Origin of the sequence: Alteromonas sp. Mac1 (genome assembly GCF_001562125.1) — a bacterium.
GTDB lineage: Bacteria > Pseudomonadota > Gammaproteobacteria > Enterobacterales > Alteromonadaceae > Alteromonas > Alteromonas stellipolaris.
On the sequence record NZ_CP013932.1, the window covers coordinates 230,687 to 346,029 of the forward strand.

The following is a 115,343-nucleotide window of genomic DNA, read 5'->3' on the forward strand; positions in this document are numbered from 1 at the left end:
AGTAAAGTAAACACCAGCGAGTGGCAGTCAACGTCACGCGGCTCACGTTAAGATAGGATTAGTTTACTATGGCTCGCTTTTTTATCGACAGACCCGTCTTTGCGTGGGTACTTGCAATAATTACGATGATGGCAGGGATACTTGCCATCTATACCCTACCCATTGAGCAATACCCTAAAGTTGCGCCACCCACGGTGACTATCACCGCAACATACCCTGGTGCTTCAGCGGAAACCGTTGAAAACTCTGTCACGCAGGTGGTCGAACAAAACTTATCAGGTATAGATAACTTACGTTATTTCTCCGCCAGTAGCTCAAACAGCAGCATGTCTATTAGCCTTACCTTTGAGCCGGGTACCGACCCTGACATTGCGCAGGTTCAAACCCAAAACAAAGTACAAGCGGCGCTTCCGTTGCTACCAGCACAGGTGCAGCAACAAGGGGTTACGGTTGCGAAATCAAACTCAGCGTTTTCGTTAGCCATTGGCTTTTACGATGAAACGGGGCAAATGAGTCAGTACGACTTAAGTGACTTGTTGGTGTCTCAATTTCGCGATTCAGTCTCCCGTGTGAATGGTGTGGGTAGCGTGCGAGTCTTTGGTGCCCAGCGCTCAATGCGAATTTGGTTAGATCCAGACAAACTATACAGCTACAACCTAACACCGGTAGATGTTCAAGCCGCGGTAGAAGTGCAGAATACCGACGTATCCGCAGGGCAATTAGGCGGTTTACCGGCCATTCAAGGCCAGCAAATTAACGCCACTATTCAAGCTCAATCGCGCTTACAAACTGTAGATGATTTTGAAAGCATCGTGCTGCGTGTAAACACCGATGGTTCTCAAGTACGAGTACGCGATGTTGCACGAGTTGAACTAGGTGCAGAAAGCTACGATGTTATCGTTCGTTACGATCGTCACCCTGCCTCAGGTATGGCGATTAGCTTAGCGTCTGGTGCGAACGCGCTAGATACCATCAACGCAGTGAAACAACGTGTTGAAGAACTACGGGTTAACCTGCCTGACAGCGTAAAAGTGGTTTATCCGGTTGATGCGTCGCCCTTTATCGAATTATCAATTGAGTCGGTGGTGCACACACTGATAGAAGCCGTGGTACTGGTTTTCTTTGTCATGCTGCTGTTTTTGCAAAATTGGCGCGCTACCCTTATTCCTACTATCGCGGTTCCGGTGGTATTGCTAGGTACCTTTGCAGTACTACTGGCGTTTGGTTACAGCATTAACGTATTAACTATGTTTGCCATGGTGCTCGCCATCGGCTTGCTAGTGGACGACGCTATCGTAGTAGTTGAAAACGTTGAACGTATTATGGAAGAAGAGGGCTTACCACCTGCTGAAGCCACTAAAAAATCCATGACACAAATTACCGGTGCGCTGGTAGGTATCGCCGCCGTGTTATCAACAGTATTTATTCCTATGGCCTTTTTCAGTGGATCTGCTGGGGCCATTTATCGTCAGTTCTCAATAACTATCGTATCTGCCATGGGATTCTCGGTATTGGTGGCAATTATATTGTCACCTTCATTGTGTGCCACGCTGCTAAAACAGCACGACCCCGAGCACAACAAAGACAAAGGCTTCTTTGGTTGGTTTAACCGTACGTTCAACAAAGGCCGTGACCGCTATCAAAGAACCACTACCCACATGGCGAAACGCGCCAAGCGTTACTTCGCTGTGTACGGTATTTTAGTGGCGGGTATGGCGTATATCTTTGCCCAATTGCCAGGTGCGTTCTTACCCGATGAAGACCAAGGTCGCTTAATGGTGCTAATCAGCACGCCTCCAGGAGCAACCGCTGGGCGCACCTTAGAGTCGGTTAAGAAGGCAGAAGACTTTTTCTTAGACCAAGAGCAAGGAGCAGTTAATGGCTTGTTTACGGTAGTCGGTTTTAGTTTTGCAGGCCAAGCACAAAACGCAGGTATGGGGTTTGTAAACTTGAATGACTGGAGCGTGCGAGATGAAAGTGACTCAGCATTTGCACTAGTAGGCCGAGCCTTTGGGGCATTTAGTCAGATTGAAGATGCATCGGCATTTCCTATCGTGCCACCGCCTATTATGGAATTAGGTAACGCGACAGGTTTTGATATGCAGCTTGTGGATCGGGGAAGTAATGGTCATGTGGCCTTAATGAATGCCCGTAATCAGTTGCTCGGTATGGCCGCACAAAACCCTAAACTTGCGGGTGTTCGCCCGAATGGCTTAAGCGACGTACCTCAGTTTAAGGTGAACATAGATAGCGAAAAAGCATCTGCACTGGGGTTGAACCTAAGTGAAATAAACAGTGCACTGCAAATTGCGTGGGGCTCAAGTTACGTAAACGACTTTATTGATAAAGGCCGTATTAAACGGGTGTACATGCAAGCTGATGCTCAATATCGCATGTCGCCAGACGACTTAGATAAGTGGTTTGTACGCAACGCCGACGGTGATATGGTGGCCTTCAGTACTTTTGCCTCTACCCAGTGGGTTTACGGCTCGCCTAAACTAGAGCGTTTTAACGGTATTTCGTCGGTGAACATTCAAGGTAGCCCTGCTGAAGGTATTTCATCCGGTGAAGCCATGGAAGAAATGGAGAAACTGGTTGCTCAATTGCCTGATGGTTATGCCATTGAGTGGTCAGGGTTATCTTTTGAAGAACAACAAGCTGGCTCGCAAGCGCCTATGCTGTATGCTATTTCTATTCTCATCGTATTTTTATGTCTAGCGGCATTATATGAGAGTTGGTCTGTGCCATTTGCTGTAATGCTGGTGGTACCTTTGGGTATATTAGGGTCTGTGACGGCAGCGTTTTTATTCAATCTGCCAAACGATGTTTACCTACAAGTTGCGTTTTTAACCACGGTTGGTTTGGCGGCGAAAAATGCCATTCTTATTGTAGAATTCGCAAAAGACCAATACGAAGAAGGCATAGACTTAATGACGGCGGTATCAAACGCAGCTTCTCAGCGTTTTCGCCCAATATTAATGACATCTATGGCCTTTATACTCGGGGTAACACCGCTGGCATTGGCTAGTGGTGCAGGTTCAGCAAGCCAAAACGCGATAGGTATTGCGGTAATGGGGGGCATGTTTGCTGCCACCTTCTTAGCTATTTTCTTTGTACCTATGTTCTACGTGATGGTTGAAAAGCTGTTTCATAAACAAGATAAATAACTTAGACGTTGAGGTTTTACGATGACAACTGTCATTTTTTCTCATGGAAAAGAAAGTGGCCCTTGGGGCAGTAAGATCACTACATTGTCTAATGTAGCTAGCGATGTTGGCTTTAATGTTATTAGTGTGGATTACCAAGATTTACCATCGCCGGAAGATCGTATTACCCGGTTGGTGGATACGGTAGAAGAGCAAGGCGATGAAGTCATACTGGTTGGGTCTAGTATGGGCGGTTATGTGTCTTTAGTGGCTGCTGAGCGTGTATCTGCAAGGGGCTTGTTCTTACTAGCGCCAGCACTATATATGCCAAGCTATGAAGTGCAAGAATATAACTACACAGGCAAAACCAGTGTTATCCATGGCTGGAACGATGATGTTATTCCTGTTAGCCACAGTATTGATTATGCGAAGCTGCGTAATTCGCAGTTACTACTGCTAGAAGATGGTCACAGGCTGTCAAAGAGCATGTTCGCCATATCACCTTTCTTTCGCAATTGGTTGCATCCGTTTACACTGAACTAGTGGATGCTTTGCCGCTTTAACGTTTTTCCCGCTGTCTTGCCAGCTTGGTAACGCACAACGGGAAAAATGTGTCATTATAGTGGTACAGATTAGCGGGAGTAAGGCCGAGGGTATGGCAATAGGTTTACCGTCTGAACCAGATTGGAAAGCGCTGATAAAATCGGGCTGTCGATTATTTGTGGGTGGCAATGCATCAGTACCTTACGCACTGATTCAGCACTTAATTGATAATAGCGATGGCTTTAGCGATATTGAATTAGTACACATGCTTGCACTTGGCGATACGCGCTGGGTGAACGATGAGTACAAAAATTTATTTAAAGCCAATACCTTCTTTATTGGTGGTCAGGCCATGCGGCAAGCCGTTGATGAAGGCCGAGCCGATTACACTCCCGTATTTCTCTCTGAAATTTCAAGTTTATTTAGTGATGGCACCCTGTCTTTAGATGCCGCGCTGGTAAATGTCAGCCCCCCTGATGAATTCGGCTATTGCTCCTTAGGTGCGGCAGTTGATATTGCCATGTCGGCAGTACGTCAAAGCAAATACGTGATTGCACAAATAAACCCACAAGTTCCCCGAACAGCTGGTCATTCCTATATTCACGTCAGTGAAATTACCGCATGTATTGAAGCAAACGAGCCCTTAGTGGAAGTTATGCCGCCACCTATTGATAGCGTGGCCGAGCGTATCGGCCAGTACGTTTCAATGCTGGTTGATGATGGCGCTACATTACAATTCGGTATAGGCAAAATTCCTAGTGCCACACTTAAGTACCTTTGCCATCACAAAGACTTAGGTATTCACAGCGAAATGCTTACCGACAGCATTATTGAGTTGCTAGCATCAGGCGCAGTGACCAATAAGAAAAAAACCTTCCACCCCGGCAAGGTGGTCACTAGTTTCGCCATTGGTACTCGTAAGCTCTACGATTTAATCGACAACAATCCGCATATTGAATTTTACCCTAGCAGTTATGTGAACAAGCCTACCAATGTGGCTAAAAACGACAATATGGTGGCTATTAATAGTGCTTTAGAAGTTGATTTGACGGGGCAGGTGGTTGCCGACTCACTGGGATATGATTTCTATAGTGGTATTGGTGGTCAGGTCGATTTTGTCACCGGTGCATCTATTAGCAAAGGGGGCAAAGCCATTATTGCACTGCCATCAACGGCCAAAAATGAAACCATATCTCGCATTACGCCGCGCCTTGCTGAAGGCGCTGGAGTAGTTACCTCGCGGGGGAACGTGCAATATGTTGTTACCGAGTACGGTATTGCCTCGCTAAAAGGTAAAAGTATTCGTGAGCGGGCGCTTGAGCTTATTCGGGTGGCACACCCTAAGTTTCGATCTCAGCTATTAGAAGAAGTTAGGCAACATTATTGGGTGCCGCATTACCAAGAAAAGTACCCGACAGATATCCCAGAGCTAGGCGCCATTCAGCTTAAAAGGCTAAATATTCAGGGCGAAAAGTTTTACATGCGCCCGCTGAATCCCGCTGACGAACGCCGCCTTCAAGAGTTTTTTTATTCGCACACCAAAGAAACCCTGCGACTTCGCTACAACTACGACCCCAAACAAATGTCGAGAGAGAAGTCGTGTAACTTGGTGAGTGTAGATCAAACCTCTGACGTGGCCTTGTGCATAGTGCGCCAAGAAGGGTCTCGAATTACCATTCATGCCGTGGGCCGGTTTTATTACAACGCCAGCAATAACTCCTGTGAAGTGGCGTTTGTTACCCGAGAAACACAGCAGGGTAAAGGCATGGCAAGTCGGCTGTTGAACGAACTCATTCGTATAGCGAAAGCGCGTGAAATAAATCAAATGGTTGCCTATGTCAGGGGAGAAAATACCCCCATGATCACAATCTTTGAACAAATGCAGTTTAGACGGCTTTTTACCGGTGACCCCAGTGACGTTGAATTGGTATTAAACGTGAGTGAGTTACCATGACCATTCGAATTTATCGCACTAAACATGGCGTTAAACATGACTTAGGCTCAGAGCATCCTGAGTCGCCAGATAGGTTGTATGCAATAGACGACCAGCTATTAGCATCGGGTTTAGAAATGGTGTGTGAACACGCGGATGCAAAGCCTATCGCTGAGGCTTACCTTACCTTGGCGCATAGCCCAGAGTACGTGCAAAGTGTATTTGCCCGGGCGCAGCATCTGTCTGCATCAGCAAAAGCACACCCTGATGCAAATCATAAAGACAACAACCCAGTCACTTGGTTAGATGATGATACCGGCATGATGGAATATACTTTGCCCGCCGCATTAGAATCGGCAGGGGCAGGTTGTAATGCCGTAGATTGGGCTATGCAGGGCGATGATAGGCAGGCCTTTTGTTTAGCGCGCCCGCCTGGGCATCATGCTACCTACGATGGCTCAATGGGCTTTTGCCTATTTAATAATGTAGCCATAGCTGCACGCTATGCTCTACAAAACTATCAGCTTTCTCGTGTGGCAATTATCGATTTCGATGTTCATCACGGTAATGGCACTGAAAATATTATCGCAGGGGATCAACGCATCATGATGTGTTCTAGTTTTCAGCACCCGTTTTATCCTCATAGCGGTGCGCCTGTGTCAGCAAGCAATATTTTATCTGTGCCTATTGAAGCGGGTTCTACCGGCGAGGTATTTCGAGAAAAAGTATCCCATTGGTTTAATGCGCTAGAGAATTTTCAGCCTGAGCTTATCTTTATATCGGCAGGATTTGATGGCCATGCTGAAGACCCTATGGCGCATCTTCGCCTTACCGAAGATGACTATTTTTGGGTGAGCCAGCGCATCAGGCGTGTTGCTGATATATGCTGTAATGGCCGTGTTGTGAGTACGCTTGAGGGGGGGTATGACTTAAGCGCGCTTGGGCGCAGTGTGGTGGCGCATTTGAAAGGGCTATCTCACCCCTAACGGTGCGGGCTGCAAAAACACCCATCAGCTTCGGTTTTTACCACGGCACTTATGTAAGACGGATTTGATGCATACCCGCTAATCTCATCCACTAAATTTTTGCCAGTGAAGCAGCCATAGCCTGTTGCATAAGGGCCCAAGTAGCGAAGGTTATATAGGGTGTCCACAACAATAAGGGCAGGTACCGAAGGCAATATAGCGGCGAGTTCTGGCACATTTTCAATGTCTAATCTTAACCCGCTGTAGCCTAATTGACTGAGCTTATTAAACAGCTGAGTTTGATGAGAATCGGTAAGATTGTCGCAGTAACATTTTTCCTGCGTACCCACATGAACAATACTGCCTGCTGGTACATCATAGTCTTTAAGCAGCGTTATCAAAGAAGCGTCAAAGGTGACGCTTGTTGATTGATGCAGCAAAGTGCTTTTAGGATCGAACTCAGAAATCTGACGCTGGCTATAAAACAAAACAGCACTTAGTAAGCTGATTGCCCATACAAGCAGCAGCGTCCAACTTCCCTTTTTCGACATTACAGCTTAAAGCGACCTATAGCACCGCGCATTTGTTGTGAAATTTGAGACAAAATTTCCACTTCTGCTGACAACGATTCCGCCGTAGCTAGCTCTTCAGAAGTCAGTTCACTTAACCGTGCTGTACTTTCTGCGATGGAAGCCGATGCGGTTTCTTGCTCAACGGCAGAGGTCGCAATTTCTGTCATGCTCTCACTGGCAAACTGAATTTGCGACATGATTTCAGACATTGCTTGGGTGGCAGTATCAGCCGATAGTACCGCTTCATCAACAAGCTGAATACAGGTTTGCATTTGGTCTACCGAACTTGCCGTTTGACTGACTAATTGCTCGGTAACCGAGGTAATTTGGTCAGCACTTTCTTTTGAACGAATGGCCAATGTACGCACTTCGTCAGCAACCACAGCAAACCCTCGGCCGTGCTCACCAGCACGGGCTGATTCGATGGCCGCGTTCAGCGCTAACAGGTTAGTCTGCTCTGCCACTGAGGTAATGGCACGCATGGCTTCTGAAATGTGTGAACATTGTTCGTTAAGTGCAGTGTTAGTTTTTGCCGCGTTATTTAGCGTACTACGCAGCGAATCTATGGTTCGACTGGTGGTTACGATAGAGTCGCGAGTTGAACCTGAAGAGGCCTCTGCCGCAGACGCTTTGTCACTAGCGCGGGTTGTCTGTTCAGCAGACATTTGCATGGTTTGCGCAATTTCTTCAGACGAAGCAGACACCATGGCAATTTCTTGGTCGGTATTGCGGCTAATCTCAAACATATTGCTAGCCGCCGTTTCCATTTTCTCACAGCCTTTAACGACTTCATTCATTAATGAAGACGCTAAAGCAACCAAGTCTTTAACTTGGTCAATAAGTTCGCCAAATGGACGAAGTATTTCGTTTTCTCTCTCAAAGGATACAGATAAATCTATTTGCCCTTCAGATTTCTGCATATTCTCTATAGCGATACGTAACTCTGCGGCGCCAGCACCTTCTTGATGGGCTTGTTTGGTCATGTACATCAAAAGGCCACCTTCCGCTACTGCAAAAGCCGCGTGCATTAATAATATAGGGAACGTTAGGTCCCCCTCTTGAAAGATAAATACAGGAGCACCTTGCGTAGCAAGAATATAAAAGCTGATGTGATGTACCGCAACCACGGCAGTGGCGGTTGCAATTACCTTCCAGTCTCTGAAATAAGAAAGAAACGCCAGTGTCACGAATATTTCAAAGTGCATTTCAATAAGCCCGAAGGTTTGGTGAATATGCAGCGCTGTGAGTAATTGTATGCCAATGGCAACCGCATGACGGCTAATAACCGACTGGGGCTGTTGAAAGCTGAAGTAAAGAGGTAGAGCAGCGATAGGAATGCCAAGCACCACGGCAGTGAAGATATCGCCTGTCACAAAGCCGATGATAAAAGAAATGGCTAATTGAATAAGTATAACTACTCGAAAGATCTTGTGTCCTTCTAGTATCCAAGGGTACTGCATATTGTTTTCTCTCCACTAAAGCAGTTTGCCTAAGTGTAGGCAAGAAATGCTAAGAGCGCTATTTTGACCAATCATACGATTAAAAATATTAAAATCTATTAGCCTTTGTACTAATGCCTTGAAAATTAATTATTTTTAATTATTTTTAATTAATATTTATGGTTGGTTAAACGCTAGCTACAGCCAGCGCTTCCACAGCATCGCTACCAACATGCAGATGCTTAGCGCTCCCATTCCAAGCATTAAATATAAAAAAGCATTGGCAGATTCGGTACCCGGTAATCCGCCTACGTTCATGCCGAACACACCCGTTAAAAACGACAAGGGCAAGAAAATCGCCGTTACCATCGACAAGACATACATGCGAACACCTTGTTGTTCCGCTATTCGGTTTCGCAATTCGTCTTGAAGTACTATTGCCCTTTCTCGCAATAAGTCCATGTCTTCTACATACCGGCTCATGCGGTCGGTTTGCTCACGCAGTTCAAAACTCTGATTTTGCGATAACGCATCGGGCAAACGAAGTAGGGCATCTAACGCATCACGTTGTGGCGCAAGGTAGCGCCTGATAGATGCGGCTTGGCGTCTTACGATAGATAAATTTTGCCTATCTTCCTTTCGAAGTTGTTCACGGGTTTCAAACCCTACTAGGCTCTCGTCCATTTCATCCACCGTGTCCAAAATGGTGTCAGCGACTTTCGTGATCATGTTCAGTAAGAGTGCCGATGGGCTTATAGGTACCTGTGCCGAAGCTATTTCATCTCGAAGGTTTTGAATGGAGGCTAATCGCCTGTTTTTACGCCGAGCACTCACAATAATATTTTTGTTGTACCACGTACGTAGCGACACCATATCTTCTGGGTCGGCATCAGGGTTTTTATTGATGCCTCGCAAATACACCAAAGTTCCCTGATGTAAGGTCATGGCTCTTGGCCTTGTCTCTAAAGCAAGTAAGCTGTCTATAACCGTTTGGTGTAAGCCACTAGATTGCAACAAGGTGCCAGCGTCTTCAGCATCTGATTGGACATGCAACCAAAGGTATTCATCGCTGAACGAACATTGTGCTAAGGCGTCAGGAATGGCTTTCGCTTCAATGGTTTTAGTTTCACCATTGGGAGATAGTAAATAAGCCCATAATAAGGCTTGAGGAGTTGAGGCTGCGTGCATATGAACCATTACCATCAGAAAAAGTTACCTCATACTACGCAGAGATAAAGCCGCTTGCCATCTAAAAACAAACGCGCCTGTATGAACAAGCCGCGTTTGGTTTTTACGTTGGTGGCGTGTTTGCCTCAACCGGTTTAGTCTCAACCTACTTCTGTGAATGAGATTTGCTTTGCCCGCTTCTGTTACGGTTTACGTTGCTTTGCCTGCTTACGCTTTTCTCTCGACTTACGCTTCTGTCACGACTAGTGCTGCGATCAACATTTCGTGTAGCACGTTGTTGCGACATTGACGAACGGTTAGACGCTGTACGAGTATCCCTAGTTTGCGCCCGCTTTACATGAGTAGAAGCGCCTTGCTGGTACTTCTGCCCTGAAGCCTTATTACTCTCACGCTTCACGGTTTTAGTGGTCGTGACTGTTCGCGTTGTAGTGCTATTTCTAGGAGTCACTGTTCGTGGTGTTTTTAACGGCTTGTTTGCCACATTTACATTGCGCGAAGTTTGTCCTTTAAGTTGATTATTGTGTTGTATGTTTCGATGATTATTTTGAGAGACGCTTGTCTGCGTGTGCCTTGAAGACTTAGCGTTGATAACCCTAGTGTTACCACGCTCGTTGCTTCTTACTTTCACTGAACGATTGGCGCTATATCGTTTAGGCGCACTATGTACTACGCGGTTAGAGTAGCGGGCTCTACGGTGGTCAGCATTATGCTGCCAGCGCTGATAACCTTTGCTATAAACGCGTTTATTGGGGGTGCCTCTGTAATAATGGCGCACTGGTTCTCTGTGGATCACTACATGGCGATTGCTCCAACGAATACCACCAAAATAGAAGAAGCTTGAAAGCCTAACTTGCGGTGCCCAGAAAAAATTCCCGCGATGACGGTAGCTAACCCTATGATGCCAGTGCACAGGCGCTATGGCATGAGACCAAAGCCCAAACACAATAAGCGTGTCGTAGTAAGGCACGTAAACCACATCTCTATGGCGAGGTGCGATAACAATCACGCTGCGCTCTTGTTCTATCTCACGTTCGACTTCCAGATAATCATTCGATTGTAAGTTACCGGTGTTAAGGGCGTGTTGGCGAAGCAACTGCACTCTATCCAGTACACGGGCTTCACTAATTAGCACGTTATCACCAAGTTGCTGTAACCAATTAAGATCTTCGGCCATGGTGTGCAGAATATCGGTAAATGCTGCCAAGGCTTTTACACTCGGATCCCAAGTAACCGGATCTAGCGCTTGCTCTACTTGTTCAGGGGTAAGGTGCAAATTGCTTTGACGCCACCTGTCTGCTGCCACTACATCAAGAGGGTAGGTGGCCGCAATCATAATATGAGTAAGCAAGGTGTCAGGGTATAGCGCAATGGGCGCAAGTAAGCTATCTAGCTCAGCGTCTGAATACTGGTAGTTATCTACACTAGTTTCTGGTTCAACTGATGCCGATGCGAGCATGGGGAATGATGTTGATAGGGTTCCCATGGCTACGAGTAAAGCTAAAGTCAGTTTTTTCATACGTTCTCCTTACATTACTCTGCATGAGAGTGCTTAAACTAAGCACTTTTACAGGCAATGTCACAAAGTCTGTATGTGTTATAACGCTTCTGGTATTAACGTAACCTGAACCAACCTGAATTATTGTCATTCAGGTTGGAATAGATTGAATGGAAAAGTGACTTACTTGAAAGAGTGGGGGTCAAATGCGTGACCAAGCTTTTCAGTCTTGGTTTTGATGTAGTTTTTATTGTCTTCCGTAATGCCATGATCGATGGGCTTACGTGCCACTACATCAATGCCCAACGACTTTAACGCTGCTAACTTCTTGGGATTATTAGTCATCAACTCAACGCGATGAACATTTAAGGTATCCAGCATTAGCTTACAAATATCATAGCTACGTAAATCGGCATCAAAACCTAAATGTTCATTAGCTTCAACCGTATCCATGCCGCTATCTTGTAAATTATAAGCGCGAATTTTATTCAGTAACCCAATACCTCGACCTTCCTGACGAAGATAAAGTAAAACGCCAAAACCATTTTCGGCTATATTCTGCATGGCTTTTTCTAACTGAAAACCACAGTCGCAACGGGTGCTGAAAAGGGCATCTCCCGTTAGACACTCAGAATGAATGCGGATGGGCACCACATCGTTTTCTTTCCATTCACCATAGGAAAGCGCCACGTGCTCCTGTCCACTGGTTTCAACGAAACCATGGATTTTAAAATTACCATGACGAGTAGGTAATTTTGCGGAACTGACATATTCGTATTTAGGTTGTTTGCTGCTCATGTTACTTCTACACCTGGATCATAAGCGTTATGTGGGGGTGTTCTTGCCTTTTACAAGGGCTTGAGACAGGCACATCTCCCCATTCATTAATCCGCGAATGTTACAATATACCCCTTTTAAAGTGTAGCAATACCATAGCCTAATCGGTTTTAGGTTATAACGGTTTGAAGTCGTCAAGCAGAGCGGGCTCAGCTACACCGTAGCCTTGGGCGAAATCGATGCCCATATTACCTAGCTGCGTCATAGTGGCATCAGACTCTACAAATTCACCTACGGTCAGCATTCCTAAGGCTTTCGCAACATCTTTAATAGAAGACACCATAGCCACATCAACAGGATCTGCTCGCATGTCTTTAATGAAGGTACCGTCAATTTTGACAATATCGACAGGTAGGTGTTTCAGATAACCGTATGACGCAAACCCTCTGCCGAAATCGTCTAACGCAAAGGAACAGCCCAAACGATGGAAGGTACGCATGAAGTCGATGGTATACTCCATTTTGATAATCGCGACAGACTCAATCATCTCGAAGCAAATTTTATCGTACGGAATGTTGTAACGTTCAAACGCGTTTAGCACGAAGAGCTTAAAGTCTCTGTCGGCTAAGGAATGGCAGTTTAAATTTATACTACAGCGTTTTAATTCCGCCAAATGCTCAGGGTGCTCATTTAACCAACTAAAGGTATTAACAATGACCCACTTATCTATTTTGACGTTCATTTCGAAACGTTCAGCGGTAGGCAAAAATGCGGCGGGCTCTACAATGCGACCGTCGGTTTCTTTCATGCGCAGAAGTACTTCATAATAGTGGCCATCATTGGGCCGGCTTAATGGCCTAAGCGGTTGGTAGTAGAGTAGGAATCTGTCTTCTGATAATGCCGAATGAATACTGTTTACCCAATCAAGCTCATTTTGATAGCGCAGCGTACTTTCATCGTCTTTGCTGTACTTATGAATCTGATTACGACCCTGATCTTTAGCGTAAGAACACGCGGCATCAGCCATGCAAATATATTGCTCGGCACTGGCGTCGGGGTCGGTGCACACTACCATACCAATGCTAACCCCTAAGCTGAAAATACGGTTTTCCCAAGAAAAGCGATAAGCCTGAACGGCATTTAATAATGTGGTTGCTTGCAAGTAAGCTTGTTCTTCAGGCTGATTTTCAAAAATAACACCAAATTCATCGCCGCTTATCCGCGCCAGCATTGCCTCATTGGGAAGTGACTTTTCTAGCAAGTGGGCAATGTCTTTAATCAGCGCATCGCCCGCTTTGTGACCAGAGGTGTCATTAACAATTTTAAAGCGATCTAAGTCTAGGTACAGCACGCACGGCGGAATGGGAGACTTTTCGCTTAGCCTAGCGGTTAAAGTAGTTTCAAACTGTCGTCTATTATAAACCCCCGTTAGTGAGTCGTGAGTAGCCATAAATTGTAGGCTAGAGTCTGACTGCTTTTTCTCGGTTACATCGATAATAGAGCCATACAAAAAGCTACCACTGTCGTTTTCTCGTACTTGGCAAGATATAGAAAACCAAAATGCACTGCCGTTGGCGCGCATACCTTTAATTTCCCGCGCCGCTACCTGCCCGCTATGAAGTAGCTCTCCTACCAGTACGTCGCGGTCTTCTGAGTTGGCGTAAAACTGCTTCGTGTTTTTCACCTGTGCTAACATTTTAGCTTCATCTGGATAGCCAAAGAGGGCACACATGGCAGGGTTAACCGTTTTTAATTCCCCGTCTAAGGTTGAGGTGTATAGGCCTTCACTGGAATTTCTAAACAAATCATAAAAGTGATGAAGACTACTAATCGTGGCTTCACTTTCAGACAATTGTAGTCTGCTCACGTTTTGCTCTTTTAATTCAACAGCAAAGCCGATGCATAAAAGAGCCAAAGTCAGTAGGGTCAAAATAATCATGACAATGGGTGCGGTGTAAAAGGCATCGTCGAAGGCGATTTTTACGAATACAGCATACAGCATGAATACGAACACCCAGGCGAAGGCGAACAACCGGCTGGGTGCGAGGTTTTGTTTATCCTTAAAAATAAACGCTAAGCCAATATGATAAGCAGCAATAAATGGGCTGGCGGCAAAAAGGATGCGGGTCGCGTCGTACGCGCTTGTTGCCACCGCCGCGATAGCCATACCAATAGGGAGCGCAAAGCTAAGCAGCCTTAGCGCTAATGGAATGGGAGAAAACAAACTGTGAGTTACTTTAGCTAGTGTTACAAAACTAAGGCCAATGAGTACGGCAAAGGTTATTTCGCTTGCGTTAGTCAAAGATGGCCATGTTGCGAGCCCGCCTTGTGCCATAAAAAACAACGCAAATAAAACGAAATTGGTTACCGCTAGCCAGAATCGGGCTGGGGTGCGCTGATATAAATATGACAGCAGGAAGTAGCCAGTTAATACCGTGAGCATTCCCAGCACGATACCAAGTAAGATCAGCATGGTTTCATCGTATTGTTGAATCGCTTGTTTTTCCCATAGTGAAATAGGGAAATAACGAAGGCCATCGTCATACACACCAATAACAAGCCTGACATTTTCTTGTGGCGTGAGTGAGAAGTTTAGACGGATGGCAGAGAAGGGTTTTTTTAATGAAAAATCCCCTTTACCCGCTTGGTAACGGTAAGACTTGATAATTCGTGCGTTACCATCAAGCAAGTAAATTTGAAGGTCGTTAATATTTAGCCTGTCTATATTTAGCACGAGGGGAATAGTACTAAACCCCTCGTTCCTCAATTCATTAGAAATCCACAGTCGACTGTTATTTCTATCAAGGGGAATACTGCTGGTTAAGGGGCTTGAAGGGTGGAGTACATCTAAATATGTCATTGATTTGTGTGCGACAAAAAACGAGCTGCTTTCGTTAATGGTGGCAACACGAAAAGACTGATCAATAGTAAGCTCTGACGCGACAGCTGAATTTTGGATAGCGTCACTTAACGCCCATGTACATAAGGTGATACAAGCAATGAAGAATGCCAACATTCCTTTTCTTGTGAATGGCATAGCTACCTTATTAACGTAAATTCTCAAAGATCAGTAAACTAATAGTAACGGAAGATTCTGATTTTGGGGAAAGAAATAATGAAAAGAATGATGAAAAGTCATTCACGTTTCATTAAATAGATAGTCGTACAGGTCCTGTGCATTTTCATGACTTCCTATTGGTTCAAGCCAAATGGCTTCGCAAAGCCACTCGATAAATAACATACAGCTGAAGCTGCCGTTGCTTAACGTAACTTGATAGCGATCGGCTCCCCACTCTTGATGCGTCGCCGTTAAATTAAAAAGTGAACAGAAAGTTTGCTCCCACTGCTGAGTTTTTAAAGGCGTAGCGGGAAGCGGCGTATCGATGAATAGAGATTGCCCATTTATTTTTGCTGATGCTTTAATGTTTTGAATAGTTAACTGCTGCATGACAAGCTCGTGTGTGTGGATGATGAAGGTGGCTTTGAAAATGGATGCGTGTCCCATTTAGTATCAAAGGGGGTGCTTGTAGCTTCTAACAAGGCTTCAGAGAATGAAAAGTCATTGTTTTCGGCCAATTCAATTGCCTGCTGAAGCAAATGCGTGCGAGGAATAACCGCAGGGTTTAGCGATAAAAGCTCGGTGTCTTCTTCTCTTGCTAAACGAAGCTGGCGGTAGCTTTCCCACCATGCATCTAGTTTTTCTCTGTCAACGAATGTATCGCGAAAAGGACACTCGATACTGCTTACATTTGCTAACGCCAACTGACGAAAGTTATAAGTGTAATCTTGATTTTCGGTTTCAAGTACTTGGAGCCATGACTGCATTAGCGCAAGGCTTTGCTCTTGCTCACTAGTCTCAAGGCCCATACGGGAGAGCATCAGGTGTTGATATTGCGAAATGAAAGTTGGCTCGAAGGTAGATAGAGCGGCTTTTATTTCATCCACCGAACAATGACCTGAAAAGGCATGGGCAAGGGCATTTAAGTTCCAAAGGGCAATACCTGGCTGTTGATTAAAGGCATAACGGCCTTGATGGTCAGAGTGATTAAAGACCGCGCCAGACTCGTAGTTATCTAAAAAGGCAAATGGGCCATAATCAAAGGTAATTCCATGAATAGACATATTGTCTGTATTCATTACGCCATGCACAAAACCGTGGGTTTGCCACAGCGCGACCAATCTAGCGGTACGCCTTACTACCGCGCCTAGTAACGCAGCATAAGGGTTTGTAGCCTCTTTGCTTTCGGCAAAATGATGCTTAATGGTGAAGTCGAGTAAGCGTTGTAGCTTATCAGTTTGGCTAGCATAAAAGTAATACTCAAAGTGCCCGAAGCGAATATGGCTGGGTGCGGTTCTTATCATCATGGCACCGGTTTCTGAACGCTCTCGGTACACGGTATCTGAACTAGTAAAAAGGCACAGTGAACGGCTAGATGGAATACCTAAATAATGCAGTGCCTCAGCGCCAATATACTCTCTTAGTGTTGAGCGCAGTACCGCTCGTCCATCAGCACGTCTGGAATAAGGTGTTGGTCCAGCTCCTTTTAAATGGAGATCGTGAGGCTGCGCGTTTGAATCGATAACTTCCGCTAAAAGTAGCCCTCGTCCATCGCCTAATTCAGGGTTCCATTGACCAAACTGATGACCACCGTATTTTTGCGCAAATGCCCGTTGTGTGAGGGGCGTAACAGGGGAATGTAGCCAATCAAGCATGTTTTGAGGCTTCATTAAGGGCTCGGGAAGCGCAAGCTCATTGGCTAGCGTAGTGTTAAACAAGCCAACTCGCATGTCTTTAAGCGGTTCTGGAAGTATAAAACTACCCAGTTCAGGCAGGGTTTCTGCATAACGATTTAATAAACCCATTTGTTACTTATTTCCCGATAGCGTGCCACAATCTATAGGGCGGAAAGTAGCAAAATGTGAGGGCTAATAAAAGTGCCATTTACATCAGTGAGACACAGTGCAACTTATCACAGATTAAAATTAAACTTCCCTTCTATAAAGCGTGTATAAAAGACGCAAGCCAGCAATAATAAAAAACGGCCTTATTTGGGCCTAAAGGAAGCATTATGCTCACATTACATCACTTAAATAATTCTCGATCTCAACGCATTTTATGGTTATTGGAAGAGCTAGGCGTTGATTACAATATTGAACATTATCAGCGAGATAGCACCACAAACCTTGCACCGGATTCGTTACGTGCTGTGCATCCTCTTGGCCGCTCGCCAGTACTGACTACCCCTGAGGGCGCCATTGCTGAGTCGGGTGCCATTGTTGAATACTTAGTGCGTAAACACGGACAAACCCATTTTACCTCTCCAGAGAGTGGTGAAAACTTGCAGCAATATCTGTTTTGGTTACACTTTGCTGAAGGTTCGCTAATGCCACCCTTGGTCGCCAGGTTAGTGCTGGAAAAAGCCCGTCAAAAAGGTTCTAAGCCTTTCTTTATCAAACCCATCACGAACAAGTTAATTGATGGTATTTTGAATGCCTATTATGGGCCGAATTTAGCCCAGAGCTTGCGCTACGTAGAGTCTTACCTTGCTCATCACACGTGGTTTGCGGGTGAACAACCAACGGGCGCTGATGTGCAAATGATTTTCCCGTTGGAATCATTAGTGGCAAGTGGTAATGCCAAAGATTTTCCTGCTATTCGGGAATACGTGAAACGGGTACATGCAAGGCCTGCGTATAAGCAAGCGCTAGAAAAAGGTGGTGAGTACGCTTACGCCTGATGCGCAATGTTGAGCCTATCTCTGTTTGGATATAGGCTCTGATTAGGAATAGGCTTGAGCTAATTCACGTGTTAGCTGAAATGCGACACGCCAGTGCTAACCAAGCGCTACTGCTCGCGATGAATGTAATCGTTTATCAACTGCATAAAGGCGTCGCCATAGCGCGATAGTTTGGTTTGGCCTACGCCGCTTACATCTAGCATAGTGTCACGGGTGGTCGGTAGCTTAGCGGCCATGTCTACCAGTGTAGCATCACTGAATACTACATACGGCGGCACTTCGTTTTCTTCTGCCAGTACTTTACGTAGGTGCTTCAAGCGCATAAATAAGGTGCGGTCGTAGTTAGCCGGTGCTTGTTTGGCCTTTTTATCTGGCTTGAACTCTAATCTAGGCACCGCGAGTTGTACCGCAACTTCCCCTTTCAACACCGGGCGGGCAGCTTCTGTTAATCGAAGTGCTGCGTTGGCGGTAATATCAACCCGTATTAACCCCTTATGAATAAGTTGGTTAATCATGTTGTGCCAATAGCTGTCAGATTTGTCTTTGCCAATTCCATACGTTGAAAGCTGGTGGTGACCTGCTTCTTGCAAGCGCTTTAGTTGTTTGCCGCGCAGTACATCAATAAGATACTGCGTAGAAGCTTGCTGCGAAAGCCTAAGAATACAAGAAAGCACTTTTTGGCTAATGACCAAGCCGTCAATCATGGTGGGTGGATCTAGACAAATATCACAGTTGCCACAGGCGCTATCACTAAACTGAGAAAAGTAGTTAAGCAGCACTTGTCGACGGCAGGTTTGGGCTTCAGAAAATGCTTCCATGGCCGCAAACTTTTGAAGTTCGATGGCATTTCTATCGGCCTGCTCACCTTGTTCTATCCACTGACGTACCCGGGCTGCGTCTTTTTCATCAAACAGCAACATTGCCTCAGACTCAAGGCCATCTCGTCCCGCGCGCCCTGTTTCTTGATAGTAGCTTTCAACGCTTCGAGGTACATCGTGGTGTACAACGTAACGCACGTTCGACTTATTAATACCCATGCCAAAAGCGACTGTGGCTACCACAATATCAATTTTATCGTTCAAAAATTGACGCTGTACGAGTTCTCGTTCATCGGCATCCATACCCGCATGATAAGCCGCGCAGCGAAAACCTTGCTTGAATAGCTTGGCATGTAAGTCGTCTACTTTGGCGCGACTATTACAATAAATAATCCCGCTGCCCTCTTGTTGCTTAACGTAGCTAACAACTTGTTCAAAGGCTTTGTACTTCGACATCACCCGATAACGAATATTCGGTCTATCGAAGCTGCCTTTATAAACCAAGGGGTCATTAAGTTGCAGTTGGGTAAGGATATCGCTTTGGGTAGCGATGTCAGCTGTAGCCGTTAACCCAATAACAGGTATATCAGGAAAGCGGGCTTTAATCTGGCCGAGTGCACGGTAGTCATGCCTGAAATCATGCCCCCAATGGGATACGCAGTGCGCTTCATCGATAGCAAACAAGGCGACATCTGTTGTTCGAAGAGTTTGCTGAAAGCCAAATTGAAGCAAGCGCTCAGGGGAGACATACAATAAATCTAGCTGATTAGACACCATTTGCTCTGAAATGCTGGCTTGCTCTTCCTGACTAAGTGTTGAATTCAGGTAAGCGGCCTTCACCCCCAAGGCTTTTAACTGTTCTACTTGATCTTGCATTAACGAGATAAGCGGCGACACCACAATGCCAGTACCCGCGCGGATAAGCGCTGGTATTTGGTAGCACATTGATTTTCCACCACCGGTAGGTAGCAATACAAGTGCATCTCCACCTTTGCACACATGGTGGATGACGTCTCCTTGTCCATCGCGAAATTCGTCGTACCCGAACACATTTTTTAAAACGTTTTCAGGGGTTAGCGCATCAAAAACGGGAGAACTAATAGTGGTGTCGGCAATTACAGTAGTCATGGCGGGGGATTTTACGCGTTTTTCCATCGTTCTTCACGAAACAAACGCAAAAACTGGACTAAAATTCAGAAGTCATATGAAAAGGTATAACAAATAAAAACAGTGCAGCCCTTTAAAGTAGGCTAACGTCGAAGTAATGCTACTCATAAGAAAGGATGCAAGATGCGCACTTCAGACAATAAAAATATGCCTAGCCGCAACGATATGATTGCACATGTTATTAGCTTATTTCGTGATACTATGCCGTTTAACCAGTTATTAGGGCTAGAGTTTATTCGCTCGAATGAAGGGTTAGAAAGTGACAGCATAGAACTTCATGTTTCTTGGCGTGAAGCCTTAACCGGAAATCCACTGCAAAAAATTCTTCATGGCGGCGTGACAGCCACTATGCTAGATACCATAGGCGGCTTGGTCGCTATTATTGAAGCGATTAAACGAACTAACGATGCCGACCTAGCAAGCTTGCAAACCCGTTTACCGAAAATGGGCACCGTCGATATGCGCGTTGATTATTTACGACCAGGTCGCGGTGAACAATTCATTGCCACGGCCAAGGTAATTCGCGGTGGTGCTAAGCTGGCGGTTTGTAGGATGGAGCTTCACAACGAAAAAGGCGATCATATTGCCTTTGGTACGGGTACCTATATGTTGGGGTAGCCGGTAGAAAACGTATTTTGGAGGTGTTGAGTGGCGGAGCCATTACCCGATCTTATCGAAGAGTTTGTAACAGATGGTATGGGTGATGACCCAGCGTCTATTCTTACCGCATTAAGTGGGCAGGATACTGTCTACATTGCCTCCTTATTAGAATCGTTACCCCTAGAGCGACGTCTTGTCGTTTGGGAAGGCATTCCACGTGACCGCAAGCTTAGCGTGCTGGTGGAAATGCGTAGCGACCCCCGTGAAATTCTTATCGACGCCACGCCGCATAACGAGTGGGCGTCTATTTTTGCCGATATTGACGCAGAAGACTTACTTGAACTACTCGACTCACTACCCACTCGATTAGTTGATGTTGCCTACGAGGCACTAGATAGCCAAGAGCGTAAATACTTCCGCGAAGCGACTCAATTCCCTGATGAACAAGTGGGTCACTGGGTTAGTCATGAGTTGTTAGTACTGCCGGCTAATGCAAAAGTGAAAGAAGGCTTACGGCTTTTGCGACGAGACATACCTCAGCACTGCGATAGTATTTACCTAGTGAATCGTTCTGGTCAATTTACAGCACTGGTGAAAATTCATCGTCTTTTTGCAGCGCAAGAACACAGTTCACTGATTAGCATGGCCGAAGAAAATGTCACTATGCTAGTGGGCACCGATGAATCAACCGCCGCTTCATTACAAGTGCAGCGCTCGGGGCTATCCTCATTACCTGTGGTGGACGAATCGAACAAACTGATTGGCCGTTTAGATATAGCTTCGGCCAGTGAGTTAATGAATGAGTTTTACGAACGCCAAGTAATGGCGTCGGCAGGTATGGATGAAGACGAAGATTTATTCTCACCGGTGGCGAAAAGCGCGAGAAACCGTGCATTGTGGCTAGGTATCAACTTGCTAACCGCATTTTTAGCGTCTTGGTTTATCGGGCTGTTTGAAGCTACATTGCAGCAGGTGGTTGCCCTTGCGGTACTGATGCCCGTGGTCGCCAGTATGGGCGGTATAGCAGGTAGCCAAACCCTTACGCTGATTGTGCGCGGGTTGGCACTAGGACAGGTAACCCCAGCCAACTTACGTGCGCTTATGATGAAAGAGCTCAAAGTTGGAGGGCTAAATGGCGTGATATGGGCGTTAGTGATAGGCATAGTGGCCTATTTCTGGTTTGCCGATGCGCTACTGGGCATGGTGATTTGTCTCGCCATTCTGTTTAATATTGTAGCTGCAGCCCTTGCCGGTGTGTTTGTGCCCTTTATTTTAGACAGACTAAAGATAGACCCAGCGCTATCTGGCTCTGTTATTCTTACCACGGTAACTGACATTGTAGGCTTTGTTGCCTTTTTAGGTTTGGGAACGCTGTTTCTGCTGTAGCTGTAAATATAAGTAGGTTACGCACCTAACAAACTTTATCGAAAAATACCCCATTCTGGGCGCTATAGGCTTGTTATCTTAGGCAAGGTAATGAACACTATGCGCCTTTTTGCAGCCTTAAAAAGTGATAGCTAACTATGCGCGTTCAACAAGCCAGTGCTGCCCAAGTCGGAATAATGTGTGCCATTGCGGCTTACACCATGTGGGGCATAGCGCCAATCTACTTTAAACAACTTACTGTACTGCCGGCAGCAGAAATTCTAATGCACCGTATAATTTGGTCGGTATTGGTGCTTGTAGGGTTAATTGTGGCGTTAAATCAGTGGACCAAGGTCATGGCTGCCTTTCGCAACAAAAAGGTGATGCAGGTGTTATTGGTCGCTGGCATTTTGCTAGGCGCCAACTGGCTACTGTTCATCTGGGCCGTAAATAACGATCACATATTGGATGCTAGCTTAGGTTACTACATCAACCCGCTTATTAACGTTTTTCTTGGGCGGCTTTTTCTGGGCGAAAGGCTAAGAACGTTTCAGCGAGTGGCGGTGGTATTAGCCATCGTGGGCGTGGCTATTTTGATTTTCTCTTACGGTCATGTGCCTTGGATTGCACTTGTATTGGCGGGCAGTTTTAGTATTTATGGTATTTTACGCAAGCAGGTAGCGGTAGATTCTTTGCCGGGCCTTTTTATCGAAACGTTAATGTTATCACCCTTAGCTTTAGGGTATTGGCTGCTATTTGGTTCAGAATACAGCAACCTTTTTAATAACGACGCTAGCTTAAACATGCTTATTTTAGCCGCCGGTATTGTGACCACTGCGCCCTTATTATGCTTTACCGCAGCAGCACGGCGTATCATGTATTCAACCTTAGGTTTTTTGCAATACATAGGGCCAACACTCATGTTCGTGCTGGCGGTTTACTTGTACGATGAGCCGTTAGATGAGGCTAGGCTAATCACCTTTGGTTTTGTGTGGCTAGCACTTGCAGTATTTAGTGTCGACTCTCTTATTGCCTACAAAAAACAGCGAAAAGCCCTAAAGGCATCGGTGCAGTCGGCTAAGGTAACCAGTGAAACTCAAACTTCTTGAGTTTCACTGTTTAGGTAAACCTGGTTACGCCCAGCATGTTTTGCTTTGTATAAAAGCTTATCTGCGCTACTTAGCAAGGTTTCAATATTTTGCGTAGGTGTATTACAAAGCCCAATACTGCAGGTTACTTTCACGCTTTCTTCGCCTAATTGAATTGGCGTTTTCTCTAACGCTATTCTGAATCTATTTAGCCGCTCTTGTGCGTTATTAAGGTCGATTTTAGGCAAGTAAACGCAAAATTCTTCCCCACCAAAACGTGCAACCAGCGTATCGTTAAAATGCACTTGCAATAGGTTAGCTACTGCTTTGAGCACAAGATCGCCCGCATCATGCCCGTAGGTATCGTTAATACGTTTAAAATGATCCAGGTCGATAAGCGCTAAAGCATGCTGCTCAGGAAGCTTTTTGTACTGCACGGTAACGGTATAAAAGAAATGACGGCGGTTAGGCAACCCAGTTAAGTAATCGGTATTGGCCGCACGTCGAATGGCTTCTACGCTTTCGATATATTCAATATTCTGCATCACGCGGCATAAAAACTCTTCATGACAGTAAGGTAAATGCAAAAAGTCGTTCGCGCCGCTTTTTATGAAATGCGCAGACATAAGCGGGCGTTGGTCGCTTGCTAGCCCAATAATGGCTAACTGCTCTTTTGAAAAGGCTTTACGCAGGCCTGAAATAAATTGCGTGCCCGTCATATCTGGAAGCGCGTTGTCGGTGATAACCAACCTGATATGCGCATGCTCAGCCAATATGCTCATAGCATCGCTGGCAGTAGGGCAGTCATAAACCACAAAGTTGTGTCGATAAAGCAGTGACAGCATTTTTCGTCTAGATGAGCGGTGAGTACTAACAACCACAACACCGGTAGATTTGTTCTTCTCTAACCTAAACAGTAAACGGCTTAAATAATCGTAATTTTGCGCGTTTTCTTTGGGAATGTAATCAACGACGTCTTTTTCTAACACCTTGTCTCGGGTTTTTGCTTCTAACGCATCAGTAGTGACGATGGCTGGAATGAAGGCGTCAATGGCGAAGTCGATGGCTTCGCCATTCGGGGCATCCGGTAAGTTATGAGCAACAATGGCGCACAAAAAACTCTCTGGCATCATAAGCGCAAAACGTGCGCTCGCTTCCGTCAATGAGTGGGCGCCAACAGGGGTTAACCCTGCTTTTCTGACAAGTTTTGATACAACGTCTAAATTTTTATCGCTGTTTTCTATCACCAGCACGTTTTGCGGCATATTTCTCTACTTGGGTTCAGGCTTCTTGCCAGATGACTATGCTTTTTCCAATTTAGCATAGGCGAGAACGAGCCATTTTGTACCGAATTCGTCAAAATTAACTTGTACCCTAGCGTGTTCACCACTGCCTTCGTAGTTTAATACTATTCCTTCACCGAACTTGCGATGAGCCACTTTTTGGCCCAACTGAAAGCCGGTCTCTTCAAAAGAGGCATGTGATGTTGCTTGGCTGAATCGGTTATGTATCGGTCGAGAAATAGTAGACTTGAGCCTTACTTCTTCAACACAGTCAGCAGGAATTTCACGAATAAAGCGAGATGCCGTGTGATACTTGTCTTGCCCGTACAAACGGCGGCTTTCCGCGTAAGTAATATACAGCTTTTCCATGGCGCGGGTCATGCCCACGTAACACAGGCGGCGTTCTTCTTCCATTCTGCCAGGTTCATCATTGGTCATTTGGCTTGGAAACATGCCTTCCTCAACACCGGCCATAAACACCATCGGGAATTCTAGCCCTTTTGCGGTGTGAATCGTCATCATCTGCACTGCATCTTGGTCGGTACCTGCTTGGGTTTCACCCGCTTCTAACGAGGCGTGAGCAAGGAAGGCTGAAAGCGGCGTCATTTCCTCTGCTTCGTCAGGTACCGTAAATTGCTTACAAGCGGTAACCAATTCTTCCAAGTTTTCTAAGCGCGCTTGAGCCTTTTCGCCGCGTTCGGCTTGATACATGGCGTATAAGCCTGACTGCCTAATAGCCACATCGGCGTGTTTTTCTAATGGCTCGTCTACCGTAGCTTGTTCAAGCTCGGTAACTAACAGCACGAAACTTTGAAGGGCGTTAAGTGCACGGCCTTTTAGCGCGTTTTCGTTAATGAGAAGTTGGCTAGCCTGCCACATAGAGCAATTATGTGCTCTGGCGGCTTCTCGTACTTGTGAGAGGGTTTTCTCACCCATACCGCGAGTAGGTGTATTCACCACACGTTCAAAGGCGGCATCATCATGAGGGTGATTCATCATACGAAGGTAGCCAAGTGCATCTTTAATTTCTTGGCGTTCGAAGAATCGAAGGCCACCATAAATGCGGTAGGGTGTACCTTGGTGAAGTAAGGCCTCTTCTAATACCCGCGACTGGGCGTTATTGCGATACAAAATCGCGGTGTCTTTTAGTGCATTGCCTTGGTTCAGCCAGTCTTTAATTTTCGACACAATAAAGCGGGCTTCGTCTAACTCATTAAACCCAGCATAAACAGATATGGGCTCGCCATCGTTGCCGTCTGTCCAAAGCTCTTTGCCTAATCGGCCTGTGTTGTTATCAATAACCGTATTGGCGGCTTTCAAGATGGTGCCGGTAGAACGGTAGTTTTGTTCTAATCGAATGGTTGTGGGGTTATTGAAGTCTTTTAAGAAGTGCTGAATATTATCAACATTCGCGCCACGCCAGCCGTAAATAGATTGGTCGTCATCACCCACAATCATAATATTGTTTTGATTGCCGCTACATAACATGCGTAGCCACGCGTATTGAATGTTGTTGGTATCTTGGAATTCGTCCACTAATACAGCGCGGAAGCGGCGCTGGTAGTTGGCGAGTACTTCGGGGTTTTTAGCCCAAAGTTCGTGAGCACGTAACAACAACTCGGCAAAATCCACAAGCCCTGAGCGGTCGCACGCGTCTTGATACGCGGCGTAAATTTCACGCATTTTTTGTTGGGTTTGATCGTTGTGGGTTTCAATATGTTGAGGACGTAGCCCTTCGTCTTTATTACCGTTGATGTACCACTGAATTTGACGGGGCACCCAGTGCTTTTCGTCTAAATTCATGGCTTTTAGAATACGTTTAATCAAACGGTATTGGTCATCTGAATCAAGAATTTGGAAGTTTTCAGGCAAATTAGCTTCTGCATGGTGGGCGCGAAGCAGCCTGTGGGCTAATCCGTGGAAAGTACCAATCCACATGCTATTAAGACCACGGCCCATCAACGATTCTATTCGGCCACGCATTTCTTTGGCGGCCTTGTTCGTAAAGGTTACGGCCAGAATGGAAAAGGGGGCAATATTTTCCACTTCCATTAACCATGCTATTCGATGTACTAACACCCGAGTTTTACCGCTTCCTGCGCCAGCTAAAATGAGGGCGTTAGAAAGAGGGGCTGCTACCGCTTCACGTTGTTTGTCGTTAAGCTCGTCAAGCAGTCGGGATACATCCATAATATGGTCAACCTAATTTGTCTAGTTTCAATGCTGCAACATTATGCCAGCTGACTGTGAATTTATACAGGCCTGTTTAATGAAGCTTAGCGGCTAGGGGATAACTTTTACCCTGTTAAGCTGATATCGGCCGTATTCACGGGCGGGTTATCGATAAGTTGAACAATTTTCACGCTTGAAGCGTAGTCTGTAGGTGTTGTTTTTATGGTGGCTCATGTACACTTCGAGCCATTAAGCTGCCTACTACAATCTAGGCTTTGTACCATCTTGTGCCTTTTACCCGCACTTAGCGGGGTTTGAACTTTACTTTTACAGGAACTGCCTCATGCACGCACTCTCTCCATCGACTGACTTTTGGTTATCGTTAAAAAAAGAAGCGCAAACTGTGGCAGAAAGCGAGCCGCTATTAGCGAGCTATGTTCATGCCTGTATTTCAGCCCATCACAATTTTGAGTCGTCGTTAAGCTTTATACTATCAAGCAAAATGGCTGATGAAGTGATGCCTGCTATTGCCATTCGTGAAGTATTTGATGAGGCCTATTTGTTAGAGCCGTCGATTAGTGAGTCGGCAATGGCCGATATTAACGCGATTCGTGCTCGAGACGCGGCAGTAGATGACTTCTTAGTGCCATTACTGCACTTTAAAGGCTTTCATGCCGTGCAAGTTCACCGTATGGCGCACTACTTGTGGTTGCACGGTAGACATCAACTTGCCTTGTTCTTGCAAAGCCGTAACTCGGCTACCTTCGGCGTAGATATTCACCCTGCCGCTAAGATAGGTAAAGGCGTGATGTTCGATCACGCCACCGGTATTGTAGTGGGTGAAACTGCGGTTATAGAAGACAACGTGTCTATCTTGCAAAGCGTAACCCTGGGCGGAACCGGGAACGAGTCGGGCGATCGTCACCCTAAAATTCGCCAAGGCGTGTTAGTTGGCGCAGGTGCTAAAATTCTTGGCAATATCGAAATTGGCGAAGGGTCTAAAGTGGGCGCAGGTAGTGTTGTGCTAGACAATGTTCCACCTCACGTTACCGTAGTGGGTGTACCTGCAAAAGTCGTTGGGCGGCCGGTATGCCAGCGCCCTTGCGATTCTATGCGCCAAAACGTGCTAGAAGACAACCAGCCTTATTCGCAAAAGCCTTAAGCGCTATTTACTGCTTTTCTTATAAGAAGTAAGCTAACTCGTCTAACGAATCTAGTGTCACGTGAGGGAGTACAGATGCTCTCTCACGGGGTAAATGCATTTCTCGATTGCATGCAAACCACGCTGACTGAAACCCTGCATTTATCGCCCCATACACATCTTTAATGATGTTATCGCCCACGTGCAGTATATGTTTGGGCGCTTCCCCTATAAAGCTTGCTGCTTCATCAAACATAGCCCGTGAAGGTTTCATAGGGCGGCTAGTGCTAGCATGTAAAATGGTATCAAAATAAGGCGTTATACCTATTTGGTCGGCATTTACATTGCCGTTAGTTATACCCACTAGTGTCATATTTTCACTTAAAATCGATAAGGTTTTATGCACATCATCAGCCAACTCAAACTCGCTTCTGGCATGGTAAAAACAGTCGAAACATGCTTGCACAGCAGCCTCTAATGTGTGGCTATCTTGGGTTGGAATATCGTGTATCAATGCCGCATTTAACACCGCTAGGCGAAGCTTTCCCATATCAGACGAATAAGCAGGATTGGCTGCAAGCGCGTCGCGCTTTAGTTGCTGCCAGTGAGAGGGGGGTAAGTCAGCCGCTTTAGGGTGATGCTGCTTTAAATGCGCATTTAAGGCCGCTTCTGCTTGGCGAATAATAGGTTCGTTATTATATAAGGTGTCATCAAGATCGAAGGTCATTGCCTTCACGGAATTAATGGCTCTGAAGAACTGCATAATAGTTAAAGGCCTATTTTCAATAGAGGATTATTTTTTGTGTGCTCTAGGGTGCGCGGCATCGTAAACTTTGGCTAAATGCTGAAAATCTAAATGGGTATACACTTGCGTGGTAGATAGATTGGCATGGCCTAATAATTCTTGTACCGCCCGTAAATCACCGCTCGACTCTAATACGTGCGTGGCGAAAGAATGGCGCAGTTTATGGGGGCTAACTTTCTGACTAAGGCTTTGCAATTCAGCCATTTGATTAAGTCGATTTGCCACTTGGCGATTTGAAATGCGGGTTTTACGCTTGCTAACAAAAATAGCGGGCTCGTAGGGTGAAGCATAAGCGGGACGCACTTTAAGCCAAGCATGTAGCGCCTTTTGCGCTTGTCGGCCTAGGGGCAAAATACGCTGTTTACTGCCCTTACCCGTCACTTTAATGGTGCCGTCTTTCGGGTAGTCACTTAAGTTCAAACCCGTTAGTTCGCTTAATCGAAGTCCGCAGCCATAGAGCAATTCAAACATGGCAACATCGCGGCAAATAATGCCTTCATCCGTATCGCCGCTGGCGCCTTGCTCATTTGACAACAACTGCTGCATTTCATCAACGCTAAGCTGTTTAGGTAATGGTTTGCCTTGCTTGGGCGCTTGAATACCTTCCACTGGGTTGCTAAAAAGCTGTTCGTTATCAATAAGGTATTGGCAAAAGGTACGCAAGGCAGACAGGCGCAATGCAATACTACGAGGTTTATGCCCGTCCATTTTTGCTGCGGCCATTACACGTTTTACATCAGAGGGCGTAATTCCTGACCATCCATAAAGCCCTAGAGTAATGGCAATACTGGTGAGTTGTCTGCGGTAGTTGCTAATGGTTAAGGGGGATAACCCTCGTTCAACTTGTAGGTGAAGCAGGAATTTTTCAAGCCACAGATGGCAGGGTTCGCTAAGCATAGTTTCCGTTGTCACGAAAACTAGTACCCCATCATCTCGGGCAATATAATATTAAGCACTTGCTGCAACTGTTGTAGCAACAAGGTATCCATATCAGGGGTGAAATGGCTTGCGTCACTACTGCTAATGCCCAAAATACCGATATCTTGGTTGTCGCCTAATAGCATTAGTGCAACAGATTCTGCGCTGCTATCACTAAATAATAACTGACGTTCGTGCTGCGATAATCGTCCAAAAAAGAAGTTCGACGTTTTAAAACGTTTTTCGGTAAATAGCCTGCGTTGTAATTCAGGTATGGCGTGGGGGCCTTTGAAGCTTTTTATCACCGCAGAAGATAACTGCAAGCGTTCTTGCAACACGTCTTCAAGGGTGAACTGAACTTCTGCCACACTTTCGCAACGCAGTAGTTGTACGTTTAGGTCGGTGTACACGCGGTAAATTTTTTCGTTTTGCTTGGCAATACTCACCAGTTGGGTAAGCTTATAATTCAACTGGCGAACTTTTTTGCGCAATTGCTCACTTTGAATTTCAACCAGCGAGACGCTGCCTTTATGCGAATGAGGAATTTTGAGTTTTTCGAGTAGTTCGGGATGTTGAGCAAAAAAATCAGGGTTTTCTAACAAAAAAGCGCGAACCTGCTCTGAGGAAACATCGCTGTCGCCTGAAAACACTTCTACTACCGACGATGCGCTAGCTTGTCCTGATAATTCACTCATAAATTTATATGTCCGTCGTACACATGGTCGGCGGGCCCTGTCATTTTTAATACATTATCTGGGCCTGGCCAACGGATCCGTAAACTGCCTCCGGGCAAATCTACCCGAACATCTTTGCTTAATTTACCTTGAATCTGACCGATTGCAACTGCTGCGCATGCACCGCTGCCACATGCCAAGGTTTCACCCGAGCCACGTTCAAATACGCGCAATCGAATGTGCGATTCATTAATAATTTGCATAAAGCCCACATTCACGCCTTCTGGAAAGCGTTCATTGCGTTCTACGAGTGGACCTATTTCTTTAACGGGAGCGGTATCTACATCTTCCACTTCCATGACGCAATGCGGGTTACCCATAGATACGGCACCGTAAAACAAGGTTTTATCGTTTACCCGTAATATATAGGTGTTTTCTTGCTTGTTCGCTTTAAGTGGAATTTTAGCCGGTTCGAATTCGGGCTTGCCCATATTCACGGTAACTTGGCCGTCTTTTTCCAAGTACAACACCATTTTTCCGGCTTTGGTGCTCACCACTATTTTATTGCGGTTAATTAAGCCTTTTTGCTTTACGAAACGCGCAAAGCAGCGCGCACCGTTACCACACTGTTCTACTTCCGAGCCATCAGCGTTAAAAATGCGATAGTGAAAATCTTGTTCAGGATCGTAAGGCGGTTCAACCATAAGCAATTGATCGAAACCTATACCGAAGTTTCGATTTGCTAACTGCTGTATTTTGTCTTTCGAGAAAAAGACGTTCTGGGTGACATTATCAATCACCATGAAGTCGTTCCCCAGACCGTGCATTTTTGAAAACTGAACCTGCATTAACCGCGCATCTTTATTATGAGTTTAACCCTAGTTTACGTAAGTTTGTGCTCACCTTTCCAGAGATCTTTTAGAATTTCTCTTTCACGCACCACAATTGTGGCATCACCATCTACCATAATCTCTGCTGGACGGCAGCGGCTATTGTAGTTCGATGCCATGGCAAAGCCATACGCACCGGCACTTCGCACTGCCAACAGGTCGGTTGGTTCAATAGCAAGTTCACGGTCTTTACCGATGAAATCACCGGTTTCACATACCGGGCCTACAACATCATAATTGCGTGCTGTGGCAGTACTTTCTTGTTTTACTGGAATGATATTTTGCCATGCAGAGTAAAGTGCAGGTCGAAGCAGGTCATTCATAGCGGCATCAACAATAGCGAAGCTTTTCTCTTCACCTTCTTTAATAAACTCAACCTCAGTAACCAAAATACCTGCGTTTGCGGCAATGGCTCGACCGGGCTCTAAAATGAGCTTAAGGTTCTCACGACCCACCATTTTTTCTGCCATGGCCGCAGCGTAAGCTTTCGGATGCGGTGGTTCTTCATCGTTATAAGTCACGCCTAAACCACCACCAACATCTAAATGATCAATGGTAATACCGCGCTCTGCTAATTCATCAATAAGCAGCAATAGACGCTCTAGTGCATCAACAAAAGGCCCAATTTCAGTCAATTGCGAACCAATGTGGCAGTCCATACCCACTACGTTCAAGTAAGGAAGTGATGCGGCAAGTTCATAGGTTTGCAGTGCACGTTCACGGGCAATACCAAACTTATTTGCTTTCAATCCTGTTGAAATGTAGGGATGCGTTTTTGCATCTACATCTGGGTTTATGCGAAGTGAAATGGGCGCTTTTTTGCCGAGCGATTCGGCTACCGCGTTAATACGATGCAATTCAGGCTCAGATTCTACGTTAAAGCACATAATGCCTTGTTCTAACGCGTAACGAATTTCGTCTGCTTTTTTACCTACACCCGAAAAGACCACTTTGCTGGCATCACCACCGGCTTCAATAACTCGGGCAAGTTCACCACCAGAAACAATGTCAAAACCAGAGCCAATTTTGGCTAATGTACTGAGTACACCTAGGTTTGAATTGGCTTTTACTGCATAACAAATAAGGTGAGGGTGCTCACCAATTGCATCATTAAAGGCATGCCAATGACGTTCTAACGTTGCCCGTGAGTAGACATAAACAGGGGTTTGGTACTGTGCAGCAATATCTGCAACGGCAACATCTTCAGCGAAAAGCTGGCCGTTTTTATAAGCGAAAAAATCCACTAGTGAGATTCTCCTGGTGTGGAGGCGGGTTGGCTTTGCGTGTTTGGTGAAGACGCTGTTTCGTCTGGCTTTTCAGTAGGCGTCGTTTGTTCTGGCGCTTGTGGAATATACAGCGCCCCTTTATAGCCACAACCACTGAGTAGAATGGCTGCGAATGTAACTAAAACCCACTTCTTAAGCACGAAAAATCCCGCGAATACGACAATAAATGCCGTTATCATCGCATTGCGTGATTAAAATGCAAGAGACAATAAGCGTTCTTGTGTTTTATCGCCGTAACGAACCTCTTTCCACAGTGAGTTACATAGGCTCTGGGTATCTTGCAAGTCACCTTTTTTCAGCCAATCAATTAATACATCAGGGTTGTCTGGGAACTGAATGGCCTCTATATCTACTGCTTCTAGCCACTCTTCAACAATGTCCGTATCCAGTTGAAATAGGGTGTGGCACAGGTCGAGCTTATTAAGTGTTAATACATTCGACAGCTGCTCAAATTGCCCATGAAGGGGTTTAATAAGTAGCTTCTTACCTAATTGTAGGGCTTCGCTAGAAAGTTCAAAACCACCGTTCGCAATAACGCCGTTACAATGCTGTAGTGCTCGCTGGAAATGTTGTTTCGACGTCGGGTTCCACTGAATGTGACCAGTGTCCTTAATTTCGCTAATATCTGGGTGGAAACACTGAAATTGTTGGTCGCTCAAAGGCTCTAGCATTTGCTGAACGTCGCTTACATCTTCAAATGGTAAGTAAACCAATACATGGCCCTTACCCGGCACTGATAAAGGTTTGTCTGCCACAAAAGGCGGAATAATTGGTTGATTAAAGTGAAACCAATGTACGCCTAACTGAAGGTCGGTGGGGGCGAACTTTTTCATTAGCAGCCTATCAATGATGGTGTCGCCAGATTTTGGCACATCATAAGAAAATGCGGCTTGGTGGCTAATTGAAATTGACGGAATATGCTGTCGCTTTGCTGCCCATGCTGTGACAGGCTCGAAGTCGTTAACGAGAAGATCGTATCCGCTTGCATCAAAACGTTTCACGTCTTTTAGAAATTGACTGATGTTGGCTTCTTTAATAGTTTGCCAACGGTCTACGCGGCCACTTTTAGTAATAAAGCTTAAGCCTGTGAAGGTGCGATAGTCGCCAAATACATCCATATCGAAATATTTATCTGGTTCACGACCTGTGAAAACAAAATCTACTTCAACATCTGAACGCTTAGCTAGCGCTGCTGCCATAATTCGTGCACGAGCAATGTGCCCGTTTCCGGTGCCTTGCACGCCATACAATAATTTCATGTTACCCCAGGATGGAAATACTCAACGATGCGATAGTGATACCAAGTAACATACCTGCAACTACATCTGATGGGTAGTGCACGCCTAGCAAGACGCGAGACAGGCCGATTAGGGCTGCCCAACTGTATGCCAGTACCGCGAATGGTGGATAGTAATGCGCTACAATACTTGCCATTAAGCAGGCAGCAGCAGTATGCCCAGAGGGCAGAGAGAATTTATCGGATGGCGTAACGTGTGCTGTTAAATCCAATAGAAAATCACAAGGGCGCGGGCGCTTGAACATTTTCTTAAGCAGCACATAGATAGGTAACTCCAGCGCGTATGCCATCAGCGCCGTATAGAGGAAAAGTTCGCCGTGTTCCGGTTCAAAAGCCCATAGTAAGGCGCCAATAACCAAGTAAAGGTATCCATCTCCGGTTTTTGACAACCAGATGATACTGCGACAATCTCGTTTTACGGTAAGACTGTATAAGCGATAGAACAAATTTGTATCGTATTTGGTCAAGGATTTAAGAAGCATTAGCCTTGCCCCCTTTCGATTGATTATTGAACAATTTAAAAGCATTCTGTGACCAACCAGTGACAGAAAAAAGAAACCTTTATGACAGATTAAGCGGTGCGTTGGTCACGCTGTACTGCACGTATTAACTTCTATTTGGTGCAGTGCGGTAGCGAGTTGGTCTTTTGTAAAAAAGTAAGCAAGTTACGTGCTAAGTAGGTGGAAATGTCTTCACTAATAAAAGTGGCAGTCTATTTAGTGGAAAGGTTGTTGCTGTTTCCCTGAAACTTCATAAATCAGGCGTTTTCAACTATCAAATTAATGCTATGCTAGAACAAGGTAAATAACCTACTACTCTCAATTAAAGTAAGGTAGAGCAATGGATTACAACACTTCTGAATTGTGCGATTTATTTGCAGACAGCGTCGACGTAGTTGACCCTATCTTCGCAAGCTTTGGCGGCCGTTATTCTTTTGGTGGCGAAATCACCACGATTAAGTGTTTCGAAGACCGTGGTCTTATCGACCGTGTATTGGCTCAACCTGGTGCAGGTAAAGTTCTGCTGATTGATGGTGGTGGTTCTACGCGTCGTGCCTTATTCGATGCAGCGCTTGCTCAAGTGGCAATAGACAACGACTGGGAAGGCATCGTGTGTTACGGCAGTGTACGTGAAGTAGATAACTTAGCCGAGCTAGATATTGGCGTGTTAGCGGTAGCGGCGATTCCCGTTAACGCGGAAAGCGAAAGCATTGGCGATGTTGATGTACCGGTAAACTTTGGTGGCGTAACCTTCTTACCTGAAGATCACCTTTATGCTGATAGCACAGGCGTTATTCTTTCTCCAGAACCCCTTGATATTGACTAAAGGTTTTATAGTAGCGGCTCACGCATACGGTAAATTAAAGCTTACTAAGCTAAACCTATAGCGAATTCATGTGGTTCGGGTAACAAAAAGCGGAGGCAGCTGAATAGAGTGCCTCCGCTTTTTTGTGCCTAAAATTTGCTGGTTTGCGATTAGGGCTTACTTATCAAAAGTTTCGTTCAAGTACATAGCAAGTCGAATACCTGCCATTTGTAAGCGCTGCTTCGCGGTAGGGAGGTGCTGATATAAGTAGTCGTAACTCATGTTGTTGGCATCTTCAGGGTAAATTTTGTCACGGATGTTGGTGCTCTCTTCAATCCACACCAAAGGGTCTGTAGTTGCCCAACTACGAATGTCGCTCGGTGTGATATGTTGTGTAAGCCACGTTGTCCATTCTGTATAAGAAAGACTACGTTGCTCTAGCATTTGAGAGTCCCACACTCGATGTAAGTTAGAGTTCTGCCAAAAGAAATTTACTTTTACATCGTTACCACCGCGATCGCTACCATCACCCGCATGTAGTGGTTGGTGCAAATCACCAATGATGTGCACAACAAAACGTAGCGCTAAGCGTTTTTCTTCAATAGTGGCCGAGTCGCTTTTTAGCGTCTCTGTATAGGCTTCTAGTGCGGTAACGGCGTCGCCTTGTCTAGGCGCACCAACTTCAGCATAGTCTTTCCCTTGAGGTACTGTTACGTAGTGCCAATGGGTAGACATCTTTTGCCAAAAATCGCTTGGGTCTGAGCGCATTTCATCCGCATAAGTTGACGCTTCAGCTAACGAACCGTGTGGCAGTAGTTCTGCCACTGCCGCTTGAGACAATGGGCTTAAATATTGCTGTGCAATAGCACCGGTAATCCGATGGCCTGTTTGGCCCCAGCCAAATGCCGGAGACGCCATCAGTAATGTAATAAGTGAGCTAAGCGCAACGGCGAAAGTCCTGTTTCTCAACGCTGTCATTAATATTCCTCTGTACTAGTTATAAGTAGGTGGTTTTAAGTGGATAGTTAGTTTTTAGGAGTATGTTTAGCGGTCTCGTAACCCCAGCGTGCCACTAAAGATTGTTCAACGCCAAGATGATCAAGAATACGGGCCACAACAAAGTCGACCAAATCTTCGATGGTCTTAGGGTTATGATAAAAGCCAGGCGCCGCAGGCATTATTGTCGCCCCCATTTGTGACAGTTTAAGCATATTTTCCAAATGGATAGAGGAAAGGGGCATTTCTCGTGGCACCAGAATGAGCTGGCCTCTTTCTTTTAATACTACATCGGCAGCTCGCTCAATTAAGTTGTCACTGGCGCCGATAGCAATAGATGAAAGGGTACCCGTAGAGCAGGGGCACACCACCATCTTAGACGGTGCTGCTGAGCCTGAGGCGACAGGCGAAAACCATTCTTCTTTTCCAAATACTTGCACTTGGCCAGGCTTGCCGCCGCAGTGCTCAATGAAAAATGCACTAGCGTCTTCAGGCCTAGCGGGAATTTTTATGTTTTCTTCTGTAGCCATAACCACTTTGGCGGCAGAAGAGATAAGCACATACACTTGGTAGTCAGCTTTTACTAACGACGTTAACAGTGAGAGTGCGTATGGGGTACCTGAAGCACCCGTAATAGCTAGGGTGATTTGCTTATCATGTTTCATTTTTCTACCTCGATTGACGGGGTAAGTACGCTTAAAACACGGCTATGGATGCCTTCAAAACCACCATTACTCATAATAAGAATATGATCGCCTGGGCGCACTTCGCTTTGCAATACTTTTACAATCTTTTCAACATCATTGAATACTGTGGTTGGCGCTGGACTATTCGCTGCGGCTTCCTTCAAAGACCAGTCTAGACCTTGCGGTTCATAGACATAAACCGCATCAGCGGCCTGCCAAGAGTGGGCAAGAGTATTTTTATGTACCCCCATTTTCATGGTGTTAGAACGAGGCTCTAGCACAGCAAGAATGCGGTCGTTACCTACTTTCTTGCGAAGTCCGTCAATGGTGGTGGCAATGGCGGTGGGGTGATGAGCGAAGTCATCATAAACCGTCACGGGTTTACCTTCAGCCGCCAATGTCACTGCGCCCTTTATTTCCATGCGGCGCTTAACATTTTTAAAACTTGATAGCGCGGCAATAGCATCATTGAGGGTAACACCAGCATGATGAGCCGCCGCAATAGCCATAAGTGCGTTATCCACATTATGCTGGCCAAGCAGTTCCCACTGCACTTCACCTACAAGGTCGTTGTTAAATAACACGTTAAACTGGCTGCCATCTTTATTGATAAGTTCTGCCGACCATTCTTTGCCTAGAGATTGGCGTTGTGTCCAGCAACCCTTTTTAAGGGTTTCCTCAATAGCAGGTGTGTGATTGGGCGTAAGAATAAGACCGTTTTCTGGCACCATACGCACAAGGTGGTGAAACTGGGTTTGAATGGCTGCTAAATCGGCAAAGATGTCAGCATGGTCAAACTCTAAGTTATTAATCACAAGCGTTTTAGGGCGGTAATGCACAAACTTAGAGCGCTTGTCGAAAAAGGCACTGTCATACTCATCGGCTTCAATAACAAAAAACGGGCTTTCTCCAATGCGGGCAGACACACCAAAGTTTTCAGGCACACCACCAATAAGGTAGCCGGGATTCAATTCGCTGTACTCTAAAATCCACGCCACCATACTGCTGGTGGTGGTTTTGCCGTGGGTGCCCGATACGCCAATTACCCATCTATCTTTTAATAAGTTATCAAGTAACCACTGTGGGCCACTGGTATATGGCAAGTTTCTATTTAACACATACTCAACTGCTGAGTTCCCGCGAGACATGGCATTACCAATAATAACGATGTCAGGAATTGGCTCAAACTGGTTTGTATCGAAGCCTTCGGTAAGTTCGATGCCAAGGGCTTCAAGTTGGGTACTCATGGGCGGATAGACATTGGTATCTGAGCCTGTGACCTTATGGCCCAAGGCTTTCGCAATGGCTGCGATGCCACCCATAAAGCTACCGCAAATACCTAAAATATGTACATGCATAGCGAATTCTCATTTTTTACTGCATTGAATACTGGCTACTTTATCAGAACCATTGCAGGTTAAATAATGCATTTTCACTCATATTGCCTGCTTTCACTGGTATGTTGTGTAGATTGGCAGCGCCTGCCTTATTCCACTTCGGTGCATTCACGGTTACAATCAATTTAACAAGCATATAAAGCAGTGCTTGTTGGTAGTGCAAGAGAAAGCCGGTAAGGAAAGCTGCGCGCCTTGTATTGTCATACCCTACACACTAAAAAAAGGCTTAACTAAGATGAAACGTTTAAATTCCCAGTTGCAAGAAGATGGTGCCCCGCTAGAGCTCATATTGCTTATAAGAACCTTGTTGGCGAGCTGCAAAGAAATTTCATTCCGGGTGAGTCAAGGTGCGCTTGCTGGCGTATTGGGTTCTACTTTGTCAGAAAACGTACAAGGTGAAACACAAAAGAAGTTAGATGTTATCTCTAATCATATTATTAAAGATACGCTTCGCGAATCTGGCTATGTAAAAGCCATCTCATCAGAAGAGGAAGATGATGTAGTACCTTGTCATCCTGATGGGAAATACCTTGTTAGTTTCGATCCGTTGGACGGCTCTTCAAACACAGAAATTAATAGCTTAATTGGTACTATCTTTTCTATTACCCATGCACCTCAGTGGATGGAGCCAGATGATCCATCAGCGTTTCTTCAGCCGGGGACACAAATTGTTGCAGCAGGCTACGTACTTTATGGACCTTCTACTATGCTTGCTCTTAGTACTGGGCGTGGCACACATATTTATACCTTAGATAAAACTCACGGTGGTTTCCTTCTTACTCACCCTAATATTCAAGTGCCAGAGCAAACCACTGAGTACTCTATTAATGCATCGAACCAGCGTCATTGGGAACCTGCGATGCAAGAATACATTGCCGACTTGATAGCGGGTAAAGATGGCCCTCGTGAGAAAAATTTCAACATGCGCTGGGTAGCAGCCATGGTGGGCGATATTCATCGGTTGTTATGCCGCGGCGGTATTTTCATGTACCCATACGATAAACGTGACCCCTCTAAGCCGGGTAAATTGCGTTTACTTTATGAAGCAAATCCTATGGCATTTTTGATGGAGCAAGCCGGTGGTAAAGCGGAAACTGGTACAGGGCGTATACTTGAAGTAATGCCTGAAGAAATACATCAACGTGTGCCATGTATTATTGGTTCTAAAGAAGAAGTTGAAACCTGTTTAAGCTATTACGGTAAAAGTGAATAGAAAAATCGCTAAATAAAGGCGGTTTTGCGTGTGATTAGCGCTAAACCGTTTTTATTTTGCCGCCGTCACCGTATACTTAGCGCCAAATTTTTTAAAACATCATTGAAAGGACCTTAGAATGAGCTTGAATGATATTCCTGCGGGCAAGAACTTGCCTGAAGAAGTGAATGTAGTTATCGAAATTCCAGCACACGCTGACCCGGTAAAATACGAAGTAGACAAAGACTCAGGCGCTATGTTTGTTGACCGTTTCATGGCAACTTGCATGCATTACCCAACTAACTACGGTTACGTGCCTAACACCTTGTCTGAAGACGGTGACCCAGTTGACGTATTGGTAATGACACCATTTCCATTGCTAGCGGGTTCGGTAATTCGTTGTCGCCCAATTGGTGTTTTGAACATGACTGATGAGTCTGGTAAAGATGCTAAAGTATTGGCAGTGCCAATCGACAAGCTTTCTACTATTTACCGTAAAGTACAAGAAACTGAAGACGCACCTGAGTTGCTACTACAGCAAATCGAGCATTTCTTCTCTCATTATAAAGATCTTGAACCTGGTAAGTGGGTTAAGATTGACGGCTGGGCTGGTTCAGCTGCAGCGAAAGAAGAAATTGTCGCAAGCGTTAAGCGTTTCGAAGCAGAATAATTCACGCTGCTTACAAGACATGCTAAAAAGGGTCGGTGCTGGTAAGTACCGGCCCTTTTTATTTTAATAGCTACCCTTTTTTATTTAAGTGAGTGTTATGTTGAAAGTCATGGGAAAGGCATTGGTTTTAGCCTTGGTGATATTGCTTCCGTCGTTCTCAGCGTATAGCGACGAAGAACCTATAGAAGTGTATTGGGAAGATTTGGTACCAGAAGGGTTTAATGAACTTGCGCCTCCCGCCGTTCAGCACAACGGAGAAATGTCACAGTTGCAGCCTGATGCGCCAGTGGTCGATACATTCGATGGTAAGCGGGTCAAAATTCCTGGCTTTGTGGTGCCCCTTGAAGGCACGCCTGAGCTCACGACCGAATTTTTGCTAGTGCCTTACTTTGGCGCTTGTATTCATGTGCCGCCGCCTGCGTCGAACCAAATTGTGTACGTGACGTTTGAAGAAGGTATTCCTCTTGATAATATATACGACGCGATTTGGGTAACTGGCGAGCTTACCACTGAAGGCTGGAAAGGCGATATCGCATCGGTAGGCTATCGACTTAAAGGTATCGAGGTAAGTGCTTTTTAGGGTAATGCTGGCTTCGCTTAAGCCAAGATAAGCTCCACTTAGCTAGGGAGCTCATAATCAAAAAGAGTGGCCTAGCCTTGTGGTGTATAGATTTGTTCTGCACGATTGAACAATAGCCACGAAGTAAGAATGTACTTGTCGTTGCTTCTAGGTATTTGCCCACGGTGAGTATGGGTAAAATAAGCAGGGGCAATGACCATTCTGCCTGCCTTAGGCTTTACGGCTTTATCTTGATAATAAAATTCCGTTTCCCCACCATCTTCCACATCATTTAAGTAAAACATAAACAGTAATACTCGATGCAAAGCTTCATTGTGAGGCGCTTGCGGATACACTTCCGAATGCCAGTAAGGGTAGCCGCCATTACCTGCGGTGTAGCGCTGTGCGTTAATGTCGCCAATACGAAAAAGATAGTTGACCAAATTATGAAGGTTAGGTTTGCCTATTTCTTCAAAGTTTTCACCGGTAAGCTTAACCGGTTCTCCCGTTTTGGGATGGCGAACGGTTAGGCCAATAGGACCAACTAGTGCGTAATAGTATTTCTCTATATACTTCACCAATTGCTCGCCTGTTAGCTGCATCACCTGCTTAAATAAGTCTGCAAACTCAGGCTGCTGAGAGATAGACACATCAACACTACGCTTCTTATCTAAATCGACACCGCCGCCAGTTTTACCTTGAGTTAGGTTTGGGCTTTTCTCGAAACGCGCGATAAGTTGAGTACACAATTCGGGTGACAGAACGTCATCAATAACTTCAATTAAATCAGTCATTAGGTAGCGCCTTAAAGTGTGCTTGTAACGTAGCCTTTATATCGTCAGGAATGGGGGCTGAGCGCTGCTGCTTATAGTCGAAATGTACCATAGTCGTTATCCCCGTTGAGCACAGGTTACCGTCTTGCCAAAGTTCTTGGTACACATCAAACGCACTGTTCCCTAAACGACTGATAAATGTTTTTACGGTAACGGTTTTGCCGTAAAAAATTTGCGCAAGAAAATCAACTTTGTAGCTTGCTAAAATAAGCGGCCAGTTCTGTAAATCCATCGTTGGCGTGAACATTCTGAAGATAGGGTCCCGAGCAGCTTCAAACCAGCTGACTAACGCGGTGTTGCTCACATGTTGCAGGGCATCGGTCTCACAAAACCTTACTTCGAATGACATTTCCATAGGGATGGTTTCAGATGGAGTTACTGCTGACATATCGCCTCTAATTTTATTGTGATGTGTCTTCACTTTATCACGCTACATTGGGTTTTTCAGTAATCTGGCTCAATCTGACAGGCCATTGGAAACGAAATTAAGATGAAAAGTGATTCCAGCGTGGTTTTAAATTACAATCTGCGCCAAATTTCTGATTAAACAATAATTATGACTGCAATTGGGATTGATTACGGTACCTCAAATTCTGAGGTGGTGTACTTTGATGGCGCTACCCATAGACATATAAAGCTCGACCCGTCACTTGAACAGGGCAATAAAATTCGCTCGTCTGTGTTTATATACTTTGAGGATGAGCTGCCGCCTCCGCCTGATGCCATGGTGGAAGCTAAAGTGTCGCAGTTGCAGCGTTTAATCAACGAGCAAATAGACAAAGCCAAGCAGGGCTATTACGACGCTAAAGATCCCAAAGAGCAGTCGCGCTATAGCAACCGTATTGAATCGCTTCGTGGTGAATACCATAACCGACCTGCGTTGCAACGTAAGGCTATTCAGCAGCTTATGCACGCGATGTCACTGGAAGAAATTCCATTGTTACGCTTAGTGGAACATGGCAAGTTTGCCTTCGGTGAAGAAGGGTTTAAACGCTTTTTAAAAATGCCTGATAAAGGCCGCCTAATTTACTCACCTAAAAATTTCTTAGGTGCATCATTAGATGGCGACCAGAAAAAGGCGTTCATTGGCATTATTGCCAAACAGTTAGCCTATTTTAAACAGTGTGCAGAAACCCAACTAGAAACACCGGTTTCTTCGGTAGTTATAGGTCGCCCGGTTAAATTTCACGGTACTCGTGGTGAAGTGGGCAATACCCAAGCCATTCAGATTATGACCGAAGCAGCATCTAACGCTGGCTTCAGTAAAATTAATTTTCTGGATGAGCCAATTGCGGCAGCGTATAAAATAGAGCAGACATTACCCCGCGATACCACAGCGCTTATTGTGGATATAGGCGGTGGTACGACAGACATCTGTTGTATTAATCTTTCACCAGAACGAAATAACCAACTGGATAGAAAGCAGGACGTGCTATCGGTTACCGGAAGACGCTTAGGCGGCATGGATTGTGATAAGAGTCTGTTGCTGAAAGTAGTTGCGCCTGAAATGGGAATGGGGCTTAAAATGATTAATGGCCTGCCTATTCCCCCTACTTATTATTCTGATATGTGTGCGGTGGATAATATTCCAGCTCTTACTCGCTTTTTCTCTGACGATTACGGTTTAGAGATTTCTCAAACCATGTCAGTAACCAAACATCCTGAGCAATTAGAGCGTTTGCTGCTAGTACAAGAAAATAAGTTGTCGGCGCGGGTGGTGAACTCGGTGAGAATGGCAAAAGAACTGCTTTCTAGCAAAGACAAGATCACCTTACCGCTGCATTACATTGAAGAAGATTTTGATGTGAACATTAGTACCGAGGACTTAAAAAGTGCGTTAAAGCCATGGTTAAGTAAGGTAAAAGCCTTAGTGGTGGAATGTTTAGAGAAAAGCGCTGCGGCACCTGAGGTTGTGATGGTTACCGGTGGTATGAGCTTATCGCCTATTATTATCGACGCATTGTATGAGGAGCTACTGACCGGATTGCCTCGATTAGAGAACGATGCGTTTAACTCTGTGTGCGAAGGCTTGGCTATTCAAGCCTCTAAGTTTTAAAGCATAGTTATGCTAGCTGCCTAGCTGCTAAGCTAATCAAGCGCTGAAGTATTTAACAGTGCGAAAAAGAAAAACGCGCCGAAAGGCGCGTTTTTTTTCTTGATTCTAAGCCTTAAATACCAGGCCTTAAAAGCCAAACCTTAAAAGCCAAGCCTTTGAAGCTTAGGAGCTTAAGCTTGTGCTTCAAGCATTGGCTTTAAGAATCGGCCGGTATGAGAAACCTTAGATTCAGCCACTACTTCTGGCGTACCTTCAGCAATAATTTGACCACCGCCTGAGCCACCTTCAGGGCCTAAGTCGATGATCCAGTCGGCAGTTTTGACCACATCAAGATTGTGTTCGATAACCACCACTGTGTTGCCATGGTCACGGAGTCGGTGCAGTACGGCTAGTAACTGTTTAATATCGTGGAAATGCAGCCCTGTGGTGGGCTCATCCAAAATATACAGGGTTTGGCCGGTATCACGTTTCGACAGTTCTTTGGCTAATTTTACCCGCTGTGCTTCACCGCCCGATAAGGTAGTGGCTGCTTGGCCCAAACGAATATAAGCCAAGCCTACTTCTTTCAGCGTTTGCAGTTTACGGGCAATGGCAGGAATGGGATCGAAGAAATCTCGAGCATCTTCTACCGTCATCTCTAGCACTTCGTGAATGTTCTTGTCTTTGTATTTCACTTCCAAGGTTTCGCGGTTGTAGCGCTTGCCTTGGCAGACGTCACACGGCACGTATACATCGGGTAAGAAGTGCATTTCTACTTTAATTACACCGTCGCCCTGACACGCTTCACAGCGACCGCCTTTCACGTTAAAGCTAAAGCGACCTGGTTTATAACCGCGAGAACGTGCTTCCTGTGTACCGGCGAATATTTCACGAATAGGCGTGAAAATTCCGGCGTAAGTTGCAGGGTTTGAACGCGGTGTTCTACCAATAGGGCTCTGGTCGATATCGACCACCTTATCAAGCTGATCTAACCCCGTCATCGAAATATAAGGCGCTGGCTCAGAGGTAGTAGCTTTGTTTAATTCACAGTGGGCGATTTTATAAAAGGTGTCATTAATAAGGGTAGATTTGCCTGAACCAGATACACCGGTTACGCAGGTCATCACGCCCATAGGCACTCGCAAGTCTACTGACTTCAAGTTGTTGCCTGTGGCCCCTTTTAGCTCCAACCATTTATCATCTTTAATAGGTGTGCGAACTTCAGGAATAATAATTTTTTCACGGCCAGATAAGTATTTTCCAGTAAGTGAGTCTTCACTTGCTAGAATATCTTCAAGCTGACCTTCAGCAATAATTTCACCGCCATGTACACCGGCTCCAGGGCCAATATCTACAATATAATCGGCTTCACGAATGGCGTCTTCGTCGTGCTCTACCACCAATACCGTGTTACCCAAATCACGCAAGTGTCTAAGGGTCTTCAATAAGCGTTCGTTGTCACGTTGGTGAAGCCCAATAGAAGGCTCATCAAGAACGTACATTACACCTACTAATCCAGCACCAATTTGGCTCGCCAAGCGAATACGCTGCGCTTCACCGCCCGAGAGGGTATCGGCACTGCGTGAAAGGGATAAGTAGTTCAAGCCAACGTTAACCAAGAAGCGTAAACGATCGAGAATTTCTTTTAGAATTTTCTCCGCTATTTGGGCTTTTTGGCCTGTTAACGATAAGTTTTCGAAAAACTCGTAGGCATCGGCAATAGATTTATCCGCAATGGTAGGCAGTGTAGTGTCTTCAATAAAGACATTACGGGCTTCTACGCGCAAGCGTGTACCATTACAGCTGCTACAGTGCTGTTGGCTTAAGTATTTAGCAAGTTCTTCACGTACCGCGTTAGACTCGGTTTCCCGATAGCGGCGCTCCATATTTGGAATAATGCCTTCAAACGGATGCTTACGCTCCATTACATCGCCGCGTTCGTTAATATACTTAAACGCTAACGACTTACCTTTAGAGCCATACAGCACAATGTCTTTGTGTTTTTCATCTAGCTCGCCGAAGGGGCCAGTAAGGTCGAATTCGTAATGATCGGCAACCGATTGCAGCATCTGAAAATAATAATAACTGCGTTTGTCCCAGCCACGCACTGCGCCGCCTGCAAGGCTTAACTCGTCGTTACCCACCACACGTGTTGGGTCGAAGAACTGTCGTGTACCTAAACCATCACAGGTTGGGCACGCCCCAGCAGGGTTATTGAACGAGAATAATCTAGGCTCTAATTCACTAATACTGTAACCACAGTGCGGGCACGCGAAGTTAGCTGAAAATACAATTTCTTCAGCATCGCTGTTGTCCATGTCGGCTACAAGCGCATTGCCGCCAGCTAACGCTAATGCGGTTTCAAAAGATTCTGATAAGCGCAGCGCTAAGTCATCGCGCACTTTAAAGCGGTCTACTACCACTTCGATAGTATGCTTTTTGTGTAAATCTAATGGCGGTGGATCGGATAAGTCACATACATCGCCGTCTATTCGCGCACGAATAAAACCCTGGGCAGACAAATTCTGCAGAGTTTTTAAATGTTCACCTTTACGTTCTTTCACGATAGGTGCTAGCAGCATTAACTTGCTGCCTTCTGGCATTGCCAGCACCTTGTCTACCATCTGACTCACGGTTTGCGCATCAAGCGGCACATCGTGATCTGGGCATCGTGGCGTGCCAACACGGGCAAACATCAAACGAAGGTAGTCGTAAATTTCGGTAATAGTACCCACGGTTGAACGAGGGTTGTGTGACGTTGACTTTTGCTCAATGGATATAGCCGGTGACAAACCCTCTATATGGTCAACATCAGGTTTTTCCATCATAGATAAAAACTGACGGGCATACGCAGACAACGACTCAACGTAACGACGTTGACCTTCTGCGTATAGGGTATCGAAAGCTAAAGACGATTTACCTGAGCCTGACAGCCCAGTTATCACTACCAGCTTGTCTCGTGGCAGTGTTAAATCGATATTTTTCAAATTGTGGGTGCGAGCACCGCGTATCTCGATTTTATCCATTGAAGCCTAAGTGCGAAAAAAAGAATCAGTATGCCATAGTCGTCAAGCAAATTGATATTGCATTGCATGATCAAGTTATACTGATTGGCTATCAATGAGATCAACTTAAGATTACATTAATCGAATATTTCGAACGTAGGCAGCTTACTAATATATGCTACACTTCGCGCCCACATTGATTTAGAGGAACGGTACAGCTTTGAACGCTCTGGAATTGCGCGCCTCGCTAGCGCTAGCATCTGTTTATGTATTACGCATGCTGGGATTATTTATGGTGATGCCGGTGTTAGCCGTCGCTGCTATGGATTATTCAGACTACTCACCTTTAATGGTGGGGCTAGCGGTAGGTGGATACGGTTTAACACAGGCTGCTTTGCAAATTCCAATGGGTATGATGTCTGACAAATGGGGACGAAAACCCGTTATTTTGTTCGGACTGGCTGTATTTGCGTTCGGGAGTTTCGTGGCGGCCAATGCCGACACTATGGCGTGGCTGATTGTAGGGCGTATATTACAAGGAGCAGGCGCCATCGCCGGGGCCATTATGGCATTAGCCACCGACGTTAGCCGTGAAAGCCAACGGGCAAAAGTACTGGCAGTTATCGGCATAGCAATTGGCTTTTCCTTTTACATGGCAGTGCTGTTAGGGCCACTCATTGCGAATAATTGGGGCTTGGCGGGTATTTTCGCTATAACCGGTGTGTTAGCCATTGTTTGTATGCCGTTGGTGCAATGGGTTGTGCCTAATGGCGAAATACTCAGCAGCGGCGATACGTTACCTCAAAAGGGTCAACTTAAACGCTTAGTGTTCTCTTCACAGCTTTGGCGCTTAAACGTTAGCGTGCTTATTTTGCACATGCTTATCACTCTGTTGTTCGTGCAACTACCTTTAACCTTACTGCATTTTGATATGGCCCTTGATAGCCATTGGACCGTGTACTTACCGGTATTAGGTATTTCGGTGGTGGGGTTAGTTATTATGATGGGTATGGCCAGAGGCCGCACACCAAAATCCTATCTACTTTTCGCCGTGGTACTTATGGGCAGTGCATTTGCAGCCCTTGCCATGAAAGACCATAGTTGGTGGATAACGACTGCAGCTGTCGTGCTTTTTTTCACTGGGTTTAATTATTTAGAAGCCAACTTTCCCTCTCTTGTTTCCAGTATTGCGCCGGCAGGTCAAAAAGGCACTGCCATGGGCATTTACGCTAGCTTCCAATTCTTTGGCGCCTTTTTAGGTGGCATGTTATCTGGATTTGTAACCGATATTTGGTCGCCTGATATCGCCTATATGATTGGTGGGGTAAGTACGTTACTTTGGCTCTATATTATTTATGGGCTAAAAGAAGTAAGCCGCGTTAAGCGTGTCATGATGAACGGTAGCTTTAACTCGCATCAGGAAGACGCGTTAGAGAAAAATATTTCTTTGGTTCCAGGTGTTTTAGAGGTGACTTTAAATAGTCAAAATGGCACGGTATATTTAAAAGTGAACCGAGACTTCGATGCTACCCAAGCTAGGGCGGTAATTGATAGCGCTTAGTAAACAAAACCTAAGCTTAAATAGGCTGAAATAACGAACGTAAGGAGTGCGACCGTGATAGATTTATCGTCTTTTAAAGGCATTATTTTTGATATGGATGGCACCCTAGTTGATTCAATGGGCAGACATATCAACGCGTGGCAAGTGACCTGTGAAGTATTCGGCTACCCATTTGATGCTGATTACATCCACAGTTTAGGGGGCGTGCCAACACTTGAGACTGTTGAGATGTTGAACGCCAAATACAACAAACAAAATGATGCTGAAGAAGTCGCTGGTTTTAAAAAGCGTACTTCTGAAAATTTACCCGATATCCCTACGTTAATTCCAGATACCCTTGCCGTATTTAATCACTACATACAAAGCCACCCTATTGCGGTAGGCACAGGCTCTGACAGACCCCATGCCGAGTGGTTACTAAGTCATCATAATATTATTGAGCAATTGAAAGCATTGGTCACGGCTGATGATGTCAAAAATGGCAAACCCCACCCAGAAACCTTCCTTATGGCTGCAGAAGCAATGAATGTTGCGCCAGAAGATTGCGTAGTATTTGAAGATACTGAAATGGGTCAACGAGCTGCGTTAGGTGCAGGAATGACATGTGTTATGGTAAAAGACGGTAAGATAGTAAATTCATTGGTGTAAGCAAACACTTAGTCAACAAGGATTGTGATATGACATTCTCGAAAATATTTACTGTGGCGGTTATGTCATTAGGCTTAGCCGCCTGCGCAATTAATGTGACGCCAAGTGCTTTTTTTCATCAAGACACACAAACAAAGCCCCTGACAACCACGAAGCTACATGCGGCCATTGAGCAAGATAAAACTTCGGCGGGGATTACTCGCGTAGAAATTGATAATGAGCAAGGCCTAACGTTAAGAGGCGTTGCTGTGTCTTATGCCGAGCCTGTTGTGAATATTGTTTTTTACGCCGATAACCGTATGCCAGTGAGCGAAAACAATAGTGTGCTGCATCGCTTAGGAAAGATTCCAGCGAATATTCTTTGGATGGATTACCAAGGTGTGGGTGCCAGTGATAAATCTGAAAAGCTCAGTATTAACGCCATTAAAGCCGATGCATTGACTATTTTTGATTACGCTGAAGGTATATTCGATAAGTCGTTACCCACTATTGTGCATGGCAGAGGCGTGGGCAGTTACTTTGCCAGTTATGTGGCGGCGAATAAACCTATTGGCGGGCTAGTGCTCGATGGAGCGTTTAACAACATATCTGACCTTATCGCTAACATGGTACCTGGGTTTTCCAATTCATTGACCAGCATGAAACTTCATCCTGAAGTACACCTAATGCAAATAGCGCCTATTTTACGACATTATGAAGGCCCTTTGTGGCTGTTGGTTGGTGAGAAAGACGTTATCACCCCTTTTGAAATCAGCAAGCAATTGTTAGCGACCGCAGCCAGTGATGCGAAGTACATAAGTGTTGTACCGGGTGCTACCCATAACGCAACGCTCAAGCACGATTTCGCTATACAAGAATATCAACGTTTCATCAGCCATATAAGCCCGTAGAATCAAGGTTTATCACACTTTTTAGCCTGTGGATAAAGTGTGGATCAAGTTGTTGGTAACTCCCTTATCGTATAAATTTAAAATAAGATCGTGATCTGCCTAGACTAACTGGTCAGATCACGTTAACTCAACTAAATCAAGGGCTGTAGCAAGTTTATTTTAGATCGGTCAATAAGTAGATCTTTAGCAGTATCAGGATCGCTAGTAGCAGGGGATTGGGGATAAAAGTTTTCGTCAACAGATCAAGCTCAGTAAGTTGTCAAGATCTATCATCCATGAAATTTTCTAACAGATAGCGACTTACCTTCATAATTTTTACCTATCGATGAAGGTAAGTACCAAGCCTCGCTCTAGGATAGGAAAATAGCGAGCTAGACCCTTACCACCGAGTCACGTTTAACGATAGTAGGCGTATATTTAAAAGTAAGACCTTCTTCAGGTTTTGCCCCAGCAGCGTATTTCAGCGCAAGTTCTGCCGCTTTTGCTGCCATCATTTCTATTGGGTAACGCAAGGTGGTCAATTTAGGGCGACAATATTTGGCTAACAGCACATCATCATAGCCCATCACCGACACTTGCTCGGGTACAGCGATACCATGGTCTTGTAACATGGTCATTGCGCCAGACGCCATAGCATCGTTATAGGCAAGCACCGCAGTAAATTCAGCGCCAGTAGCGAGTAAGTTCTGCATGGCCAATTCGCCGCCTTCTTGATCTGGCGTCGCATACTCAATCATGCTTTCAGGTAAGGTAAGCTTGGCTGCTTCGGTAGCGTTAACTATGCCTTCTAAACGGTGATTAGGATCATCAATACGGTATTGGCTGCTTATTACCGCCAGTTTTTTATGACCTTGATTGATAGCATGTTCAGCCATCAAGCGCCCGCCGGTGACGTTATCTAACCAAACGCAACGATTAGCAATCTCGGGAATAAAGCGGTTAATCAGCACAAAGCCCGGCACTTGCTTAGAAAAGTCGATAAGGGTTTTATCATCTAACGCCTTACTGTGAACCACCATGGCTTCTACGCGGTGTTCCAGTAAAATTTCGATAGCACGCAATTCGGTTTCTTTTTCTATTGAGCCCGCACTTAATAGAATTTGAACGTTATTCTTACGAGTAACGGTTTCAACACCATGGGCAAGCATTGCGAAGAAAGGGTCGTGAAGTTCAGCTAACACTACGCCTAGCGATGCACTGCGCTTGGTCACTAAAGCTCTGGCATTAGCATTGGGTCTATAACCCATTTCTTCCATGATGAGTTTTACCCGCTGACGGGTATCTTTGCCAACCTTTGGGCCGTTATTTATAACGCGTGAAACGGTTGCAAGAGATACACCTGCAGCCTGAGCAATGTCTTTAATCGTAGCCATACAGAAAAATTAGCAATTATTATTAGGTTATAGAAGTGAAGACACGCAGTTTAGGTAGGCCAGTAAGCATTTCTGCCACTCACTTTAGGCATATTGGCTGCAACTATCCTCTGTTATGGCGTACAGCGTACAGTATATTTACAAAAAAACATAAAAATGTTCTACCAAATAGCACTATAAACAGAATAAGAAAACGTATACCCTCCTTGCTGTTGAGGTCGTGCCAGCCTATTAATTAAAAAATGGTAATCTTCATTTCTTGCAAAAAAGGTTAATGCATTGTTATGAAAGTTGAAGCGTCTGATTTTGGTGTCGTTAATGGTGATAAAGTCACCCTTTACACGTTAAGTAATTCACAAGGTATACAGGCAAAAATTTTGAATTATGGCGGCATAATTCACGAATTAAATGTGCCAGATGACCAAGGTAAGCTTCATGCTTGCGTGCAGTCATATTCAACCATAGATGGCTATGTGGACGATCCCAGTTACAGAAATGCAATAGTAGGGCGTTTCGCTAACCGCATTGGGCATGGAAAGTTCACCTTGAAAGGTACTGAGTATCACCTCGATAAAAATGGGGGGGAACATAACTTGCACGGCGGCATTCCAGGTTTCCATAAAAAGATGTGGAAAGCTAAGGCAGAAACGCATGCAGATAGTGTTTCGTTATCTCTAAGCTTATTTAGTCCTGACGGCGAGGGAGGTTTTCCTGGCAACGTAAATGTTGAGGCTGTTTATACCCTAGATGATTCTAATACATTATCGCTCTCATTGAATGCTACTACAGACAAAGCGACCCCTTTCAGCCTTACCCAGCACGCATATTTTACGTTAAGTAAAGATGAGACAGTGGAAAACACGTTGGTGCAAATTGACGCTGAACGGGTTACCGATGCAGACAGTACTTTATTGCCAACAGGTAAACTTATAGAAGTAGCCGGTACGCCCTTCGACTTTAGCGCACTCACCAGGGTGAACGAAAACAGCGCAAAATCACATGACTTGTATAATTTAGTGGGTGGATACGATCATAACTTTGTATTAAATAAGGTGGAAGCTGGAAAGCCTCAGGCACAAGTGTTTGCTGAAGATACAAATCTGCAAATGGATTTATACACCGACTTACCGGGTATTCAATTCTATACGGGTAGCTTAGAAACTGACAGTCAGCTTGGCGCATTATGTTTAGAGCCCCAGCACTTTCCCGATGCACCGAATAAACCAGAGTTTCCTGATTGCATCATTTCTCCCGATAAACCCTTTAGCGCTAAAATTCGGTATCAATTTACGCTGAATTAAACGAAAAGATAGTACATTTGAATTGTTAATTTATTTAACAATGTATTATCTTTATTCGATAATTGATAATCGTGAGCCCTTACTATATTATTGAGGGTAAACGTTTAACCTTTTTGGTTTGATTACACCCACTCACACAAAATTTATTTGGTGACGGTGTGGCAAAATTGCAACGAAAGCCAAATAAATAGTGAGAGAAATTATGGGAAAGCCCTTCGACCCAACTGACGATCCACATCGCCGTTATAACCCATTGCTAGGTGAATGGGTTTTAGTGTCGCCACATCGCGCTAAGCGCCCTTGGCAAGGACAATCTGAAGAGCCTTCGAACGAGCAAAAGCCATCATACGATCCCACTTGCTATTTATGCCCAGGCAATACTCGGGTAAACGGTGAGGTAAACCCTCATTACACAGGTACTTTCGTTTTTGAAAATGACTTTGCAGCGTTGAAAAAAGATACCCAACAAGCCAGCGAAAAGAGTGGGTTGTTCCAGTTTGAAACCGAGCAAGGTTGCAGCCGTGTTATCTGCTTCTCTCCAGATCACAGCAAAACGTTGCCGGAACTTACCGACGATGAACGCACTGAAGTGGTGAATTGTTGGAAAGCACAAACCGAAGAGCTAGGTAAAGAATTTACTTGGGTTCAAGTGTTTGAGAACAAAGGGTCAGCGATGGGGTGTTCAAACCCACATCCTCACGGTCAAGTATGGGCGCAGCAGCACTTACCTTCAGACCCAGCGAAAAAGCTAGTTCAACTTGGTCAATACTACGCAGAAAACCAGCGCCCAATGCTGCTTGATTACGCCGAACAAGAAGTTGAAAAGCAGGAGCGCGTAGTTTGCCAAAATGATGATTGGGTTGTCGTGGTGCCATACTGGGCTGCTTGGCCTTTCGAAACCTTATTGCTTCCGCGCTTTGACGTACAGTCATTAGATAAAATAACCGATGCTCAAGCGTACTCGTTGGCACAAATTATTGGTGATATCACCAGCCGTTACGACAACTTATTTGAAACGTCATTCCCGTATTCGATGGGCTGGCATAGTGCGCCGTTCGATAACGAAACGCATCCAGAATGGACTGTACACGCCCATTTCTTCCCACCACTTCTACGCTCAGCAAGTGTACGTAAATTTATGGTTGGCTACGAAATGATGGCTGAAGCTCAGCGCGACCTTACGCCCGAGCAAGCGGCAGACCGATTAAAAGCACTGCCTGTAGTGCATTATAAGAAACGCGAGAACACCAATGGATAACCAGTTACTTTCATCAGAATTTACACGTTGTTTCGGCACAGAGCTTACGCTTATTGCCCACGCGCCAGGTCGAGTGAACCTAATCGGTGAGCACACCGACTACAACGAAGGATTTGTGTTTCCAGCCGCCATTAACTTTGGTACTTGGGTTGCTGCATCAAAACGTGATGACAACGACATTGTTGTGACAGCCCTTGATTATGAAAACCAACAAAACCAGTTTTCATTGGCTGATATTCAGTATGATGATAATCAAGGCTGGGCCAACTATGTGCGTGGCGTGGTCAAAGTCCTTAAAGATGCCTTACCCGATTTTGCTGGTGCTAATCTTGTTGTAACAGGCAACGTGCCACAAGGCGCGGGTTTAAGCTCATCTGCTTCTTTTGAAATCGCTATTTTGAAAGCCCTTAGCGCATTATATGAATTACCGTTAGACGGTGTTCAAGCGGCCTTACTTGGTCAGAAAGCTGAAAACACCTTTGTGGGTTGTTCGTGCGGTATTATGGATCAACTGGTATCGGCCATGGGTCACGAAGGAAGTGCAATGTTGCTTGATTGCCAATCACTGGCGATTGAACATTCTCCACTGCCTTCATCACATCAAATTGTGATCATTAACTCAAATGTAAAACGTGGCTTAGTAGACAGCGAATACAATTTGCGTCGTGAACAGTGTGAGCAAGGCGCATCGTTATTAAGCGTTCCTTCGTTGCGTGAAGCGACTATTGAAATGCTCGAAACCGCTAAGCCTCATATGCCTGAAGTGGTTTATCGCCGTGCCCGTCATATTATTACTGAAAACGCTCGTACATTAAGTGCAAGTGAAGCATTGAAGATAGGTGATATCACTACGGTGAGCGAGGCGATGGCTGAATCTCATGTTTCTATGCGCGATGACTTTGAAATTACCGTACCGCCAATTGACTACCTTGTAGAGATTATTGGCGAAGTGTTAGGTCAAACCGGTGGCGTTCGCATGACTGGCGGCGGTTTTGGTGGCTGCGTTGTGGCGTTAGTTCCAACCGACTCAGTGGTTGCGGTTAAGCAAGTGGTGGCCGACAAGTACTTCGATGAGACGGGCTACAAAGCCGATATTTATGTATGCACAGCCACTCAAGGTGCCTTTGCTTAATTTTTCATGTAATACACAAGCCCCCCGTTAACGATTACTTGTGCCCCTTGCGTTGTTTTGAATTTCAAGATAACGCTTTTTTTTGCCTTAAATTTATATTTCTTGTTCATCCAAGTTAATGAAATGTGATATTAATGATGCGCTTTTTGGCGAAGTCATAAAGAAAGTCATGGTGTGGACTTTAACTTTAATAATAATACCAATAGCCTTCATCGACCCTGCATCGAGAAAATTCGCACCGCAAAACTAAAATAATCGTTGGGAAAAACTATGAAATTAGCATCGTTAGATATCACAGTGTTTGTGATCTATGTGGTGGCGCTTATCGGCATCGCATGGTGGGTATCAAGGGAAAAGCAGGGGCACGAAAAAGATACAAACGACTACTTCTTAGCAGGCTCTAGCTTGCCTTGGTGGGCAATAGGGGCATCGCTGATTGCTGCTAATATATCGGCAGAGCAGATCATTGGTATGTCAGGCTCTGGCTACCAGCTGGGATTAGCTATTGCCTCTTATGAGTGGATGGCAGCCATCACACTTATTATTGTAGGAAAATACTTTTTACCCATTTTCTTAAAGCACAAAATATATACCATGCCGCAGTTCTTAGAGCAGCGTTACGACCATCGCGTACGTAAAGTCATGGCAGTATTTTGGTTAGGGGTTTACGTATTTGTAAACTTAACCGCGGTATTGTGGTTAGGTGCCTTGGCCATTAACACTATTGCTGGTGTGGACATGGTTTACGGAATGATATTCCTAGGTGCTTTCTCACTAGCTTATTCGCTATACGGCGGGCTAAAAGCCGTGGCACTCACCGACATTATTCAAGTGGTACTGTTGATATTCGGCGGCTTGTTTTTATCCTATACTGCGCTTAATTTAATCAGTGGTGGTAATGGCCCTATTCAAGGTTTTATTGACCTAAGTAACCAGCTACCTGAAAAATTCGATATGATTTTATCGAAAGATAATCCGCATTATATGGACTTGCCGGGCATTTCAGTCCTCATTGGTGGTATGTGGATAATGAACCTGTCGTACTGGGGCTTTAACCAATACATTATTCAGCGCACACTGGCGGCGAAAAGCCTACAAGAAGCCCAAAAAGGGATTGCGTTTGCGGCATTCCTTAAACTGTTAATGCCATTGATTGTGGTGTTACCAGGCATTGCGGCAGTGCTATTAGTGCCGGAGCTTTCAAAGCCTGATCAAGCCTACCCATCACTAATGAGCATGATGCCAGTAGGGTTGAAAGGGATTATTTTTGCCGCGTTAGTAGCAGCGATAGTATCGTCGTTAGCTTCGATGACCAACAGTGTATCGACCATTTTCACTATGGATTTATACAAAGATAAACGCCCAAATGAAAGCCAACATCACTATGTGAAGGTAGGCCGAATTGTTAGCTTTGTATCACTTATTATTGCCATGATTACCGCAAAACCATTATTGGGTAATTTCGATCAAGCCTTTCAATATATACAAGAATTTACAGGCTTCTTTACGCCAGGTATTTGCGCCTTGTTTGTATTGGGTATGTTCTGGAAGAAAACCACCGCGACCGGTGGACTGTGCGCGGCATTAGGTTCGTTTGTTCTTAGTATAGTATTCCGTCAATTCTGGCCTGAACTGCCGTTTATTGACCGTGTTGGTATCGTGTTCTTACTTTGTGTTTCTGTGGCAATCATCGTGTCGCTTGCCGAGAAAAAAGGTGTACATGAAAATGCGGTAGATTTAGATGAGGTCGAATTCGCCACAACGAAAGGGTTTAATATTGCAGCCTTCGCCGTAGTGTGTTTGCTTATCGCCTTCTACGGCGCTTGGTGGTAAAGACTGCTGCTGGTAAAGCGCTGCTGGCGGTAAAAAGCCACTGGAGGTAGAAAGTAACTGGTAATGGTTTGGGCGCTTAATCTATCAAGCGCCCAATAAAACCATGCGAAAGTTCAGCCGACAAGCTATGAATATTTTGATAGCGTTCAAATTTGAAAGCGAGTGGGAAAGAAAAAACTTAATTTCTCCCGTTCAAAATAAGATATACTAATCGGCTAATATCGATGAAACTTTCGCACTTGTTGTTGTCACAAAGTGATAGATCAGCAAGGCACTAAATACGTTACAGGAGACACCAATGGCAACGAAAGGCGTTAACAAGGTCATACTTGTGGGAAATCTAGGTAATGATCCTGAAGTACGATACATGCCTAACGGTAACGCCGTTGCGAACCTAAGCTTGGCTACCAGCGAAAGCTGGAAAGATCCGCAAGGCCAAATGCAGGAACGCACTGAGTGGCACCGCCTTACTATGTACCGTCGCTTAGCAGAAATTGCCGGAGAATACCTGAAGAAGGGTTCTCAAATTTACGTTGAAGGTAAATTGCAAACGCGTAAGTGGCAAGATCAGTCAGGCCAAGACCGTTACACCACAGAAATCATTGTAGACCAAATGCAAATGCTTGGTGGTCGCGGTGGCGAAGGTGGTGGTGGTAATGCGGGTGGCGGTTATCAACGCCCTCAGAACAACCAGCAAGGTGGGTATCAGCAACAAGGTGGTCAAAGCCAAGGCGGTTATCAGCAGCAAGGCGGCCAGAGCCAAGGTGGTCAAAATCAAGGCGGTTATCAACAACAAGCGCCTAACCAAGGCGGTGGTCAGTCACAGCCTAAGCAGCCTCCAATGGCTGAGCCGGACTTTGATTTTGATGACGATATTCCGTTCTAGTCTTCCAACCTTTACAGTGTAAAGAAATTTTCATGAAAAGCCCTGTTAATACAGGGTTTTTTTAAGAAAATTTATTAGATATTATGATTGATTTTGTCGAGAACGCATCAAAATACATTTGCTCAGACAAAGCGGAGTGTTGAAGCGATGCTGACCGTTATAACACACTGGGCGACTGTCGGGTTAATCGTTCTTGGGATGGGCGTAAGATTTGCTTTGATTTTAAGTGTTCGATGATATCTGTCGTGTTCTCATCGCCCAGCGTCTCTGCAAGGTCAAGTAATGCCTGATCTCTTTCGCCATTAATCTTTCTTAAAATGCGATTATTTTTTATATCAAAAATAAATTGCTTATCTGATAACGTCTTGGTTTGCATAATGTTGACTGAAATACTCAGATCATTGGGTGGGATTTGTGTATGAATGTCAGAATTTATCCCCATGTGCAACACGTTGCCAGGTTTGAGCTGATACTGTTCATGACCATAAATCGGTACGCTCTCTCCCGATATACCTTCAATAGAGTTTACATCATATTGATAAATATCAGTTTTATAACCATCACCTAGGTAACCCAGGGTGATGAGGTTAAAGTTATGGTCGTGCGGAATATCGTAAATAAACGCTTTGTCTGACGCCAACCCCGACGCTGGCATCCAAATTGGTGCTCTTACATTAAAATATTTCTCTTGCGCAATCATGAAAACCTGAAATGTATAGAAATTCTTGTCTTCCTTTGTGAAATCTTTGAGCAGTGAGTTGAGATGCAAGGTTAAGAATCGTCGATTATTGTAAAGCTTTTTCAGGGCAAGGATTGATTCTTCAATATGATTGTCATCAAAAATTTTTGTATCAAATGATCGCAATAAATCAATTAACTCATCTAATTCAATACTTTCATTGATCGGCTGCTGATATATCTTTGCCATCTTTATATACCATTCATAGTTAGTGATTCATGAGCCGCCAGGCGAATTTCATGGTGCGGGTCGTTCAAAGCATCTTTCAAAAGCTCTTCAGCGTGCTCTGGACTAAGAAACGCCATGGTTTCGATGGCTGACCAGCGTAAAAAATGTTGATGATGATTCCGAGCGATTTTCGCAATGATAGGAATCGAATTCGCATCGCCAATCGATTTAAGTGCATTCATGGCGCTTTCCAGTCTAGAGCTACCTACGTCGGCCGCGGAGGGATAAAGCATGGTTTTAGACTTTGGATCGAAATTCCACACAATGTCACTATGTTTAAGTGCACTCACTTCAAACATCGCTAATTTATCAATCTTTAATATTTGCATTCCAGTGTCACCAGCGTGAAGCATAACGCTGTGTCCGTTTCGGAAGGTGACTTTCTCGCATTTCTGAATTTTTCTTTGTGCCTCGAAGTTGTTGTCGTTTTCGACGGCTTCAAATTCATAAATAATGGCTTCACATACTCCATCGCCATGAAAAAAAATGAACATATCGTTCGGCGTCAAAAAATGAGGTTCATTTGCGTTGTGAGGCGAACCCTTAAGGATCTTAATCACAAAATTTGCCACATCACTTTTGGCTATACGCCATGTTAGCGATGTAGTTTCCTCGTTGATTGATTCGCTCGATAGCGACGCTGAATTATTACGCAGTAGAATATCAGGGAGGTTTTCATTGACCAACTGAGAGAGTTCTCCCGTTTGTAATAACCTCTCAATTTTCGTCCGCGAAGCAGATTCATCAGGTGGTGACGACACAATATCGTTAATCGGGTGGTTACTATTCTCTTGAATTAAAAACAAGAAGTTCTCCTCTTTGCTAGACTTAAACTACAGACAGTGAATATCACCACATACATAGGATTAATTTGCACTGCGAAAAGCATCCTACAGCGAGTGTGTGATGATATTTATTTGAAGGCAGTCAATACTTAGCTAGCAGAACCATGTCTGCCGATAAACACGACGAAACATGGTGTATTATTTGTAAGGGCTCCCTTGTCGGCTGCTTGTACTATATTTTTCAGCTTTGCAATTTTCATTGTTAATTCCTCTATTTGGTATAGATTTAAAATTACTAATTAAACTTTTCTAATAATGTTGATTTTTTTATTCTGGTTAAATTCTCTTTGGTTTTTATGTTGTTTTCTCTCCCTTTGCCTTAATTTTTATTAGCGTGATGTAATGGTTGTTATATTTAGTGTAGGAACCATGGAAAACACCATCGGTTGGCGTATTTTTTCCCAGTAAATACGGAATAACGATGTTGAAATGTGCGTTGCGTTCATCTACATGCACGATTTCCGATGCGCTAAAATCTAAATATTGCGGAATAAACTGAAAAATAGCTTTGAACAAGCTCTCTTTTGCGGAGTAAACAAATGTAACGGCTTCGCTTTCATTCATCGCAAGCGTATTAAAATATTTGCGTTCATTGTTAGACATGACCAAACGATGCACATCGTTTGCTACGCCTAAAGACATGATAGGTTCTATGTCTACGCCCAGTGCAATGTGCTTTTGTCGTATTGAAGAAATACATATTGCTATTGAGTCACTGTGCGAAATTGACCCAATCGTTCCAGGCGGCCAAACTGGTGCGCGTTCAATACTCCGACCCACTTGCTTGTCTGGCACGTTTATATGTTTCAAGGCTTGCTGTGCTGCATACCGTCCAGCCAGAAATTCAGCTTGCCGTTTGTAAACTGCGCTGTTTAATTCCACTGGTTTTTCTATATTCAGCGCTTCAAAATAATTTGGATGGAAATGGTGTGGCACAAAATGACATACACTCAAACATATGTTCGTGCTATCAAGGAAACGCGTTGTTTGCTTTGAGACAAACCGTGTGAGAGCCGACTGTTTAGATGTTAGCGCGAGGCTATTCATTTAACTCACCATGTCCATTTTGGGTTTAGTGAACAACGCAAAACACCGAACAATTAAACGGCTGATTTCAGGTATTACATGAGGGTTTTGGTTGATAAAAAAGTGTCCGCCAGAAAAACACCTTACGCACCATGAGGACGTTGTAAATGATCCCCACTTTTTAACCAGCCCTTCGGGCACTTTATAATCTTCGTCGCCACATATCGCAGTTATCGGGCAGTCTAGAGGAATAGCTGTGCTAGTGTATTGTTCTGCTATTTTGAAATCCGCCCGAAAGGTAGGTTCCAGTAGGTGAAGCATTTCTTGACTCTCCCTCACCTCATCAGGTATCCCCCCCATTTCTAGAATAGTATTCATAAACTCTGAAGAGGGCAGCGAGTGTGTAGGAGAGGATACTTTAGGTCCATTAGGCGCTCTGCTGCCAGACGCAATAAAATGCAAGGGAGCAGGATAACCAAGTTGCGTAGCACGTTTTGCAAACTCGTAGGCGACTCTGGCGCCTAAACTGTGTCCTAATAAAATGTAAGGCTTGCGCTCTAAAACGTCTGCCTCATCTAGTAGACAATTTACCAGAGCGTCCATATTATCGAAAGCGGGCTCAGCAAAGCGCGCCCCTCTGCCCGGTGCATGTAGCCCTAGCAATTCGATGTCCGCACCCAAAAAGTCAGCCCAGCTTTGAAACATGGATGCATTGCCTCCTGCACACGGGAAGCATATCAATTGATATGGGGCTGACGCATTTTCCACAACGGGTTTCAAAAGTCGCGGTTCAGTCGATTTGAGTAAACTATTTTTCATGTTCATCATTGCACTCTTCACTGCTGAGGTTTTTGAGTAGTTTTTTTCAATCGAAACTTACTCAGTTGAGAACGATTTATAAGCTGTAGCTGTATTCCCCGCGTGTAGATGACAAAGAGCGCTGGTAGCAGCAACAGGCTTATTAATGTCGCGAAGAGCACTGACCAGCCAAGTGACACAGCCATTGGAACTATAAGCTTTGCTTGTAAGCTAGTTTCGAACATCAAAGGGAGTACGCCTGCAAACGTGGTGAGTGACGTGATCAATATGGGGCGAAAACGCACGCGCCCAGCCTCCATTATTGCCTGGACGCCGGCTATTCCACGCGCTTTAGCGTTATTAATGTAATCAATCATTACCAGAGAGTCATTGATTACGACACCTGCAGCGGCGACCAGACCAAACACGGACATTGTGCTTAGCGGTATCGAAAATAGATAATGCCCTAACACAGCGCCGGTATAACTCAGTGGTATTGCGATTAACACCAGTAGAGGCTGGACATAGGACTTAAGCGGAACGGCCAGCATAATGTAAATACCAATAACACCGATACACAAGAACAGCAGTTGCTCACTCATCTGGCTATTTTGTTCCTGAATGTCACCGCCAAGCTCTGTGGATACGCCAGGAAACTTTTGCATAATCATTGGTAAAATAGCTGACTTAATGACTGTAACAGCGTGGTGAGGCGATACAACTGAAGCATCAACTGAACCCCATACATAGACGTTTCTTACACCTTCTTCTCTGCGGATTGTGCTTGCTCCAGGAACAAGGGACAGGGCCGCAATATCGCCAAGCATGACTTCCTGACCAGAGGGCGAGGTTACACGCGCATATTGCAGAGATGCTACTTCTCTTCTGATATTCGAGGGATAGCGAACTAAGACTCGGACTTCCTCGTTCCCGTTCATTACTCGTTGCGCTTCACTTCCATAGAAGCCAAAGCCAACTTGAGTAGCAACATCTTTTAGTGTTAACCCCATATCATAAGCAACAGGTTTAAGGCTCAGTTGTATTTCTTTACTGGCCATATCCACCGACGAGTTAATATCAACCAGCCCATTCTGTTCTCTTAGTTCGTTGACAAGTGTTGATGCTGCAGTGCGAAGTTGCGCTATATCGGCTCCATACAATCGATAGCCGAAGTCTCCGCCACTATCTGAGCCATTTAAATCATCCTTGATCGAGATAGCTTTAACGCCAGGTAGGGTGGGAATGGCTTCGCGCCAACGTCTTGATAGCTCGAACGTATCGTATGGTCGTGAGTCATCGTTCACGAGAGGAATGATTAGCCTTGACGCGGTTCTGCCATCACTTAGTGCCAGAATATCGCGAACCATTTTTTTTCCGAATTCCTGTTGGGTTTGTGCATCAACACCACGAACTACGCGTTCCACTTTTTTAAGCGTCTCAATAGTTCGCTCAACTGAGCTGTCGTTGGTCATTTGTATGCTTATCATCGGAAAGTCATGCGGAACACTTGGGTTCGCAACAAACTGGACTCGGTTTGACGTTACCAACGATAGTGTTACTACAAACACGGCAATGAATGCGGTCAGGGTCAACCAGGCATTGTGAATACATTTTTGCAGTAATGCCTGATAAGGACCTTTAATAAAGTGGTTGAGGTAGCCATTAAACCTAGCTCGCCATCGTGATTGATTCTGAGTCCCCAGAGTGAGCGTTGATAAATGTGCGGGCAAGATGAGCTTTGACTCAACCAAGCTAAACACCAGACACAGAATGGCTACCATCGCGATAGTGAAGAATGTGGCGCTGTCAGGCCCACTAGAAAATACAAACGGAAAGAATACAGCCATGGTCGTTATTACGCCAAATGTAGCAGGTGTAGCGACTTTTTTGACGCCCGCGATGACGTTGTCGATGCGGCTACCTTTCGCTTCGACCTCAGTATAAACGCTCTCTGCCGTAACGATGGCATCATCAACAACAATTCCAAGCACCATAATAAAGGCAAAGAGTGAAATAATGTTGATACTTAGTCCAAATAGCGGCATCAACATTACCGCACCGAAAAAGCAAATAGGCAGCCCGGCCATTACCCACATGGCAAGTCGGAACCTAAGGAATATCGTTAAAAGCAGTGCAATTAGACATGCACCTTGCAGTAAGTTAGAAATCATCATCTGCAGGCGTGCATCAAGATAGTAAGTGTAGTCAACAAGCGTTTCCAACATCATCCCTGGCGGAAGTGTAAGGTTTTTCTGGATAATGTATTGCTTCACTGAGCTCGCGACATCCACAATGCTCTGCTCTTCAGTAGCATTAACAATCAGAGAAACCGCATTTCTACCTGAAAAAGTAAGGTAGCTTTCGCCATCTACATAATTGCGGGCTATGTGGGCAATCTCTCCCAGCAAGACTTTCCCGCTATCATTACCGTACTTAACCGGAATCGAAGCAAAGTCTTCCATTGATAGTGCTTGCTTGTCAGCTCGAATCGCAATGTTTCCTTGGTCAGACGTTATCATTCCAGCCGATTGTGTAAGTGAATGGTTAGATATTGATGCAGATACGTCGTGGATGGTCAGGTTAAACGCCCTGAGTTTATCGGGAGAAATTTCTATCGCAATCTCGTCTTTCGGTGCTAATAGTTCAACCAAAGAGACCTGGTCTAACAGAAGTAATTCGTCTTTTATCTTTTGACCGGCCAGCTTTAGCTGACTGGGCGCGATATCGCCAACCAAAGAGATTTCCATCACGTTTTTTGCCGCATTGTCCAGTGTTACCAGAGGTGGACTCATGCTTATAGGGAATGTCTCAATACTGGCGACCTGAGTTTTGACCTGTTCTAACGCCCGCGATTGGTTTGATTTATTCGCCAGCCGCAGTGTGAGTCTTCCTTGTCCTCGACTCGCATTCGAAATAACATTTTCAATTTCAGGAATACCTTTCAAGGTAGCTTCGACTTTTATAATAAACAACTCTTCAACTTCTTTTGCAGACGCACCGGGTAATGTTGCCGACACTCTAATGCTGTCTGGGCTTTGAGAGGGGAATAGCTGCTGTTTGACGGTTAGATAACTAAGCAAACCAATCAACACAATGAATGTCATCAAAAGGTTAGCCGCAACTGGGTTCTTGGCAAAATAGGCGATGAGGCCAGTGTGATTGTTGTTCGATTGGAAAGCCATCATTCCCTCACAATACCGGCGAAGCGGGTGAACGAGGGTTGACGATAGTGCCTTCAATTGGAAAATCCGGCAGACTAGTCACTATAAGAGCAGTATTGCCCAAATCCCCTTTTACTAAATAAAAACCAGGCTCGGAACGCAGTACTGATACCGATTCATTCTTCAGCTGGTTATCTTCATTGATAAGCCATACACCTTGGTCAACCAATGACTGGCGAGGTACTTTGTACGCTGACGTTATTTGCTTTCCCAGAAAACTAACTTCGACAAACTCACCAAAACGCATGGGTTGCCTATCTGTTGCAATTCCGTAAGGATCGTCAACCTTAACTACCACCTTGCGCATTCTCGTTATGCTATCGACGATACCAAGATCTCGTGAAATATTAACTTGTCTTGAAACTCCGGTCGCGCTTTCTACTTTCGCTGGTAAGTCATTAATTTGGTCAGGCAAAAATGCGGCGTCGAAACCTGCAATGGGTACATGAATTTCTGCAAATTCAATGTTATGTAACAGGGCGACCGTTTGTCCCACATTGACAAATTGCCCTTTGCCAATGTCTCGCCGCACAACAAGTGAATCAAATGGTGCTACCACATTACATTCATCCAGCATTCGCTCTGCGAGTTCTAGCTCTGCTAATGCAGCGTCAACTGCACGCTGAGCCTGAAGGAGTTGTGGCTCGCGTAAATACAGGGCGCTAATTTTTTCCTGTGCTACATCTGCTACGTCTTTGGCTGCAACATTAGCTTTGGCGCGCTCTTCAATTAGACGAGTTCGTGCCATGGCATAATTTTCTTTCGATCTTAATACACGTGCGTGATAAGTATCGCTTTCTATTTTGAAGAGTAGTTCCCCCTTTTTGATGACTCCACCAGGGGTAAATTCTGGATTCCACTGTATGACTTTTCCCGACAACTCTGAAGAAAGTTGAGTACTTTCATAAGGAGCAATCTCACCATACCCACGGATCATAATTTGGTGCTGCCTGAGTTCAACCTTTTGAATATCTACAACAGGAATGAAATCACTTCGAATATGACCGGTTTGCTCTACGGCAGTGGCATTGATAACTAACACCATTATCAATGCCACTGAGCAGATTAAACCTACTAAACGTGTGCTTGAGATTAGTTTTTTCATTTCACACTCCGTGCAGGGCCGAAGTGATACCACTTCGTAGCCCAAGGTTTGCGTTCGCGTTTACTGCTAAAAGTTGATTATGAATCGGTGGCGTCACATACAGGTATGATGTAACAATGTAACGGCTTTGAGGAATCATCATCGGTTTGGCTATTTGTATCGTCAGCGGCGTGCGCAAATGCAGTAACTGTTGAAAACATTAAAATCGCAATGACCTTTGTAATTGCAGTAGTTGGATTAAAAGTGGCCTTCGAGTTCATTGTAACTTTTCCTTGTATTTAAATATTAAGATTGAGTGTGCTGGGGCGGTTGCCGGAAACACAATCTCACTTTAGCCATAACCCAATGAACTTACATGCAACTTCTCATGACTAGTCATTACGTATTAGCGGTAGTGGCGTAAACGGAGGCGTGGAGATGTTACCTTTTGAGGTTTAAAATCAATAAAAACATAAGCTTGGAGTGGGTAACAAATAGTCACACGGTATTGAAGTGATGAGGTTTGACAAACAATTCTTTCTCTTTGAAAAATATAAAAATAGGTTTATTTACACGCTATTCTGCTAAATAAAGACTACATTTTTGAGAAAAGTCACACGATGGGTCTATTAAGACAAGAAATTAAATAAACAAATTAGAATGGTTACCGGAAGAATGGGTGTCATTGAAGAAAAAAAGCCTTTGGGAATGGTGCAATCAAGTGCATAGCACACGTTGAGTTAGCCCGTTGCTAACTATTCTCGCTTTACTCCGTTTCATTTGGCAGGAGGTCACAGGTTTCTTATTTCTACCAACTCGGTAGAGGGAGTGTTTTCTTGCAATAACAGTAACTTCTTCCCACTGGAATGCAGTTCAAATTTTGCATAGTAGGTGTTTTTCAGCCAGGGAATTGTGGTAGTTTGCTTCGTTTGCATGTCGATTTTATTTAACGTAAAGTTTTTACCTTCTGGTGCTGAGTAGTAAAGTGTGTGGTCAAAGATATGCCAAGAAATATTTGAAAAGATAGGGATATTGCCTATAAATTTGCTCTGTTCAAGATTCCCTATCTGCGCTTTATGTAACTCACCGTCATTATTGAGGAGGTAGATGTGGCGACCTCCCTTGTCTTCTTTGGCCTCGATGATGTTCTCTAACAGCCGTTCGTGCTCTCCACTCTGTAAATTGTATTTGATGAGTGCAGTGGTGCCCAGTTCACGACGAGAGTAATAAATGCTCTGGCCATCGTCACTCCAGTTAGGGCGCTGGGCATTTTCCATTTGCTTGCTAACAAACTCAATATTTCCAGTACCCACGTCTAAAACAAATATCTGTTCCTCTTGAAGGCCTAATACAAGATCTTGCTTTGGATTAAACTGTAGGTTGTTAATTCGGTAACCTCGATCAAACTGGGTAAGTACTTCAAGACCGACTTGTGCAGAGTAACTTACTATTTGTGAGGTATTTTTGATAACGGCCCTAAATACGACTTCGTCGGGATCGTTGCTGTAAATTGGATGCCCTTCATCTCCTAACATCGGTAATTCAAAGAAATCTAACTGGTCATTTTCAGATGAAAAAAATGGGTTGGCTAACTCCTTAACATCGCGATTGTTGTCGTCAGCCGTATTTGCTATAAGGCAATCATTTCCGCAATGAGCGAACACAGATTTTAATTCGTATCCTTCGATAGGGAGGCTAGTGAAGGATTGCTTTTCATTGTTGAAAAAGTGTAGTTTTCCTTTAGTGGAAAAGTAGACACCAGTGCTTTTATTGTTCCAACTTAACGTTATCGGCGTACTTTCAACTTTTCTATCGCTAAGTATCTTGCCCCTTGTCACATCCACAATAATAAGATGAACAAGGCCGTACCTCAAATACCTGAAGGTTGCTAAAAATCTTCCATCAGGGGAAAACTGTGCGGCGTAATCACCCAAGTTACCAATATTGGGAAAGGTAATTTGCGTAATTTCCCGCGTAGTAATGTTGATTGAAAAGATGGAATAGGGGTGATCTATGCTTTGACGGTGTGCAAAGTAAAGTGAGCTGTCATCAGGCGACCAATCCAGACTCGGCTGAAGCGAGTCGTAGGAATAAATAACCTCGGATTTTTCAACTTTCATACTTTCTGAGATCGAAAGTATAACCAACTCTGCTTTATCACCTAATTGACGTTGATAAGCAATTTTCTTCCCATCATTAGACCACGAAGGTGCATTGTGGTTTGCACCGCCATTGGTTAGCTTTCTTATCGTATGCTTATCGGCCGTCCTAAGGTAGAGATCAAAAAAACCGTTGGCCGTTTTTCGGTGAGAAAAGATAATCGCACTGTTTTGCGCATTGTAATCTGTCCAATGCTCCTCGCCAGGCATAGACATCAAAGGTGTAATGGAAACAGTGTCATCAGACTTGAAAACTGTGGATGAAAGTAAATACAGTGCGAATATTAGGGCAAAGACTGTAAGCAAAGTCAGAACAACAAGTTTTCTCGTTTTATGTTTATCTGATGTTTTTGTAACTGGCTGCGGTTGTTTGCTCTGAAATGTTTTCAGGTCAGTGCTTGATGTTTCATTTTGGTCAGCTTCTATGGCAGTTTTAGGAATAGGGGGTATCGGTTGATGCTCATCAATAACAACATCGGCGATGAGCAAATAGCCTTTATTTGGTACTGTTTTTATGTATTTGGGATCCCTAGGTTCGTCACCTAAGGCATCCCTCAATTTTTTTACAACACGACGAATCGCGTTATCAGAAACGACCCGGCCACCCCATACATTTTTAAGCAATTCTCTTTGACTAACATATTCACCTTTACGAGAAACAAGGTAGCAAAGCAATTCCATAGCGAGTGGCTCTAGCTTAATACGTTCTTCGCCGCGGGAAATACGCGACTTTTTGAAGTCAACGGCATAATCACCAACGATTATAATATTGCTGCCAAGCCAGTCTAAATTTCCATATTTTTCTATACTTATCATATAGTAATTCGCAATGTTATTAGTGTGATTATATGTTACCAAGCCAATATAGCACAAATAATAACGAGAAGTGTTTTGGCATGTATGATTTTTCACCACAGTATAGATTTACGACTTAAACAACGTGATTTGAACAGCTGTTAGGGGAAGAAATCCTGTGGTGTACTTGTTATTAATAAACAAAGTTAATACGCAGTTTGTTGTACTTGCTGTGTGTCTGCTTCATTTTCCTGCACACGTTGCCGAAATGGAATTGGCCAATGTTGTTCGTGATACCACTGGTGGCAGAAGCAATGCGACTACGTTTTATTCTCGGTTACTGAAAAGCGGTGTTCTCGCAGCAGCCTCATCTCTTTTTCCACATCACCATCAAATAACGAGAAACGCAGACAGCAATCAGCTTTCTTCTTTCAGTCAAATAACACTCGGCGATTGTTATATCAACAGTCCAAAAGGTGAGGACGCGACGAGATCTTCAAGCACCCAGCGTATGCAGGGGCTGCTCAGATACGTAGCTGAACAGAATAGGGGATCGCTCCCGATAGATCACCGCATATTAGAAAAAGACGCCTGGAGCCTATGCAGCGCAGTAGAGTTTGCATTCGGTCCGGTTTCACCACTCCATTTCATCACCGGCAGTCATCCGTCCGAACCAAGAGGCAACGATATCGGTGACGCACAATTTCAAACTTACAAAACAGGGAACTTCAATGAATTGTGAAAGCGCATCACCTCCAAATAGTTATTCGTTAACGTCTTCACAGATGGAGATATATCTGGATCAGGCTCGCGACCCCAGTAGTACAGCGTACAACACAGGTGGCTATGCACGATTTTTCAATCCACTTGATGTCGAAGCGATGCAACGCGCCATTGATAGTGTAATCAAGAGTCATGACGTGTTTCATATTGCATTTACAGAGCAGGACGGAGAAGTCGTACAAACCTATAATACGTCAAAGACAAAAGTACAGTACCTGGATTTTGCCGATTGTGAGGATCCGCAAACTGAAGCTCGAGTATGGGTTGAAGAGCAATTTCAACTGGTATTTCAGCTAAATGAGCATGGCCTCTACAGCACTTATGTCCTCAAAGTCTCAGATAAGGAGTATTGGTTAGTACTCTATGCACATCATCTCATCTTGGATGGCCTAAGTTACGGCATTTGGACCGAAAATATTTTCAGAGAATATTTTGCTCTGACAGGGGGGCGGTTCAAAGAGGTTGACGAACCAGTCCAATTTCAAGAGCTCGCCGAAAAATCATACAAGTATGCAGCAAGTAAGTCCTTTGCGAAGTCGGCTGGATTCTGGCAGCAGCAGTTGGAGCGTCAGTTTGAACCAGTTTTAAAGCCACGCCACACGTTAAGCGATAGTGACTCTGGAACATGTATGGTGAGCAAAGTAATTTGCCCTGCCTATTATCAACGCCTGATTGATTTTTCAGAATCTATTGGTACCACTATTCATCAGCTTTTTATCGGCACACTTTACAGTTACTTCGCAGCGTGCTCCGGAAGGAAACTGATTCCAATTTGTTTACCTTTTCACAATCGTACCGGCCCTGCAAAGCGGGCGATAGGGTGCTTTGCCAGTGTAAGCCCGTTGTTGTTGAATGTTGATACGACCAGCTCTTTCCCCGATTTACTTGCTGGCTTAAGCGATGGGTTACGGTCAATATCGCGACACACTAAATATCCAATCAGTAAGGTGCTGCATCAGGCCCGAAAACATCAACCACATATCAATCATCTTTTTGATATTAATTTTAATTACTACAAAGTTGCATTCGATATTGATACGAATGGCGCTGAACTTGAAACAAACTCATTGCGCACAGGACAGCAGCCCCCTTTCAAGTTTCATTTGTGTGAGTTCAGGGCTAAGCAGGACATTCAAATACAAATAGAGGCACAGCTAGCCTATTTCTCAGAGCATGAGTGTGAAAGCATTTTAGAACGAGTCATGTTCATGATTGAGCAAATTGTCGCTAACCCACAAATTCGTATAGATGAGTTCAAGCTTGTTGGTCCCAAAGATCAAAACAATTATGCAAATCTCAATCACAGAGCTAATGAAGTCAGTAGCCTTAGCAATATAACGCTTTGTCAGCTATTTGAACAACATGCTCATGACAAGCCTCACGATAGTGCCATTGTATTCAAAGACCAATCTCTCACGTTTGAGGCGCTGAATAAAAAAGCGAATCAATTGGCCAATAAGATTTTAAACCTTAACGCCAAGACTGATACAAATGTGCCCAAACCGGTTGGCTTATGTGTTAATCGCTCTATCGAAATGCTCATCGGGCTATTAGGCATTGTCAAAGCGGGAGCCGCTTACGTGCCGATAGATCCAAAAGCCCCCGCAGAGCGGCTTAGGTACATACGAGAAAATGCAGATTTGGACATCATTGTTTCAGATCATAGCAGCAGCGTGCTTTTGCCAGATGCCCTGCCGCATACAGTGCTAATCGATGAGGCGCTCGATCCTCAATGGCTCGCGCAATACTCGGTCAGTAATTTGGGTGTACCTGTGTCATATGAGGACGCGATGTACATTATTTACACCTCTGGCTCTACTGGACATCCCAAAGGCGTAAGTGTTTCCAACGCCAATGTCATGCACTTGCAAAATGCTATGGTGAAGACACTAAGCGAACATAATTTGCAAGCCCCATTCAAATGGGCCTGGAACGCGCCCGTATACTTTGATGCCTCCGTTCAGGCACTTACCCTTCTTGCAAAAGGCGCAGAGCTATATCTTCTGGATGATGAGCACAGAACTGAGCCTGATCTGCTTGCCCGATATCTGGATAGCCAGAAGATTGACCTTCTGGATACCACCCCGTCACTGCTGGATGTTCTGATTAAAGCGGCTGACTTCGCGCAAGTGAAATTACCTAACTTACTTGTTGGTGGAGAAGCGATTTCATCGACACTCTGGCAGCAAATCAGCAAGCACTGTAATCGTTCAAAGCGTTTTGCTCTGAACGTGTATGGGCCGACAGAGTGCACGGTAAACACAACATTTGCGCTAATTGAAGCGAACCGGGCACCAACGATAGGTAAGAGTTTACCTGGAACGGAAGTATTTGTTCTTAATGAAAGCAAGCAGTTACTCCCTCATGGTGTTGAAGGTGAGCTGGCAATTGGTGGTCATGGCGTCGCCCAGGGGTACATCAATAATCCGGTGATGACTGATAAACATTTTATCAGTCATCCAAACATTGGCCGACTTTACCTTACTGGTGATCTGGTCAGTTTGTCAGCGGACGGAAACCTGGAATACAAAGGTCGTGTTGACCATCAAATAAAGCTGCGCGGCCACAGAGTTGAACTTGGGGAAATTGAGGAAGTGTTATGCCGACATGACAGCGTCAGCGGTGCGGTAGTAACGTTTGAAAATGAACAACTTAGAGCCTTTGTTGTGTCAGAGGACGTTTCTCAGAATGCGCTTCAGCGATACCTTAAAAAATTGCTCCCTTCCTATATGCAGGTTAGCCACATCGAATTTATTCCAGAGATTCCCATCACGATAAATGGGAAGAAAGATCGCAAAAAACTTGCGGCGATGAAAGTGGAATCAATTACAGACCAGTACGTTGCTCCTCAAAACGAGACTCAAAGTGCCATTCAACAAATTTGGCACAAGCTCCTTGAGCGCGAAGACATTGGCATAGAAGACAACTTCTTCGATATCGGCGGGCATTCGTTAATGGCTATTCGCATTGCCAGTGCCTGTAGGGAGTTGTTTCAGGTGGAAGTCAAACTTTCTGAATTTATGGAAGCACCAACCATAAAGCAACTTGCCGAACGAATCATTAATGCAGCAAAGGCTCACAGCGCTGCTGCTCAAGTTATACACACAAATCTGAATCCTAAAAATAATCAAAGGGTAATACTATGAACGCGGAAAACATTATTAATATTTGTTTAGAGCAAGAAATCTATCTGTCGGTCGACAACGGTAACTTGCAGGTTGATACCAACAAAGATGCGCTCTCAGAGGATACGCTGGCTTTGCTAAAGGCGCAAAAGCAAGAATTGGTGCGCTACATTCAGGCGTTTCAGGCTCAACAGACGGCCTTAACGCGTCAGCAATTGAAAAAAGTAACTCACGACGGCCCGATACCGTTATCATTTGCTCAACAGCGTTTGTGGATTGTTGACCGAATGGAAGAGGGCGCTGCACAAAGCAATGTCTCCGCGCCTTTTCTATTGCATGGCAAGCTAAATAAACACGCCATGCAAAAGGCTGTTAATACCATTATCGCTCGTCACGAAGTGCTTCATTCAGTGTATCGAGAAAAAAATAATGCATGTTTTCAAGAACCTCTGACTCAGTTTGATTCTACTATTCCGTTAATTGATTTAAGTCAATTAACGGACGATGAATTTGATCAAAAAGTGAGAGAGTTGGCAAAGGTAGAAGCACTCACGGCCTTCGATCTGGCGAATGACCTGATGTTGCGAGTGACGTTACTGAAACATGCTGAAGATAAACATGTTGCTTTATTCAGCATGCACCATATCGCTTCTGACGGCTGGTCTGTTGGTATTTTTATTAAAGAACTCAATCAATTATATAGCGCTTTTTGTCAGGGACTGGAAAACCCACTTCCTGAACTGGAAGTCCAATACAGTGACTATGCGCACTGGCAGCGAGAATGGATGCAGGGTTCCGTCTATGAAGAGGAGTTGGATTACTGGTTAAATACCCTAGATGGTGCACCACCAGTACATGACATCCCGTTAGATAAGCCCCGTACAGCCAAGCCCAGTATTGTTGGTAAAAAAATAAACCGGACGTTGTCGTCCTCTACACTTAAAAAACTCAACGATCTTTGCAGGTCTGAGGGCGTTACTCTGTTTATGGCATTGCAGACGCTGTATGCCCTGACGGTGAGCAAATTCAGCAATGAAGATGACATCGTTATGGGCACCCCGGTAGCAGGCCGAATGCATCAAAATGCTGAGCCGCTTATTGGTTTCTTTCTCAACAATCTAGTCTTGCGTTCGAATGTGAGCGGCAACCCAACCCTCACAGAGTTGTTAGCAAACAACAAAAAAACCATTCTTGATGCCTTTGAGCATCAAAATTTGCCGTTTGATGCATTGGTGGAGGCGATTAACCCAGAGCGTACCAATAGTCACCAAGCGCTCTTCCAACTTTGGTTTGTGTTGCAAAATCATGAGAGTACTGACTTTGCATTACCAGAATTGAGCATGACACTGCAGGACTGTAATGAGTTTATCCACTTTGATTTGTCGTTAGAAGCGATAGAAAAAGACGGGCAATTAGAGCTTGGCTGGCTCTATCAATCGGACATATTTGAACAGCAAACGATTGAGCAAATAGCCACTGCTTTTGAAACTTTAATAGAAAGCGCATTGAAAAACCCTGAAAGCAAAATCAATCGCTTGGAGTTTGTTAGTAAGCAAAGTAACCAGCCATGGCTGACTTACGTTGAATCAGACAACACGAACGACCGCTCATTAATCAGCATGATTGAACAGCGTAGCAAGCTAAACCCTGAAGCTACGGCGTTGATGTATGAAGGAAAAATGCTGAGCTACGGACAGCTTGACGAAAAATCAAACCAGTTAGCTAACTATTTGATAATGAACGGTGTTGAACCTAACTCATCGGTTGGTCTTTGTTTACCACGTTCACAGGAATTGCTGATCGCTATGCTAGGGATTATGAAAGCAGGCGCAGCTTATATACCACTCGATCCAAATACACCAGCGCAAAGGCTCGACTATATTCTGAATGAAACGCAGGCGAGTGCATTAGTTGCGTTTTCCGACACTAATATGTCCGGTGAGGATGCGCAGGTGTTTGTGGTCAACATGGAACACGAGGGGTGGAGAACAGCTAGTCATGCGCAACCAGGGATTCAGATTAGCAGAAATGATTTAGCCTACATACTTTTCACATCCGGCTCTACCGGACGACCTAAAGGCGTCGCCGTCTCGCACGGTAGTGTAACTAATCTGGCAAACGCCATGCAGGAGATTCTGGCAGATCGGGGCTTAGTTGGCAGTTATAACTGGGCATGGAATGCACCCACCGTATTCGACGCCTCTGTGCAGGCTTTAACTCAGCTGGCGTTTGGCGTTGAACTGCACATGCTCACTGAGGAAATGCGTCGGGACCCCAAGGCATTAGCAACCTATATCAGCGAAGCTGAAATCGACATATTGGATACCACTCCGTCATTGGCCGAGCTGCTTGTGCGGGAGTGTGTTGAGATGGGGGGAGATCTTCCCAGCATGCTGATTGGAGGTGAGGCAATCAGCGCTGAGTTATGGCAACAACTTGCAAATTATTACGGTCAGCGAGATACATTCGCATTAAATGTATACGGTCCTACAGAGTGCACGGTTAACTCAAGTTTTGCAGACATCACGCCATCTAGCACACCCAATATTGGCTCAGGGCTACCTAATGTCAGACTGTTTGTGATGGATAAAAGTGGTGAGGTACTGCCCGCAGGTGCAAAAGGCGAGTTGTACATCGGCGGCCAAGGCGTGGCCCAGGGGTATGTAAATAACTCAGCACTGACAAAAGATAAATTCATCAATTCAGATCAGTGGGGAAGATTGTACAAAACCGGCGACCTCGCCAGATATGACAGCAACGGTCAACTCGATTTCCTCGGCAGAGTTGATTTCCAGGTGAAGCTGCGTGGCTATCGAATTGAGTTGGAAGAAATTGAGTCAGTAGCCCTTGAGCACCCGGGTGTTCAGGAAGCGGTGGTTTTGGTCAAAGACGAGCAGCTGGTGGCTTTCTTAGTTTCTGATGTCATGCACGAGAACCACATTCTTTCATTTCTTGAATCCCGCCTCCCTAAATATATGTTGCCTTCAAAGGTCGTCATGCTGTCTGAGGTACCTGTCACCTCCAATGGTAAGCGAGACCGAAAGGCATTGTTAACGTTAGATGTTGAAATAGAGCCGGTAACGTATGTTGCGCCTGAAACAGAATTGGAAGCAAATATTCAGGCCATTTGGCAGGAGTTGCTCGGACTAGAAAATATCAGTGTGGATGCAAACTTCTTCGAAATTGGCGGGCATTCATTACTTGGAATTCGTCTTGCTAGTGCCTGCAGAGAGAAGCTTGATGTAGAACTGCCTTTGAAAGTGTTAATGGAAGGTCCCACGATTAGGGCGTTGGCACAGCAATGTGAATTTTACGAAAAGCAACGCCAGGTATTAGCAGCGACAAGCCAGACATTTGCGTCTGCTGATGCGGAGAGAATTGTGATATGAAAATGCAGCACATTATTGAACAATGTGCGCAGCAGGGGATCAGTATCACTCTGGAGGAGAGTGGTATTGGTCTTACCGGCGACAAGCACATGCTAACCCCAGAACTATTGTCACTTATTAAAAACAATAAGGAAGAATTAACCGCTTACATTCAGTCTTTCAATAATGGGGCTACCAAGGCAGATGGCAGCACTATTAAGGCAATTGACCGCGGTCAGACACTGCCGTTGTCACCTACTCAGGAAAACATTTGGCTCGCCAATAAAGTGACTGGGGCATCTGCTGATTTTAATATGCCCGGCGCGTGTGAAGTTAAGGGCGCATTCAATTTTGATGCAGCCACGTTCGCGCTTAACGAAATTGTACGTCGCCATGAAATTTTAAGAACGTGTTATGTCAATATCAGTGGGGCGCCTGCTCAATTTATTCAACAAGAGAATAGACTCGCAATTACGCGCCATGATTTGACCAGCGTTGCGCCCGATATTAGGGCGGATGCGTTAATCGAGTTACTAAGAGAAGACATAAAAAAGCCGTTTGATCTTGAACTAGACTTAATGTTACGTGCCTCCTATATCGAGCTGGAGCGAGGCGAAAACCAGCGCGGAGTTCTGTTGTTCAACACTCATCATATTGCGTTTGATGGATGGTCAATGGAAGTGTTGCATAGCGAGTTCTTTGAACTCTACCATGCCTTTATTACAGGTACGCCAAGTCGGTTGCCAGAGCTGTCAATTCAATATGCAGATTACGCCAGCTGGCAAATTAACCTCATTGAATCACAGGTGTATCAACAGCAATTTGCCTATTGGAAAAAACAGCTTGAAGACGCACCAGCATGTCATTCGTTACCGCTATCGTATGAAAGGTCTCTGGAAAAGCAGCAAGAGGCCGCGATTGTGGAGCGTAAAATATCCGCTCATACCGCAAAAAAGTTAATCAATCTGGCTTGTGCTTTCAAAATGACACCATTCATGTTGCTACATGGGGCGTTAGCGCTGGTGTTGGCAAGGCATAGTGGCAGCCAAGATATCGTGATAGGCACGCCGTTCGCTAATCGACAGCAACCCGAACTTGCTTCGTTGATTGGCTTTTTCGTAAATACGTTAGTTTTGCGTTGTAATACCAATCACCAACAGCTCGGTGAATACTTAAATCATATAAAACAAATTCATGTTGAAGCGCAATCAAATCAGGATGTCCCTTTCACGAAACTGGTTGATACACTCAAGATTGCCCGCAATCCTGCATATGCCCCTCTATTTCAGGTCATGCTTACCACCCAAAACAATTTTGGCGTCGCACAAGGTGAGCCCACTATGGCGCTTGCAGGCAGCACGTTATCTGTCCTCGCACCTGACGCGGTGTCAGTTTCTTCCGCTTATGATTTAGATGTCAATATTAGCCTGAGTGAGAAGGGGGCCAGTGTGAAATTCGTCTACGACATTGCCCTGTTCAGCTATGATAGTGCGGACGAACTCAATCTGCATTTATGTCAGCTATTGGAGAACCTAGCAAGTCATGCTGAGACGGTACCATCAGATATCCCCATGTCAGCACTCACGTTACTGTCCGAAAAAGAAACATACAAACAGTTCGCGTTGTTAAACGGTCCCAAACGAGCATTCGACAAAAGTGTGTGTGTACAAACCGTTATCGAAGAACAGGTTGCAGTTTGTCCTGACAAAATTGCTGTCGCGTTTGAAGGTAAGCGCTACACCTACCAACAACTTAATGAGAAAGCCAATCAACTTGCCCATTTGTTAATTGAAGAGTTTGGTGTCGGACCCGACACTATTGTTGGGGTTAGCATGAAGCGCTCGTGCGAACAAATCGTCACAGTGTTGGCGATCATGAAGGCGGGGGGAGCGTATTTACCGCTCGACCCAGATTACCCGTCTGATCGGCTCAGGGAAATGATAGCCGATGCAGGAATAAGCCTGTTGGTGGCTGATGAACGGTCTTCTGCGGCCCTGCGGCTTGACTCTTGCTGTGTACTTGCATTTGAAACGTGTGATTTTAATAATTTCCCCTGTACCAATATTGACCCTGTCAGCATAAACCTTACGTCGAATAATCTTGCGTATGTCATTTACACATCTGGCTCAACAGGTCGTCCCAAAGGCGTAATGATTGAACACAGAAACTTGCATCACTTTTTGTTGAACACTAGGGAACGCTACCGAATAGCCACGAGCGATAATGTTTTGCAGTTCTCCACCATTAATTTTGACATTTTTGTGGAAGAAGTATTTGCGACGCTGTGTAGCGGCGCCACGTTAACCCTACGAAATGAAAAATGCGTATCTAGCCTAGATGACTTCTGCCGTTTTTGTAAGCAAAACCAAATAACCGTGGTAAGTCTTCCCACTGCATTTTGGCATCAGCTTAATGCGGGGCGATTCAAGCTCAATTTTAATGGCTTACGTTTAGTTATTTTAGGGGGGGAAGCATTACAACCTGAGGCGGTGACTGAGTACTTTGAGCAGGTTGAGGACGTTGAGTTAATCAATAGCTATGGGCCGACGGAGGCTACGGTTACGGCAACCAGCTACCACCTGTATGGTGAACACGTAAACAAAACAGTGCCCATTGGCGAGCCAAACGTCAACACTAGTCTATTTATTCTTGATAACCAAATGGGGCTGGTACCCACCGGTTCAGTTGGAGAGCTGTATATCGGTGGGAATGGATTGGCGAGAGGATATTTAAACCAGGATGCGCTTACTTCAGAACGTTTTTTGCCGAATCCCTATTTCAACTCAGCGGATGAACTCAGTAGTCGCAGGCTGTATAAAACCGGTGATTTAGTTTCCTGTGATGGCAGTGGAAACCTGAGGTTTCATGGCCGCTTAGATGACCAGGTTAAAATTCGAGGATTTAGAATTGAATTAGGTGAGATTGAAAACAGGCTCGCGCAACTACCCACGGTAGGCATGTCGATGGTTATGGCGCCCAGAGGTCCGGGCGGTAAAAGTCTCGTCGCTTATGTGCAAAGTACACACAACGTGCCGGACCGATATGAGTACATTACCTCATTGAAGACGGAGTTATCATCGCAGCTGCCAGACTATATGGTACCGCAGACCTTCGTTATCGTTGAGCAGTGGCCTTTAACGAAAAACGGGAAAGTGGATAAAAAAGCGCTTGCAGAACTGCGAAGCGACGATGTCAGTTCTACATTCTGTGCACCCCAAAATGACCTTCAAAAATCGCTTCTCAAAATTTGGTCAGAGGCGTTACAAATAGCGCCAGACAAGTTGAGCGTTACAGCCAACTTTTTTGAGATGGGCGGCAATTCCTTAGCGGCCGTGAAACTGGTTACTACGATAAAAGATCAACTTCATCTCGACATTTCGGTGGCCGACATCTTTAAAGCGCAAACGATTTGTAATCTGGCTGGCAAACTCGAATGCAGTATCCCACTGAATCGTGCACCGATAACAAAGGCGAAGCGAGAGAAGCAGGGAATGCCGTTGTCATTTCCTCAGCAACGCCTCCACTTCATCGATAAGCTTCAAGGCTCCAGCGCCGAATACAATATGCCAGCGGCACTCGAGGTAACGGGTACGCTTGATGAAAACGCAACGCGTATGGCGTTCGAGGCCATTGTCCAGCGCCACGAAGTCCTGAGGACTGTTTTCAAAGAATCTGAAGAAGGTGTTGTACAATATATACAAGAAGGGGTTCCATTTACGTTGAGTCGCTTTGATCTATCCCACTACAGCAAAGACCTACGCGACCAAAAATTACAACAGCTTATCGAGAATGATGCCAAAACTCCTTTCGACCTAGGCCAGGATATCATGCTGAGAGCGAGTACTATTCTACTGGCTGAGGGCGATGCGAACAGCCCGCGTCAAAGTATTTTGATGTTCAACATGCACCATATCGCTTCTGATGGCTGGTCGATGGATATCCTTGTGAATGAATTTCTGATTCATTATCACAATGTCACTACCGCACAGACTAGGATGCTGCCCGCACTTAATATTCAATACGCTGACTTTGCCGTATGGCAACGAGAGTGGCTGAAGAATGACATATTGGAAGAGCAAACGCGTTACTGGAAACAAAAATTGGAAGGTGCGCCGACCTTACATTCACTCCCATTGGATCAGGTAAGACCGAATAAAAAGCAATTCGATGCTGGACTCATAACCGATAGTATGCCAAGCGATATAGGAGCGGCTTTAGGTTGTGTTGCGAGAGAATTTAGCATGACTCCCTTTATGCTTTTACACAGTGCTCTAGCGCTTGTACTGTCTCGCCACAGTAACAGTACAGATATGGTTATCGGTACGCCTGTAGCTAATAGATTAAACCCCGAAGTTGAACACCTTATCGGCTTCTTTGCCAATACTCTGGCGCTACGGGTGAATACAGATCACGAGTCGCTAGCCGATTACCTAAACCAGGTTCGCCAGGTGCATTTGGAAGCTCAGAAGTATCAGGATCTACCATTTGACTTCTTGATAGAGCAGTTAAGAGTACCGCGTGACACTGCGCATTCACCACTGTTTCAAATAATGTTAACCACAGGAGAAAAATCAACAGGTCGGGAACAGGCACCTTTATTGGACGCTATTCCCGGAGTGCAAATTACGCCAATGGCGTCAGACAACGTCGTTGCCAAATTTGATCTCTCTGTACATTTAGATATGGATGATAATGGCGTGATATTACGCTGGATATACGATAAATCATTGTTTAATGCTACGTCCATTTCCAGATTAAATACGCATTTGAAAAACTGTTTAGAAAGCCTTGCAGCGGTTAGTGGTTTCTCTGAAAATACGCCTCAGTTAAGAGACATTGCAATCTTGTCTGAATCGGAAATACAGGACCTAGTAACTACTGCTAAAGGAGCGTTTTCTACTTTCCCAGCTGACATGGCGCTGCATCACTATATTGAAGCGTATGCGAATGAGACACCCGATAAGACAGCGCTCTTGTGTTGTGGACAGCGTCTTTCATTTGCGCAGTTAAATGAAAAAGCTAATAAGCTTGCGCATTATCTGATTGAAGAAAATGACGTTAAGCCTGGTCAGTTAATCGGTTTGTGTACCGCGCGTTCGAGTGACATGGCCGTTGGTATTCTATCTATTCTTAAATCGGGTGCGGCATATGTGCCGTTAGATCCCGCATCCCCAAAATCACGGCGTGACTATATTGTAGAAGACGCAAAGTTGGAGCTTGTCCTATCGCAATCGAAGTATGTAATCAACAGACAGTTTGAGAATGTGAAAGCAATCAATTTTGAGGCAGGGCAGCGCCAGCATCTGGCGTCTCACAACCCGAATGTTCAGCTGCCACAAGCGAACAGCGAACAACTGGCCTATGTCATTTACACCTCTGGTTCTACCGGCAAACCTAAAGGCGTGTGTCAGTCCCACAAAACACTATTGTCTTTTTGCCATGAGTTTGAAGAGCAACTTTCCATATTGAACTCCAGTGATGAATCGCCCTGGCTATGGACATCATCTTATTCATTTGACGCCTCTTTAAAAGGGCTCGCAAGTCTGGCACGTGGTAAGGCCGTTGTCATTGCAACGGATGACGAAGCTGTCAACCCGGCTAAATTAGCCAAGCTGATGGCTGAGAACAATGTCGATGTATTTAACGCGGTACCTCAGCTATTAGATTTGGTTGTCGATGAGCTTTCATCTGAACCAGTAAACCTCATTTCCAGTGGTGACACCCTGTCAGGAAAAATACTGAATAAATTGCTTAACTACACCCGTACCGTGGGGACAAAGCTGCTCAATGCCTACGGTCCTACAGAAACCGGTGTGAACAGCAGTTTCGCGCTAATCGAGGATCAGAGTGTTATCGGTAAAGCGACGCGTAATACCGAATTGCTGATTTTAGATAGTTGCGAGCGGTTAGTACCGCAAGGAGCCATTGGCGAGCTACACATCGGTGGTGAAGGCCTAGCAATAGGTTACTTGCATAAGTCAGAACTGACGTCTGAGAAGTTTGTTTCTAATCCCTATTACGACGATACCTGCATCAGCAGTAGCCCAAAGCTATATAAATCTGGTGACTTAGTACGCATGTTAAGTGACGGTAATCTTCAGTTCATTGGCCGCATTGATGACCAGGTCAAGATCAGAGGATATCGAATTGAATTGGGAGAGATTGAGTCTGTTTTATCCAGCCATAAGACCATTGTGTCAGCAGCGGTTGTCCTGAATCAGTCCTCAGAAGACAACGCACAATTGGTTGCTTACGTCGCAGTACGTAACGCTGACACAATAAGTCTGGAGAGCCTCAAAAGTGATTTAAGGCAGGCATTGCCTAGTTACATGGTGCCAGATCACTTTGTTGTATTAGGCAGTCTGCCTGTAACAACGAGCGGGAAGCTTGACCGAAGTGCCCTGCCAGCGCTTTTCGAGCGTCCAATCAATCCAACCTTTATGCCTGCGCGCACGGCATGGGAGGAGAAGGTTGCAGAGATCTGGGCTGCGCTCTTAGGTGGCAGTGCCACACGTTTGAGTATAACCAGCGACTTCTTCATTTCTGGGGGGCATTCCTTGTTAGTGATAAAGCTGCTCAATGAGATGAAAAAACGTTTTGATATAGACGTCACATTGGCCGAATTGTTTGAGGCCAGCAGCATTCAAAAGCAAGCTTTGCTAGCAGAGCGTAAACACAATTCGTGTAGTAAAGCGCATGAAGTGCAATCGTTTGAAGAGCAGAGCCTAGTAACACTGCAAGCAGGTGCATCAAATCAACGGTCTGTATTCTTGATACATCCAGTCGGAGGCAGTGTTGTTTGTTACGGCGAACTGGTTAGCAGGCTCTCTGACGATCTGCCTATTTACGGCATTCAGACACCACAGGATAGCTTTGAAAGTCTTACCGCGATGGCAGGTCACTATCTAGCGCTGATTCAAGCCAAGTGTCCTTCTGGGCAGATTCAGGTTGCAGGTTGGTCTATGGGTGGCGTTATCGCGCATGAAATCCAGAGGTTAGCGTATCTTCAAGGCGATATTGGCGTTGAAGTTGTCATGATCGATTCCTATCCGACAACCCACGATGGTGAGCTTACAGATGACCTGTCACTCATGTACACCATGGCAAATGAAATGGGTATATCGCTGTCACAGACGCAAATTGAACAAGCTAGGTTGAATGGTTCTAAAGCAGCGTTACAGCAGCTACATGCAGTGGCAGTAAGGCAGAGCCGACTTCCTGCTGATTTTGGTATTGAGACGTTTTATCAGCGTTTTAACGTGATAAGACAAAATCACACGCTGCTCAATCAACACAAAATGGAACAAAGTCCCGGACACATTGTGCTTATCGCCTCTGATGACCAACCTTCACCACATGATTGGGAGGCCTATTGCGAAAGCCTTGAGACCACCGTTATCAGCAACAGCGATCACTTTAGTATCGTGACGTCACCCTATATCGAGCAGTTAGCAGAAGCGCTTGCTCGGCTACTCATTAACAGCACTCCATTGCAGTGTGCTAACTAACACAATCTCACTTTACCGATAAGGAAAAAAACTATGAGCATTTCTATTAAACCAGCTGGAGTTGAATCGAATTTACCTAATCAGATTATTGGGAAAGAGTTGTTTCGGCAGAACGATGTGTCTGAATCCGTTTTGTGTGAAGAAAGGGGTTTCCCTCTACTCCTTCGGTCCAACTCGAAAAGCACATCGCCAGCTCAGTGGATTGCACAGAATCAGCAAAAGATTCAGCAATCGCTCAATCAATATGGTGCGTTATTGCTCAGAGACTTTCAGCTTTCAGACGAAAATGATTTCAGAGAAGCGGCCAATCAGTTTATCCCCACTATTGCTAAATACATGGAGGGAGCTACTCCTCGCACAGATTTAGGAAAAGGGACGTATACTTCAACGGAGTTTCCTAACGAATTAAGTATTGCGCAGCACAATGAGTTGTCTTACGTAACGCAATGGCCTATGAAAATTGCGTTTTGTTGTCTCGTTGCGCCAGAGCAAGGCGGGGCGACGCCCATTGCTGATGTCCGCCAGGTTTTAGCATTTATAGACAAAGATGTTCGCGATAAGTTTGACGCACTGGGTTGGACACTGGTACGAAATTTTGGAAATGGATTAGGCCCAACCTGGCAAAAATCATTTAATACTCACGATATCGAAGAGGTTAAAGCGTATTGCCAACGCGCAGAAATCGATCTTGAGGTAATCAGTGAGTATCAAATCAGAACGCGCCAAACCCGACCGGCTATTCGCAGGCATATTCATACAAACGAGCAAGTCTGGTTCAATCACGCCGCGTTTTGGCACCCTTCAAGCCTCTGCCCAATTATCCGTAAAGAGCTCGTGTCACAATTTGGGGAAGATGCCCTCACTTACAACACTCTTTATGGAGACGGGTCTGTTATTGAAGATGAGGTGATAACGCATATCAACGAGGCATATGACAAAGCGACAGTGTCATTCCCATGGAATAAGGGAGACTTGATGTTGATGGATAATATGCTGGTGTCCCACGGGCGGGCCCCATTCGAGGGGCAGAGACGTATTGTTGTATCAATGGGTGACCCTGTGAACAGCGAAGCTAGCATGTCATAACCTCAGTTGCTTTTACTTTTAAGCCTAAAAATCAGAGAAACAATTATGTTATTTTTCTTCTTAAAAAAATTCAAAGGGATCATGCTTATCTCAGGTCTTCTGAGCGTTTTCACTGCGGCGGCGTCTCTAGGCCTGTTTCATGTGGTGGGCGAGTATGGTGAACAAGGCTTTTCGTTAACGACGGGTGGTATTTATCTTGGACTGCTAACCTTTTTGTTATGCAGTTCTATGCTCGCCAGCTATGCGCTGTCGTTTTTTACTTCACGTTCTATACACGGTGTGAGGCACTCGCTGGTAACCCGGATCTTAGGGAGTAAATTCACAACCTTAGAGAAAGCCGGTCGTTCGAGGCTATATAACGTCTTAACCAATGATGTGAATGCAATATCTAATGCACTGGCGGAAATGCCTGCCTTTATCTATAACGCGCTGTTGATGATAGCGTGTTTTGGGTATCTGATTTACCTGTCACCAATTGTTTTTGCCATAGTGATATCTACCGTCGTTGTTGCAGGTGTGTTCACCAGCGTCATTATGAAGCGCATCAGCAAGGATGCTTTTGCGCTACGCAGTCGGCAGGATGAGGTTTTTGAAGGCTATAAGGGGCTGCTGGAGGGGTCTAAACAACTCGCGTTAAGTTCCTTCAGGAAAAAGCACTATTTGGCCAACGTATTAAACCCACAGTTGGATAATCTAAAGGAAAGTGAGCGACGCTACGGTTTTTCTTGGGATATCAACCGCAATATCAGTCAGTCTTTAATCTTTTTGGTTCTTGGGGCTGTCATTATTGTTAGCCAAACGATGCAATCCAGCCACTTGGTAATGAGCTATTTGCTCATTTTAACCTACCTTGCCGGCCCTTTTGGGTATGTAATGGGGCTGTGGCAATCAATTATCAGAGCAAAAGTGTCACTACAGAAGATAGAAAGCTTACAGCTCGATGATCAAATGTATTCTAATTGTGAGATTAGTCATGAGCAACCTGATATGCACTGGGATTGTATTCATTTTGCAGATATCGGGTTCAAATACACGGAAAGTGCAGAACAATTTACTTTGGAGCGGATTAACTTTTCCCTGAAAAAGGGAGAGGTAGTTTTTGTCACAGGCGGCAATGGCAGTGGTAAGTCAACTTTCATGCACATATTGTTAGGGTTGTACAAGCCCACGTCCGGTCAAATATTGTTGGATGGTGAGCCCGTAACAGAGGCTACTATTTCGCAGTATATGAACAAAATGGCTATCGTTTTGCCGGACTTTTACTTATACAAGTCTTTGGTAGGGAAAAACGGGCAAGAAGTTGATCGAGAAAAGGTCAATGACATGTTGCGGCGTTTCGATTTAGATCAGAAAGTAGTGCTGGATGAATATGGTTATGAGTCCGTTTCATTTTCTATGGGACAAAGAAAACGTCTAGCCCTGATTTCTGCCATTTTAGAAGACAAAGAGATATATGTTTTGGATGAATGGGCTGCTGATCAGGATCCTCACTTCAGACATGTTTTCTATACACAAATTATTCCTTGGTTAAAAAGTCAGGGAAAAACTATTGTCGCTGTCACACATGACGATAAGTATTTTGATTGCGCTGATCACCAAATTAAGTTCGACCTGGGTAACATGGAAGAAGTAAACCGCCAACTAACCTCTGCAGCGTAACAACGCTAACGCAAACCTGGCTTGGCATCGAACTGAATGTTCGATGCCTTTTTTGCGGTGTTACTGGTATTTTGTCTTTACCAACATGCCCTCTACATGACAGACACCTTTGTAAATTTAAATACACATAGCGGAGTTTGATAGACTGTTCAATTTCCGTTTTGTCACAAATGGCTTAAGATCGAAGTAACGATCAGGCAACACCCTCACCATTATTGATAGGCGCGATTTATGGACGACTTAATTGCCTAAATGGTTAAAGTAATAGTTTTACTCACTCGGTTTGTTTTTTTTCACTACCATAGTTCAAAGCGCGTTGCTGATCAGACAAATTTAGAGGAATATTGATATAAGAAATCTCTTATCGACAAATAAAGGAAGATACGGCAGCATAACTTAAAAAATGAACAGTTGAACGCACGCGTTTGGTTGGAATTTGTATGAACAAGGAAGAATGGGATGGCAGTATATATCCGAGTGTTCGTTATCTTTTTGAGTTTCTTAGTGATAACTAACGCAAGTGCAGAATCGACTAGTATTGGTCCCGACGTCGAGACCTTATTAGCACTTAAAACAGACGCTATAGAATATGCAGAGAGCGGGGCAGTAATACTCAGTCGCAAAACCGAAATTACGGTTGACGAGCAACGCTTAGAGTCTACCAAATATTACCGCGCTATCTATATTGCAAGCGAAGAAGCGGTATCTGACTATTCAAAATTAGTTAACTCGTTCAATGCTTATTACCATACTAGTAGTATCGATTTTGCTCGGGTAATTGCTGCTGATGGTCAAATTTTCAATATGCAAGACGATGCTATCTCTGAGGTGGCAGCGAATAACGACGATTACCTTGATGATATGAAGCGAATTGAGTTCGCTGTGCCTCAGTTAAAAGTGGGTAATATTATCGAGTACCAAATTAACGAAAAGCAGACCAAAGCGATTATCGATGGTGAATGGTTCACCGGCATTCGCTTTAACCACGTAAAGTTTTTGCCGCAGAAAAACTGGGTGCGAATCGATCCTATTCTGACCTCGTTAACAATACTCACTATTCCAAATTCCGTTGATTTATATATCGAAAGTCGAAACACTGATTTGTCTCCGCTTGTGACGAAAAGTGGAAGCACAACGCAATACGAGTGGAAAATGGATAAGTTAGAAGGTATTGAAATTGAGTCTGGCATGCCGCCAATCGATGAAACCTTACCCCTCGTTTACGTCTCTACTATGAACAATTGGAAAACAGTAGATGATTGGTACTGGGACTTATTCAAGCCAAGCCTGATGCCAGCAGATAATGTTACCGCGTTAGCGAATGAACTGTTCAGTGGCCAAGATACCCAGACCGGCAAAGTAAAAGCGGTGTTTGATTACATGCAAAAAAATGTTCGTTATATAGGTGCGCATGTTAACCGTGGAGGCTACCAACCTCATACTGCACAAGAAGTGCTACAGAACGCCTACGGCGATTGTAAAGACCAAACCACTCTTATTGTTGCTCTGCTCAACGAAGCCGGTATTAAAGCATCGCCAGCGTTAGTTAATACTTACAACGGAAGTGTTGTATTTGATGATTTACCAGCACTTAACTTTAACCATATGATCACCTACGTGACCACGGATGAAGGTAGTTATTGGCTAGATACTAGTGGTCAAACGGGCACTTTCCCGGGATTGAGCGCCATGCTTGGGGGCAAACGTACATTCGTGATAACTGGCAACGCGGGTCAGCTCGTGGAAGTTCCCCATGTTGACCCTGAAGAGAATGTGGCAAAAGTGGCGGTTGATTATTCACTGAATGATTCTGCATTAAGCGCATCAGTGAAGATGAGTTTTGACGGTCAAGTGGAAACGAATCTTCGAAATTATTATCAATTTTCGCCAGAAAAGCGCGCTGTAGTAGAGCAACTTCTGTCGCCATTTGTTCACGATAATCGAGTAACGTCGTTTACAGCAACTGATCCTGCAGACTCTGCCACACCTTTTGAAATAGAAGGGAAGTTTGTAGATTTACTTTCTATTACCGAAGACATTTCTCGTTTTCATTACAGCATGAACTATGCGCAAATTTTAAAAGTCTTTACCGGTTTTTCTATCATGGAACCTGTATCTGAGCGTGCTCAAGACCTATATATACAAATACCCATTACGGTAGAACTTTTTATTACTTATCCAGCCCCTTGGTCAGATGCAGAACTAGTGCAAAATGGGCCTGCCAGTAATTATCAAAACCCATTTTTTGAAATTACACATACTGCGCAGCCTAGTGACAACGAGGTAACAAGTACCTCAAAGTTTGTACTGTATGCGCAAACCATACCGGTTGAAGAATATGCGGCCTTTTTTAATGCTATTGATGCCTTTCAAAAAGGCAGCGAGAGTATGTTCGTCTATGACAAGGTGATGGCAACATCACCGCAAAGCCACGAAGCGTTATCGATAGAAGAGCAAATAGCGCACTCGCGAGCCTTACTTGATAGTGGGCGCTTTGACGAGGCGTTGGAATATGTTACCGAACTTGCTAATGGCAACAAAGATAATGGGGAAGTGCAGTTTTTACTGGGTATTGTGCATGGTTTCAATGGCAAAGACGCGCTGTCTGAAGCGGCGTTCGAGCGTGCTGAATCGCTTGGCTATCAGTATTAGTACATAAAGGATTATTAGATGATGTTTTACCGAATTGTACTACTTGCTGGTGCGATATTACTGAGCGGCTGTGAGTCTACTTCAACCCAAAATGTAAATGCCTCGCCTGAACTCGTTGGTTTAGAGCAGCAGGTTAAGAGTTATCCCAACGATTCGCAGGCATTACGCAATTTAGTTGAGTACCAGCTGAAGGCGTTTGAGCGAGAGCCGGATTATGACTTATTGAATAAGCTGCAAAGCAATTTGCAACAAGGCATAAAACAAGCGCCTAACGATCGGTATTTTGCTTTTCACTATTACCGGTTGAATTTGCAATTAGCATTTGTAGAGCAAGAGTACGACGAACAAAAGTGGCAAGGTTTTTATAATCAGCACCCGTTCTTGAGTACGTTAGATATTGCACCGCCGGTGTATGTCTCTTACTTACTCGAGCAACCCCAAGATGAAAAAATGTTAGCGGCGTTAAAACAAACGGTTCGTGACAATCCATTTTTTATGAATGGGGCTTTAGAGTTAGCTTATTATTATTATAATCAGGATCAGGTTGAATTAGCGTTATACATTGTAGATGCGGCGCGCAAGCGAGATGACAACTACCCAGATCTAAAGTCGGACTGGGTGCTTTATCAAACCGAGTACGCACTTAAAAATATGTGTGATACCGGCACTTACAAGCCATTAGACGATATCATTACCGAAAGCCGACTTCTTACGCAGTCGTTTCCCAATGACCCATTTCAGTTTAATTTGCTCGCCGATTTATTTCGTCTTAGCAATAAAACCACACTGGCCGTGTATACCGCACAAAAAGCGGCAAAGTTAGATCCTAGTTATCAAAGTTACTTAAATGAAATGTATTTATGGGATACCAAAATCGATAAAGTCATCGACTATGAAATAACTGATGCAGATAGCAAAGCAGAGGTTTTACTTACCCAAATTTACGCAAATATTGTGGCGGGTAATTGGGATAAGGTAGGCAGTCTTGCTAGTCGTTATAGTCAAGTTGATGAGGCTAGAATTTATGGGGTACTTTATGGTGCTTATGGCTATAAAATGCAGGGCAATAGCCAAGGACATCGTGAGTTATTAAACTTTGCCTCTGAGCACCTCGAACTGGACGATTGGCAAAAAGGGATGCTTAGCTTTGCCAAAGGCAGTATTGATGAAGCGCAATTGATGGCACGGGCGAGTGATCGCTGCGAACAGTCTGAAGCCCTATTCATTGCAGCGCTAAACCACATAGAAAACGACAACGCTGAACTTGCAGAGACCTACTGGCAGCGTATTTACGAACTTGATATAAGAACGTTTTTCGAATTCGCAGTAGCGAAGAATAAAATTAAAGCTGCAAAAAAGTAGCAGGGCTAGACCTATTTTAACGTAACGGGGTTCCCGTCAGGGTTCCCCATACAGCTTTTTTTTCAAATAAAACGGTGAATAATTACCTAAATGTTTGTTTAAGCCTTAGGGATATATTTTTCAATTAACCTATCAAACGAGCTTTTTTGCAGGGGCTTAATAATGTAACCCTTAGCTCCCTTTTGCATCGCTTTAGTCACCGTGGCTTTATGTTTATCCCCCGACAACATAATAATTGGTGTGTCAGCATTTAGGCTTTGCTCCGAGTTAGCCTGGCCTACAATGTAGATGCCGTTAGTGTCTGGTAAATTCACATCCATCAGCACAAGATCGTACTTTTTGGCGGTCAAAGAAGCGAAGGCTTGCCTGCCTGTGGTAACGGTATCGCAATGCATCTTATATCTATCAATCAATCGCTTAGTTAATTGAATGCTAATAATGTCATCCTCAACCACAAGAATAGAGGGCGCGTCGTTCTTTTTTGCCAGTATTTTTTCAGGGTCGATATCTTGGTTGTATAGTCGGTTAAAGACATAGCCCTTGTCTTTTTCGTCTGCGCTTGTTTCAGTGCTCGCACCTGTCGTTGCTTCTTCAGCGTTAGTCTTTGACGTTAATTCTGCGGTTTTTAAATCAAGGGTTTTTTCTAATAAGCTAATTGCCCTTGCTTGCAGTTTAATTAGCTCTGGGCGAATTTGGTCTGACTTTATTTTAGATAGGGTCTCTTGTAACTTGGCAATATCAAGGTCTACGGACTGCTCCATTTCTACCCGTGTTACTGCGCGTTCTAATGCGTTTTCAATTTCTACAATAGAGCTTTCAAACTCTAACTGTAATTGATTTTTGTAGTCTAGGCCTTGTTTTAAAGCCTGCTTCATTTTGTCATCAAAATGGTCGATTTTGCTAAAGTAGGTTTGTTGAGCCAGCATCTCTTTATCTTGAACATGCACCCCTAGTTCGCTGAATAAATGTTCGCAAATTAATATAATGCGATGTAGTTCATAAACCGGCCGGGCAATCATGTAATCATCGATAATCCCAGCCGCATGGGCTTCATAAGCTTCTCTTTCAAACTGACGAGGTATTAAACTAACTATCTTGTGGTTGCATAGATGGTATGATTTTAGTGCTTCCAGTGTGCGGTAATAAGTAAACAAGCTTTTCTCTAATGAGTCGCCTGTCAGCAAAAGCACTTTGGGCTTAGAATCAATTAATAGCTTGCATAAGTCTCTTAAAGAATCACAGGTAACGTAGTCATCAAAGTGCTTCTTAATAACCTCAAGAACGATTTCGTCACTTTGCGGCTCTGTAATGTAGAGTATAATTTGGGCTTCACTGGAGTGAGTCATGATTTTCCAAATACTTCCTTATATGGGTAATGAGCTCTTCAATAGCGAGTTTCATTTCTTCCCAATCTAACAATATGAGTGGTTCTGCGGGAATTTGACGCCCTATATGTTCCACCGTTTCGCACTTCTGGCTTAAATGATAAGCACCAACAATTCTGGCACTACTTTTCAATCTGTGAGCAAACTTCGAGAGGGTTTGCCAGTCTTCAACATCCACTACATCAAGCATAAGAGGCAAGTCTTTACTCAGGCTTTGTTCAAACCCGCATAAATAGTCGTACTCCTCTTGTGGGCTAATATCGCCAACAATTTCGGTGAGTGCTGAAATATCAAAAACACGCGTAGAATCAACCTTACTATTAACCTCACTACTGTCATCAAAAAAGTCCGCTTCAAAGAGGAGATTTTCCGCATCGTGTTCATCTGTGACGGTTTCCACAGAGGAAGTCAGGGCGGATTGTTCGCTGTTAAGACGGCTAATTAAATCTGCTAGGGTTTGCAAGGTTAAGGGCTTCATTAAGATTCTATCGACACCCACCTCGTTACAGTGAGCCTGACACTGCTTAGAATTGTCGGCGGTAAGGATTAGCATGGTAGACTTGGGTCGCTGTTCACTTTCTTCTAAACATCGCAAAATACCAATCAGTTCTCCACCAGTAATGACGGGCATCTGGTAATCGCTAATAACCACATTGAACGGCTGTTGTTCGAAGAAAATAATCGCTTCTTCAGCAGACATTGCAAAGCTTGCTTTAATGTTCAGCGCATCAAACTGTTTTTTGAGCACGTAAATATTATCTGGGTTGTCCTCTACTACTAAAATTCGCAATCGGTCGGAAATGTTTTTGGGTGACATACTTGCAGCAGTAGCCGACAAGGAAGGGCAGTGTGGTGCTGCTAGGCTTAACAATTCGGCTAACTTGAGTGGAGCGAGATGAATTTGCTTAATAGTTAACTGGGCATGCATATTCACATTATCCACGAGCAGCGCGATTTGATGCACAGGGATAGGAGGCCTGTTATCTTGCAATGCCTGTTCAATATTAATCAATTCGGTTTCACAGCCGCTAGATGCATCCAGTAAGTAGAAGTGGTTTGGCAATGCGTTACTGGGTAAGGCGTCTGTTAAGATGGCCTTAAAGTGGAATCGCTGTGCATAGCGATTGAGGTCGTTAAAAAATACCGCGCTGTTAGTTTCAAAAGTGAACGTGTCTAAATTTGCTGGCGCTAGCTCTATTTCCGGCGCAGAACAGGCTTCTAATGGTAGTTGCACCACAAAGGTAGAGCCTTTGCCTAGCTCACTGTCTACATAGATACCGCCACCCATTAACTGTACTATTTTCTGACAGATGCTTAACCCAAGCCCGGTGCCACCAAACGTTTTGTGAATATCATCATTAGCTTGGGTGAAGCGATCAAAAATCGTATGTACTTTAGTACTCTCTATCCCAATCCCATTATCAATAACGTTGAAGTGAATGTAGTTGGTTAAATCATCTTGCAATACCTCAAGGCGAAGTGTTGCATTTAGCTTTTGATTAAATTTCAGACCATTGCTAATAAGGTTTGTGAGTACTTGGGTAAGGCGAAGTTCATCTACACTAACAATTCGAGATATGACGGGATCGACAAACAACGTAAGTTCCACATTTTGCTGCTTTGCCTGTCCATAGAAGGTGTTAATTAGCTCTTCACACAGTACTCTCAAATTAACGTCTGACGGCGAGAGCTGTACCATATTGGCATCAAACTTAGTGAAATCTAAAACATCATTGATGAGGCTTAACAGCGAGATAGAGCTTTTAGACACTCTTTTTAATAGCTCATTCCCTTTAAACTCTTCTTGATGCTCGCATAAATCTAGCAGACCTATAATGCCATTTAATGGGGTGCGTACCTCATGACTCATTGCTGCCATGAAGTTGCTTTTTGCATTGCTAAGTGCGGTGGCTTCATTAAAAGAGATTTCGAGTTGCTCGTTCAGCCCTTTTATTTGTGACTCATTGATAATGAGGCCAACACGTCCACCTGTGAAAGTGAGATTATCGCGATACTCATAGAATTGTCCGTCGGGCGCTGTGAACGACAAAGACATCTCTTGCTTACTATTAAATTTCCGTCGTAAAAAGCGATAGGTAACAGCCTGTAGATGGCTATCCCCTTGTGCGAAATAGTCACTAAAATCGTTAAGAATGGAATCTAATGGCACACCGTTTAAACTTTTGTTCCCGCAAAAAGGGAATATGTTTTGGAATTGCTCATTAACTAGGTCAATCTTTCCGTCACTACAAATTATTGCGGCATCGGGTATCTTATCGATTGCGGTAACCAAGTTATAGTATCGTTTTGCTAGCGCAGATGGCTTAGAACGAGCAATTTTAACTAGAGTCCTCCCATGTTCCATGGGCATGGCCGTGCACAGTTTTTCTTCGCCTTCTATCACGCAAAAAGCCAGTTCTTGCTCGCCGTTTAGCAAAGGTACTATGGCATCTATAATAATTGGCAAATTGGAAGACAGTGCCTCACTTTCATTCAACTTATTATTTGAAGCCAGAATGTCCAAGTCGTTATTAACCACAAGCACGGGATGATAAAACAGATTTATGAGACTTTGGGTTTTTTTCAGGTCTCTATTAATTTCAATATCTTTTATAGTCATGAAAAGGTGGTCTATTATTGAAGAATCGCCAAACAGTTTTATAAAAGCCTGTCTTAAATATTTATTACATAAGGTTTTTCTAATTAATTTTGTTCTCGCTTTGTAATAAAGCCAGTTAAAACCGCGACAATTTTAATGTAGATGACAATAGCGATAATTGCGAAGATCAGCGTGGTTTAGATAAGGACAATTATTGCTTCCCAATGCATTTTAATTAGAGGCCGATTTTCAGCCGCAGCCTAGTAATCTTATGGAGTAGCCGATGGTGAAGGATGTGTTAACTGCAAGGCAGCTTGTATTTAACGAAAACCACGAAATCTATGCTTGTGAGTTCTTATGCTTAGATGAAGGGGCGGAAGATACCTCTTCAAGTGTAAATGTGTGCCCATCAAAAAGGTTTATGACCACAAAGCGATTAGCCAGTGTTTGTGAGAGTATCGCTGAAAGTGAACGGCATTTAGATGTACCTATTTTTATCAATGTCGATCAAACCTTCTTGAGTGAAACTGATGATATTTATGCGGTAAAACCAAACATAATTTTGGAGATATTGGCTTCGGTAGAGCCTACGGAATCAAACCTGAAACGTATTCAGCAATTGCGACGCAAAGGCTTTGATTTTGCGCTAAGCGAATATGCATTAGACCCATCTAAAGCTTCTTTTTTTAAATACCTTAAAGTAATAAAAGTTGATGTGCTTAACGTGACCCAGTCACAACTTAGTAAAAGCCTACCAATTTTAAAGAAGTCGAAGTGCTTAATACTGGCAGAAAAAGTGGAAAGCCAAACGGTATACGAAAATTGTAAAGCGCTAGGGTTTGACCTATTTCAAGGCGACTTCCTTGAAAACCCTACCATTATTGGTGGAAAAGAAATAAGCGAAAAACAAAACAGTAGTCTGCAGCTAGTATCTGAATTCAGTAAAAACGACATAGAGGTTGATAAGGTCGCAGAAATCATTTCATTAGATCCTGTGCTGACTACTAAAATTTTGCTGTTAATTAACTGCCCGCTTTATCAACTGGTTCGAGATGTAAACAGTGTACGGGAAGCCGTTGTTATCTTAGGGCTAGATGTTGTTAAGCAGTGGGCAATTGTTATGTCGCTAATGTCTGTTTCTACTAGCCCAACTGAATTATTCCGGTCATTGTTAGCGCGGGCAAAAACCCTCGAACTTATTGCGTTTAATAATCAGGATGAGGAGGTTTCGCTTGACCCCTTAGAATGTTTTCTAGTGGGATTGCTCTCAGGTGTAGATGCCATTTTTAAAGTGAACATGGAGACATTAGTCGGCAGTTTGAAACTAGAAGCCCATTTAAAACAAGCGTTACTAACACATGACAATGCGCTAGGTTCCTTGCTTATTAATGTGATTGGTATTGAGCGATTTGATAGCCAAACGTTCGAGCGCTTATCAAACCAAGATATTTGTCTTTATGGTCGTTGCCAACAAGACGGCGCGTTATGGGCAGATACCGTAATGAAAAATCTATGATCAGCTTTTCAAAAGCATAAAATGTTGTTCTAGTTTAGAAGGTAACGACATGTATGTGGGCGAATGATAAGTGTATGATTGATGTATAGTAACGTTAATCGCTTAAATACATCGCTTGCCCTTCGCATTAGGAGCCTCCATGTTCACCGGATTGTGTGCTTTTCCTCTTACGCCCTTTCACCATGAAAAAATTGATTTTCACGCTTTTGAAAAGTTGATTGGTAACCTGAAGCAGGCCAATGTTGAGTCGATTTGTGCAATGGGGTCTACAGGTTTATATCCCTATTTATCAAGGGATGAGCTAGTTAAGGTGACTGAATCGTCAGTAGGAATAGCTGGCGACACGCCGGTAATGGTAGGCATTGGCTCACTGCGTACCTATGATGTATTGAAGAACGCAGAAGCCGCGCAACAAGCGGGTGCGAAAGCGCTGCTGTTAGCACCGGTTTCTTATCACCCGCTACACGACGCTGAAGTATTTGGCCTGTACGAGAAGGTTACCGCTGAAATCTCAATTCCCTTATGTATTTATGAGAACCCTGGAGTGACCCAGTTTAGTTTCAGCGACGAGCTATATCGCCAAGTTACCCAGCTTCCCAACGTTGGCGCGATTAAAATCCCCGGAATGCCTTTTGGTGATAACAATGCTAACGGGAAAATACGGCTTTCTAGCCTGCGAAATATAGTGCCAGAGCATGTCGCCATTGGGGTAAGTGGTGATAAATTTGGTGCCTTGGGGATGCATGCGGGATGCGATTTATGGTTATCTGTGCTCGGAGGCTTATTCCCTAATACGGTGAGAACCATGATTGCATCGAGTCAATCAACATCGCCGCAAGCAGCAATAGCACAATCTGAACGCTTAACCCCGTTGTGGGATTTATTCGCCCGCAATAAAGGCGGTATGCGCGTAATGGCCACCGCGGCGGCAATACTGGGGTACACAGAAGCAAACTGCTTACCACATCCGTTACAGCCCCTTCAGGGCGAAGATAAACAGAAACTCGAAGCGATTTTAACGCAACTATCACTGGATTAAGTTATACGTGACCCAGTTTAAATCTGTTGCTAATGCTAACGTACAGAGCCAAAGAGTAGCCCACCGTTGAACAAGGACCATTTCTCACCATTACTCAAATATGTTGTGTCTGCCATTATCGCGCGCACAGCAACAGGTGGTGCTATTGTTGCCATCGTATTGCTTGCTAGAAACCTTGAGCTTGATGGCAAAGCGGCAGGCATTTTGGCGGCGTGTTTAACGCTGCCCCACTTGTTAGGGCCAGTATACGGGCGTTGGTTAGATGGGGTTTCGCAGCCTAAGTATCTTATTAGCGCGGCGGCGCTGAGTTACACCGGCTTTTTTCTTTTGGCTATATTCAGTTTTGAGAAGCATTTGGCTTGGTTGTTGGCGTTTTCATTGTTGTTAAGTGGTGTTTGCAGTTCGTTTATAATGGGGGGATTAGGCACCCAGTTGCCAAGTTTAGTTAGTGCAAGCAATACATCCCTTAGAAAGGCGCAAAGCTGGGATACCATTACCTATGGGGTAGGGCACACGTTGGGGCCGTTTATTATTGCTTCCTTGTCGGCGCTGTTCTCGACAAAGGTGGCTGTCAGTGTGCTGGTGTTGACACCTATGTTAGCTGGCATGCTCATTTTAACTTTCCCTAAAAAGCATGTACTGCCGAAAAGTGATGCCTCATTAGATATAGGGTTTAAAAGCGTATTTTATGCGTTTAAAGACTCGAGCGCTTTGGTGCGTACGTTAGTGATGACATCGGGGGCGGCATTCAGTATTGCAGCCTTGCCTGTGTTGGCAGTTTATCTTAGCGAACATTGGCAGCACGCAGAGCATCATGGGGCTTATCTGGTCACGGCTTACGGGGTAGGAAATTTAAGTGGTGCGCTATTTCTCATCTTTAGGCCACTCTCGAAAGAGCCCCTAACATTGTTAAAGCGCTCAGGAAGCTTTTTGTTGGTTGCGTTACTGGCCACAACCCTAAGCCCTTCTTTCGTTCTTGGGGCGGCGGGCTACTGGTTATGTGGTGTTGCCAATGCCATTTTTTTTACTTCCAGCCTAGCGGCACGAACTGAGTTTGCCCCAGCGCACAGCGCGGCGCAAACGTACATGTGGGTTGCCGCGGCTAAGGTGGGAGCAGGCGCAATAGGTGCTTTAGTCGCTGGAACATTGTTAATACAAGGGGTAACCGTTTCGTTGGTAACATCTTGCGCTACCCTCGCACTCATTCTTATCGTGTGCTTTGCTGTATTCAAAGTACAAAAATAGTCTTTGGGTTATACGTTTACATTTTTGCTTTCAAAATTGCCGTTTAAATCTACTAGTCTTATTGATGACAATTCATTTAAACAATGGGCTATGCCTTGTTTATTGAGGTTATAGAGGTAATATGAGCTATGCACAATAATTAACATAAATTTAGCAAATTATGAAAACGTTATCCCTATTATGTACCGCAGCATTATTAGCAGCCACACCGGCATATTCAGCGCAGACGCTTTATCAAGACTATCCTAGTGATATTACGCCTGAACTAAGTGAAAAAGGTGCCTACCAAGTGGGTGTTAAAACCTTAACCGTTAACTATCCTAAGCCCGTAGTTACCTTACAAGGGCAGGTTGTTGAACGCGCGTTGAAATTGGAAGTTTGGTATCCCACCACTGATAGCGGCGCGTCAACAACGTATAAAAACCAAACCCGCAGTGGTAACGAATTTAGCATTCAAGCTGATGCTATTCGCGACGCCAGTGTGGCTAAAACGCAAGACAGTTACCCTATTGTTGTGTTATCACACGGCTATACGGGTTATCGCACAATAATGTATTACCTTGGTGAGCACCTAGCGTCTCATGGTTATATTGTGGCAGGGATAGACCATACCGACTCTACAAACGAAGATGTAGATTTCGCCGATGCTCCTTTTGCAGGTTTCCCTAGTACCTTATTGAATCGTTCGCGAGATCAAGTGTTAACACTTCAAGCGGTGAGTGAGCATGCGCTGTTCAGCGGTGTTGCCGATACCCAAAACGCTGGGCTTATTGGCTATTCTATGGGTGGTTTTGGTGCGGTGAATACCGTTGGCGGTTGTTATAACTTTGGCGCTGAAGCTACCGCAAGCTTTACTGGCGTAACCGATCCGGCGATTATCAGTGCGTTACAAAATGCACTTAACACCTGTGCTGGTGGTAACGCCGACGCTAAAAGCGTAGATACGCGCTGGAAAGCGGCTATGGCGTTAGCGCCGTGGGGCGGTCAACACAAAGTGTTTTCAGAAGATGCACTCGGTAATATTAAAGTTCCAATGCTATACGTAGCCGGCGATCATGATGATATATCTGGTTACCAAGGTATACAGTGGTTATTTGAAAATACGGGTAACAAAAACAGTAAACTGCTTACGTATAAAAATGCCAGACACAATATTGCTCCACATCCCGCCCCTAAAGAAGCATTTGGTAGCGAGTTTGATATTGGCCACTACTTAGAACCTGCATGGCGCTCAGAAACTATGAATGACATTAATGAGCACTTTGCATTGGCAATGATGGAATGCCATGTGAAAGGAAAAGCTGATTTTTGTGACTATTTAGATGTTGAAGGCGATAGTGGGCAAGTTGCCGTAGACGGGAAAGTACCAGAAGTCTGGAAAGGCTTCGACAATCGCTATGCGTTAGGCTTAATAATGGAAGGTAAGTCTAAGAAATAGGCGTTTACTTTACCATCATTCTACAAAGAAAAAATACAGTAAAGGCCTAACCACATGTTAGGCCTTTTTTGATTTTGCTCTGTATTATTCCCATAAGCGAACAGTTCATTAAGTAAGACATGCTTTGTTACTTATTCAATTAGAGAAGTCATTTTAAGCATGCTAATTTACTACCTCACGCTTATTCATTTGAGGCAAAGGAATGTTCCCCCAGCAAAACAACTTAACTGTTCTCTACCGTTTGTTTCCACGTGCTGTTACCGCGTTAAAGGGAGCACATGTAGCCGTGCTGCTGTGTTTATCATTCTTGGTATCATTTGCTAATGCTAATCCACTACCTTCTGACGATGCGTTAGACGCTATGTTTCAAGCGCAGGAATATGAAAATATAGTGAACGTACTTGAACCCATACCGTCGAAAACTCCGAAGCAATATAACGTGTTAATTTCGGCGTTAATGAATACAGATTTAGATGATGCTGAGGATATGGCGGCTAAATTTGTTGACGATCATAAAGACAATTATCGGGCCTACCATATGCACGCCAGCGTAATGGGTGCACAAGCGATGGATAGTGTTTTTTCCGCCTTAGGTTATGCCAAAAAAGCCAAAGCGAGCCTACAAAAAGCGATTGAAGTAGCACCAGATGAAATTGAAGTTTATCAGGCGCTAATGCAATTTTACATAGTGGCGCCGTCTATCGCTGGTGGCGATATAGACGAAGCCAAAATACTTGCCGATAAAATTACACAAATGGATGCACTTGAAGGTAAGTTCGCAACTGCAACAGTATATGCAGCTGACGATAAAGCTGCTGAAGCAAAGACGATGTTAAATGGGCTTAGCGAACAGCCTGAGTTCGAAGTTCGCGCACGTTTGGAACTTGGTCGATTGCATATAGATGGTGAAGAATACGATGACGCGATAGCCGCGCTAACCCCATTATTAAGCACTAACGTAGCTAAAGCCCATAAATCTGATGCACAAGCCTGGGATGTCTATTCAAACCGCAAATTTAGTCAGCTTTATGGCACCTATCGTATAGGGTGGGTAGCGGTAGAAACCAGTCAATATACTGAGTCGGGAATTGATGCACTTAACTATTACTTGGCTGAATTAGAGGCGACAGATATTGATACCCATCAGTTGCCAAGTAAGAACTGGGCTAATTTACGTTTAGCCGAGCTGTTTCTAAATGCTGATGATGTTTCAATGGCATCTAGCACCCTTGCTAAAGTGACAAAAGACGATGACAAACGTTTGGCAAAAATAATGAAAAGCCTTAAAAAACAAATAAAAAAGCGAACCTAGTGGTTCGCTTTTTTTGAAGCTTTATGTCGTGTATCTTTTTATGACACTACACCGCTTTAACAGTATAAATAAGCGCGGTTTGCGGGAATAATACCGGCATTTGCATACCGTACTTCATTAACGCTTCACCGCTAAATACTTGCCCATCGGTTTGTTGCAAAATAGACGGAGAGTATTCTTTTAAGGTACCCGGCCATACGCGTTCAAGCGTGTATGACTTATCAGCATCAAGCCCCGCAAAATAGAAGCGAGACGGCATGGTACGGCCAGTTTCTTTTACGCTGTTGTACGCAAATATACCTTCAGATTTATCTTTCGATACATAGCCAAATTTCACGTTAAGGCCATCGTCATCCATACGGAATAAATCGCCGCCGTGGGTAATATGGCGGTATTTTTTATATAGCGAAATAGCCGATTTTAGGGTCTCTTGCTCATGGTCAGTAAGTTCACGAGGGTCCATCTCAATACCCATGTGGCCAAACATCGATACTGCTGAACGAATCTCAATAGGTAAGTTACGCCCTGTAATATGGCAATCACGAGGCCCTACGTGTGCACCCATCACTTCAGAAGGGAAGAAGTATGAGAAACCCCGCTGAATGTACAAGCGGTCTAATGCATCGTTAGAATCTGACGTCCAAAACCGGTCGGTGTGAGGTAAAATGCCCAAGTCCACACGGCCACCACCAGAACAACAGCTTTCAATTTCAATACCCGGATGTGCTGCTTTAACACGGTCAATTAGGGTATATAAAGCCGCCATTTGGCCATGCATTGCAGGTTTACCTTTAAGGTTTCCTGGATGATTCACATCGCGGTTCATGTCCCACTTAATATAGCTAATTTTAGGGTAGGCCCTTAGTACGTCTGTGATGACTTTATAAAGGTACTCAACCACTTCAGGGTTAGTTAAATCAAGTACATACTGATTTCGAAACGGAACATGAGGGTTATTCTTGGTGTGCAGTGCCCATTCAGGATGTGCGCGGTACAAGTCGCTATCTGGGTTAACCATTTCTGGTTCAAACCATATTCCGAATTCCATGCCTTTATCGGTAACGTGGTCAATAAGCCCATCTAGCCCTTCCGGGTAAATGGCTTCATCAACAGTCCAGTCCCCTAAGCCCGCTTTGTCGTTTCTACGGCCTTTAAACCAGCCATCATCTAATACAAAACGTTCAATACCTAGCGGCGCTACTCTATCAGCAAGGGCTTTAAGTGTGGCTTCATCGTGGTCGAAATAAATACCTTCCCACGTGTTGTAGTGAACAGGGCGGGGCTTGTAATTTGCACTGGTGTTGTCAGCGCTGTGGGTTAACACATTGCTTCGAATAAAGTTATGAAACTGCTGTGAAAGAGATGAAAAGCCAGCGTCGCCGAACCCTGCATAAAGCACAGGCGATGTATAACTTTCACCCGCTTTAAGCGTCACTTCACCTGGAAACAATAGCTCGCCAAATTGAACGTAGCTTCTGCCATCGGCCATCATTTCAGCGCGGAATTTATGGTTAGCTGAAGCACCTAAATGAAAGCCGAAACACTCGCCGGCAAGCTCACCGGTTCCATTAGCATACGCAATTAAACCTGGGAAAGTATCGTGAGATGTTTTGCCGCGGCGGTTTTCACGCACATAACTACCGAAGAACAAGTCATGATCGGTAGTTTGAAATTCATTAGACCATCTACCTTCAAAGCTTTTAATTTTGCTCATGGTAGTTGGCAAGGCAAGACTCGCCGCATTTAAGTAATTTAACTGTAAGGTGCTTTCACCTTGGTTTTCGATACTTGAGGTAAATGTAGCTACTGTCGTTTCAGCATCTAGCACTACCCGAGTAATCAATTGCATTTTTCTGTCGGCATCAACCGCTGTAAACGTTACGCTGGTATCGGCTTGCTCAATGTTTGATAAAGTAAAACCTGCCGACCATTGATCTGCATCCCCAGAAATTTCAAGGCCAGGTGAGCCCGTCACCCCTTCACCGTGGGTTGGTACCAATGAAATAGGAGGCTCGATAACCGGCGCACATTTCGCTTCTTGGCGGGTGTTAAGCAGCGCAAGCATCTCTTGTGTTGTTGCATTGTTCAACTGCTGGCCGTAGTAAATCAGAGTAGGCATGCGCCCTTGGCAGTCAAAAATTAAAGTCGTTTTTTCATTGGATAAGCGAGCGAAGGCCGATAATGACGACATGAAAACCTCACAGTTATAAAGTTGTAAACAGTGTAGATAGCACTTAGTTTGTTAGCAATTTATAGCACACAAAGTAGTGCAGCTTAAGTCAATTCCATTAGATAGGGTAAACGTTTTACTATCAATGATAACGCGGTTTTGAGGCAATAAGAAATCAGACCAAGAAAAGCCATGCCGTATTGTTATTATTTTGTATAAAAACCAGGGAGGGTGTTTGTACAACACCTTCCCTGTTTAATGTTACTTAGCTTCTTCTTCTTTGTACAAAGCCAAACTAAATTCAGCTTTCTGATTGAAGATGACCTTGTTAGATATTAGTGCAAATGATACACAGGCAATCAGAGTGACAAACATTAAGTGAATGTAGTGCAGCCCAAAAGGTGCATACATAGGAGAGAACTCAAAAGACATTGCCGAGTACAAGGCGACACCAAAGAGTACCGAACCAATAGCCGCATTCGCATGAACGTTTCTAAACAACAGGCCCACAATGAATACCGATAAGATAGGCATGCTTAACAATCCGTAAAGCTGTTGAATAAGGTTAATAATGCTATCGGCTTGCTGGTAAACAGGGATTAGCGCTAACGACACTAAACAAAGCAGTACCGTAACGTAACCACTGAGTTTTGGAACATTTGGTGTCTTGTTAACGTAGCTTTCGTGAATATCACACACATACAAAGCAGTGGCTGAGTTCAAGTTACTATTGAATGTAGTCAGTACTGCTGCAGCCATTGCCGCTGCGAATACACCCGACAACCAATCTGGTAATACAGTGGCTACAATTTTTCCGTAAGCACTGTCACCAATATCGCCAAACAGTTTGTAAGATACTATGCCTGGGATCACGATGATTGCTGGCACGATTAGTAAGCGTATACCTGCTGCGGCAAATACACCCTTTTGTGCTTCTTTCAATGATGGCGCAGCCATAGCACGCTGAGTAATAACCTGGTTGGTTCCCCAGTAAAACATCTGAATGAAGATCATACCGGTGAGTAGTGTATGCCATGGAATTGGTGAGTCGTTGTCGCCAATCAGTGTTAGTCGCTCTACTGGAATACCATCGAAGTTATAATCGATCGCTTGAAGTGCCAATATAACCACTAACACAGCCATAGTAAGCAGTAATACGCCTGAGTAAGTATCTGAAACCGCAACGGCTCTAAGACCACCGAAAATAGCGTACAGCGCACCTACAACTACAAAAGTTACTGCGATGTACATAAGAGGTAAATCTACACCGAACATAGACTGCATAAATAATGAGCCAGAGTAGATAACCGCTGGGCAAAAAATTAGCGCACTACCTAAAAAGAACAATGCACTAATTACTGCTCGAATGTGTTTATCGTGATAGCGCTGTTCTAGCAGCTCTGTGGTCGTGGTGCATTTGAATTTGTAGTAAACCGGTAAGAATACCTTGGCTAAAACAAATAAACCTACCACAGCGGAAAACTCCCACAACGCAAGAAGCGCCATTTGGTTTCCGTTCATACCTACTAATTGATCGGTACTCAGGTTCGTTAGCGTGATACTACCGGCTACGAAGTACCAAGCAAGGCCACCACCAGCAAGAAAGTATTCTCGATTTTGGTTTTGCGAACTACGATTTTGGCCGCGACAACTTAAATAGGTTAAAAAACCGATTAGGGCAGTCACGAATACAAAAACAGACACTTGGATAGTGCTGGAAAACATTTATAAGCTCCTCGCTAAGGGTTATGACTTGCTGGTTTCGAATTTAATATTGCTTACAGAGCGGTCAGGGAATTTCGTGTTATGGAATCGAATTAACCTGTTTACTTGAAAGATAGAACCAAGAATATTGAAAACGACAGAAAGGACATTTTTTTGATTTAACGTATTTAGCTCTTCAGCGGTGAGAGCTTGAATACGGTGTTCGTTAAGGGTGGCTAAACCGCCAACCCGCTGTTGTGTGTTATCAGAAAACTCAATGACTAAATCGACAGGTTGAATCAGGCCTAATTCCGCTATTTCATTAAGAATACTTGCCGTTTGCGACATGGCTGACACGCGCTCTTTAAGTAATTTTTTCTTGTTGTCAAAATACGCAGTCGGTCGATTGGTCGATAAATAAAGTGCCTCGCCCTCACTGTGAGAAACAGCAGGTGAGTGGGTATCAATTAATACTGTAGGCTCTTGCTCAGCCGTTTCAAATTGAAGCGTAAAAGGTAGCGTCTTCAAACTAAGTGGTGTGTAAAGTGCCTGCCAAGATTGCTTAATTTCAAACACATTTTCACCCGGCGCTAAACCACAAAGAGCAGATAGTGCCCATTGATTAGCATTCGATACTTTACTGAAAAACAGGGGATATTCACCCGCAGCTTGTATCGCTTCGCCTATTTCAATATTGACCAAATGTGATGTTGAAAACTGGCTAATAAGCTTGCTTTCATCGATACGAATTTGGTTATGTTTTTCTGGTGATACAGTTTCAAAGTTCGTCATGCTTTTATCGTTCCATTACCCTTCTAACCATTGCGAAATATAATCGCGATGGTTAGGAAGGCTACTTAATTTTTGTTGAGTAATGAGCTTATTTTGACTCATTACTTTATCTGCAAGCGCTTGATCTCGATAGAAGTGAGACTGCAAACTAAAGTCGGGAGAAAAACCCATGCCGTAAAGCACATACTGATAACTTGCAGCAGGAAAAAGCTCTATAGCCGCCGAAAAGTCGGCTATCTGAGGGCCTCTATATTTCCATATCTCAAGATCTTCTTTTAATGATTCAGGAATGGAAGATGGGTCTCTATTCGCTACCCAATAAGGCTCGCTTCGCTGGTTGAAAATATAATGCAGTTTTAGAAAATCGATAATACGTTGCCAGCGATACTGCATTTGCTTATTAAATCGTTGGCTTACAATAGGCATAGCAGCTTGGGGAAGCGGCATTTGCTCAGCAATATATCGTGCCGATATTTCAATTAACATTAACGCGGTGGCTTCAAGGGGCTCTACAAAACCAGCAGAAAGGCCTACACCAACACAGTTTCCTTTCCAGATTTGCTTTCTATAACCCGATTCGAACCGGATAACTCTCGCCTTTAACTTAGCGTCAGTGTCGCCCACGTAGTTACGAAGAATAGACTCGGCTTGATCGTCAGAGGTGAAGTCCGTAGAGAAAACATGTCCAACGCCGCGTCTTGAAGATAAGCCAATGTCCCAAATCCATCCCGCTTCTTGTGCGGTCGCTTGGGTGTAAGGCTTTATCTCATAATCGCCATCGTAAGGCACATGTAAGGCAATAGCAGAATTATTGAATAGCACATCATTAGTGGAAACAAGGGGTTCTTTTAATGACTCACCAAGTAGCAATGAGCGAAAACCAGAACAATCCACAAACAAGTCTGCATGGTATTGTGAGCCATCATTTAATTGAATTGATTCAATATTGTCACTGCCATGAGCTTTTTTGACACTGTCGACGGTAGCGACTTTATGGCTTACCCCTAGCTTGTCTTTGCAAAACTCTTTAAGTAAGTCGGCAAATGCACCGGCATCTAAATGATAGGCATAATTTGATTGCGCGCTACTGTATTCCGCTTCGCTTAACGTACGCGGTGCCATGTTTTGTTCGCACACATGCTGCTGGAAATTGGTCGCATTAGCAAAGTTGGCGATATCATCAAGGTATGGCGCCATTTCAACTCGGCCATAACCTAACGGTACGGTGAAAGGGTGGTAGTAAGCGTCACCTTGGGGTTTTACCCAGTTAACGAATTTTCCACCTTGCTTAAATGCTGCAGAGCAGCGTCTAAACACTTCTTTTTCCGATAAACCAATATCTTTTAGCGTATTGCGCATGGTAGGCCAAGTGCCTTCACCCACACCAACGGTTGGAATGTCACTAGATTCTATTAAGGTAATATCGAGCCCACATTCACTAGGCCCACTGTTGTGTTTGGCTGCAATAATAGCCGCAGACAACCAGCCAGCGGTTCCGCCGCCAACAATGACAATACGTTGCTTAGATGAATGCTGAGAAGACTGTGCCATGAACTACCACTAAGTATGCGATTTATTTTATTTATTCATAGATTAACTGAAATAGCCAATTAACCTATGAATAAATGGCAGGGTTCTCACCCTGCCAGTATATTCTTAGAATGAACCTCGAATACCTACTGCGTAACGAGAGCCGTTATCTTCAATAGAGTATGTTTGGTCAGCAAAGCGACCAACCTGTGAAAGTTCTTCTTCTGTTACGTTAATGCCTTCAAAGAACACAGTGAAATGCTCGTTGATGTCATAACTTGCACTTACATCCCACTGACCGTAAGTTTCTGTGGTTACTGGCTCGCCAGTAGCACCGCCTACAGAAGTGTTATCAAGTGCAAACAAGAAGGCTTCACGGTTGTTAAATGCAACACGTGCCTGGAATGCGTCTCTTTCGTAGAACATAATCAAGTTCTGAGAATCACCAAGACCTTCAAGTGCAAACGTTTGTGTAACGTCATCAGATACTTCAGCATCACTGTTTACAACAGTCGCGTTAGCAGTAATACCGAAACCGTTATCCCAAACGTGAGTTAGCGCAACTTCATAACCATTAACCGTTGCAGTTTCACCATTTTGAGGGCGAGTTACTGTGTAAATCTCGCTTTCGCCATTTAACTCTTCAGTGTCAGCGACTACGTCACGAGTTGGATCCGTAGGGTCAAGTTGAACACCTACTGCACAAGTATCTTCTGCACATCGGTAACCGTTCGCTGCACTACGATCTGTCATAGAATAAGATTCTTCACCAGATAAGGTAACGATGAAGTTTTCAACTTCTTTACTGAACAATGCAAATGAGAACACAGAGTCGTCACTGTAGTACCACTCAAATGAGATATCCCAGTTTTCAGCTTCGAAAGGCTTAAGGTTAGGGTTACCACCACTCGCTTGTAAGTTCTGACGACGAGGTTCACCGAACGTAGTCGCTGGCGACATTTGATCCATAGTAGGACGAGATAATGAGTCGTAACGTGAGAAACGAACAATCATGTCTTCTTGAACTTCTAACTTCACGTTGATGCTTGGAAGAACATTAGCGTAAGAGCTTGAACCAGTAATATCTTCAGCTGGTGCGAAACGGTTAGCGAACAACGTTAAGTCGGTGGTTGGAACGATATCAGAGATAAATGCTTGAACCGCAGTAACCGAAACGTTGGTCTCTTCGTAACGAGCTCCAAAGTTCATGGTTAACGGCATATCACCGATGTCGTATCCAAACTCAAGCTGTGCGTAAAGCGCAGTAACATCTTCATCGATATTGTAGTAGTTAGGTTGCAGTGTTGGTATTACTGGTGCACCTTGCGACGCTAGGTAGTCAAGGTATGCATCACCGTCATAAGTGTACCAAGTGTCAATCAAACCGCTGAAGTAGTTGTTTGCTGTAAATGGACGAATGTTTAGTTCATCGATTGGAGCTTCTGTGCCGTAACCGCAGAATAAACATTCTGAAGCAAACATTTGGTAAACGTATTTTTCACGCTCTGAACGAAGAATACCGAAATCTGCTTTACGGAACACGTCAGAGTCTGGCAAATATGTAAAATCAGCTTTGTATTCAGTTACTTCGTCATCAGACGCTACCGTGTTTCCTAGGTCGTTGTAATGAAGGCGGTTTAAAGCAATATCTGGTAGTTGACCGTCTACAAAACCATCATGACGAACGGTTGGAACGCCACCCGTGCCGTCGAACTCATAGTTATTGATGATACCAACAACGTTAAAGCGACCTTCGCCAGCGATGTCGTTCTCTGCAGTAGAGTTAGAAACATCAAACGTTGCTGAAAGTGCATCGTTAATTTGCCAATCAACATTAAGTCCGAAACCTTTACTGGTTACGTCACGAACGTTACGAGTAGAAGATACGAAGTCAGAAGCAGGGTTACCACTACCTTGGTGCAAATCAATTTCTTGTGTGAATTGAATTGCGGTGCCTGTTTCTGGGTTGATGGTAGCCGAGCCCACACGATCTGGCTCAAACCATGATGCTAAATCAGTTACTTGAGAATCAACTTCAAATTTTGATACAAAACCATCAAGAGTAATAGTTACGTCATCAGTAGGTGCGTATTGCGCAACCAAAGATGCGTTAGTACGAGTACGCTCTTGCTGATCTACGATTTGATCCCAGTTGCGAGGCAGGTAAACGTTTTCAGCAATTACGCCGTCGTTACGGTTTGAAAGCGTTAAACCTGGACGCCAGCCCGCGGTTTGAATTCGGTTAATTTGAACTTCACGTTCCTGATGAGAAACGGCGAGCAATAGACCAAGTTTGTCGTCTGCAAAGGTATTGCTTACTAAGAAAGAGGCTTGAGGAGATACTTCCTCAGACAAACTTTCGTACATACCTTTAACGCTGCCTACTGCTTGGAATCCATCGTAATCGAAAGGACGAGCAGTAGAAACGTTGATAGTAGAGCCGATGCCACCTGATTGAAGGTTAGCAACGCCACTCTTATAAACATTAGCACCTGTAATTTGGTCTGCGGCTAAAATGTCAAAGTTAAACGCGCGACCCGCGTCATCAGAAGCTAACTGACGACCATTTACAAGTACAGTATTGAACTGAGGACCGAAACCACGCACAGTAACTTGTTGACCTTCACCACCACTACGGTCAATTGACACACCCGTAATACGTTGTAGTGATTCAGCAACGTTCAAATCTGGGAATTTACCCAAATCTTCTGCAGCGATACCATCAGAAACAGCTAAGTTTTCTTTCTTGTCAGCCATGGCACGCTTCAAGCTGCTTACAATACCGCGTACTTCGATAACCTCAACAGGGGCATCGTTCGCAGAGCTTGTATTAGCTTCTTGAGATAGTGCAACTGGCGCGTATAGGGCAGAAGCGACAGCAACACCTAAAAGTGAGCGTTTCGCGATAGGACCTATCATTGATGTGTTGGTTTTATGTGTCACTATGTTTTCTCCGTATTTCGGCTGTGTTTTACATATTTTAATTAACATTTAGCTTATATTTGGCATCTTGACCAAGCTAGTTAACATTTTCTTTACACATTCTTTAACCCAAAGTTCAATTTATTATTATTAACGCTATGAATTTTATAGGGTTTTATTTGTAAGGAAAAAGGTAAACGTTTTCCTTAATTTTTGATAGTAACACAAATTTACATTGTAATGACAATGTTATAAAAATATTTTTTTATATTAAAAGCGCGGTTTATTACCGCGCTGTATAAGGGAGGGGTAAATTAACTGCAGCGAATGCGAGCAACGGCGTTTTTCCAGCCGTCATAGGCCTTATCGCGCTCTTCTTTTGAAAGTCGAGGTGTGAAAATACTATCGCTTTTCCAGCACTCGGTAAGAGAATCAACAGAGGTAAATACACCAGCTTGAAGGCCAGCAAGGAATGCGGCACCAAGTGCGGTGGTTTCAGTAATTTCGGGGCGTTCAACTTCTGCGCCCAATACATCAGACAAGAATCCCATTACCCAATCGTTTCGAGACATCCCGCCATCGACTCTAATGGTCGTTGGCCTTGCGCCATCACTTTCCATGGCTTTTTGTAAGTCTTTGGTTTGATAACATACCGATTGCAAACCCGCGGCAACAATTTCGCTAATGCCGGTGTCTCGAGTTAGGCCTAGAATCGCACCTCGGGCGTCGGGATCCCAATAAGGAGCGCCTAATCCGGTAAATGCTGGTACAAGGAATACACCATTATCTTGTCGCGCTCTTTGTGCCAAGGCTTCGGTTTCGGATGCATCGTCAATAAGCTTCAAGCCATCCCTTAGCCATTGCACAGTAGCGCCGGCCATAAAAATACTGCCCTCTAAGGCGTATGTGGTTTTACCATTCAGCCTGTAGCCGACGGTAGTTAACAAACGGTTCTTAGATTGAAGCGGCTCATCACCTGTATTTAAAATCATGAAGCAGCCTGTACCATAGGTACTTTTTGCCATGCCTTTTTCGAAACAAGCTTGGCCAACAAGCGCAGCCTGCTGGTCGCCGGCTACACCTTGAATAGGGATAGTACAGCCCAAGATATCTTTACTCACAACACCAAATTCATCAGCACAATCCATGACTTCAGGAAGCATTGATTTAGGAATATTAAAGGTGGTGAGTAAACGCTCATCCCAACATTGTTTATTAATATCGAACAACATAGTACGGGATGCGTTGGTCGCATCGGTTTTGTGAGATTCGCCGTTGGTCAAACGCCAAATTAAAAAAGTGTCCACCGTACCGAAAAGAAGATCGCCAGCTTCGGCTTGTTCTCTCGCACCTTCAACGTTGTCTAAGATCCAAGCCAGTTTAGAGGCTGAAAAATAAGGGTCTAGCAACAAACCTGTGGATTCGGTGATATGCGCAACCAAACTCTCATCGTCATCGAGTTCGCGGCATTGCTGAGCGGTACGTCTGTCTTGCCACACTATAGCGGGGTATACAGGCTTTCCTGTGTCTTTGTTCCAAACCAACGTGGTTTCACGTTGGTTGGTGATGCCAACCGTAGCGATATCTTCAGGTGATAACGAGCACTTATCAAATACCTGTTTCATGGTAGTGGTTACGCTTTCCCAAATTTCTTCAGGATCATGCTCTACCCATCCATCTTGAGGATATTTTTGAGAAAACTCTTGTTGCGCAACGGCTACAATGGCGCCATCTGGTGCAAAGATAATGCTACGTGAACTCGTAGTTCCTTGGTCTATGGCAAGAATATATTGGCCCATGACACGTCTCCTGAACATAATTTGCTAAGAGTTTGCACCATTTACACCAGTTTAACAATGCTATATTTTCGAAAACGAACATTTGAGTGTTCGAATTGCCATAGGCAGGCAAAGGTGAACCACGTATAATGGCTAAATCGCCACAAGGAATGACCCAATGAACCAAACGCAAAGACACGAAAAAATTGTTAGCTTTATCAAACAAAATGGCTTCATGTCTATTGACGACTTGGTCACTCGCTGTGACGTTACCCCCCAAACTATTCGTCGCGATCTAAACCAGCTTGCTGAGGCTGGTATTGTTAGTCGATACCATGGTGGCGCTGGGCTTAATCGAAGTTGGGAGAATACCCCTTATCAAGAACGCAAAACACAAAACAGCGAAGTAAAAGAACGAATCGCTGAGGCCGTGGCTGACATGATCCCCGACGGAGCTTCATTATTTATAAATATTGGCACCACCACCGAAATGATAGCGAGTAAGTTGCTTAATCATAAAAACTTGCACGTGGTAACAAATAACATTCATGTCGCGACCATTCTTTCTGCGAAAGAAGACTTTTCAGTGATTATCGCCGCGGGCGAAGTACGCTACCGAGATGGCGGTATTATTGGGGAAGCCACCTGCGACTTCATTAGTCAATTTCGAATGGATTACGGCATTATAGGCATAAGTGGAATAAGTGCCGACGGTGCCTTGCTTGATTTTGACTTTAGGGAAGTAAAAGTATCCCAAGCGATACTGGAACACACCCAACACGTTATTCTTGCAGCAGATTACAGTAAGTTTGAGCGCCGAGCCATGGTAGAACAAGGGCATATTTCTCAGGTAGATTGCCTAGTGTGCGACCAAACACCGCCTCCTGCTATTCGAAAAATTATCGACGAAAACAATATCAGTTTCATTAAAGCCTAAGCGGCCAATCTATTACCTTTGTAACAACTTAACAGTGTCATCACTAACTCCAAAAAAACAGCATTGTGATTGGCATTGCTGTAGTAGCCCAACAGCCTTGTTAGCCACGTATTAACTGCTATGGTTATGTAAGCTAATGGCTATACATAAAGCACGTGGGCATACCTAATCTCCTTAAGAGTTTCTTTTAAACTGTGAGCCTATGTTTAACCGGCGGTTCAGTCGTGTAGGTTAAAATTGCGCAAGAATGTTCGTTAATGTTCGTTTTGTGTTGACATGTTTTCTTTTTGGTTGTCAAATAGCCAGCATGCTAGTGAAGCCGAAAGGGGCGAGAACATGAATCAGAATACAAATAGTACACAAACCGTTGACGTATTAGTGGTTGGCGGCGGTGTAAATGGTGCCGGAGTAGCATTAGATGCGGCTGGTCGCGGACTTTCGGTAGCACTATGTGAAAAAGGCGATCTTGCAGGTGCAACGTCTTCGTCTAGCAGCAAGTTAATTCATGGTGGTTTACGTTATTTAGAGCATTATGAGTTCCGCCTTGTAAAAGAAGCACTCGCCGAGCGTGAAGTACTATTAGAAAAAGCCCCACATATTATGTGGCCTTTACGTTTTCGTTTACCTCATCAAAAGCATCTTCGTCCTGCATGGATGATTCGTATTGGTTTGTTCTTGTACGATTCACTAGCCAAACGCAATGTATTACCGCGTTCAAAGAAAATGTCTACGTCACCTACAGGCCCGTTGGTTAACGATATTACAACCTGTTTTGAATACTCAGATGGTTGGGTAGATGATGCTCGTTTAGTGGTATTAAATGCACTAGCGGCGCAAGACCAAGGTGCTAGCATCTATACACGTACTGAATGTATTAGTGCTGAAAAACAAGATAAGTTATGGAAAGTCACTTTAAAAGACGCATTAGGGAAAACGTTTACAATTAATGCTAAGGCTGTTGTCAATGCAGCTGGCCCATGGGCTGTTTCATTCCTAGATAGACTTGCCGACACCAAAAATCCTAACGCAATGCGTATGGTGAAGGGCAGTCATTTCATTGTGCCTAAACTTTACGACACAGAAGAAGCTTATATTCTTCAAAATAAAGATGGCCGTATTGTTTTTGTTATTCCTTACGAAGATGATTTTTCACTCGTTGGTACTACCGATGAGAACTATGTTGGTGAGCCATCGCAAGCCGCTATTTCTGAAGATGAAACTGAATATTTGGTCGAAGTGGTAAATACGTACTTTAAAACGAAAATTGATGAAAGCGATATTGTTCATAGCTACAGTGGCGTGCGCCCATTGCTTGAAGAGAAAAATGCGTCTGCTCAAGAGCTAACTCGCGATTATAAAGTGGAACTAAGCGGAACTGAGTCTTCGCCAATATTGCTTAATATTTTCGGTGGTAAAATTACGACCTATAGAAAACTTGCCGAGCATGCAGTAGATAAGCTAACTAGTTTGTTTCCAAAGGCAGGGAAAGCCTGGACGAAAGATGTACCACTTCCAGGTGGCGCGTTCACTAATAAAGAAGATTTGATTAAACAGCTTCAACACGACTATCCATGGTTATCTGAGTCGTTAGGGGTTCGCTATGCGCGTCAATACGGCATGTTATGTATTAAGTTCCTTGAAGGCAAAAACGGACTCGATAGCATGGGTGAGAACTTTGGTGCCGACATGTACAAAGCTGAAGTTGACTACCTTATTGATCACGAATGGGCGATGTCCCTTGAAGACGTAATTTGGCGCCGTACTAAACATGGTTTACGTTTAAACCAAAGCGAGCAAGCCAACCTAGAAAGCTATATAACGAGTCGCGTTTCAAAAAGTGTCGATATGCAGCAATCTGCGTAGATATTAACTATAAAATCTTAACAGCCCGCATCTTTACTTCACAAAGTGCGGGCTTTTTTTATGTTCAATATACTTAAAAATGACAATATATTTAGCTATCTAGCTTTGATGCTATTAGTAAAAAGGAGGATAGGATGAAGGAAATAATTCTGATCCGGCACGGGAAGCCACTGTCTGCTCACAATAATAAATTAAGTGCAGGCGAATTTACCAATTGGGTTCGCCAATACAATCAGTCACCTTTAGACAGTGCCCATTACCCAAATGAAAAGCGCCAGTTTGCCACACACCATATCATCGCTAGCCCGCTAAAAAGAGCACAGCTTTCAGCGAATTATTATATGGGCGAGCCTGCAACCGATGTTATTCCTGAGCTAAAAGAGATGGATATTCCCTATTACAGGTTGCCACTTAGATTACGAGCTTGGCATTGGGTTTTATTAAACAGGTTAATGTGGATTTGTGGGAAAGCTGGGCGGTTTGAGTCTTTTATTGAGGCTAAAAATCGCGTTGGTAAAGCTGCCCATGAACTCGAAAAGAAAGCCGAACAGCACGCTCAAATTGTTGTGTTTGGACACGGTATGAGTAATCGTTACATTCGTGTTTTTCTGGCTAAAAGAGGCTGGGAAATAACGGAAAAAAATAACGGCTATTGGGGTGTGACTCGTTTAATAAAAAGTTGAAATATTCTTAAAAATAAACAACTTTCGTCTACTGGTGCTATTGTTATTACTTTGTTGTAATAACACAATTATTCATGGTCAAAGATTTTACAATGCACATTGGATGGCGCCAATACCTAAAGCAGAAATTTAGACGTGTTCCCAAGCACCATGTGCTCGGCGTTTCTGTAGACGCTGAGTCTGTATCCTTCTGCATCGTAAAGCGTGAGCAAGATTCAATAGTTTTAGTTGACGAAGAAACGGTAACACCAGAAAAATGGGGTGAAAAGCTTCATACTTGGCTAAAGGAAAAAAACCTTCTTGGTATTTCAACCTGCGTGTGTATGTCTCACAGTTGGTACAGCGCGTTACAACTAGACCGCCCAAATGTTGAGAACGATGAAGTTCACGGTGCACTGCAATGGTCTGTTGCTGAAATATTGGGTAGCGACAAAGCCTATGTATTTGATTATGTCGATTTGCCCGTGCCCCTTGCAGGCACGAACAAGGTAAATGTGTTCGCGCTACCTCGCTCTGTCATTGCTGATGTTGTCAGCCATATCCAATCCGCCGATGTCACTTTAAAAGAAATCACGACTGCTGAATTAGCGCTATGCGAGCTCATGCCGTCAATGGAAAGCGCCACCGTACTGTTAACACAAGAAGCCGGTGAAGAAGTGGTTTTGAATGTGGTTAAAGATGGAAACCTTTATTCTTCTCGGCGGTTAAAAGGTTTTGAAAATATTGGCTCCTTTTCCCAAGAAGAATTGGAAATGGGACTGCTTGATAATTTGGGTGTGCAAATTCAACGCTCTATGGATCACTTTGAAAGTCAGTTGCGCCAACCGCCCATCCGTTCGGTTTTATTTCGGTTAGACTCCCCGCATTCTAGTACGCTTAAGATGCAGCTCAGCCAGTTAATTCCGGCACAAATCGACCAGTTAATTTCGCCTATTCAAGTCAGCGATGAAATTGATGTTTATCGGCTGAACTTGGTGAGCTTAAGTGCTGCGTTTTGTGCATTGGTTCCACAACCTATAGCACCTCCTACTATGAGTACTGCAGGAGAGTTAAAATGAGACAGCGGATTAACCTCTATTGGCCAGAGTTTAAACCGGAGTTTCGCTGGTTGAATACAAGCACAATGCTCGTA

Annotated in this window: 82 protein-coding genes (2 of these 82 running past the window's edge); 40 read left to right on the top strand and 42 right to left on the bottom strand. The window is 44.3% G+C overall.

The features are described 5' to 3' along the window. From AV939_RS00960 to AV939_RS00980, 5 genes are all read left to right on the top strand, one after another. On the top strand, positions 1-51 hold the 3' portion of the coding sequence (locus AV939_RS00960; protein ID WP_057794747.1) for an efflux RND transporter periplasmic adaptor subunit. 1,092 nt of this gene lie to the left of the window's left edge; the window shows 51 of its 1,143 coding nt (coding positions 1,093-1,143); its start codon lies off the left edge, out of view; its stop codon occupies positions 49-51. Positions 52-68: 17 nt separating this feature from the next. Beyond that, positions 69-3,167: an efflux RND transporter permease subunit gene (locus tag AV939_RS00965; RefSeq protein ID WP_057794745.1), complete on the top strand. Its 3,099-nt coding sequence runs from the start codon at positions 69-71 to the stop codon at positions 3,165-3,167. 21 nt (positions 3,168-3,188) lie between these two features. Beyond that, positions 3,189-3,689 (top strand): alpha/beta fold hydrolase, encoded by a 501-nt coding sequence (locus AV939_RS00970; RefSeq protein WP_057794743.1) that lies wholly within the window; start codon positions 3,189-3,191, stop codon positions 3,687-3,689. Between the two features lie 112 nt (positions 3,690-3,801). Next, positions 3,802-5,643, top strand: coding sequence for a GNAT family N-acetyltransferase (locus AV939_RS00975; RefSeq protein WP_057794740.1), 1,842 nt, complete (start codon positions 3,802-3,804; stop codon positions 5,641-5,643). Further along, entirely contained in the window at positions 5,640-6,608 is a 969-nt protein-coding gene (locus AV939_RS00980; RefSeq protein ID WP_057794738.1) for a histone deacetylase family protein, read from the top strand. The genes AV939_RS00975 and AV939_RS00980 overlap by 4 nt, the downstream gene beginning before the upstream one ends. Here the strand turns inward: AV939_RS00980 and AV939_RS00985 are convergent. The 8 genes from AV939_RS00985 to AV939_RS01020 form a co-directional block, all read right to left on the bottom strand. Beyond that, a complete protein-coding gene (locus tag AV939_RS00985; protein WP_057794736.1) occupies positions 6,605-7,138 on the bottom strand; it encodes a DUF6436 domain-containing protein in 534 nt (177 codons plus the stop codon). The genes AV939_RS00980 and AV939_RS00985 overlap by 4 nt on opposite strands. Next, positions 7,138-8,619 (bottom strand): methyl-accepting chemotaxis protein, encoded by a 1,482-nt coding sequence (locus tag AV939_RS00990; RefSeq protein WP_057794734.1) that lies wholly within the window; start codon positions 8,617-8,619, stop codon positions 7,138-7,140. The genes AV939_RS00985 and AV939_RS00990 overlap by 1 nt, the downstream gene beginning before the upstream one ends. Before the next feature lie 177 nt (positions 8,620-8,796). Continuing rightward, on the bottom strand, positions 8,797-9,786 hold the full coding sequence (locus AV939_RS00995) for a zinc transporter ZntB (RefSeq protein WP_082605070.1): 990 nt from the start codon (positions 9,784-9,786) through the stop codon (positions 8,797-8,799). A 145-nt stretch (positions 9,787-9,931) separates the two neighbouring features. Further along, the gene (locus tag AV939_RS01000; protein ID WP_057794732.1) at positions 9,932-11,302 is read right to left on the bottom strand and encodes a DUF3300 domain-containing protein; all 1,371 of its coding nucleotides are present in this window, start codon (positions 11,300-11,302) and stop codon (positions 9,932-9,934) included. Between the two features lie 162 nt (positions 11,303-11,464). Then, positions 11,465-12,079, bottom strand: coding sequence for a GTP cyclohydrolase II (ribA, locus tag AV939_RS01005; protein ID WP_057794730.1), 615 nt, complete (start codon positions 12,077-12,079; stop codon positions 11,465-11,467). 154 nt (positions 12,080-12,233) lie between these two features. Further along, the gene (locus AV939_RS01010) at positions 12,234-15,074 is read right to left on the bottom strand and encodes an EAL domain-containing protein (RefSeq protein WP_082604993.1); all 2,841 of its coding nucleotides are present in this window, start codon (positions 15,072-15,074) and stop codon (positions 12,234-12,236) included. A gap of 123 nt (positions 15,075-15,197) precedes the next feature. Then, entirely contained in the window at positions 15,198-15,506 is a 309-nt protein-coding gene (locus tag AV939_RS01015; RefSeq protein WP_057794726.1) for a DUF3630 family protein, read from the bottom strand. Continuing rightward, positions 15,494-16,921, bottom strand: coding sequence for a protein adenylyltransferase SelO (locus AV939_RS01020; RefSeq protein WP_057794724.1), 1,428 nt, complete (start codon positions 16,919-16,921; stop codon positions 15,494-15,496). The genes AV939_RS01015 and AV939_RS01020 overlap by 13 nt, the downstream gene beginning before the upstream one ends. A 206-nt stretch (positions 16,922-17,127) precedes the next feature. On the opposite strand from AV939_RS01020, the gene AV939_RS01025 reads away from it, so the two are divergent. After that, positions 17,128-17,796, top strand: a complete 669-nt coding sequence (locus AV939_RS01025) for a glutathione S-transferase family protein (RefSeq protein ID WP_057794722.1) — start codon at positions 17,128-17,130, stop codon at positions 17,794-17,796. 107 nt (positions 17,797-17,903) lie between these two features. On the opposite strand, the gene recQ is transcribed toward AV939_RS01025, so the two are convergent. Further along, positions 17,904-19,742, bottom strand: a complete 1,839-nt coding sequence (gene recQ / locus AV939_RS01030) for a DNA helicase RecQ (RefSeq protein ID WP_057796456.1) — start codon at positions 19,740-19,742, stop codon at positions 17,904-17,906. A 162-nt stretch (positions 19,743-19,904) separates the two neighbouring features. Between recQ and AV939_RS01035 the strand changes: the two genes are divergently transcribed. From AV939_RS01035 to rarD, 3 genes are all read left to right on the top strand, one after another. Continuing rightward, positions 19,905-20,399: a thioesterase family protein gene (locus AV939_RS01035; protein WP_057794720.1), complete on the top strand. Its 495-nt coding sequence runs from the start codon at positions 19,905-19,907 to the stop codon at positions 20,397-20,399. A 30-nt stretch (positions 20,400-20,429) separates the two neighbouring features. Continuing rightward, positions 20,430-21,767 (top strand): magnesium transporter, encoded by a 1,338-nt coding sequence (locus AV939_RS01040; RefSeq protein ID WP_013785925.1) that lies wholly within the window; start codon positions 20,430-20,432, stop codon positions 21,765-21,767. Between the two features lie 137 nt (positions 21,768-21,904). Then, entirely contained in the window at positions 21,905-22,855 is a 951-nt protein-coding gene (gene rarD, locus AV939_RS01045) for an EamA family transporter RarD (protein ID WP_057794718.1), read from the top strand. Here rarD and AV939_RS01050 read toward each other — a convergent pair. Then, entirely contained in the window at positions 22,843-24,099 is a 1,257-nt protein-coding gene (locus AV939_RS01050) for a GGDEF domain-containing response regulator (RefSeq protein ID WP_057794716.1), read from the bottom strand. The two genes, rarD and AV939_RS01050, sit on opposite strands and share 13 nt — an antisense overlap. 36 nt (positions 24,100-24,135) lie before the next feature. Then, positions 24,136-26,307 carry a DNA helicase II gene (uvrD, locus tag AV939_RS01055; RefSeq protein ID WP_057794714.1) on the bottom strand — a complete coding sequence of 724 codons (2,172 nt, stop codon included), beginning with the start codon at positions 26,305-26,307 and terminating at the stop codon, positions 24,136-24,138. 325 nt (positions 26,308-26,632) lie between these two features. Between uvrD and cysE the strand changes: the two genes are divergently transcribed. Further along, positions 26,633-27,451: a serine O-acetyltransferase gene (cysE, locus tag AV939_RS01060; protein WP_013785921.1), complete on the top strand. Its 819-nt coding sequence runs from the start codon at positions 26,633-26,635 to the stop codon at positions 27,449-27,451. 19 nt (positions 27,452-27,470) lie between these two features. On the opposite strand, the gene AV939_RS01065 is transcribed toward cysE, so the two are convergent. Genes AV939_RS01065 through AV939_RS01100 form a run of 8 tightly spaced genes read right to left on the bottom strand, consistent with a single transcriptional unit; the run spans position 27,471 to position 33,782 of the window. Continuing rightward, positions 27,471-28,193: an HAD-IA family hydrolase gene (locus AV939_RS01065; RefSeq protein ID WP_057794712.1), complete on the bottom strand. Its 723-nt coding sequence runs from the start codon at positions 28,191-28,193 to the stop codon at positions 27,471-27,473. A 30-nt stretch (positions 28,194-28,223) separates the two neighbouring features. Beyond that, positions 28,224-29,132, bottom strand: a complete 909-nt coding sequence (locus AV939_RS01070) for a tyrosine recombinase XerC (RefSeq protein WP_057794710.1) — start codon at positions 29,130-29,132, stop codon at positions 28,224-28,226. A 20-nt stretch (positions 29,133-29,152) separates the two neighbouring features. Next, positions 29,153-29,848, bottom strand: coding sequence for a DUF484 family protein (locus AV939_RS01075; protein WP_057794708.1), 696 nt, complete (start codon positions 29,846-29,848; stop codon positions 29,153-29,155). Continuing rightward, positions 29,845-30,675, bottom strand: coding sequence for a diaminopimelate epimerase (dapF, locus tag AV939_RS01080; protein WP_013785917.1), 831 nt, complete (start codon positions 30,673-30,675; stop codon positions 29,845-29,847). Before dapF ends, AV939_RS01075 begins: the two co-directional genes overlap by 4 nt. Positions 30,676-30,710: 35 nt before the next feature. After that, positions 30,711-31,961, bottom strand: a complete 1,251-nt coding sequence (gene lysA / locus AV939_RS01085) for a diaminopimelate decarboxylase (protein WP_013785916.1) — start codon at positions 31,959-31,961, stop codon at positions 30,711-30,713. Next, positions 31,961-32,143, bottom strand: coding sequence for an LPS translocon maturation chaperone LptM (lptM, locus tag AV939_RS01090; protein ID WP_231517502.1), 183 nt, complete (start codon positions 32,141-32,143; stop codon positions 31,961-31,963). The genes lysA and lptM overlap by 1 nt, the downstream gene beginning before the upstream one ends. A 51-nt stretch (positions 32,144-32,194) precedes the next feature. Beyond that, on the bottom strand, positions 32,195-33,262 hold the full coding sequence (locus tag AV939_RS01095) for an MJ1255/VC2487 family glycosyltransferase (RefSeq protein ID WP_057794704.1): 1,068 nt from the start codon (positions 33,260-33,262) through the stop codon (positions 32,195-32,197). 1 nt (position 33,263) lies between these two features. Next, positions 33,264-33,782 carry a phosphatase PAP2 family protein gene (locus AV939_RS01100; protein ID WP_057794702.1) on the bottom strand — a complete coding sequence of 173 codons (519 nt, stop codon included), beginning with the start codon at positions 33,780-33,782 and terminating at the stop codon, positions 33,264-33,266. A 358-nt stretch (positions 33,783-34,140) separates the two neighbouring features. On the opposite strand from AV939_RS01100, the gene rraA reads away from it, so the two are divergent. Beyond that, entirely contained in the window at positions 34,141-34,626 is a 486-nt protein-coding gene (gene rraA, locus AV939_RS01105) for a ribonuclease E activity regulator RraA (RefSeq protein ID WP_057794700.1), read from the top strand. Positions 34,627-34,782: 156 nt separating this feature from the next. Here rraA and AV939_RS01110 read toward each other — a convergent pair whose 3' ends face one another. From AV939_RS01110 to mpl, 3 genes are read right to left on the bottom strand one after another with little or no spacing between them, the layout of a single operon-like run. Then, positions 34,783-35,583, bottom strand: coding sequence for a S1/P1 nuclease (locus tag AV939_RS01110; RefSeq protein ID WP_057794698.1), 801 nt, complete (start codon positions 35,581-35,583; stop codon positions 34,783-34,785). A 47-nt stretch (positions 35,584-35,630) separates the two neighbouring features. Continuing rightward, a complete protein-coding gene (locus AV939_RS01115; RefSeq protein ID WP_057794696.1) occupies positions 35,631-36,266 on the bottom strand; it encodes a flavin prenyltransferase UbiX in 636 nt (211 codons plus the stop codon). Next, the gene (gene mpl / locus AV939_RS01120) at positions 36,263-37,645 is read right to left on the bottom strand and encodes a UDP-N-acetylmuramate:L-alanyl-gamma-D-glutamyl-meso-diaminopimelate ligase (RefSeq protein WP_061996859.1); all 1,383 of its coding nucleotides are present in this window, start codon (positions 37,643-37,645) and stop codon (positions 36,263-36,265) included. Before mpl ends, AV939_RS01115 begins: the two co-directional genes overlap by 4 nt. Positions 37,646-37,919: 274 nt before the next feature. On the opposite strand from mpl, the gene AV939_RS01125 reads away from it, so the two are divergent. The 3 genes from AV939_RS01125 (at position 37,920) to AV939_RS01135 (ending at position 40,126) form a co-directional block, all read left to right on the top strand. Beyond that, positions 37,920-38,897: a class 1 fructose-bisphosphatase gene (locus AV939_RS01125; protein WP_057796453.1), complete on the top strand. Its 978-nt coding sequence runs from the start codon at positions 37,920-37,922 to the stop codon at positions 38,895-38,897. Positions 38,898-39,015: 118 nt separating this feature from the next. Further along, positions 39,016-39,546 carry an inorganic diphosphatase gene (ppa, locus tag AV939_RS01130; RefSeq protein ID WP_013785907.1) on the top strand — a complete coding sequence of 177 codons (531 nt, stop codon included), beginning with the start codon at positions 39,016-39,018 and terminating at the stop codon, positions 39,544-39,546. A gap of 97 nt (positions 39,547-39,643) precedes the next feature. Continuing rightward, positions 39,644-40,126 (top strand): DUF3299 domain-containing protein, encoded by a 483-nt coding sequence (locus AV939_RS01135; RefSeq protein ID WP_082604991.1) that lies wholly within the window; start codon positions 39,644-39,646, stop codon positions 40,124-40,126. Between the two features lie 71 nt (positions 40,127-40,197). Here the strand turns inward: AV939_RS01135 and AV939_RS01140 are convergent, their stop codons facing one another. Both AV939_RS01140 and AV939_RS01145 read right to left on the bottom strand, forming a co-directional pair. Then, positions 40,198-40,899 carry a 2OG-Fe(II) oxygenase gene (locus tag AV939_RS01140; protein ID WP_057794692.1) on the bottom strand — a complete coding sequence of 234 codons (702 nt, stop codon included), beginning with the start codon at positions 40,897-40,899 and terminating at the stop codon, positions 40,198-40,200. Beyond that, positions 40,892-41,326 carry an acyl-CoA thioesterase gene (locus AV939_RS01145; protein ID WP_082604990.1) on the bottom strand — a complete coding sequence of 145 codons (435 nt, stop codon included), beginning with the start codon at positions 41,324-41,326 and terminating at the stop codon, positions 40,892-40,894. The genes AV939_RS01140 and AV939_RS01145 overlap by 8 nt, the downstream gene beginning before the upstream one ends. 168 nt (positions 41,327-41,494) lie before the next feature. On the opposite strand from AV939_RS01145, the gene AV939_RS01150 reads away from it, so the two are divergent. Further along, positions 41,495-42,994, top strand: coding sequence for an Hsp70 family protein (locus tag AV939_RS01150; RefSeq protein WP_057794690.1), 1,500 nt, complete (start codon positions 41,495-41,497; stop codon positions 42,992-42,994). Positions 42,995-43,164: 170 nt separating this feature from the next. On the opposite strand, the gene uvrA is transcribed toward AV939_RS01150, so the two are convergent. Beyond that, a complete protein-coding gene (uvrA, locus tag AV939_RS01155; protein ID WP_057794687.1) occupies positions 43,165-45,999 on the bottom strand; it encodes an excinuclease ABC subunit UvrA in 2,835 nt (944 codons plus the stop codon). Between the two features lie 199 nt (positions 46,000-46,198). Here uvrA and AV939_RS01160 point away from each other — a divergent pair, with 199 nt between their 5' ends. From AV939_RS01160 to AV939_RS01170, 3 genes are read left to right on the top strand one after another with little or no spacing between them, the layout of a single operon-like run. Next, on the top strand, positions 46,199-47,539 hold the full coding sequence (locus AV939_RS01160) for an MFS transporter (protein WP_057794686.1): 1,341 nt from the start codon (positions 46,199-46,201) through the stop codon (positions 47,537-47,539). A 54-nt stretch (positions 47,540-47,593) separates the two neighbouring features. Continuing rightward, complete coding sequence (locus tag AV939_RS01165) at positions 47,594-48,187, top strand: HAD family hydrolase (protein ID WP_057794683.1); 594 nt, start codon at positions 47,594-47,596, stop codon at positions 48,185-48,187. A gap of 29 nt (positions 48,188-48,216) precedes the next feature. Next, a complete protein-coding gene (locus tag AV939_RS01170; protein ID WP_057794681.1) occupies positions 48,217-49,077 on the top strand; it encodes an alpha/beta hydrolase in 861 nt (286 codons plus the stop codon). 371 nt (positions 49,078-49,448) lie between these two features. On the opposite strand, the gene AV939_RS01175 is transcribed toward AV939_RS01170, so the two are convergent. Beyond that, positions 49,449-50,450, bottom strand: coding sequence for a substrate-binding domain-containing protein (locus AV939_RS01175; RefSeq protein ID WP_057794679.1), 1,002 nt, complete (start codon positions 50,448-50,450; stop codon positions 49,449-49,451). A gap of 284 nt (positions 50,451-50,734) precedes the next feature. Here AV939_RS01175 and AV939_RS01180 point away from each other — a divergent pair, with 284 nt between their 5' ends. The 5 genes from AV939_RS01180 to AV939_RS01200 all read left to right on the top strand — a co-directional run bounded on the left by AV939_RS01180 (position 50,735) and on the right by AV939_RS01200 (position 56,860). Further along, positions 50,735-51,751 (top strand): aldose epimerase family protein, encoded by a 1,017-nt coding sequence (locus AV939_RS01180; protein WP_057794677.1) that lies wholly within the window; start codon positions 50,735-50,737, stop codon positions 51,749-51,751. 202 nt (positions 51,752-51,953) lie between these two features. Beyond that, the gene (locus AV939_RS01185) at positions 51,954-53,009 is read left to right on the top strand and encodes a UDP-glucose--hexose-1-phosphate uridylyltransferase (protein WP_057794675.1); all 1,056 of its coding nucleotides are present in this window, start codon (positions 51,954-51,956) and stop codon (positions 53,007-53,009) included. Beyond that, positions 53,002-54,141 (top strand): galactokinase, encoded by a 1,140-nt coding sequence (gene galK / locus AV939_RS01190; protein WP_057794672.1) that lies wholly within the window; start codon positions 53,002-53,004, stop codon positions 54,139-54,141. The genes AV939_RS01185 and galK overlap by 8 nt, the downstream gene beginning before the upstream one ends. Before the next feature lie 270 nt (positions 54,142-54,411). Next, the gene (locus tag AV939_RS01195; protein ID WP_057794670.1) at positions 54,412-55,974 is read left to right on the top strand and encodes a sodium/sugar symporter; all 1,563 of its coding nucleotides are present in this window, start codon (positions 54,412-54,414) and stop codon (positions 55,972-55,974) included. Positions 55,975-56,272: 298 nt separating this feature from the next. Next, a complete protein-coding gene (locus AV939_RS01200) occupies positions 56,273-56,860 on the top strand; it encodes a single-stranded DNA-binding protein (RefSeq protein WP_057794667.1) in 588 nt (195 codons plus the stop codon). A gap of 157 nt (positions 56,861-57,017) precedes the next feature. On the opposite strand, the gene AV939_RS01205 is transcribed toward AV939_RS01200, so the two are convergent. The 8 genes from AV939_RS01205 to AV939_RS01240 form a co-directional block, all read right to left on the bottom strand. Continuing rightward, complete coding sequence (locus AV939_RS01205) at positions 57,018-57,788, bottom strand: hypothetical protein (RefSeq protein ID WP_057794665.1); 771 nt, start codon at positions 57,786-57,788, stop codon at positions 57,018-57,020. Between the two features lie 2 nt (positions 57,789-57,790). Continuing rightward, entirely contained in the window at positions 57,791-58,633 is an 843-nt protein-coding gene (locus tag AV939_RS01210; protein WP_057794663.1) for a HEAT repeat domain-containing protein, read from the bottom strand. A gap of 333 nt (positions 58,634-58,966) precedes the next feature. Then, complete coding sequence (locus tag AV939_RS01215; protein WP_082604989.1) at positions 58,967-59,719, bottom strand: 4'-phosphopantetheinyl transferase family protein; 753 nt, start codon at positions 59,717-59,719, stop codon at positions 58,967-58,969. Continuing rightward, a complete protein-coding gene (locus AV939_RS01220) occupies positions 59,720-60,526 on the bottom strand; it encodes a thioesterase II family protein (RefSeq protein ID WP_082604988.1) in 807 nt (268 codons plus the stop codon). Positions 60,527-60,534: 8 nt separating this feature from the next. After that, positions 60,535-63,681 (bottom strand): efflux RND transporter permease subunit, encoded by a 3,147-nt coding sequence (locus AV939_RS01225; protein ID WP_057794657.1) that lies wholly within the window; start codon positions 63,679-63,681, stop codon positions 60,535-60,537. A 4-nt stretch (positions 63,682-63,685) separates the two neighbouring features. Continuing rightward, positions 63,686-64,822 (bottom strand): efflux RND transporter periplasmic adaptor subunit, encoded by a 1,137-nt coding sequence (locus AV939_RS01230; protein ID WP_057794655.1) that lies wholly within the window; start codon positions 64,820-64,822, stop codon positions 63,686-63,688. A 77-nt stretch (positions 64,823-64,899) separates the two neighbouring features. Then, entirely contained in the window at positions 64,900-65,082 is a 183-nt protein-coding gene (locus tag AV939_RS01235; RefSeq protein WP_057794653.1) for a hypothetical protein, read from the bottom strand. 510 nt (positions 65,083-65,592) lie between these two features. Next, positions 65,593-67,776, bottom strand: a complete 2,184-nt coding sequence (locus AV939_RS01240; protein WP_057794651.1) for a winged helix-turn-helix domain-containing protein — start codon at positions 67,774-67,776, stop codon at positions 65,593-65,595. A gap of 710 nt (positions 67,777-68,486) precedes the next feature. On the opposite strand from AV939_RS01240, the gene AV939_RS01250 reads away from it, so the two are divergent. From AV939_RS01250 to AV939_RS01280, 7 genes are all read left to right on the top strand, one after another. After that, a complete protein-coding gene (locus AV939_RS01250; protein ID WP_057794647.1) occupies positions 68,487-71,684 on the top strand; it encodes a non-ribosomal peptide synthetase in 3,198 nt (1,065 codons plus the stop codon). Beyond that, complete coding sequence (locus AV939_RS01255; protein ID WP_057794644.1) at positions 71,681-75,052, top strand: non-ribosomal peptide synthetase; 3,372 nt, start codon at positions 71,681-71,683, stop codon at positions 75,050-75,052. The genes AV939_RS01250 and AV939_RS01255 overlap by 4 nt, the downstream gene beginning before the upstream one ends. After that, positions 75,049-82,539, top strand: coding sequence for a non-ribosomal peptide synthetase (locus AV939_RS01260; RefSeq protein ID WP_061996861.1), 7,491 nt, complete (start codon positions 75,049-75,051; stop codon positions 82,537-82,539). The genes AV939_RS01255 and AV939_RS01260 overlap by 4 nt, the downstream gene beginning before the upstream one ends. A 33-nt stretch (positions 82,540-82,572) precedes the next feature. Further along, positions 82,573-83,625 carry a TauD/TfdA family dioxygenase gene (locus tag AV939_RS01265; protein ID WP_082604987.1) on the top strand — a complete coding sequence of 351 codons (1,053 nt, stop codon included), beginning with the start codon at positions 82,573-82,575 and terminating at the stop codon, positions 83,623-83,625. A gap of 45 nt (positions 83,626-83,670) precedes the next feature. After that, positions 83,671-85,284 carry a cyclic peptide export ABC transporter gene (locus AV939_RS01270; RefSeq protein WP_057794641.1) on the top strand — a complete coding sequence of 538 codons (1,614 nt, stop codon included), beginning with the start codon at positions 83,671-83,673 and terminating at the stop codon, positions 85,282-85,284. A 459-nt stretch (positions 85,285-85,743) separates the two neighbouring features. Further along, entirely contained in the window at positions 85,744-87,936 is a 2,193-nt protein-coding gene (locus tag AV939_RS01275) for a DUF3857 and transglutaminase domain-containing protein (RefSeq protein ID WP_057794639.1), read from the top strand. A gap of 18 nt (positions 87,937-87,954) precedes the next feature. Next, positions 87,955-89,298, top strand: a complete 1,344-nt coding sequence (locus AV939_RS01280) for a hypothetical protein (RefSeq protein WP_057794637.1) — start codon at positions 87,955-87,957, stop codon at positions 89,296-89,298. A 98-nt stretch (positions 89,299-89,396) separates the two neighbouring features. Here the strand turns inward: AV939_RS01280 and AV939_RS01285 are convergent, their stop codons facing one another. Next, the gene (locus tag AV939_RS01285) at positions 89,397-90,644 is read right to left on the bottom strand and encodes a response regulator (RefSeq protein WP_057794635.1); all 1,248 of its coding nucleotides are present in this window, start codon (positions 90,642-90,644) and stop codon (positions 89,397-89,399) included. Further along, entirely contained in the window at positions 90,628-93,303 is a 2,676-nt protein-coding gene (locus AV939_RS01290; protein WP_057794633.1) for an ATP-binding protein, read from the bottom strand. Before AV939_RS01290 ends, AV939_RS01285 begins: the two co-directional genes overlap by 17 nt. A gap of 262 nt (positions 93,304-93,565) precedes the next feature. Between AV939_RS01290 and AV939_RS01295 the strand changes: the two genes are divergently transcribed. The 5 genes from AV939_RS01295 to AV939_RS01315 all read left to right on the top strand — a co-directional run bounded on the left by AV939_RS01295 (position 93,566) and on the right by AV939_RS01315 (position 99,832). Next, positions 93,566-94,798, top strand: coding sequence for an EAL and HDOD domain-containing protein (locus tag AV939_RS01295; protein WP_057794632.1), 1,233 nt, complete (start codon positions 93,566-93,568; stop codon positions 94,796-94,798). A 139-nt stretch (positions 94,799-94,937) separates the two neighbouring features. Next, entirely contained in the window at positions 94,938-95,837 is a 900-nt protein-coding gene (locus AV939_RS01300; RefSeq protein ID WP_057794630.1) for a dihydrodipicolinate synthase family protein, read from the top strand. Between the two features lie 66 nt (positions 95,838-95,903). Further along, the gene (locus AV939_RS01305; RefSeq protein WP_082746017.1) at positions 95,904-97,082 is read left to right on the top strand and encodes an MFS transporter; all 1,179 of its coding nucleotides are present in this window, start codon (positions 95,904-95,906) and stop codon (positions 97,080-97,082) included. 160 nt (positions 97,083-97,242) lie between these two features. Then, on the top strand, positions 97,243-98,520 hold the full coding sequence (locus tag AV939_RS01310) for an alpha/beta hydrolase family protein (RefSeq protein ID WP_057794626.1): 1,278 nt from the start codon (positions 97,243-97,245) through the stop codon (positions 98,518-98,520). A 202-nt stretch (positions 98,521-98,722) separates the two neighbouring features. Continuing rightward, positions 98,723-99,832: a tetratricopeptide repeat protein gene (locus AV939_RS01315; RefSeq protein WP_057794624.1), complete on the top strand. Its 1,110-nt coding sequence runs from the start codon at positions 98,723-98,725 to the stop codon at positions 99,830-99,832. Between the two features lie 46 nt (positions 99,833-99,878). Here the strand turns inward: AV939_RS01315 and AV939_RS01320 are convergent, their stop codons facing one another. The 6 genes from AV939_RS01320 to glpK form a co-directional block, all read right to left on the bottom strand. After that, positions 99,879-102,023 (bottom strand): alpha-galactosidase, encoded by a 2,145-nt coding sequence (locus AV939_RS01320; RefSeq protein ID WP_057794622.1) that lies wholly within the window; start codon positions 102,021-102,023, stop codon positions 99,879-99,881. 240 nt (positions 102,024-102,263) lie between these two features. Further along, a complete protein-coding gene (locus tag AV939_RS01325) occupies positions 102,264-103,727 on the bottom strand; it encodes an SLC5 family protein (RefSeq protein ID WP_057794620.1) in 1,464 nt (487 codons plus the stop codon). A 21-nt stretch (positions 103,728-103,748) separates the two neighbouring features. After that, positions 103,749-104,498, bottom strand: a complete 750-nt coding sequence (locus AV939_RS01330) for a SapC family protein (RefSeq protein ID WP_057794618.1) — start codon at positions 104,496-104,498, stop codon at positions 103,749-103,751. A 15-nt stretch (positions 104,499-104,513) separates the two neighbouring features. After that, the gene (locus AV939_RS01335; RefSeq protein WP_057794616.1) at positions 104,514-106,049 is read right to left on the bottom strand and encodes a tryptophan halogenase family protein; all 1,536 of its coding nucleotides are present in this window, start codon (positions 106,047-106,049) and stop codon (positions 104,514-104,516) included. 105 nt (positions 106,050-106,154) lie between these two features. Further along, entirely contained in the window at positions 106,155-108,947 is a 2,793-nt protein-coding gene (locus AV939_RS01340) for a TonB-dependent receptor (protein WP_057794614.1), read from the bottom strand. 317 nt (positions 108,948-109,264) lie between these two features. Next, positions 109,265-110,749 carry a glycerol kinase GlpK gene (glpK, locus tag AV939_RS01345; RefSeq protein WP_057794612.1) on the bottom strand — a complete coding sequence of 495 codons (1,485 nt, stop codon included), beginning with the start codon at positions 110,747-110,749 and terminating at the stop codon, positions 109,265-109,267. A 157-nt stretch (positions 110,750-110,906) separates the two neighbouring features. Between glpK and AV939_RS01350 the strand changes: the two genes are divergently transcribed. The 5 genes from AV939_RS01350 to AV939_RS01370 all read left to right on the top strand — a co-directional run. Continuing rightward, complete coding sequence (locus AV939_RS01350; RefSeq protein ID WP_057794610.1) at positions 110,907-111,665, top strand: DeoR/GlpR family transcriptional regulator; 759 nt, start codon at positions 110,907-110,909, stop codon at positions 111,663-111,665. Positions 111,666-112,001: 336 nt separating this feature from the next. Continuing rightward, positions 112,002-113,528 carry a glycerol-3-phosphate dehydrogenase gene (gene glpD / locus AV939_RS01355; protein ID WP_057796428.1) on the top strand — a complete coding sequence of 509 codons (1,527 nt, stop codon included), beginning with the start codon at positions 112,002-112,004 and terminating at the stop codon, positions 113,526-113,528. Between the two features lie 134 nt (positions 113,529-113,662). Beyond that, the gene (locus AV939_RS01360) at positions 113,663-114,211 is read left to right on the top strand and encodes a histidine phosphatase family protein (protein ID WP_057794608.1); all 549 of its coding nucleotides are present in this window, start codon (positions 113,663-113,665) and stop codon (positions 114,209-114,211) included. Between the two features lie 92 nt (positions 114,212-114,303). Beyond that, on the top strand, positions 114,304-115,269 hold the full coding sequence (locus AV939_RS01365; RefSeq protein ID WP_057794606.1) for a hypothetical protein: 966 nt from the start codon (positions 114,304-114,306) through the stop codon (positions 115,267-115,269). Further along, positions 115,266-115,343, top strand: the start of a protein-coding gene (locus AV939_RS01370; protein WP_057794604.1) for a hypothetical protein. It continues 552 nt past the right edge of the window; 78 of the gene's 630 nt are visible here — the first part of the coding sequence; its start codon is at positions 115,266-115,268; its stop codon lies off the right edge, out of view. The genes AV939_RS01365 and AV939_RS01370 overlap by 4 nt, the downstream gene beginning before the upstream one ends.

Bases quoted from the DNA above. Each gene is read 5' to 3' on its own strand.
- AV939_RS00965 (WP_057794745.1), top strand. From the start codon at position 69: ATGGCTCGCTTTTTTATCGACAGACCCGTCTTTGCGTGGGTACTTGCA.
- AV939_RS00970 (WP_057794743.1), top strand. From the start codon at position 3,189: ATGACAACTGTCATTTTTTCTCATGGAAAAGAAAGTGGCCCTTGGGGC.
- AV939_RS00975 (WP_057794740.1), top strand. From the start codon at position 3,802: ATGGCAATAGGTTTACCGTCTGAACCAGATTGGAAAGCGCTGATAAAA.
- AV939_RS00980 (WP_057794738.1), top strand. From the start codon at position 5,640: ATGACCATTCGAATTTATCGCACTAAACATGGCGTTAAACATGACTTA.
- AV939_RS00985 (WP_057794736.1), bottom strand. From the start codon at position 7,138: ATGTCGAAAAAGGGAAGTTGGACGCTGCTGCTTGTATGGGCAATCAGC.
- AV939_RS00990 (WP_057794734.1), bottom strand. From the start codon at position 8,619: ATGCAGTACCCTTGGATACTAGAAGGACACAAGATCTTTCGAGTAGTT.
- AV939_RS00995 (WP_082605070.1), bottom strand. From the start codon at position 9,786: ATGCACGCAGCCTCAACTCCTCAAGCCTTATTATGGGCTTATTTACTA.
- AV939_RS01000 (WP_057794732.1), bottom strand. From the start codon at position 11,302: ATGAAAAAACTGACTTTAGCTTTACTCGTAGCCATGGGAACCCTATCA.
- ribA (WP_057794730.1), bottom strand. From the start codon at position 12,079: ATGAGCAGCAAACAACCTAAATACGAATATGTCAGTTCCGCAAAATTA.
- AV939_RS01010 (WP_082604993.1), bottom strand. From the start codon at position 15,074: ATGTTGGCATTCTTCATTGCTTGTATCACCTTATGTACATGGGCGTTA.
- AV939_RS01015 (WP_057794726.1), bottom strand. From the start codon at position 15,506: ATGCAGCAGTTAACTATTCAAAACATTAAAGCATCAGCAAAAATAAAT.
- AV939_RS01020 (WP_057794724.1), bottom strand. From the start codon at position 16,921: ATGGGTTTATTAAATCGTTATGCAGAAACCCTGCCTGAACTGGGTAGT.
- AV939_RS01025 (WP_057794722.1), top strand. From the start codon at position 17,128: ATGCTCACATTACATCACTTAAATAATTCTCGATCTCAACGCATTTTA.
- recQ (WP_057796456.1), bottom strand. From the start codon at position 19,742: ATGACTACTGTAATTGCCGACACCACTATTAGTTCTCCCGTTTTTGAT.
- AV939_RS01035 (WP_057794720.1), top strand. From the start codon at position 19,905: ATGCGCACTTCAGACAATAAAAATATGCCTAGCCGCAACGATATGATT.
- rarD (WP_057794718.1), top strand. From the start codon at position 21,905: ATGCGCGTTCAACAAGCCAGTGCTGCCCAAGTCGGAATAATGTGTGCC.
- AV939_RS01050 (WP_057794716.1), bottom strand. From the start codon at position 24,099: ATGCCGCAAAACGTGCTGGTGATAGAAAACAGCGATAAAAATTTAGAC.
- uvrD (WP_057794714.1), bottom strand. From the start codon at position 26,307: ATGGATGTATCCCGACTGCTTGACGAGCTTAACGACAAACAACGTGAA.
- cysE (WP_013785921.1), top strand. From the start codon at position 26,633: ATGCACGCACTCTCTCCATCGACTGACTTTTGGTTATCGTTAAAAAAA.
- AV939_RS01065 (WP_057794712.1), bottom strand. From the start codon at position 28,193: ATGCAGTTCTTCAGAGCCATTAATTCCGTGAAGGCAATGACCTTCGAT.
- AV939_RS01070 (WP_057794710.1), bottom strand. From the start codon at position 29,132: ATGCTTAGCGAACCCTGCCATCTGTGGCTTGAAAAATTCCTGCTTCAC.
- AV939_RS01075 (WP_057794708.1), bottom strand. From the start codon at position 29,848: ATGAGTGAATTATCAGGACAAGCTAGCGCATCGTCGGTAGTAGAAGTG.
- dapF (WP_013785917.1), bottom strand. From the start codon at position 30,675: ATGCAGGTTCAGTTTTCAAAAATGCACGGTCTGGGGAACGACTTCATG.
- AV939_RS01095 (WP_057794704.1), bottom strand. From the start codon at position 33,262: ATGAAATTATTGTATGGCGTGCAAGGCACCGGAAACGGGCACATTGCT.
- AV939_RS01100 (WP_057794702.1), bottom strand. From the start codon at position 33,782: ATGCTTCTTAAATCCTTGACCAAATACGATACAAATTTGTTCTATCGC.
- rraA (WP_057794700.1), top strand. From the start codon at position 34,141: ATGGATTACAACACTTCTGAATTGTGCGATTTATTTGCAGACAGCGTC.
- AV939_RS01110 (WP_057794698.1), bottom strand. From the start codon at position 35,583: ATGACAGCGTTGAGAAACAGGACTTTCGCCGTTGCGCTTAGCTCACTT.
- AV939_RS01115 (WP_057794696.1), bottom strand. From the start codon at position 36,266: ATGAAACATGATAAGCAAATCACCCTAGCTATTACGGGTGCTTCAGGT.
- mpl (WP_061996859.1), bottom strand. From the start codon at position 37,645: ATGCATGTACATATTTTAGGTATTTGCGGTAGCTTTATGGGTGGCATC.
- AV939_RS01125 (WP_057796453.1), top strand. From the start codon at position 37,920: ATGAAACGTTTAAATTCCCAGTTGCAAGAAGATGGTGCCCCGCTAGAG.
- ppa (WP_013785907.1), top strand. From the start codon at position 39,016: ATGAGCTTGAATGATATTCCTGCGGGCAAGAACTTGCCTGAAGAAGTG.
- AV939_RS01135 (WP_082604991.1), top strand. From the start codon at position 39,644: ATGTTGAAAGTCATGGGAAAGGCATTGGTTTTAGCCTTGGTGATATTG.
- AV939_RS01140 (WP_057794692.1), bottom strand. From the start codon at position 40,899: ATGACTGATTTAATTGAAGTTATTGATGACGTTCTGTCACCCGAATTG.
- AV939_RS01145 (WP_082604990.1), bottom strand. From the start codon at position 41,326: ATGTCAGCAGTAACTCCATCTGAAACCATCCCTATGGAAATGTCATTC.
- AV939_RS01150 (WP_057794690.1), top strand. From the start codon at position 41,495: ATGACTGCAATTGGGATTGATTACGGTACCTCAAATTCTGAGGTGGTG.
- uvrA (WP_057794687.1), bottom strand. From the start codon at position 45,999: ATGGATAAAATCGAGATACGCGGTGCTCGCACCCACAATTTGAAAAAT.
- AV939_RS01170 (WP_057794681.1), top strand. From the start codon at position 48,217: ATGACATTCTCGAAAATATTTACTGTGGCGGTTATGTCATTAGGCTTA.
- AV939_RS01175 (WP_057794679.1), bottom strand. From the start codon at position 50,450: ATGGCTACGATTAAAGACATTGCTCAGGCTGCAGGTGTATCTCTTGCA.
- AV939_RS01180 (WP_057794677.1), top strand. From the start codon at position 50,735: ATGAAAGTTGAAGCGTCTGATTTTGGTGTCGTTAATGGTGATAAAGTC.
- AV939_RS01185 (WP_057794675.1), top strand. From the start codon at position 51,954: ATGGGAAAGCCCTTCGACCCAACTGACGATCCACATCGCCGTTATAAC.
- galK (WP_057794672.1), top strand. From the start codon at position 53,002: ATGGATAACCAGTTACTTTCATCAGAATTTACACGTTGTTTCGGCACA.
- AV939_RS01195 (WP_057794670.1), top strand. From the start codon at position 54,412: ATGAAATTAGCATCGTTAGATATCACAGTGTTTGTGATCTATGTGGTG.
- AV939_RS01200 (WP_057794667.1), top strand. From the start codon at position 56,273: ATGGCAACGAAAGGCGTTAACAAGGTCATACTTGTGGGAAATCTAGGT.
- AV939_RS01205 (WP_057794665.1), bottom strand. From the start codon at position 57,788: ATGGCAAAGATATATCAGCAGCCGATCAATGAAAGTATTGAATTAGAT.
- AV939_RS01215 (WP_082604989.1), bottom strand. From the start codon at position 59,719: ATGAATAGCCTCGCGCTAACATCTAAACAGTCGGCTCTCACACGGTTT.
- AV939_RS01220 (WP_082604988.1), bottom strand. From the start codon at position 60,526: ATGATGAACATGAAAAATAGTTTACTCAAATCGACTGAACCGCGACTT.
- AV939_RS01225 (WP_057794657.1), bottom strand. From the start codon at position 63,681: ATGATGGCTTTCCAATCGAACAACAATCACACTGGCCTCATCGCCTAT.
- AV939_RS01230 (WP_057794655.1), bottom strand. From the start codon at position 64,822: ATGAAAAAACTAATCTCAAGCACACGTTTAGTAGGTTTAATCTGCTCA.
- AV939_RS01235 (WP_057794653.1), bottom strand. From the start codon at position 65,082: ATGAACTCGAAGGCCACTTTTAATCCAACTACTGCAATTACAAAGGTC.
- AV939_RS01240 (WP_057794651.1), bottom strand. From the start codon at position 67,776: ATGATAAGTATAGAAAAATATGGAAATTTAGACTGGCTTGGCAGCAAT.
- AV939_RS01250 (WP_057794647.1), top strand. From the start codon at position 68,487: ATGAATTGTGAAAGCGCATCACCTCCAAATAGTTATTCGTTAACGTCT.
- AV939_RS01255 (WP_057794644.1), top strand. From the start codon at position 71,681: ATGAACGCGGAAAACATTATTAATATTTGTTTAGAGCAAGAAATCTAT.
- AV939_RS01260 (WP_061996861.1), top strand. From the start codon at position 75,049: ATGAAAATGCAGCACATTATTGAACAATGTGCGCAGCAGGGGATCAGT.
- AV939_RS01265 (WP_082604987.1), top strand. From the start codon at position 82,573: ATGAGCATTTCTATTAAACCAGCTGGAGTTGAATCGAATTTACCTAAT.
- AV939_RS01270 (WP_057794641.1), top strand. From the start codon at position 83,671: ATGTTATTTTTCTTCTTAAAAAAATTCAAAGGGATCATGCTTATCTCA.
- AV939_RS01275 (WP_057794639.1), top strand. From the start codon at position 85,744: ATGGCAGTATATATCCGAGTGTTCGTTATCTTTTTGAGTTTCTTAGTG.
- AV939_RS01280 (WP_057794637.1), top strand. From the start codon at position 87,955: ATGATGTTTTACCGAATTGTACTACTTGCTGGTGCGATATTACTGAGC.
- AV939_RS01285 (WP_057794635.1), bottom strand. From the start codon at position 90,644: ATGACTCACTCCAGTGAAGCCCAAATTATACTCTACATTACAGAGCCG.
- AV939_RS01290 (WP_057794633.1), bottom strand. From the start codon at position 93,303: ATGACTATAAAAGATATTGAAATTAATAGAGACCTGAAAAAAACCCAA.
- AV939_RS01295 (WP_057794632.1), top strand. From the start codon at position 93,566: ATGGTGAAGGATGTGTTAACTGCAAGGCAGCTTGTATTTAACGAAAAC.
- AV939_RS01300 (WP_057794630.1), top strand. From the start codon at position 94,938: ATGTTCACCGGATTGTGTGCTTTTCCTCTTACGCCCTTTCACCATGAA.
- AV939_RS01310 (WP_057794626.1), top strand. From the start codon at position 97,243: ATGAAAACGTTATCCCTATTATGTACCGCAGCATTATTAGCAGCCACA.
- AV939_RS01315 (WP_057794624.1), top strand. From the start codon at position 98,723: ATGTTCCCCCAGCAAAACAACTTAACTGTTCTCTACCGTTTGTTTCCA.
- AV939_RS01320 (WP_057794622.1), bottom strand. From the start codon at position 102,023: ATGTCGTCATTATCGGCCTTCGCTCGCTTATCCAATGAAAAAACGACT.
- AV939_RS01325 (WP_057794620.1), bottom strand. From the start codon at position 103,727: ATGTTTTCCAGCACTATCCAAGTGTCTGTTTTTGTATTCGTGACTGCC.
- AV939_RS01330 (WP_057794618.1), bottom strand. From the start codon at position 104,498: ATGACGAACTTTGAAACTGTATCACCAGAAAAACATAACCAAATTCGT.
- AV939_RS01335 (WP_057794616.1), bottom strand. From the start codon at position 106,049: ATGGCACAGTCTTCTCAGCATTCATCTAAGCAACGTATTGTCATTGTT.
- AV939_RS01340 (WP_057794614.1), bottom strand. From the start codon at position 108,947: ATGATAGGTCCTATCGCGAAACGCTCACTTTTAGGTGTTGCTGTCGCT.
- glpK (WP_057794612.1), bottom strand. From the start codon at position 110,749: ATGGGCCAATATATTCTTGCCATAGACCAAGGAACTACGAGTTCACGT.
- AV939_RS01350 (WP_057794610.1), top strand. From the start codon at position 110,907: ATGAACCAAACGCAAAGACACGAAAAAATTGTTAGCTTTATCAAACAA.
- glpD (WP_057796428.1), top strand. From the start codon at position 112,002: ATGAATCAGAATACAAATAGTACACAAACCGTTGACGTATTAGTGGTT.
- AV939_RS01360 (WP_057794608.1), top strand. From the start codon at position 113,663: ATGAAGGAAATAATTCTGATCCGGCACGGGAAGCCACTGTCTGCTCAC.
- AV939_RS01365 (WP_057794606.1), top strand. From the start codon at position 114,304: ATGCACATTGGATGGCGCCAATACCTAAAGCAGAAATTTAGACGTGTT.